The organism is Azonexus sp. (assembly GCF_049652925.1).
GTDB lineage: Bacteria > Pseudomonadota > Gammaproteobacteria > Burkholderiales > Rhodocyclaceae > Azonexus.
The window spans coordinates 1-114,589 of sequence record NZ_JBASFI010000005.1 but is presented as its reverse complement, the minus strand read 5'-3'; the positions used below and the strand labels follow the sequence as shown (position 1 = coordinate 114,589).

At 57.7% G+C, this 114,589-nt stretch carries 107 protein-coding genes, 1 tRNA gene and 1 pseudogene (1 of these 109 cut by a window edge); 75 read left to right on the top strand and 34 right to left on the bottom strand.

Translation table 11 applies throughout. From position 1 onward, the window contains the following. From WBK19_RS02150 to WBK19_RS02130, 5 genes are all read left to right on the top strand, one after another. Positions 1–560 carry the 3' portion of a c-type cytochrome gene (locus tag WBK19_RS02150; RefSeq protein WP_511286515.1) on the top strand. The gene continues 61 nt to the left of window position 1, outside the view, so the window shows 560 of its 621 coding nt (coding positions 62–621); the start codon falls outside the window, past its left edge; it ends in the stop codon at positions 558–560. Positions 561–764: 204 nt separating this feature from the next. Continuing rightward, on the top strand, positions 765–1,682 hold the full coding sequence (locus WBK19_RS02145) for a recombination-associated protein RdgC (protein WP_511286513.1): 918 nt from the start codon (positions 765–767) through the stop codon (positions 1,680–1,682). Beyond that, positions 1,679–2,095, top strand: coding sequence for a YchJ family protein (locus tag WBK19_RS02140; RefSeq protein WP_511286511.1), 417 nt, complete (start codon positions 1,679–1,681; stop codon positions 2,093–2,095). The genes WBK19_RS02145 and WBK19_RS02140 overlap by 4 nt, the downstream gene beginning before the upstream one ends. Beyond that, the gene (locus WBK19_RS02135; RefSeq protein WP_511286509.1) at positions 2,092–3,771 is read left to right on the top strand and encodes an ABC-F family ATP-binding cassette domain-containing protein; all 1,680 of its coding nucleotides are present in this window, start codon (positions 2,092–2,094) and stop codon (positions 3,769–3,771) included. The genes WBK19_RS02140 and WBK19_RS02135 overlap by 4 nt, the downstream gene beginning before the upstream one ends. An 85-nt stretch (positions 3,772–3,856) precedes the next feature. Continuing rightward, a complete protein-coding gene (locus tag WBK19_RS02130) occupies positions 3,857–4,267 on the top strand; it encodes a YidB family protein (protein WP_511286507.1) in 411 nt (136 codons plus the stop codon). Here WBK19_RS02130 and hemW read toward each other — a convergent pair. Genes hemW through WBK19_RS02105 form a run of 5 tightly spaced genes read right to left on the bottom strand, consistent with a single transcriptional unit; the run spans position 4,264 to position 8,655 of the window. Continuing rightward, complete coding sequence (gene hemW, locus WBK19_RS02125; protein ID WP_511286505.1) at positions 4,264–5,415, bottom strand: radical SAM family heme chaperone HemW; 1,152 nt, start codon at positions 5,413–5,415, stop codon at positions 4,264–4,266. The two genes, WBK19_RS02130 and hemW, sit on opposite strands and share 4 nt — an antisense overlap. A gap of 48 nt (positions 5,416–5,463) precedes the next feature. Further along, positions 5,464–6,051, bottom strand: a complete 588-nt coding sequence (gene rdgB / locus WBK19_RS02120; protein WP_511286503.1) for an RdgB/HAM1 family non-canonical purine NTP pyrophosphatase — start codon at positions 6,049–6,051, stop codon at positions 5,464–5,466. A gap of 8 nt (positions 6,052–6,059) precedes the next feature. Beyond that, positions 6,060–6,776 carry a ribonuclease PH gene (gene rph / locus WBK19_RS02115; protein WP_511286501.1) on the bottom strand — a complete coding sequence of 239 codons (717 nt, stop codon included), beginning with the start codon at positions 6,774–6,776 and terminating at the stop codon, positions 6,060–6,062. A gap of 8 nt (positions 6,777–6,784) precedes the next feature. Further along, positions 6,785–7,711: a PP2C family protein-serine/threonine phosphatase gene (locus WBK19_RS02110; protein WP_511286499.1), complete on the bottom strand. Its 927-nt coding sequence runs from the start codon at positions 7,709–7,711 to the stop codon at positions 6,785–6,787. Further along, the gene (locus WBK19_RS02105) at positions 7,708–8,655 is read right to left on the bottom strand and encodes a serine/threonine protein kinase (RefSeq protein ID WP_494646780.1); all 948 of its coding nucleotides are present in this window, start codon (positions 8,653–8,655) and stop codon (positions 7,708–7,710) included. The genes WBK19_RS02110 and WBK19_RS02105 overlap by 4 nt, the downstream gene beginning before the upstream one ends. Positions 8,656–8,731: 76 nt before the next feature. On the opposite strand from WBK19_RS02105, the gene WBK19_RS02100 reads away from it, so the two are divergent. The 6 genes from WBK19_RS02100 to WBK19_RS02075 all read left to right on the top strand — a co-directional run bounded on the left by WBK19_RS02100 (position 8,732) and on the right by WBK19_RS02075 (position 14,740). Continuing rightward, positions 8,732–9,598, top strand: coding sequence for a YicC/YloC family endoribonuclease (locus tag WBK19_RS02100; RefSeq protein WP_511286497.1), 867 nt, complete (start codon positions 8,732–8,734; stop codon positions 9,596–9,598). 120 nt (positions 9,599–9,718) lie between these two features. Further along, on the top strand, positions 9,719–10,327 hold the full coding sequence (gene gmk / locus WBK19_RS02095; protein ID WP_511286495.1) for a guanylate kinase: 609 nt from the start codon (positions 9,719–9,721) through the stop codon (positions 10,325–10,327). Positions 10,328–10,341: 14 nt separating this feature from the next. Then, positions 10,342–10,548, top strand: a complete 207-nt coding sequence (rpoZ, locus tag WBK19_RS02090) for a DNA-directed RNA polymerase subunit omega (RefSeq protein ID WP_511274702.1) — start codon at positions 10,342–10,344, stop codon at positions 10,546–10,548. A 21-nt stretch (positions 10,549–10,569) separates the two neighbouring features. Then, positions 10,570–12,723, top strand: coding sequence for a RelA/SpoT family protein (locus tag WBK19_RS02085; protein ID WP_511286493.1), 2,154 nt, complete (start codon positions 10,570–10,572; stop codon positions 12,721–12,723). Further along, the gene (locus WBK19_RS02080) at positions 12,720–13,973 is read left to right on the top strand and encodes a D-amino acid dehydrogenase (RefSeq protein ID WP_511286491.1); all 1,254 of its coding nucleotides are present in this window, start codon (positions 12,720–12,722) and stop codon (positions 13,971–13,973) included. The genes WBK19_RS02085 and WBK19_RS02080 overlap by 4 nt, the downstream gene beginning before the upstream one ends. Continuing rightward, positions 13,967–14,740: a TatD family hydrolase gene (locus WBK19_RS02075; protein ID WP_511286489.1), complete on the top strand. Its 774-nt coding sequence runs from the start codon at positions 13,967–13,969 to the stop codon at positions 14,738–14,740. The genes WBK19_RS02080 and WBK19_RS02075 overlap by 7 nt, the downstream gene beginning before the upstream one ends. Positions 14,741–14,755: 15 nt before the next feature. Here the strand turns inward: WBK19_RS02075 and WBK19_RS02070 are convergent, their stop codons facing one another. Further along, positions 14,756–15,310, bottom strand: a complete 555-nt coding sequence (locus tag WBK19_RS02070; RefSeq protein WP_511286487.1) for a hypothetical protein — start codon at positions 15,308–15,310, stop codon at positions 14,756–14,758. 305 nt (positions 15,311–15,615) lie between these two features. Here WBK19_RS02070 and WBK19_RS02065 point away from each other — a divergent pair, with 305 nt between their 5' ends. The 5 genes from WBK19_RS02065 (at position 15,616) to WBK19_RS02045 (ending at position 20,826) form a co-directional block, all read left to right on the top strand. Next, complete coding sequence (locus tag WBK19_RS02065; RefSeq protein ID WP_511286485.1) at positions 15,616–15,882, top strand: chaperone NapD; 267 nt, start codon at positions 15,616–15,618, stop codon at positions 15,880–15,882. 1 nt (position 15,883) lies between these two features. Beyond that, positions 15,884–18,436: a nitrate reductase catalytic subunit NapA gene (gene napA, locus WBK19_RS02060; protein WP_511286484.1), complete on the top strand. Its 2,553-nt coding sequence runs from the start codon at positions 15,884–15,886 to the stop codon at positions 18,434–18,436. 90 nt (positions 18,437–18,526) lie between these two features. Then, positions 18,527–19,399, top strand: a complete 873-nt coding sequence (napG, locus tag WBK19_RS02055) for a ferredoxin-type protein NapG (RefSeq protein ID WP_511286482.1) — start codon at positions 18,527–18,529, stop codon at positions 19,397–19,399. Then, positions 19,396–20,301 carry a quinol dehydrogenase ferredoxin subunit NapH gene (gene napH / locus WBK19_RS02050; protein ID WP_511286480.1) on the top strand — a complete coding sequence of 302 codons (906 nt, stop codon included), beginning with the start codon at positions 19,396–19,398 and terminating at the stop codon, positions 20,299–20,301. Before napG ends, napH begins: the two co-directional genes overlap by 4 nt. Positions 20,302–20,331: 30 nt before the next feature. Beyond that, on the top strand, positions 20,332–20,826 hold the full coding sequence (locus WBK19_RS02045) for a nitrate reductase cytochrome c-type subunit (protein WP_511286478.1): 495 nt from the start codon (positions 20,332–20,334) through the stop codon (positions 20,824–20,826). A gap of 132 nt (positions 20,827–20,958) precedes the next feature. Here WBK19_RS02045 and rpoH read toward each other — a convergent pair whose 3' ends face one another. Next, positions 20,959–21,819 carry an RNA polymerase sigma factor RpoH gene (rpoH, locus tag WBK19_RS02040; protein ID WP_511286477.1) on the bottom strand — a complete coding sequence of 287 codons (861 nt, stop codon included), beginning with the start codon at positions 21,817–21,819 and terminating at the stop codon, positions 20,959–20,961. A gap of 181 nt (positions 21,820–22,000) precedes the next feature. Here rpoH and WBK19_RS02035 point away from each other — a divergent pair, with 181 nt between their 5' ends. From WBK19_RS02035 to WBK19_RS01980, 12 genes are all read left to right on the top strand, one after another. Continuing rightward, positions 22,001–23,641, top strand: coding sequence for a sigma-54-dependent Fis family transcriptional regulator (locus WBK19_RS02035; RefSeq protein ID WP_511286475.1), 1,641 nt, complete (start codon positions 22,001–22,003; stop codon positions 23,639–23,641). A gap of 153 nt (positions 23,642–23,794) precedes the next feature. Next, positions 23,795–24,988 carry an acyl-CoA dehydrogenase family protein gene (locus WBK19_RS02030; RefSeq protein WP_511286473.1) on the top strand — a complete coding sequence of 398 codons (1,194 nt, stop codon included), beginning with the start codon at positions 23,795–23,797 and terminating at the stop codon, positions 24,986–24,988. A 32-nt stretch (positions 24,989–25,020) separates the two neighbouring features. Next, positions 25,021–25,203 carry a rubredoxin gene (locus WBK19_RS02025; protein ID WP_511286471.1) on the top strand — a complete coding sequence of 61 codons (183 nt, stop codon included), beginning with the start codon at positions 25,021–25,023 and terminating at the stop codon, positions 25,201–25,203. Between the two features lie 168 nt (positions 25,204–25,371). After that, positions 25,372–26,715 (top strand): CmpA/NrtA family ABC transporter substrate-binding protein, encoded by a 1,344-nt coding sequence (locus tag WBK19_RS02020; protein WP_511286469.1) that lies wholly within the window; start codon positions 25,372–25,374, stop codon positions 26,713–26,715. Positions 26,716–26,725: 10 nt separating this feature from the next. Further along, complete coding sequence (gene ntrB / locus WBK19_RS02015; protein WP_511286467.1) at positions 26,726–27,568, top strand: nitrate ABC transporter permease; 843 nt, start codon at positions 26,726–26,728, stop codon at positions 27,566–27,568. 5 nt (positions 27,569–27,573) lie between these two features. Next, on the top strand, positions 27,574–28,491 hold the full coding sequence (locus WBK19_RS02010) for an ABC transporter ATP-binding protein (protein WP_511286465.1): 918 nt from the start codon (positions 27,574–27,576) through the stop codon (positions 28,489–28,491). 22 nt (positions 28,492–28,513) lie between these two features. Then, a complete protein-coding gene (gene cynS / locus WBK19_RS02005; protein ID WP_511286463.1) occupies positions 28,514–28,957 on the top strand; it encodes a cyanase in 444 nt (147 codons plus the stop codon). 119 nt (positions 28,958–29,076) lie between these two features. Further along, on the top strand, positions 29,077–29,619 hold the full coding sequence (locus WBK19_RS02000) for an OsmC family protein (RefSeq protein WP_511286461.1): 543 nt from the start codon (positions 29,077–29,079) through the stop codon (positions 29,617–29,619). Between the two features lies 1 nt (position 29,620). Further along, positions 29,621–29,965 (top strand): carboxymuconolactone decarboxylase family protein, encoded by a 345-nt coding sequence (locus WBK19_RS01995; RefSeq protein ID WP_511286459.1) that lies wholly within the window; start codon positions 29,621–29,623, stop codon positions 29,963–29,965. Between the two features lie 69 nt (positions 29,966–30,034). After that, on the top strand, positions 30,035–31,183 hold the full coding sequence (locus tag WBK19_RS01990; RefSeq protein WP_511286457.1) for an NAD(P)/FAD-dependent oxidoreductase: 1,149 nt from the start codon (positions 30,035–30,037) through the stop codon (positions 31,181–31,183). Positions 31,184–31,379: 196 nt separating this feature from the next. Continuing rightward, the gene (locus WBK19_RS01985) at positions 31,380–31,658 is read left to right on the top strand and encodes an HU family DNA-binding protein (RefSeq protein ID WP_511286455.1); all 279 of its coding nucleotides are present in this window, start codon (positions 31,380–31,382) and stop codon (positions 31,656–31,658) included. Between the two features lie 84 nt (positions 31,659–31,742). Further along, positions 31,743–32,624, top strand: coding sequence for a ParB/RepB/Spo0J family partition protein (locus WBK19_RS01980; RefSeq protein ID WP_511286453.1), 882 nt, complete (start codon positions 31,743–31,745; stop codon positions 32,622–32,624). Between the two features lie 15 nt (positions 32,625–32,639). On the opposite strand, the gene WBK19_RS01975 is transcribed toward WBK19_RS01980, so the two are convergent. Further along, a complete protein-coding gene (locus tag WBK19_RS01975; protein WP_511286451.1) occupies positions 32,640–34,346 on the bottom strand; it encodes a cation:proton antiporter domain-containing protein in 1,707 nt (568 codons plus the stop codon). Between the two features lie 110 nt (positions 34,347–34,456). Between WBK19_RS01975 and gluQRS the strand changes: the two genes are divergently transcribed. Continuing rightward, on the top strand, positions 34,457–35,419 hold the full coding sequence (gene gluQRS / locus WBK19_RS01970) for a tRNA glutamyl-Q(34) synthetase GluQRS (protein WP_511286449.1): 963 nt from the start codon (positions 34,457–34,459) through the stop codon (positions 35,417–35,419). On the opposite strand, the gene clsB is transcribed toward gluQRS, so the two are convergent. The 4 genes from clsB to WBK19_RS01950 are packed head-to-tail and all read right to left on the bottom strand — an operon-like array spanning position 35,400 to position 38,955. Continuing rightward, the gene (gene clsB / locus WBK19_RS01965) at positions 35,400–36,593 is read right to left on the bottom strand and encodes a cardiolipin synthase ClsB (protein WP_511286447.1); all 1,194 of its coding nucleotides are present in this window, start codon (positions 36,591–36,593) and stop codon (positions 35,400–35,402) included. The genes gluQRS and clsB overlap by 20 nt on opposite strands. Continuing rightward, complete coding sequence (locus tag WBK19_RS01960; protein ID WP_511286445.1) at positions 36,583–37,341, bottom strand: endonuclease/exonuclease/phosphatase family protein; 759 nt, start codon at positions 37,339–37,341, stop codon at positions 36,583–36,585. The genes clsB and WBK19_RS01960 overlap by 11 nt, the downstream gene beginning before the upstream one ends. A 4-nt stretch (positions 37,342–37,345) precedes the next feature. Beyond that, the gene (gene nadA / locus WBK19_RS01955) at positions 37,346–38,443 is read right to left on the bottom strand and encodes a quinolinate synthase NadA (protein ID WP_511286443.1); all 1,098 of its coding nucleotides are present in this window, start codon (positions 38,441–38,443) and stop codon (positions 37,346–37,348) included. Positions 38,444–38,502: 59 nt separating this feature from the next. Next, positions 38,503–38,955, bottom strand: coding sequence for a rhodanese-like domain-containing protein (locus tag WBK19_RS01950; protein ID WP_511286441.1), 453 nt, complete (start codon positions 38,953–38,955; stop codon positions 38,503–38,505). Between the two features lie 47 nt (positions 38,956–39,002). On the opposite strand from WBK19_RS01950, the gene WBK19_RS01945 reads away from it, so the two are divergent. The 3 genes from WBK19_RS01945 (at position 39,003) to WBK19_RS01935 (ending at position 42,338) form a co-directional block, all read left to right on the top strand. Next, a complete protein-coding gene (locus WBK19_RS01945) occupies positions 39,003–40,175 on the top strand; it encodes a cation diffusion facilitator family transporter (protein ID WP_511286439.1) in 1,173 nt (390 codons plus the stop codon). A 188-nt stretch (positions 40,176–40,363) separates the two neighbouring features. After that, positions 40,364–41,779 (top strand): type I glutamate--ammonia ligase, encoded by a 1,416-nt coding sequence (gene glnA / locus WBK19_RS01940; protein WP_511286437.1) that lies wholly within the window; start codon positions 40,364–40,366, stop codon positions 41,777–41,779. 109 nt (positions 41,780–41,888) lie between these two features. Further along, positions 41,889–42,338, top strand: a complete 450-nt coding sequence (locus tag WBK19_RS01935) for a DUF4124 domain-containing protein (protein ID WP_511286435.1) — start codon at positions 41,889–41,891, stop codon at positions 42,336–42,338. Here WBK19_RS01935 and WBK19_RS01930 read toward each other — a convergent pair. Together WBK19_RS01930 and WBK19_RS01925 are read right to left on the bottom strand one after the other, a co-directional pair. Further along, positions 42,335–45,481 (bottom strand): efflux RND transporter permease subunit, encoded by a 3,147-nt coding sequence (locus WBK19_RS01930; RefSeq protein WP_511286433.1) that lies wholly within the window; start codon positions 45,479–45,481, stop codon positions 42,335–42,337. The genes WBK19_RS01935 and WBK19_RS01930 overlap by 4 nt on opposite strands. 3 nt (positions 45,482–45,484) lie before the next feature. Next, positions 45,485–46,573 (bottom strand): efflux RND transporter periplasmic adaptor subunit, encoded by a 1,089-nt coding sequence (locus WBK19_RS01925; RefSeq protein ID WP_511286431.1) that lies wholly within the window; start codon positions 46,571–46,573, stop codon positions 45,485–45,487. 91 nt (positions 46,574–46,664) lie between these two features. Here WBK19_RS01925 and glnL point away from each other — a divergent pair, with 91 nt between their 5' ends. The 8 genes from glnL to WBK19_RS01885 are packed head-to-tail and all read left to right on the top strand — an operon-like array spanning position 46,665 to position 54,283. Beyond that, positions 46,665–47,735, top strand: coding sequence for a nitrogen regulation protein NR(II) (glnL, locus tag WBK19_RS01920; RefSeq protein WP_511286429.1), 1,071 nt, complete (start codon positions 46,665–46,667; stop codon positions 47,733–47,735). A gap of 49 nt (positions 47,736–47,784) precedes the next feature. Continuing rightward, positions 47,785–49,197, top strand: coding sequence for a nitrogen regulation protein NR(I) (gene ntrC, locus WBK19_RS01915; protein WP_511286721.1), 1,413 nt, complete (start codon positions 47,785–47,787; stop codon positions 49,195–49,197). A gap of 10 nt (positions 49,198–49,207) precedes the next feature. Beyond that, positions 49,208–49,999, top strand: coding sequence for a biotin--[acetyl-CoA-carboxylase] ligase (locus WBK19_RS01910; protein ID WP_511286427.1), 792 nt, complete (start codon positions 49,208–49,210; stop codon positions 49,997–49,999). Next, positions 49,996–50,712, top strand: coding sequence for a type III pantothenate kinase (locus tag WBK19_RS01905; RefSeq protein WP_511286425.1), 717 nt, complete (start codon positions 49,996–49,998; stop codon positions 50,710–50,712). Before WBK19_RS01910 ends, WBK19_RS01905 begins: the two co-directional genes overlap by 4 nt. A 57-nt stretch (positions 50,713–50,769) precedes the next feature. Continuing rightward, the gene (locus tag WBK19_RS01900; protein WP_511286423.1) at positions 50,770–51,171 is read left to right on the top strand and encodes a DUF350 domain-containing protein; all 402 of its coding nucleotides are present in this window, start codon (positions 50,770–50,772) and stop codon (positions 51,169–51,171) included. A 19-nt stretch (positions 51,172–51,190) separates the two neighbouring features. Then, positions 51,191–52,204, top strand: coding sequence for an SPFH domain-containing protein (locus tag WBK19_RS01895; RefSeq protein WP_511286421.1), 1,014 nt, complete (start codon positions 51,191–51,193; stop codon positions 52,202–52,204). A 10-nt stretch (positions 52,205–52,214) separates the two neighbouring features. Next, positions 52,215–54,140 carry a DUF4178 domain-containing protein gene (locus WBK19_RS01890; RefSeq protein ID WP_511286419.1) on the top strand — a complete coding sequence of 642 codons (1,926 nt, stop codon included), beginning with the start codon at positions 52,215–52,217 and terminating at the stop codon, positions 54,138–54,140. Then, a complete protein-coding gene (locus WBK19_RS01885) occupies positions 54,140–54,283 on the top strand; it encodes a hypothetical protein (protein WP_511286417.1) in 144 nt (47 codons plus the stop codon). The genes WBK19_RS01890 and WBK19_RS01885 overlap by 1 nt, the downstream gene beginning before the upstream one ends. Before the next feature lie 4 nt (positions 54,284–54,287). Here WBK19_RS01885 and WBK19_RS01880 read toward each other — a convergent pair whose 3' ends face one another. Then, positions 54,288–54,944, bottom strand: a complete 657-nt coding sequence (locus WBK19_RS01880) for a glycine-rich domain-containing protein (RefSeq protein ID WP_511286415.1) — start codon at positions 54,942–54,944, stop codon at positions 54,288–54,290. 2 nt (positions 54,945–54,946) lie between these two features. Continuing rightward, positions 54,947–56,401: an NAD-dependent succinate-semialdehyde dehydrogenase gene (locus WBK19_RS01875; RefSeq protein ID WP_511286413.1), complete on the bottom strand. Its 1,455-nt coding sequence runs from the start codon at positions 56,399–56,401 to the stop codon at positions 54,947–54,949. 63 nt (positions 56,402–56,464) lie between these two features. Between WBK19_RS01875 and WBK19_RS01870 the strand changes: the two genes are divergently transcribed. Further along, positions 56,465–56,965, top strand: a complete 501-nt coding sequence (locus WBK19_RS01870; protein ID WP_511286411.1) for a C40 family peptidase — start codon at positions 56,465–56,467, stop codon at positions 56,963–56,965. A 2-nt stretch (positions 56,966–56,967) separates the two neighbouring features. Here the strand turns inward: WBK19_RS01870 and WBK19_RS01865 are convergent, their stop codons facing one another. Continuing rightward, complete coding sequence (locus WBK19_RS01865; protein WP_511286409.1) at positions 56,968–57,831, bottom strand: HDOD domain-containing protein; 864 nt, start codon at positions 57,829–57,831, stop codon at positions 56,968–56,970. Positions 57,832–57,935: 104 nt separating this feature from the next. Between WBK19_RS01865 and WBK19_RS01860 the strand changes: the two genes are divergently transcribed. The 3 genes from WBK19_RS01860 to WBK19_RS01850 all read left to right on the top strand — a co-directional run bounded on the left by WBK19_RS01860 (position 57,936) and on the right by WBK19_RS01850 (position 61,601). Next, positions 57,936–58,012: transfer RNA gene (locus WBK19_RS01860), tRNA-Arg, on the top strand. 401 nt (positions 58,013–58,413) lie between these two features. Next, the gene (locus WBK19_RS01855; protein ID WP_511286407.1) at positions 58,414–58,611 is read left to right on the top strand and encodes a helix-turn-helix transcriptional regulator; all 198 of its coding nucleotides are present in this window, start codon (positions 58,414–58,416) and stop codon (positions 58,609–58,611) included. Positions 58,612–58,622: 11 nt separating this feature from the next. Continuing rightward, complete coding sequence (locus WBK19_RS01850; RefSeq protein WP_511286405.1) at positions 58,623–61,601, top strand: phage/plasmid primase, P4 family; 2,979 nt, start codon at positions 58,623–58,625, stop codon at positions 61,599–61,601. Between the two features lie 232 nt (positions 61,602–61,833). Here WBK19_RS01850 and WBK19_RS01845 read toward each other — a convergent pair whose 3' ends face one another. Both WBK19_RS01845 and WBK19_RS01840 read right to left on the bottom strand, forming a co-directional pair. Further along, positions 61,834–62,115, bottom strand: coding sequence for an integration host factor subunit beta (locus WBK19_RS01845; RefSeq protein ID WP_511286403.1), 282 nt, complete (start codon positions 62,113–62,115; stop codon positions 61,834–61,836). A 348-nt stretch (positions 62,116–62,463) separates the two neighbouring features. Further along, the gene (locus WBK19_RS01840; RefSeq protein WP_511286401.1) at positions 62,464–62,646 is read right to left on the bottom strand and encodes a hypothetical protein; all 183 of its coding nucleotides are present in this window, start codon (positions 62,644–62,646) and stop codon (positions 62,464–62,466) included. A 371-nt stretch (positions 62,647–63,017) separates the two neighbouring features. Here WBK19_RS01840 and WBK19_RS01835 point away from each other — a divergent pair, with 371 nt between their 5' ends. From WBK19_RS01835 to WBK19_RS01815, 5 genes are all read left to right on the top strand, one after another. Continuing rightward, the gene (locus tag WBK19_RS01835; protein WP_511286399.1) at positions 63,018–63,515 is read left to right on the top strand and encodes a hypothetical protein; all 498 of its coding nucleotides are present in this window, start codon (positions 63,018–63,020) and stop codon (positions 63,513–63,515) included. A gap of 268 nt (positions 63,516–63,783) precedes the next feature. Next, positions 63,784–64,260, top strand: coding sequence for a hypothetical protein (locus WBK19_RS01830; protein ID WP_511286397.1), 477 nt, complete (start codon positions 63,784–63,786; stop codon positions 64,258–64,260). 14 nt (positions 64,261–64,274) lie between these two features. After that, entirely contained in the window at positions 64,275–66,131 is a 1,857-nt protein-coding gene (locus WBK19_RS01825; RefSeq protein WP_511286395.1) for a hypothetical protein, read from the top strand. A gap of 2 nt (positions 66,132–66,133) precedes the next feature. Then, positions 66,134–73,099 (top strand): PLxRFG domain-containing protein, encoded by a 6,966-nt coding sequence (locus WBK19_RS01820; RefSeq protein WP_511286393.1) that lies wholly within the window; start codon positions 66,134–66,136, stop codon positions 73,097–73,099. An 899-nt stretch (positions 73,100–73,998) separates the two neighbouring features. Then, the gene (locus tag WBK19_RS01815; RefSeq protein WP_511286391.1) at positions 73,999–74,322 is read left to right on the top strand and encodes a helix-turn-helix domain-containing protein; all 324 of its coding nucleotides are present in this window, start codon (positions 73,999–74,001) and stop codon (positions 74,320–74,322) included. 168 nt (positions 74,323–74,490) lie between these two features. On the opposite strand, the gene WBK19_RS01810 is transcribed toward WBK19_RS01815, so the two are convergent. Further along, the gene (locus tag WBK19_RS01810; protein ID WP_511286389.1) at positions 74,491–74,799 is read right to left on the bottom strand and encodes a hypothetical protein; all 309 of its coding nucleotides are present in this window, start codon (positions 74,797–74,799) and stop codon (positions 74,491–74,493) included. Beyond that, a complete protein-coding gene (locus WBK19_RS01805; RefSeq protein WP_511286387.1) occupies positions 74,796–74,963 on the bottom strand; it encodes a DNA-binding protein in 168 nt (55 codons plus the stop codon). The genes WBK19_RS01810 and WBK19_RS01805 overlap by 4 nt, the downstream gene beginning before the upstream one ends. A 235-nt stretch (positions 74,964–75,198) precedes the next feature. Here WBK19_RS01805 and WBK19_RS01800 point away from each other — a divergent pair, with 235 nt between their 5' ends. Continuing rightward, positions 75,199–75,657 (top strand): hypothetical protein, encoded by a 459-nt coding sequence (locus WBK19_RS01800; protein WP_511286385.1) that lies wholly within the window; start codon positions 75,199–75,201, stop codon positions 75,655–75,657. A 15-nt stretch (positions 75,658–75,672) separates the two neighbouring features. Further along, positions 75,673–75,945, top strand: a complete 273-nt coding sequence (locus WBK19_RS01795; RefSeq protein WP_511286383.1) for a hypothetical protein — start codon at positions 75,673–75,675, stop codon at positions 75,943–75,945. Between the two features lie 65 nt (positions 75,946–76,010). Here the strand turns inward: WBK19_RS01795 and WBK19_RS01790 are convergent, their stop codons facing one another. From WBK19_RS01790 to WBK19_RS01775, 4 genes are all read right to left on the bottom strand, one after another. Further along, positions 76,011–76,838 carry a hypothetical protein gene (locus WBK19_RS01790; RefSeq protein WP_511286381.1) on the bottom strand — a complete coding sequence of 276 codons (828 nt, stop codon included), beginning with the start codon at positions 76,836–76,838 and terminating at the stop codon, positions 76,011–76,013. A 10-nt stretch (positions 76,839–76,848) separates the two neighbouring features. Continuing rightward, positions 76,849–77,097, bottom strand: a complete 249-nt coding sequence (locus tag WBK19_RS01785; RefSeq protein ID WP_511286380.1) for a hypothetical protein — start codon at positions 77,095–77,097, stop codon at positions 76,849–76,851. 199 nt (positions 77,098–77,296) lie between these two features. Further along, on the bottom strand, positions 77,297–78,439 hold the full coding sequence (locus WBK19_RS01780; RefSeq protein ID WP_511286378.1) for a tyrosine-type recombinase/integrase: 1,143 nt from the start codon (positions 78,437–78,439) through the stop codon (positions 77,297–77,299). Positions 78,440–78,782: 343 nt separating this feature from the next. Next, positions 78,783–79,037 (bottom strand): helix-turn-helix domain-containing protein, encoded by a 255-nt coding sequence (locus tag WBK19_RS01775; RefSeq protein ID WP_511286376.1) that lies wholly within the window; start codon positions 79,035–79,037, stop codon positions 78,783–78,785. A 124-nt stretch (positions 79,038–79,161) separates the two neighbouring features. Between WBK19_RS01775 and WBK19_RS01770 the strand changes: the two genes are divergently transcribed. From WBK19_RS01770 to WBK19_RS01755, 4 genes are all read left to right on the top strand, one after another. Beyond that, positions 79,162–79,395, top strand: a complete 234-nt coding sequence (locus WBK19_RS01770; protein ID WP_511286374.1) for a hypothetical protein — start codon at positions 79,162–79,164, stop codon at positions 79,393–79,395. Beyond that, a complete protein-coding gene (locus tag WBK19_RS01765) occupies positions 79,388–80,635 on the top strand; it encodes an Arm DNA-binding domain-containing protein (RefSeq protein ID WP_511286372.1) in 1,248 nt (415 codons plus the stop codon). Before WBK19_RS01770 ends, WBK19_RS01765 begins: the two co-directional genes overlap by 8 nt. A gap of 3 nt (positions 80,636–80,638) precedes the next feature. After that, positions 80,639–81,568, top strand: coding sequence for an HD domain-containing protein (locus tag WBK19_RS01760; protein WP_511286370.1), 930 nt, complete (start codon positions 80,639–80,641; stop codon positions 81,566–81,568). A gap of 302 nt (positions 81,569–81,870) precedes the next feature. Continuing rightward, complete coding sequence (locus WBK19_RS01755) at positions 81,871–82,074, top strand: hypothetical protein (protein WP_511286368.1); 204 nt, start codon at positions 81,871–81,873, stop codon at positions 82,072–82,074. Between the two features lie 178 nt (positions 82,075–82,252). Here the strand turns inward: WBK19_RS01755 and WBK19_RS01750 are convergent, their stop codons facing one another. The 4 genes from WBK19_RS01750 to WBK19_RS01735 all read right to left on the bottom strand — a co-directional run bounded on the left by WBK19_RS01750 (position 82,253) and on the right by WBK19_RS01735 (position 86,625). Further along, positions 82,253–82,507: an antitoxin Xre/MbcA/ParS toxin-binding domain-containing protein gene (locus WBK19_RS01750; protein ID WP_511286366.1), complete on the bottom strand. Its 255-nt coding sequence runs from the start codon at positions 82,505–82,507 to the stop codon at positions 82,253–82,255. A gap of 168 nt (positions 82,508–82,675) precedes the next feature. Then, the gene (locus tag WBK19_RS01745; protein ID WP_511286364.1) at positions 82,676–84,922 is read right to left on the bottom strand and encodes an ankyrin repeat domain-containing protein; all 2,247 of its coding nucleotides are present in this window, start codon (positions 84,920–84,922) and stop codon (positions 82,676–82,678) included. Positions 84,923–85,178: 256 nt separating this feature from the next. After that, on the bottom strand, positions 85,179–85,310 hold the full coding sequence (locus WBK19_RS01740) for a hypothetical protein (RefSeq protein ID WP_511286719.1): 132 nt from the start codon (positions 85,308–85,310) through the stop codon (positions 85,179–85,181). Positions 85,311–85,578: 268 nt separating this feature from the next. Beyond that, positions 85,579–86,625 (bottom strand): DUF2971 domain-containing protein, encoded by a 1,047-nt coding sequence (locus tag WBK19_RS01735; RefSeq protein WP_511286362.1) that lies wholly within the window; start codon positions 86,623–86,625, stop codon positions 85,579–85,581. Between the two features lie 298 nt (positions 86,626–86,923). Here WBK19_RS01735 and WBK19_RS01730 point away from each other — a divergent pair, with 298 nt between their 5' ends. Then, on the top strand, positions 86,924–87,595 hold the full coding sequence (locus tag WBK19_RS01730; protein WP_511286360.1) for a hypothetical protein: 672 nt from the start codon (positions 86,924–86,926) through the stop codon (positions 87,593–87,595). 634 nt (positions 87,596–88,229) lie between these two features. Here the strand turns inward: WBK19_RS01730 and WBK19_RS01725 are convergent. Next, on the bottom strand, positions 88,230–89,060 hold the full coding sequence (locus tag WBK19_RS01725) for an alpha/beta fold hydrolase (RefSeq protein WP_511286358.1): 831 nt from the start codon (positions 89,058–89,060) through the stop codon (positions 88,230–88,232). A 179-nt stretch (positions 89,061–89,239) separates the two neighbouring features. Between WBK19_RS01725 and WBK19_RS01720 the strand changes: the two genes are divergently transcribed. Continuing rightward, a complete protein-coding gene (locus tag WBK19_RS01720) occupies positions 89,240–89,776 on the top strand; it encodes a winged helix DNA-binding protein (protein ID WP_511286356.1) in 537 nt (178 codons plus the stop codon). 49 nt (positions 89,777–89,825) lie between these two features. Here WBK19_RS01720 and WBK19_RS01715 read toward each other — a convergent pair whose 3' ends face one another. Next, positions 89,826–90,311, bottom strand: coding sequence for a bacteriohemerythrin (locus WBK19_RS01715; protein WP_511286354.1), 486 nt, complete (start codon positions 90,309–90,311; stop codon positions 89,826–89,828). A gap of 856 nt (positions 90,312–91,167) precedes the next feature. Between WBK19_RS01715 and WBK19_RS01710 the strand changes: the two genes are divergently transcribed. The 7 genes from WBK19_RS01710 to WBK19_RS01680 all read left to right on the top strand — a co-directional run bounded on the left by WBK19_RS01710 (position 91,168) and on the right by WBK19_RS01680 (position 97,934). Further along, positions 91,168–91,602 (top strand): lipocalin-like domain-containing protein, encoded by a 435-nt coding sequence (locus tag WBK19_RS01710; protein WP_511286352.1) that lies wholly within the window; start codon positions 91,168–91,170, stop codon positions 91,600–91,602. A gap of 30 nt (positions 91,603–91,632) precedes the next feature. After that, entirely contained in the window at positions 91,633–92,520 is an 888-nt protein-coding gene (locus WBK19_RS01705) for a VOC family protein (protein WP_511286350.1), read from the top strand. A gap of 63 nt (positions 92,521–92,583) precedes the next feature. Beyond that, positions 92,584–93,339, top strand: a complete 756-nt coding sequence (locus WBK19_RS01700) for an aspartate/glutamate racemase family protein (protein WP_511286348.1) — start codon at positions 92,584–92,586, stop codon at positions 93,337–93,339. Between the two features lie 233 nt (positions 93,340–93,572). After that, complete coding sequence (gene iaaH, locus WBK19_RS01695) at positions 93,573–95,075, top strand: indoleacetamide hydrolase (protein ID WP_511286346.1); 1,503 nt, start codon at positions 93,573–93,575, stop codon at positions 95,073–95,075. Between the two features lie 131 nt (positions 95,076–95,206). Next, positions 95,207–96,574, top strand: a complete 1,368-nt coding sequence (locus WBK19_RS01690; RefSeq protein WP_511286344.1) for a M20 family metallopeptidase — start codon at positions 95,207–95,209, stop codon at positions 96,572–96,574. 153 nt (positions 96,575–96,727) lie between these two features. After that, positions 96,728–97,363, top strand: coding sequence for a nitroreductase family protein (locus WBK19_RS01685; protein WP_511286343.1), 636 nt, complete (start codon positions 96,728–96,730; stop codon positions 97,361–97,363). Positions 97,364–97,490: 127 nt separating this feature from the next. Next, positions 97,491–97,934: a GlcG/HbpS family heme-binding protein gene (locus tag WBK19_RS01680; RefSeq protein WP_511286341.1), complete on the top strand. Its 444-nt coding sequence runs from the start codon at positions 97,491–97,493 to the stop codon at positions 97,932–97,934. A 53-nt stretch (positions 97,935–97,987) separates the two neighbouring features. Here WBK19_RS01680 and WBK19_RS01675 read toward each other — a convergent pair whose 3' ends face one another. After that, entirely contained in the window at positions 97,988–98,275 is a 288-nt protein-coding gene (locus WBK19_RS01675) for a putative quinol monooxygenase (RefSeq protein ID WP_511286339.1), read from the bottom strand. Positions 98,276–98,557: 282 nt separating this feature from the next. On the opposite strand from WBK19_RS01675, the gene WBK19_RS01670 reads away from it, so the two are divergent. The 4 genes from WBK19_RS01670 (at position 98,558) to WBK19_RS01655 (ending at position 103,114) form a co-directional block, all read left to right on the top strand. Next, positions 98,558–99,547 carry an AraC family transcriptional regulator gene (locus tag WBK19_RS01670; protein WP_511286337.1) on the top strand — a complete coding sequence of 330 codons (990 nt, stop codon included), beginning with the start codon at positions 98,558–98,560 and terminating at the stop codon, positions 99,545–99,547. Positions 99,548–100,139: 592 nt separating this feature from the next. Further along, the gene (locus WBK19_RS01665) at positions 100,140–101,369 is read left to right on the top strand and encodes a styrene monooxygenase/indole monooxygenase family protein (RefSeq protein WP_511286335.1); all 1,230 of its coding nucleotides are present in this window, start codon (positions 100,140–100,142) and stop codon (positions 101,367–101,369) included. Between the two features lie 8 nt (positions 101,370–101,377). Further along, positions 101,378–101,902, top strand: a complete 525-nt coding sequence (locus WBK19_RS01660) for a flavin reductase family protein (RefSeq protein ID WP_511286333.1) — start codon at positions 101,378–101,380, stop codon at positions 101,900–101,902. Between the two features lie 36 nt (positions 101,903–101,938). Further along, complete coding sequence (locus tag WBK19_RS01655) at positions 101,939–103,114, top strand: OmpP1/FadL family transporter (RefSeq protein WP_511286331.1); 1,176 nt, start codon at positions 101,939–101,941, stop codon at positions 103,112–103,114. A 265-nt stretch (positions 103,115–103,379) separates the two neighbouring features. Here WBK19_RS01655 and WBK19_RS01650 read toward each other — a convergent pair whose 3' ends face one another. Together WBK19_RS01650 and WBK19_RS01645 are read right to left on the bottom strand one after the other, a co-directional pair. Beyond that, entirely contained in the window at positions 103,380–103,910 is a 531-nt protein-coding gene (locus tag WBK19_RS01650) for a cupin domain-containing protein (protein ID WP_511286329.1), read from the bottom strand. A gap of 89 nt (positions 103,911–103,999) precedes the next feature. After that, entirely contained in the window at positions 104,000–105,121 is a 1,122-nt protein-coding gene (locus WBK19_RS01645; RefSeq protein ID WP_511286327.1) for an alcohol dehydrogenase catalytic domain-containing protein, read from the bottom strand. Between the two features lie 591 nt (positions 105,122–105,712). Between WBK19_RS01645 and WBK19_RS01640 the strand changes: the two genes are divergently transcribed. From WBK19_RS01640 to WBK19_RS01610, 7 genes and pseudogenes are all read left to right on the top strand, one after another. Continuing rightward, the gene (locus WBK19_RS01640; protein WP_511286325.1) at positions 105,713–106,858 is read left to right on the top strand and encodes a YCF48-related protein; all 1,146 of its coding nucleotides are present in this window, start codon (positions 105,713–105,715) and stop codon (positions 106,856–106,858) included. Then, on the top strand, positions 106,855–109,227 hold the full coding sequence (locus WBK19_RS01635) for an efflux RND transporter permease subunit (RefSeq protein WP_511286323.1): 2,373 nt from the start codon (positions 106,855–106,857) through the stop codon (positions 109,225–109,227). Before WBK19_RS01640 ends, WBK19_RS01635 begins: the two co-directional genes overlap by 4 nt. Positions 109,228–109,295: 68 nt before the next feature. Then, positions 109,296–110,936 carry a DUF1302 family protein gene (locus WBK19_RS01630; protein WP_511286321.1) on the top strand — a complete coding sequence of 547 codons (1,641 nt, stop codon included), beginning with the start codon at positions 109,296–109,298 and terminating at the stop codon, positions 110,934–110,936. Between the two features lie 19 nt (positions 110,937–110,955). Then, on the top strand, positions 110,956–112,212 hold the full coding sequence (locus tag WBK19_RS01625) for a DUF1329 domain-containing protein (RefSeq protein ID WP_511286319.1): 1,257 nt from the start codon (positions 110,956–110,958) through the stop codon (positions 112,210–112,212). Positions 112,213–112,366: 154 nt separating this feature from the next. Then, positions 112,367–113,311 carry a 3-carboxyethylcatechol 2,3-dioxygenase gene (locus WBK19_RS01620; protein ID WP_511286317.1) on the top strand — a complete coding sequence of 315 codons (945 nt, stop codon included), beginning with the start codon at positions 112,367–112,369 and terminating at the stop codon, positions 113,309–113,311. A gap of 55 nt (positions 113,312–113,366) precedes the next feature. Beyond that, a complete protein-coding gene (locus WBK19_RS01615; RefSeq protein WP_511286315.1) occupies positions 113,367–114,188 on the top strand; it encodes a 2-keto-4-pentenoate hydratase in 822 nt (273 codons plus the stop codon). A gap of 31 nt (positions 114,189–114,219) precedes the next feature. Continuing rightward, positions 114,220–114,589 (top strand): annotated as a pseudogene (locus tag WBK19_RS01610) (acetaldehyde dehydrogenase (acetylating)); the annotation flags it as partial.

The window sequence follows — 114,589 nt, the reverse complement described above, 5'->3', positions numbered from 1 at the left end:
CTTCCACCCCGGCACTTGCTGCTGATCGTTCTGGCAAGGAAGTCGTCAACACGGTCTGTGCCGCCTGCCATACGACCGGCAAGGATGGCGCACCGAAGATCGGCGATCAGGCCGCCTGGGCAGAACGTGCCGCCAAAGGTCTGGACAAGCTGACGCAGAATGCCATCACCGGCGTTCGCAACATGCCGGCCCATGGTGGTCAGGCGGCGCTGAGCGATCTCGAGATGACGCGTGCCGTCGGTTACATGGTCAGTGGCGGCAAGGCAGCTGATGCCAAGAAGGCCATGAAGCCGGCAAAGGCGCGCACGGGTGAGCAGGTGGTGCAGGAACGTTGCCAGGAATGCCACACCACCGGCAAGCAGGGCGCCCCGAAACTCGGTGACATGAACGACTGGAAACCGCGTCTGCAAAACGGCGTCGATCCGCTCGTCAAGTCCGCCATCAGCGGCCACAACTCGATGCCGGCCCGCGGTGGTCTGGCCAATTTGAGCGATGCCGAAATGAAGGCCGCCGTCGAGTTCATGGTCAGCAAGACGGGCGGCACTGCACCAGCCAAGTAATCTCCAGCGGCCTGCGGGCCGTTCAAAATGACGAAATGCCGGCCTCGTTCGATGTCGGCATTTTTATTTTTGCCGGGGCAAGATGGCCGCCTGATCAGGCATTTGGCGATGCGTGTCTGGGCGGTAGTGGTCGGCTCGTCATGCGCCGACGATGGTGGGCTGTTAAACTCTCGCGCCTCAATGACAGCAAACCGGGAATGATTCATGTGGTTCCGTAATCTCCAGCTTTACCGCCTGCCGACGCCGTGGAACATCGACCTCGCCAAATTTGATGAACAACTGGCCCGTGGCCCGTTCGTGAAGTGCCCGAGCAACCAGCCGATGAGCCGGGGCTGGGTGTCGCCGCGCCGCGATGGCGCTCTGGTTTATTCGCTCGGCCAGCAATGGATGATTGCCTTGAGCGTCGAGCAGCGTCTGCTACCGTCGTCGGTGGTCAATGATGAGGTCAAGGAACGCGCCGAGTTGGTCGAAGCCCAGCAAGGCTATGCGCCGGGCCGCAAGCAGCTCAAGGAATTGCGTGAACGTGTCACCGAAGAACTGATGCCGCGCGCCTTCACTCGCCGCCGCACGACCTACGTCTGGCTTGATCCGCAAAATGGCTGGTTCTGCGTCGACGCCGGCAGCCCGGCCAAGGCCGAGGAAGTCATCGAGCATCTGCGTCACTGTCTCGACGACTTCCCGCTGACCATGCTCCACACCCAGGTTTCGCCGCAAGCGGCAATGGCCGACTGGCTGGCGGGCGGCGACGCCCCGGCCGGTTTCACCATCGACCGCGATTGCGAACTGAAGGCGGCTGGCGAGGAAAAGGCCGCCGTTCGTTACGTTCGGCACCCGCTCGATGGCGACGAGATCAGCGTTGAGATCAAGGCTCACCTGGCTGCTGGCAAGATGCCGACCAAGCTGGCCTTGACCTGGGACGACCGCATCTCCTTCGTCCTTGGCGAAAAAATGGAAATCAAACGCCTGGCCTTCCTCGACCTGCTCAAGGAAGAAGCCGAGAAATCGGCCGAACACGCCGATGAGCAATTCGACGCTGATTTCGCGCTGATGACCGGCGAACTGTCGCGTTTCTTGCCGCAACTGCTTGAAGCGCTCGGCGGCGAGGTCGTCGAAGAAAAATGAAAGCCATTGACGCCTGCCCCTGTGGCAGCGGCAGGCGTTACGCCGAATGCTGCGGTCAACTGCATTTTTCGGCCAAAAATGAAATGACGCCTGAGGCGCTGATGCGTTCGCGCTACAGCGCCTATGTGCTCAAGCTGGCCGATTACCTGCTGGCCAGCTGGCATCCATCAACCCGGCCAGCCAGCATGGACCTGGCCGAAAACGACGGCACCAAATGGCTGGGGCTGGAGATCAAGCGCTGCGAGCAGCAGGATGAAAATCACGCCACCGTCGAATTTGTCGCCCGCTACCGCATTGCCGGACGCGGTCACCGACTGCATGAATTGAGCCGCTTCGTCCGTGAAGACGGCCGCTGGTTTTACCTTGATGGCGACATTGACGCGCCCACCACTGAAGAAAAGAACACCCCATGATCATCCTCAAGAACGTCACCTTGCGCCGCAGTTCGAAAGTGCTGCTCGACAAGACCTCGGTCACCATCAACCCCGGTGAGAAGGTTGGCCTGGTCGGCCGCAACGGTGCCGGCAAGTCCACGCTGTTCGCGCTGCTCAACGGCACGCTGCATGAGGATGGCGGCGATTATTCGATTCCCAAGCAATGGCAGATGGGCCAGGTTTCCCAGGATATGCCGGAAACCGAGCAGAGCGCGACCGACTTCGTCATCGACGGCGACACCAAGCTGCTCGCCGCCCGCAACGAGGTGCACGACGCCGAAGCCAGCGACGACGGCATGCGCATGGCCGAAGCCTACATGGCGCTCAACGACGCCGGCGAACACGATGCCGAAGCGCGCGCCCAGTCACTGATCCTCGGTCTCGGCTTCAAGGTTTCCGAACTGTACAACCCGGTCAACAGCTTCTCCGGCGGCTGGCGCATGCGCCTGCAACTGGCCCGCGCCCTGATGTGCCCGTCCGACATCCTGCTGCTCGACGAACCAACCAATCACCTCGACTTGGACGCCCTCGTCTGGCTCGAAGCCTGGCTCAAGCGTTACCAGGGCACGCTGGTCATGATCAGCCACGACCGCGAATTCCTCGACGCCATCACCGGCGTCACGCTGCACATCGACAACGCCAAGCTGGTCCGCTACGGCGGCAACTACAGCAAGTTCGAAGACATGCGTGCCGAGCAGATGCTGCTGCAACAAGCAACCATGGCCAAGCAGGCCGAGAAGATTGCCCACCTGCAATCCTTCATCAACCGCTTCAAGGCCAAGGCCAGCAAGGCCAAGCAGGCCCAGAGCCGGGTCAAGGCGCTCGACCGCATGGAAAAGATCGCACCGGTGCTGGCCGATGCCGAATTCACCTTCGAGTTCCAGGAGCCGCAGAACCTGCCCAACCCGATGTTGTCGATGATGGACGTCACCATCGGCTACCCGCCGCTGGAAGACGCGCCGGCCGGCACGCCGCCGACCGTCATCGTGCGCGGCATCAACCGCTCGGTGATGGCTGGCCAGCGCATCGGCATCCTCGGCGCCAACGGCCAGGGCAAATCCACGCTGGTCAAGACCATCGCCTGCGAGCTGGCGGCGATCAGCGGTGACCTGACTGAAGGCAAGGGCCTCAATATCGGCTACTTCGCCCAGCAGGAACTCGACGTGCTGCGCCCGCAGGACACGCCGCTTGAACACATGGTGCGGCTGGCCAAGGAGGCCATCGCCAACGGCCGCAGCAACGTGCCGGGACGCGAGCAGGAGCTGCGCAACTTCCTCGGCACCTTCAATTTCGGTGGCGAAATGGTCAAGCAACCGGTCGGCACCATGAGCGGTGGCGAAAAAGCCCGGCTGGTGCTGTGCATGATCGTCTGGCAACGGCCCAACTTGCTGCTCCTCGACGAACCGACCAACCACCTTGACCTCAATACCCGCGAAGCCTTGGCCGTCGCCCTCAACGAATTCGAAGGCACCGTCATGCTGGTCAGCCACGATCGCGCCCTGCTGCGTTCGGTCTGCGACGAGTTCTGGCTGGTCTCCAAGGGCGGTGTCGCGCCATTCGACGGCGATCTGGAGGACTACCAGCGCTATCTGCTCGACGAAGCCAAGCGTGTGCGTGAAGAGGCCTCGGCGGCGCAGAAGAAGCTGGCCGCCTGAGGTCCGGCATTTCGCAAATATTCACAATTGGCGTCATGCTGCTGGATTAGGATGGCCAAACCTAATTCCTTGTGGAGAGCAAATCATGGGTCTTTTTGATTCAGTCGTTGGTGCCTTGGCGGGCGGTCAGTCTGGCGGCGATAGCCCGCTGTTAAGCATCGTCATGCAACTGATCAACAACCCGCAGACCGGTGGTTTGGGCGGGCTGGTCCAGTCCTTCCAGCAGGGTGGCTTGGGCAATATCGTCAATTCATGGGTTTCCACCGGCCAGAATCTGCCGATCTCGGCTGAGCAGATCAAGGCCGTGCTCGGTGGTGGCCAGTTGCAGGATATCGCCTCGCAATTGGGCGTTTCGACCGAACAGGCTTCCGGCGGTCTGGCCGACCTGCTGCCGCAATTGGTCGACAAGCTGACGCCGAACGGCCAGGTTCCCGAAGGCGGCGATCTACTGGCGCAAGGGCTGGATATGCTGAAAAAGGGCGGTTTGTTCAGCTAAAGAAAACGTTCGAGCAGAACGTTGAGGAAGCGCCGACCCTTCGCGGTCGGCGCAATTTTTTCCGGGCCGACGATGAGCAGGCCGTCAGTTTCCGCCGCCTTCAGTTCGGACTGGATGCCGATCAAGGGCTGGGCCGTGCGTGCCTCGAACAGCGAGGGGTGAAAGCCGTCGGCCAGACGCAGGGCATTCATCATGAACTCGAAGGGCAGGCTCTTGGCCTCGACCTGCGTTTCTTCCTGAATGGCGTTGCCGCTGCGGATGTTGTCGAGGTAAGCCTTGGGATGCTTCCAGCGCATCTGGCGCAGCACGCGGTCGTGCAGGGTCAGCTTGGAGTGGGCGCCGGCCCCGATGCCGAGGTAGTCGCCGAAATGCCAGTAATTGAGGTTGTGCTTGCACTGTTTGCCTTGCCGGGCAAAGGCCGAGGTTTCGTAATTGCTGAAACCGGCTGCGGCCAGACGAGCTTCGATGCTTTCCTGCATGTCGGCACAAATGTCACCTTCCGGCAGTTCGGGCGGGAAAGCGGCGAAGCGGGTATTCGGCTCCAGTGTCAACTGGTAACAGGATAGATGCGAGGGTGAAAAGCTCAGCGCCGTTTCGACGTCAGTGAGTGCTTGCTCGTGCGTCTGTCCGGGCAGGCCGTACATCAGGTCGAGGTTGAACGAGTCGAAATGCTCGCCCGCGAGCTGTGCGGCACGCTTCGCTTCGGCCGCTCCGTGGATGCGGCCGAGTGCTTTGAGATGATCGTCGTTGAAGCTCTGAATGCCGAGCGACAGGCGATTGACGCCGGCCGAACGGAAGCCGGCGAACTTCTCCGCCTCGACCGTGCCCGGATTGGCTTCGAGCGTGATCTCGGCATCGGGCGCCAGCATGGCCAGCGCGCGGAAGGCGGCGATCAGTTCGTCGATGGCAGCTGGCGAGAGCAGGCTGGGTGTGCCGCCGCCGAAGAAAACGGTTTGCACCGGCCGGCCCCAGATCAGCGGCAGGGCGGATTGCAGGTCGGCGATCAGGGCATCGACGTACTCGCGCTCGGGAATCGTGCCGTTCGCTTCGTGCGAGTTGAAATCGCAGTACGGGCACTTCTGCACACACCACGGCACATGGACGTAGAGCGCCAGCGGCGGTGAAACGCGGAATTCCAGGTTTGCCACGGTCGACCGGGAATTTTGCCTAAAAATGGGAATCGTGCGGGCCACGGTTTACAGCGTCGGCAGGCGGGCGATCAGCTTTTGCATGGCCTGGCCGCGATGCGACAACTTGTTCTTGACCGCGCCATCGAGTTCGGCCGCCGTCTGGCAGTGCGTTGGAACATAGAACAGCGGGTCGTAGCCGAAGCCGTCGGCGCCGCGCTGGGCGTCGAGAATGGTGCCGTGCCACTCGCCTTCGGCGATGATTGGCTGCGGATCGTCGGCCGAGCGGACGAGGACCAGCACACAGGCAAAATGGGCACGGCGGTCGCTCTGGCTGGCGAGGTCGGCGAGCAGCTTTTCGTTGTTGCGCGCATCCGATTTCGGCTCGCCGGCATAGCGCGCCGAATAGACGCCGGGGGCGCCGCCGAGTGCGGCAACGCACAGGCCGGAGTCATCGGCCAGCGCCGGCAGGCCGGAAGCCTGGGCCGCATGGCGGGCCTTGGCCAGCGCGTTTTCGACAAAGGTGCAATGGGGCTCTTCGGCTTCCGGAATGCCCAGCTGGCCTTGCGGAATGACTTCGAAGCCAAGCGGCGCCAGCAGCGCGTTGAGCTCCTTCATTTTCTTGGCGTTGTTGGAGGCGAGGACGAGCTTTTTCATGCAGGAACTCACTCAGCCAGGGCGCTTTGCTGGGCAGCCGTGAGCTGGCGGATGCCCATCGTCGCGAGGTCAACCAGCACGCTCATCTGCTCACGAGTGAACGGTTCGCCTTCGGCCGTGCCCTGGATTTCGACAATGCCGCCGTTGCCGGTCATGACGACATTCATGTCGGTGTCGCAGTCGGAGTCTTCCGGGTAATCAAGGTCGAGGACCGGAGCGCCCTTGTAGATGCCGACCGAAATGGCGGCGACGTGGTCGCGCACCGGGTTGACCGGAAGTTTGCCGGCAGTGACCAGTTTCTCGCAGGCTTCGTAGAGGGCGACCCAGGCGCCGGTGATCGAGGCGCAGCGGGTGCCGCCGTCAGCCTGCAGGACGTCGCAGTCAAGCGTGATCTGGCGTTCGCCGAGGGCTTTGAGGTCAGTCACGGCGCGCAGGCTGCGGCCGATCAGGCGCTGGATTTCCTGCGTCCGGCCGGTCTGCTTGCCCTTGGCTGCTTCACGGGAGGACCTGGTGTGCGTGGCACGCGGCAACATGCCGTATTCGGCCGTCACCCAGCCCTGGCCCTTGCCGCGCAGGAAGGGCGGCAGGTTTTCTTCAACGCTGGCCGTGCACAGCACGCGGGTGTCGCCCATTTCGATGAGCACCGAGCCTTCGGCATGGCGCGTGAAATTGCGGGTGATTTTAACGGTGCGGAGTTGATCCGGCTGACGTTGGCTGGGGCGCATGCTTGTCCTTATTTTTTGGGCGTGTTGGGGTTGTATTTGTCGATGGCGGAGCGGATTTCGTCAATCGCCTTTTCGATTTCGTCGTCGCTCAGATCGCTCTTGTAGGCGGGGTTGCGGCCGAACTCGTCGAGGTGGGTGCTGACTTCGTCCTGGGTCATCGTCTGGGTCGAAATGGCGCTGCTCGCCGTTTCGACGTAGGCGTCTTCCCAGCGCACGGCGACAACGGACAGGTTGTCGCCGTGGGCGCCACCCTTGAGTTCTGCCTGGTTGAGGAGCATCGGCACGGCCTGCAGCAGATTGGCGCCCTTCAGGGCGACCGCCATCATCTCGCCGGGCATTTCCCCCCACAGGCCATCCGTAGCGAGCAGGACGACATCGCCGTGGTCGAGCGGAGTCTTGCGCGAGAACTCGATTTCCGGCGGATGCGGGCTACCCAGGCAGCTGTAGATCTTGTTGCGGTCAGGATGAAACACGGCCTGCGCCTCGGTGATCATGCCTTCTTCGACGAGCAGGCGGATGCGCGAATGATCCTTGGTCTGGGTGATGACCTTGCCGTCGCGGATCAGATAAAGCCGCGAGTCGCCGGCATGCGCCCAGTAGGCGACGTTGTCCTGAATGATGCAGGCGACGCAGGTCGTCCGCGGCGTGTCTTTCAGGCGGTGGCGCGCGGTGTAGTCGAGAATGGCGTGGTGGGCGTTGGTCATGCCCTTTTGCAGAAAGCGGAAGGGGTCGCCGAGCACCGGGCGCGCCTCGCGCTGGAAAGCGTCGGCCAGCGTCTGAACGGCAATTTGCGCGGCGACTTCACCGTAGTGATGGCCGCCCATGCCGTCGGCGACGACCATCAACAGCGCATCGCGCGAGTAGCAATAGGTCGTCCGGTCCTCGTTGTTGGCCCGGCCGCCCTGACGACTTTCCTGATAAATGGTGAATCTCATTGCATCGGCTTCCTGAGTTTATCGACGAAGCGGCCAATCCAGCTCGGTGACGGCTTCGGGCGGGGTGGGGTGACGGTCTCGACAAGCGCCTTTTGCAGGGCAAAAACGCTTTGCGGACGGTAAAGATGGTTGAGGTTGAGGCACCAGTCGATGATCTCAAGCAGGCGGTCGGAAAACTGGCCATCCCAGCGCATCATGGCCGGCGCCAGGGTGTCCTTCTTCATGCGCGAATCGGCGGCTTGCGGCGCGCTGCCGGCCAGGCAGGCGTACATCGAGGCGCCGACGCTGTAAATGTCGCTCCACGGTCCGAGATCCTTGCGCGAACCGTAATGCTCGGGCGAGGCGAAGCCCGGGGTGTACATCGGCTTGAGGATGGGCTGGTCGGTGATCAGTGTCTGGCGGGCGGCGCCGAAATCGATGAGGACCGGCGTGTTGTCACCGCGCAGGTAAATGTTCGACGGCTTGAGGTCGAGATGCAGCAGCTTGTTTGAATGCACTTCGCGCAGGCCGTTGAGCATGCGGGTGAACACGCCGCGCATGAAGCGCTCGGAAATATGCCCCTGATGTTTCTGGATGAACTCCTGCAGCGTCCGGCCATGCTCGTACTCCATGACCATGTAAACGGTGTCGTTGGCGCGAAAAAAGTTCAAAACGCGAATCACGTTGGGGTGCGAGAGGCGGGCCAGGGCACGGCCTTCCTCGAAAAAGCACTTCATGCCATAGCGGAAGGCACCCAGATGCTCGGCGGAAATGACCGGGTTGATTTCACCGCGCGTGCGCAGGGCCAGGCTGTTCGGCAGGTATTCCTTAATGGCAACCTGCCGGCCGGCTGTGTCGGTCGCCAGATAGACAATGGAAAAGCCGCCAAGCGAAAGTTGGCGGTCTATTGTGTACTCTTCCAGCAGGTGACCGTTGGGTAACGGCTGATTGGCTTGTTGCGCCATGGAGCTCGCGGTTATGATGCAATTTCAGGCATTTTCGGGCGTGTTGTCCGGACTGTAAAGCAAGGGATTCCCGATAATGATTTGTAGTATGACCGGTTATGCCGTTAAAACGCGTGATTTAGAGCACGGAACGCTGCAACTCGAGCTAAAAAGCGTCAATTCACGCTATCTCGATTTCCATTTTCGGGTGGCTGAAGATCTTCGCGCGCTGGAAATTCCGCTGCGCGAATTGCTCGCCGCCCGCATCAATCGCGGCAAGGTCGAGTGCCGTCTCTCCTTCAATGCGGCCGCCGCCAAGGCCGACCAGCTCAAAATCAACGGCGAGTTGCTGGCTACACTCAAGTCGCTGAACGAGCGCGTGCGTGGAGAAATGCCCGAGGCGACGCCGTTGTCGGTCAACGAAACACTGCGCTGGCCCGGCATGTTCGGCGAACAGAACGTCGACTTCGCTGCCCTGAGCCCCGAGGTCATGGCCCTGGCGCGCGACGCGCTGGTCGATTTCACGGCGACCCGTGGCCGCGAAGGTGACAAGCTGGCTGAAACCATCATCGACCGCGTCAACGCCATGCGCGACATCGTCCGCCGCGTCGCGCCGCGTATTCCCGAAGCGCAGGCGATCTACACCGAAAAGCTGCGCCAGCGTCTGACCGAGGCGCTGGGCGGCGCCAACGACGACCGCGTCCTGCAGGAAGTTGCTGTCTTCGCAACGCGCATCGATGTGGCCGAAGAGCTTGCGCGTTTGACCACCCACCTCGATGAAGTCGAGCGTGTGCTCAAACAAGGCGGCGCCTGCGGCAAGCGCCTCGATTTCCTGATGCAGGAACTCAACCGCGAAGCCAATACGCTGGGCTCGAAGTCGGCGATCACCGAGGTCTCGCAAGCGTCGATGGAGCTCAAGCTGCTCATCGAGCAAATGCGCGAACAGATCCAGAACCTGGAATAAATCGGTAGTGGGGCGTTGGCTTGCGGACCGCGCAGGCCAATTTCAATTTTGGCCGTTTTTTCCAGTTGACCGTAGCAAGTTGGTAATCCCGCCGCGGCGGGCGTTTTTCTGAGGTATTCCATGGCCGGAAATCTTTATGTAGTGGCCGCACCGTCCGGTGCCGGCAAGACGACGCTGGTTCGACTGCTCCTCGAGCAGGAAAAAGCTGTCCAGCTTTCCATCTCCTACACCACCCGCGCGCCGCGTTCTGGCGAGGAAAACGGGCGCGAGTATCACTTCGTTGATGCCACCGAATTCCAGGCCATGATCGCCCGCCACGAATTTCTCGAATGGGCCGAAGTGCATGGCAATTTCTACGGAACCTCGAAGACATGGATCGCCGACCAGCTGGCGACCGACCGCGATGTCCTGCTCGAAATCGACTGGCAAGGTGCCCAGCAGGTGCGGGCGCTGTTTCCGCAGGCGATTGGCGTCTTCATCATGCCGCCGTCGATGGAAGAACTGACTAGCCGACTGACCGGTCGCGGCACCGACAGTGCTGACGTCATTTCCCGTCGTCTGGCCGCTGCGCAGGCCGAAATGCGCCATGTCGGGGAATTCGACTATGTTATTATTAATGACCAGTTGGCTCAGGCTCTGGATGATTTGCGCGCTGTTGTGCGCGCCTCCCGTCTGAGCTTTGGGGCTCAGCGTGCCCGCCACGCCGCCCTGTTTCAAAGAATGATCTGATTTTTGAGGTTCCCATGGCTCGCGTTACCGTTGATGACTGTCTGAAAAGAATTCCCAATCGCTTCATGATGACCCTGGCTGCGGCCCACCGTGCCCGTCAGCTGGCCAATGGCGCAACGCCGCTGGTCGACGGCGAAAAGCACAAGCCGACTGTTGTTGCACTGAAGGAAATGGGCGCCGGCAAGATTGGCCTGGAAGTACTTAACCGCGGCCAAGGCTGAAGGTTGGGGCGGTGAAGACTGATGGATTCCGCGCCGTCGCCTCTGCCGCCTGCTGATGTAGAACCCGCCTACCGGGTTTTCCTCGATAGCCTCGATTATCTTTCCCCCGCTGAACTAGAGAAAATCAAGGCTGCGTATGCTTACGCAGCCAAGGCGCACGCCAGTCAGCGGCGGATGTCGGGCGAACCCTATATTACGCATCCGCTGGCCGTCGCCGGTGCCGTCGTCGAGTGGCGGATGGATGCAGACGCGATTGCCGCGGCCCTGCTCCATGACGTGCTCGAAGATACCGGCACGACCAAGCACGAGCTGGCCGAAAAATTCGGCAAGGAAGTCGCCGAGCTGGTCGATGGGCTGTCCAAGCTCGACAAGATGGAATTTGCCTCCTACCAGGAGGCGCAGGCCGAGAATTTCCGCAAGATGCTGATGGCCATGGCGCGCGATTTGCGCGTCGTGCTCATCAAACTCGCCGACCGCCAGCACAATCTGGCGACGATGTCGGCCATGCGCGCCGACAAGCGCGCCCGCATCGCCCGCGAAACGCTGGAAATCTACGCGCCGATTGCCTTGCGGCTGGGTCTCAACAAGCTCTACCGCGAGCTGCAGGACACCTCGTTCCGGCTCATCCACCCGCATCGTGCCGAGGTTCTGACCAAGGCGTTGAGTACCGCGCACGGTAACCGCAAGGAGCTGCTGACCCGGATTCTCGACGGCATCAACGACAAGCTGGCACATGCTGGCCTGAAGGCCGAGGTGTTTGGCCGCGAAAAGAGCCTGTACTCGATTTTCCGCAAGATGAAGGACAAGCACCTGTCGTTTTCGCAGGTGCTCGACATCTACGGCTTCCGCGTCGTCGTCGATAACGTGCCGACCTGCTATCTGGCCCTTGGCGCGCTGCACAGCCTGTTCAAGCCGGTGCCCGGCAAGTTCAAGGACTACATCGCGATTCCCAAGGCCAACGGCTATCAGTCGTTGCACACGACGCTGATCGGGCCCTATGGCACGCCGGTCGAAGTCCAGATACGCACGCGCGAAATGCACAACGTCGCGCAGGAAGGCGTCGCGGCACACTGGCTCTACAAGGATATGGACGAGTCCAGCGCCGACCTGCAGATCAAGACGCACAAGTGGCTGCAATCGCTGCTCGAAATGCAGACCAGCGACTCGGCCGAGTTCTTCGAGAACGTCAAGATCGATCTCTTTCCGGACGAGGTCTACGTCTTCACGCCGAAGGGCAAGATCATGGCCATGCCGCGCGGCGCGACGGTGGTTGACTTCGCCTACGCGGTGCACACTGACGTCGGTCACCACTGTTCGGCGGCCCGCGTCAATCACGAACTGGCACCGCTACGCACTGATCTGCGCAATGGCGACCTGGTCGAGATCATCACTTCGCCGCAGGCCAGCCCCAACCCGGTGTGGCTGACTTATGTCAAGACAGGCCGGGCGCGCAGCAAGATCCGCCACTACCTGCGCACCATGCAGAACGAGGAGTCGGCCCGCCTTGGTGAGCGCCTGCTGCGCCAGGAATTGCTGTCGCTCGGTGTCGTGCCGATTTCGATCCCGACGGCGGCCTGGGATCAGATGGTCAAGTCCGGCGGCCAGAAGAATATCGAAGAGGTTTATACCGAAATCGGCCTCGGCAAGCGGCTGCCTTCCGTCGTCGCCCGCCGCCTGCTGGCCCGCGAGGATATGTCGCATGACATGCCGACCGGCATGGCGCTGGCCATTCACGGTACGGAGGGCATGGCCATCCAGTTGGCGCGCTGCTGCCAGCCGATTCCCGGCGATCCTATCATCGGCTCGATCCGCAAGGGCAGCGGCCTGATCATTCACACGCACGACTGCCCGGCCATACGCAAATCCCGTTCGGCTGAGCCGCAAAAGTGGATCGACGTCGAATGGGAGCCGGAAGAGGGCAAGCTGTTCGATATCCGCATTAACGTCGAGGTCAAGAATTCGCGCGGTGTGCTGGCCCAGGTTGCGTCGGCCATTGCCGAAGCCGGTTCGAACATTGAGCATGTTTCGATGGACGCCGACCCGGAACGTCTGTTTACCTCGCTGCGCTTCACCATCCAGGTCGCCCATCGCAATCATCTGGCGCAGGTCATGCGCGGCATGCGCCACATCCCGGAAGTCACCCGCATTACCCGTGAAAGGGGAGGCGACACTTGAGAGTGCTGGTGCTGGGGGCCGGCGTTGTGGGTACCACCAGCGCGTGGTATCTCGCCCGCGCCGGGCATCAGGTGACGGTCATTGACCGTCAGCCGGCGGCGGCTGACGAAACGAGCTTTGCCAACGGCGGGCAGATTTCGGTTTCTCACGCCGAGCCGTGGGCCAATCCGCATGTTCTGACCCATCTGGTGAAATGGCTGGGGCGCGAAGATGCGCCATTGCGCTGGTGCTGGCGGGCGGATCCGGCGCAACTGGAATGGGGCCTGCGCTTTCTCGGCGAATGCCTGCCCGGGCGGACCCGGCGCAACATTGCGGCGATTGTCGCGATGGCGCTGTACAGTCGTAGCCGTTTGCAGGCGCTGCGCCAGGAACTGGCGCTGGAATACGACCATCTCGAACGCGGCATCCTGCACATTTACACCGATCGCCAGGAGTTTTCGGCGGCGGTCGAGGCGGCGCAGCTGATGCGCCAGTTCGGGCTGGATCGTCTCACGGTCGACACCGAAAAATGCCTGGAAATAGAACCGGCGCTGGCCGGCGCCAAGGCCCTGCTGGTCGGCGGCGACTACACGCGGTCCGACGAAAGCGGCGACGCCAAGAAGTTTACCTGCGCTTTGGCCGAGCGGGCGGTTGCCCTCGGTGTCGATTTCCGTTTTGGCACAGCCATCGAACGCATTGCGGCCGGCGGCAGCCAGATCGCCGGGGTCGTAGCGCAGGGCAAGAACGGGGCTGAGTTGCTGACGGCCGATGCTTACGTGGTCGCGCTGAGCAGTTACTCGCCGCAGTTGCTCAAGCCGCTGGGCATCCGCTTGCCGGTTTATCCGGCCAAGGGCTATTCGGCGACGCTGACATTGGCCGAGGGGAGCGTGGCGCCGACGGTCAGTGTGACTGACGACGAGTGCAAGCTGGTCTTTTCGCGTCTCGGCAACCGTTTGCGCATCGCCGGCACGGCCGAGTTCAACGGCTTCAACCTCGATCTCAATCCGGTGCGTTGCCAGGCGCTGATCGCCCGCACCCGCCAGCTTTTTCCCGAGCTCAAGACGGTCGGCGAGCCCGAATTCTGGTGCGGCCTGCGCCCGGCGACACCTTCCAACGTGCCGATCATCGGCCAGACGCGCTACGGCAATCTGTGGCTCAACACCGGCCACGGCACGCTGGGCTGGACCATGGCCTGCGGCTCGGCGGCCGCCCTGGCCGACCTGATGAGCGGCGCCCGGGCCGAACCGGATTTTCCGTTCCTGAAATGTTGATCGATACCCACTGCCATCTCGATGCGGCTGAATTCGATGCCGATCGCGATGCGGTGTATGCGGCGGCGATGGCGGCAGGGGTGGGACGGATCGTTGTGCCGGGTGTCACGGTCAACCGGAATTTTCGGCCAAAATCGAAAATTGCCGACTATCCGGCCTGCCTCGAAGCCTACGGGATCCACCCGCTTTACGTCGACCAGTCCAGCCCGGAAGACCTGTCCCGGTTGCGCGACTGGGTCCAGCAGTCGCCGCCGGTAGCCATCGGCGAGATCGGACTTGATTTCTACGTAAGCGGCCCGGACATCGAGCGTCAGACCCACTTTTTCGTCGAACAACTGAAGCTCGCCCGCGAGTTCGACCTGCCGGTACTGCTTCACGTCCGCCGGGCCATCGATCCGGTGCTCAAGCAATTGCGCCGGATCGGCGTGCGCGGCGGCATTGCCCATGCCTTCAACGGCAGTCGTCAGCAGGCCGATGAATTCATCAAACTCGGCTTCGTATTGGGCTTTGGCGGAGCGATGACTTTCAGCGGCTCGACGCGCATCCGCGAGCTGGCAAAAACCCTGCCGCTCGAAGCTATCGTCCTCGAAACGGATGCGCCGGACATTCCACCGGCCTGGCTTAACGGCGGGCGCAATTCGCCAGCCGAATTGCCGCGCATTGCCGAAGGGCTGGCCGAATTGCGTGGCATTTCGCTGACTGCGCTGGTGGCCCAGACGGCCGCCAATGCACGGGCCGTGCTGCCGGCCCTGCAAGCTGATATCTAAGCAGGCGGGCGCAGATTACTCGAGGACGACCAAGGGGCGGATATCCGCTTCGGCCTCGATCTTGATGAGCCGGCCGCTGTCATCGAAAACCGCATCGAATTCGCCCCAGCTGTTTAGCCAGTAGCGCCAGGTCTTGCTCTCCAGACTGGGATTCTCGTCGCTGACCGGATAACCGACCGCCATGATGACCTGTTCGCGGGTCATGCCCCTGGTCAGGCGGGCCATGCCGATGGCGTCCTGCACCTTTTTCGGATAGGTCCGGAGTTTCTCGAGCGGATCCTGGTCGACGATGTAGCGCTTGGCAAAGGCGTCGAGCGGCGTGCTACGGCTGTAGTCGTTGCCGATATCCTGTTTGCGTCCGTTGATCAGGACATGGACGCGGTTCTTGCCGTAGCCGTTCATGGTCAAGGGGGTGCCGGCGGGAATCATCGTCTTGCCTGAGTCAAGGTAGTTGATGTCGCTGATCCAGGAACCATCGGTGCGCATGTTGCAGCACAGGAAACCGGCGGTCTGGGCGGTGGCGCCTGCCGAAGCAAGCGCGGCAAGGCAGAGCATCATGATGCGTTTCAAGTGTTGTCTCCTCAAGGCTGCGGTGGGGGGAAACCCGATCGTAGCATTCTCCCGGCATACTTTTGAAGAGGGCTTCGAGCCGCCAGGCGGGCCAAATTCAAATGCAGCTTCCCTTGTTTGCCGGTTGCACATGGCTGCAACGGCGGCCAGTGACTGTGGCGTATCCGGCCCGGCATTTGATCGTCGTCAACATTCCAGTAAAAGTATTAGGGGTATTTCCCCGATTTGATCTGCGCTAAAGAAGCGTCGCCTTATGGGCGTAGATTGCCCTCGCTGACATCTAAACGACTGGGCGTTGTATGGACATGAAAGTTTCCTCCGGCATCAATATTTCCAGCGTCATCCTTGGCGTTTTGCCCGCCGATACGGCGGTGGTCAGGACGAGCCTGCGCGAACTCGAGGGGGTCGAGGTGCATGCGGTTGGCGAAGATGGCCGGATGATCGTGACGATCGAATCCGGCGACGAAGACAACACCAGCAATATCTTTGAGGCGATACGCCAGACGCCGGGGGTTATCTCGGCCTCGCTGGTCTATCACCAGTACGAATCTGATCCAGATGAGGAGGCCTGAGATGATCGAAGTGAAACTTACCCGGCGTGATTTCATCAAGAGCAACGCAGTCGCGGCGGCCGCTACCGTCGCCGGCATCAGCGTGCCGAACGCCGTCATGGCGCAGCAAAAGGGCAGGGACGATGGCGTGCGTTGGGACAAGGGCGTCTGCCGTTACTGCGGTACCGGTTGCGGCGTGCTGGTCGGCGTCAAGGAAGGCCGCGTCGTGGCCACCCAGGGCGACCCGGACGCACCGGTCAATCGCGGCCTGAACTGCATCAAGGGCTATTTCCTCTCCAAGATCATGTACGGCAAGGACCGCCTGATGTCGCCGATGTTGCGCATGAAGGACGGCAAGTACGACAAGAATGGCGACTTCAAGCCGATCACCTGGACCCAGGCGCTCGACATCATGGAAGAGAAGTGCAAGGCCGCGCTCAAGGAAGGCGGGCCGAAGAATATCGCCATGTTCGGCTCCGGCCAGTGGACGGTGTGGGAGGGCTATGCCGCCGCCAAGCTCATGAAGGCTGGCTTCCGTACCAACAACCTTGATCCCAATGCCCGCCACTGCATGGCCTCGGCCGTTGCCGGTTTCATGCGCACCTTCGGCATCGACGAGCCGATGGGCTGCTATGACGACGCCGAGCACGCCGACGTCTTCGCGCTGTGGGGCTCGAACATGGCCGAGATGCACCCGATCCTCTGGTCGCGCATCACCGACCGCCGGCTCAGTGCCAAGCACGTCAAGGTCCATGTGCTGTCCACCTTCAGTCACCGGTCCTGCGAACTGTCCGACAACACGCTGATCTTCAAGCCGCAGTCCGATCTGGCCATCCTCAATTACATCTGCAACCACATCATCACGACCGGCGCGGTCAACAAGGAATTCGTCGCCAAGCACGTCAAGTTCGCCAAGGGCGTGACCGACATCGGCTACGGCCTGCGTCCGAATCACCCGCTGGAAAAGGTGGCGATGAACAACGGCTACCCGGGCGAAGAAGGCAAGCCCAAGGGCAACCCGAACAACTCGACGCCGATGACTTTCGACGAGTTCGCCGCCTTCGTCTCTGAATACACGCTCGACAAGGCGCACGAGATTTCCGGTGTGCCAAAAGAGAACCTCGAAGCACTGGCCAAGGCCTACGCCGACCCGAAGACCAAGGTCGTTTCCTACTGGACCATGGGCTTCAACCAGCACACCCGCGGAACCTGGGTGAACAACATGATCTACAACGTGCACCTGCTGGTCGGCAAGATTTCCGAGCCGGGCAACGGGCCGTTCTCGCTGACCGGTCAGCCATCGGCCTGCGGTACGGCGCGCGAAGTCGGCACCTTTTCCCATCGCCTGCCGGCCGACATGGTGGTGATGAATCCCAAGCACCGCGAACTGTCGGAAAAGCTGTGGAAGCTGCCGGCCGGGACCATTCCCGAGTGGATCGGCCTGCACGCGGTGGCCCAGAGCCGCGCGCTCAAGGACGGCAAGCTCGGTTTCTACTGGACGTCGACGACCAACAACATGCAGGCCGGGCCGAACGTCAATGACGAAATCTATCCGGGCTGGCGCAATCCCAAGGCCTTTGTCGTCGTTTCCGATGTTTACCCGACCGTTTCGGCCATGGCTTCCGATCTCATCCTGCCTTGCGCGATGTGGATGGAAAAGGAAGGCATGTACGGAAATGCCGAGCGGCGCGGCCAGATGTGGCGGCAGCAGGTCAAGGCGCCGGGTGAAGGCAAGTCCGATCTCTGGCAATACATGGAGTTCTCCAAGCGCTTCAAGATCGAGGAAGTCTGGCCGGCCGAATTGCTCGACAAGAACCCGGAGTACAAGGGCAAGACCTTGTACGACGTGTTGTTCGCCAACGGCCAGGTCAACAAGTTCGGGCTCGATGAGGTCGCCAAGGTTAACGCCCACGGCATCAAGGGCTACATGAACGACGAGTCCAAGGCCTTCGGCTTCTATGTGCAGAAAGGCCTGTTCGAGGAATACGCCTCCTTCGGTCGCGGCAAGGCCCACGATCTGGCCAATTTCGACGTTTATCACAAGGCGCGCGGTCTGCGCTGGCCGGTGGTTGATGGCAAGGAAACACTGTGGCGCTTCCGCGAGGGTTACGACACCTACGTGCCGAAGGGCGAGGGCGTGCGTTTCTATGGTTATCCGGACGGCAAGGCCATCGCTTTCGCGCTGCCCTACCAACCCGCAGCCGAAATGCCCGATGCCGAATACGACCTGTGGCTATGCACCGGCCGCGTGCTCGAACATTGGCACACCGGTTCGATGACGCGTCGCGTTCCCGAGCTCTACAAGGCGATGCCGGATGCCGTCATGTTCATGCATCCGGAAGATGCCAAGAAGCGTGGTCTGGCGCGTAACGATGTGGTCAAGCTATCGACCCGGCGTGGCGAAATCCAGTTGCGGGTCGAAACCAAAGGCCGTAACAAAACACCGCTTGGTCTGGTCTTCGTGCCTTTCTTCGACGAACACCGCCTGGTCAACAAGCTGACACTGGATGCGACTTGCCCGATCTCGAAAGAGACCGACTACAAGAAGTGTGCGTGCAAGGTGGTCAAGGCCTGAGGGGGCTGACCGGGAAACAACCAGGGAGCGCCGAACGGGCGGGAAGCGGGGCCCGCCCGTGCCGGCTGAAACCTGACAAGTGAAAAAGCGATGACAGCAAAAACCCCAAAAAGCGGCGCGGCGCGCCGCCAATTCATATTTGACTCGGCCAAGATGGTTTGTGGCGTGGGCATGCTCGGCCTCGGCCTTGGCCTGTATGCCAAGCAATCTAAGGCCCTGCCGGCGCTTGCCCTGCGCCCGCCCGGCGCCCTGGCGGAAGATGATTTTCTTGGTGCCTGCATTCGGTGCGGCATGTGTGTGCGCGATTGCCCGTACAACACGCTCGAACTGGCCAAGCCGGAAACACAGGTGGCGACCGGCACGCCGTTTTTCAACGCGCGCAACATTCCATGTGAGATGTGCGACGACATCCCCTGCATCAAAGCCTGCCCGACCGGCGCGCTGGATCACAGCCTGACTGATATCAACAAGGCGAAAATGGGTGTCGCCGTCCTCATCGACCACGAAACCTGCCTCAATTTCCTCGGCCTGCGCTGCGACGTTTGTTATCGCGTCTGCCCGGTCATCGACAAGGCGATCACGCTGGACATGCAGCCGAACACGCGCACCGGCCGCCATGCCATGTTCCTGCCGACGGTTCATTCCGAGCACTGCACCGGCTGCGGCAAGTGCGAGAAATCCTGTGTGCTCGAAGAGGCGGCCATTCGCATCCTGCCGGCCAAGCTGGCCAAGGGCGAGCTGGGCAAGCATTACCGCATTGGCTGGGACGAGAAATCCAGGGCCGGTCATTCGCTGATCGACGAATCGAAAATGATGGACCTGCCCGACCGCCTGCCCGAAGGCGCCGTCCTGCCCGGTCACTACGACCCGGCCAGCGGCCACACCGAATCCATGCGCGGCATGCCGGGCAGTGAGGCGGGCGCCATCCCGAGCCTGCCGCCCGGACTGGGGGGCAAGCCATGAGCGCCGTCCAAGGTAAGCGGATCGGGGCCGAAGCGGTGGCCGAAAAAGGCTGGCTCCGCGCCCACAAATGGCTGATCCTGCGCCGCCTTTCGCAGTTTTCCATTCTTGCCCTGTTCCTCGCCGGGCCGTGGTTCGGCCAGTGGATCGTCAAGGGCAATCTGGCCTATAGCTACACGCTGGGATTTCTGCCGCTGACTGATCCCTACGTTGCCTTGCAATCGATGGTGACCGGGCATTTTCCGGAAACACTCGGCCTGATCGGCCTGGCCATTGTGCTGGTCTTCTACCTGCTGGTTGGCGGGCGGGTTTATTGCAGCTGGGTCTGCCCGGTCAATATCGTTACCGATGCCGCCGGCTGGCTGCGCAACCGTCTCGGCATCAAGGGCAGTTCGCAACTGGGCCGCAGTACGCGCTACTGGATACTCGGCATGACCCTGGTCGGCTCGGCAGTAACCGGCGTCGTGCTCTGGGAGCTGATCAATCCGGTTTCCATGCTGCATCGCGGCCTGATTTTCGGCATGGGAATGGCGTGGACCGTGGTCCTCGTCGTATTCCTGTTCGATCTGTTTGTGACGAGTCGCGGCTGGTGTGGCCGGCTTTGCCCGGTCGGCGCCTTTTACAGCCTGCTCGGTCGGTGGAGCCCGGTGCGCGTCTCGGCGCCCAGGCGGGCGGCCTGCAACGACTGCATGGACTGCTTCGAAGTCTGCCCCGAACCGCAGGTTATCCGGCCAGCGCTCAAGGGCGAAGGCAAGGGGGTCGGCCCGGTCATCCTGGCACCGAATTGCACCAATTGCGGCCGTTGTGTCGATGTCTGCTCGAAGGATGTCTTTACCTTCGGGCTGCGGTTCAATAACCCGGTTCCGACTGCTCAGCCTGCGGTGACGCAGTCGGAAACCAACTGATTATCGAGTTCTAGAGGAGGAGCGCCCACCATGAAAACAACGCTGAAGACGAGATTTGCCATTCTGGCCGCCGCTGCCTGCTGGGCGCTGTCTGCTCCGCTGGCTCAGGCTCAGGACGCCCCGAAACCGATGCGGGGCGCCGATGTCAGTGCGACCGACCAGGCGCCGGAGGCCAAGAAGTATCTGGGTGGCAAACCGGGCGGTCAGGAGAAAGTGGCGCGCACCTACCGCGACCAGCCGCCGGTCATTCCGCACGCAGTCGAGAATTTCGATGAAATCACCCTCGAAGAGAACCAGTGCCTGACCTGCCACAGCGCCGAAACCTACAAGAAGAAAAAAGCGCCGAAGATCGGCGACAGCCACTTCCGCGACCGCGACGGCAAGGTTTTGCCGACGACCTCGTCGCTACGCCACAACTGCACGCAATGCCACGTCCCGCAGGTCGATGCGCCGCCACTCGTCGAAAACGATTTCAAGGGCGATCTGGCCGAAGGGAAAGCTGCCAAGGGCAAGAAAAAGAACTGAAGCAGCGATCGGTAACGAAAAAGGGAGCCGAGGCTCCCTTTTTTGCTGTCTGGCCGGCTTTTTTCGGTGGGTGGCTCATTGCCACGGTCAACCGGAAAAAACGGCCAAAAATGAAATGCGCTAAACCGTCGTTCAGGCCTCGGCCAGCACGCCGCGCATCTTCTGCAGCGCCTTGACCTCGATCTGACGAATCCGCTCGGCCGACACATCGAACTCGGCGGCCAGGTCGTGCAGCGTTGCCGCTTCGCCTTCCGGCAACCAGCGCGCCTCGACGATGCGGCGGCTGCGCGGGTCGAGCATGGCCAAGGCTTCATGCAGACCTTCATCCTGCAAGCGGGCGACGGCCTTGTTTTCCAGAACGCGGGTCGGCTCGTAACGCGAGTCGGCCAGATAATCGATCGGCGCAAACGCCTCGTCGCCGTCATCCGGGTTGCCTTCAAGCGCGATATCGCGGCCCGACAGGCGGGTTTCCATCTCGACCACTTCGTCCCGCTTGACGCCGAGGCGTGCCGCGACTTCAGCCGCCTGCGTGCCGTTCAGCGTGTCGACGCCTTCGTAATCGCTCTTCAGGCTGCGCAGGTTGAAGAACAGTTTGCGCTGGGCCTTGGTGGTCGCCACCTTGACCAGACGCCAGTTCTTCAGGATGTATTCGTGAATCTCGGCCTTGATCCAGTGCATGGCAAACGAAACCAGCCGTACGCCACGCGTCGGGTCGAAGCGCTTGACCGCTTTCATCAGGCCGATATTGCCTTCCTGGATCAGGTCAGCATGCGGCAGGCCGTAGCCGAGATAGCCGCGGGCGATGGAGATGACAAGACGAAGGTGCGAAAGCACGAGCTGACGCGCCGCTTCCACATCACCTTCGTTGTGGAAACGCTCGGCCAGCCGGATTTCCTCCGCCTCGGCCAGCATCGGATAACGGTTCGCCACCTGAATATAGGCGTCGATGTTGCCGATTGCTGACGGGATGGGAAGTGTCAGGGCATGGGTCATAGCGTAATGTCCTCCTTCAAGTTACATCTATATATTAGCACTCGCTGCCTAAGAGTGCTAAGAGCGGGAAAAGTTTCTCGATTTTTGCTGCTCCGGGCTACCTGTGGGCTATTTGGCATGCAAGCTGCTTCGAGTAATCCCGTTGGACCCTTCGCTCACTCTCTCCAATTTTTCCGGCACCATGAAAACTCGCTACATCCATCCCATTGCAACCAAGGAAGAACTGGTCGAGCACGAGCAGCTCCTGATTCGCGAAAGCATCCGCTTGCTGAGCCGTGGCCTGGAGCCTGAAAAGGCCATTCGCGAAATGCTGCATCTTCTGTCCGAGCTTCTCGGCCTGAATCGCGGCCGGGTGGTTTTGCCTTATGGGCAAACCGGCGAACTGGCCATCCGCGTTGCCTATGGCCTGACCCGGCGCGAAATGGAGCGGGGAAGATACCGCATGGGTGAGGGTATTACGGGGCGTGTCATGCAGTCCGGTGAAGTCCTGATCGTTCAGGATATCGATAACGAGCCGGCTTACTTGGCCCGGGCGGTCGATCGGAGCGCCTTGCCGGAGGGCACGGTTTCCTTCATTGCCTTGCCGATCATGGTGGACAGGGTGATTGCCGGGGTACTCGGGGTCCATCGCCTGCGTTCCCGGCAGCGCTCGCTCGGGGCGGATTTGCAGATTCTGCATACCGTGGCGGAGCTGGTTGGGCAGATTTTCAAGATCAATCAATTGATTGAGAAGCGCACGGCGTCATTGACGGAAGAAAACCGTTCGTTGCGAACGGCTTTGCAACAGAAAAGTCTGAGCAAATCAAACTGGGGCATCATCGGCGAGGCGCCGCAACTGATTTCCGCTCTTGACCAGCTTGAGCAGGTGGCTGGCACCGAAGCGACTGTCCTGTTGCTCGGCGAGTCGGGCACCGGCAAGGAGTTGTTCGCCCGTGCCCTGCATCTGCAGAGCCCGCGTAGCGACAAGCCCTTCGTTAAGGTCAATTGTGCCGCCATTCCCGAAACCCTTTTCGAGGCCGAGTTGTTCGGCCACGAAAAGGGCGCCTTCACCGGCGCCAGCCAGCAGCGTATCGGGCGCTTTGAACAGGCCAACGGTGGCACGCTTTTTCTCGATGAAATCGGCGATCTTCCCTTGCCGGTGCAGGTCAAACTGCTGCGCGTTCTACAGGAGCACGTCATCGAGCGCCTGGGCGGGCGCGGCGAAATCCACGTCGATGTCCGCATCGTCGCCGCGACGCACCAGGACATGATGGCGCTGGTTCGCGCCGGGCGCTTCCGGCTTGATCTCTACTACCGCCTCAATGTCATCCCGATCCGTTTGCCTGCTCTGCGCGAGCGGCCGGGCGACATCAAGCTGCTCGTCCGACATTTCGTTTCGCAGCTCAATCAGCGTCATCAGCGCAATATCCTGATCATGCCACAGGGGCTCAGCGGCCTGGTTTCCTATCCCTGGCCGGGCAATATCCGGCAGTTGTACAACGTCCTTGAGCGCATCATTCTGCTCTCGCGCGGCGACGAGATCGATGAAGCGACGGTCGACTACGCACTGATTACCGAAGCTCAGGGCCAGCCCATCGAGGCGTTGCCGGTGCCTGCAGCGAGCCGCCAGGAATTGCCCGCCGCAGAGATTTCCTACCCCGTTGTGCGCGGCCATCAGGCTATTGCTGTGGATGATCGGGAACAGATTCGCGCCGCTCTCGTCCAGCACGGAGGTAACAAGTCGAGAACGGCCAAGGCGCTGAACCTGACTTTACGCCAGCTAAATTACCGGATCGAGATTCTCGGTATTGCCGTGCCGGTTAAAAAATCAGCCAATTTGTAAACAATTTGTGTACAAATTGGTTTGTGCACAAATTCCAAATTTCATACAATGCATTGATTTAATTAAATAATATCACCTGGCACGTGGCTTGCGATAGAAGAGACAAGCCAAACCAAACCCTGTGGGCTCTGCCCATCTGACCAGGAGATATTCATGCCCTCTTCCGCTCTTGCCGTTCCGGTTGCCGATCAACTGATCCGTGACTACTCCCTCTCGCTGTGCGCCTCCGAGGAAAGTCTCGGCGCCATCCGCGAGGTGATCGCCGCCCAGTTGAAACCGAAGGTCCTCGACATCGACCTGAAGGCCGAATATCCCGAGGAGTTTCTCCGGGCTTTGGGCCGGGCCGGCGGCTTTCGCGGTGCAGTCGACGCTGAGTTCGGCGGTAACGAGCTGGGGTTGAAACACGTCATCCAGGTTATGGAGGAAGTCTCCAAAGAATGCATGTCGAGTGGTTTCCTGGTCTGGTGCCAGACCGCCTGTGCCCGCTACATCCAGCTCTCGGACAATGCCTGGGTCAAAAAGGAATTCCTGCCGCGCATCGCCGCCGGTGAGTTGCTGGTTGGCACTGGTCTCTCCAATACCATCAAGTCCTGCGACAACATCGAGGAGTACCGCCTCTCAGCCAAGCGCGTCGATGGCGGATACATCGTCAACGGCGTTTTGCCGTGGGTTTCCAACCTCGGCCAGAACCACTACTTCACCACTGGCTGCCCGGTGCGCAACGAGGATGGCAGCAACGACGGTCTGGTCTTCATTCTGGTCGATTGCCAGCAGGCCGGCTTCAAGCTGGTTGATTGCGCCCACTTCATCGGCCTTGACGGTACGCGAACGCTGGCCTGCCAGTTCAAGGAAGTCTTCGTTCCGGACAACATGGTGCTTGCCCAGCCCGGCGAATCGGCGGCCTACATCAAGCGCATCAAACCCGCCATGATCCTCGCCCAGATGGGCATGGGCCTCGGTCTGATCGATGCCTGCAGCAAACTGATGGCGCAGTCCAACCGGACGCTGGCTCACGTCAATCAATATCTCGACGACCAGTTCGAGGACATTGAATCCGCTCTGGAGGAAGGCCGCGCCGCCACCTATGCGCTGGCCGACGAAGTGCAACAGGGCCCTGTTGCCGACCGGACGCTCGATATTCTCAAGCTCCGCCTGGCCGGTGGAGAGTTGTCAGTTCGTGCCGCCCACGCAGCGATGCTCCATCAGGGGGCCAAAGGTTACCTGGTGCGCAATGCCGCCCAACGTCGCCTGCGGGAAGCCTATTTCGTCGCCATCGTGACCCCGGCCACCAAGCACCTGCGGCGGGAGATCGTCCGTATCGAGGAAGGTCTGTCCTGCACCGCCTGAAACCAATTGCCATCGTTGACGAGAGAAAACACATGTCTGAAGTTGCCCAAACTACCCAGTGGATCTGCAAGGTCTGCAACTGGATTTACGACGAAGCCGCTGGCGATCCGGAGCATGGCATAGCCCCCGGTACCGCCTTTGCCGACATTCCCGATGACTGGTATTGCCCGGAGTGCGGCGTGACCAAGGCCGATTTCGAAGTGGTCGAGTTCTAAAACAGTGAGCGGAATGCACCATGTTTGTGCATTGGCTCTGAAGAAAATAGTGCTGAAAAAGCCGGAAGCAGGAAAAACAGAGAAACAAGCATCATCTGCAGCACCTTCACCAGGCAGGAACGATTGCTGCATTGCAATAGTGAATCTTAAAACCCCAAGGAGTTCGCCATGTCATTGAATAACCCATTTGACCCGAACAGCACGCTTCAGACATGTAGTTGTGGTCAGCACGCCTCCCAGGCCGAACACGAGTTGGCCGAGGTCGACGCCTTGAACCAGCGCGTCATCCAGTCCTCGGTGATGCGCGCCATATTCCCGCAGGATGCGGAACGCCGGAATTTCCTTCGCACGGTTGGCACGTCGACCGCCTGGGCCGCCATTTCGTCGCTCATCCCGTTCGGTGCCCTCGAAGCCATGGCACAGGAAAAGGGCAGTCTGGAGAAGAAGGACCTGAAGATCGGTTTTATTCCCATCACCTGTGCCAGCCCGCTGATCATGGCCGATCCGCTGGGCTTCTACAAGAAGGAAGGCCTCAATGTCACAATGATGAAGACGGCTGGCTGGGCGCTGATCCGCGACAAGGTGATCAACAAGGAATATGACGCCTCGCACATGCTGGCCCCGATGCCGCTGGCCATTTCGATGGGCGTTGGCTCGAACGCCTCGCCGACCAACGTGATGACCATCCAGAACGTCAACGGTCAGGCCATCGTGCTCGCCAACAAACACAAAAACAATCGTGATCCGAAGAACTGGAAGGGCTTCAAGCTGGCCATCCCGTTCGAGTTCTCGATGCACAACTTCCTGCTCCGCTACTACCTGGCGGAGAACGGCGTGAATCCTGATACCGATGTCCAGTTGCGCGTCCTGCCGCCGCCTGAAATGGTTGCCAACCTGCGGGCCGGCAACATCGATGGCTTCCTTGGCCCCGATCCGATCAACCAGCGCGCCGTCTATGACGAACTCGGCTTCATCCACATTCTCTCGCGTGAAATCTGGGACGGCCATCCGTGTTGTTCCTTCGCCATCCCGAGCGAGTTCATCCAGCAAAATCCGAACAGCTTTGCCGCCCTCTATCGCGCCATCCTCAAGTCGGCCGCCATGGCGCGCGATCCGAAGAACCGGCCGATCATGGCTGAGGTTCTGGCCCCAGCCAACTACCTGAACCAGCCCAAGGCGGTCCTCGACCAAGTGCTGACCGGCAAGTTTGCCGATGGCCTGGGCAACATCAGGAACGTCCCGGAGCGCGTCGATTACGACCCCTTCCCTTGGTACTCGATGGCCTACTGGATCCTGTCGCAGATGAAGCGCTGGGGTTACATCAAGGGTGACGTGCGCTACAAGGACATCGCCGAAAAGGTGTACTTGCTGACCGATGCCCGCAAGCAGATGACCAGCCTTGGCCTGAACCCGCCCAAGGAGAACAGCAAGAAGTTCATGGTCATGGGCAAGGAGTTCGACCCCGCCAAGGTCGACGCCTACACCAACAGTTTCGCCATCAAGAAGGCCTGAGGAGCACATCATGTTTACCAAGCTAGGACTCAAGGCCGGATTGCTCTCGCTGCTGATCTTCCTGATTTTCATCGGTACGTGGTCGTTGGCCACGTATCACAAGGAAGCTCCGGCAGTGAGCGCGGCCGATGCCGAATACGCGGCAATGATGGGCAAGGGCGCCGGCAAAACCGGCGGTTTTCCCCCGCCGGGCGACGTCGCTACCGCTTTCGTCACCTACCTGTCCGACCCGTTCTATGACAAGGGACCGAACGACAAGGGAATTGGTATCCAGCTCGCCCATTCGCTGTGGCGCGTTGGTCTCGGTTTCTTTCTGGCGGTAATCGTGGCCATCCCCCTTGGCTTCGCCATCGGCATGTCGCCGCTACTCTTCCAGGCACTCAACCCGTTCATCCAGATTCTCAAGCCGATCTCGCCGCTGGCCTGGATGCCGCTCGCCTTGTACAGCCTCAAGGATTCGGAGATTTCCGGAATTTTCGTGATCTTCATCTGCTCGCTGTGGCCGATGCTGATCAACACAGCCTTCGGAGTCGCCGCAGTCCGCCGTGACTGGATCAACGTCGCCCGGACGCTGGAAGTCACCCCGCTGCGCAAGGCTTTCCAGGTCATCCTGCCGGCCGCTGCGCCGACCATCCTGACCGGCATGCGCATCTCGATGGGCATCGCCTGGCTGGTCATCGTGGCTGCCGAAATGCTGGTCGGCGGCACCGGTATCGGTTACTTCGTCTGGAACGAATGGAACAACCTGGCACTGCCCAATGTGATCTTCGCCGTCGCCATGATCGGGCTGGTCGGCATGGTCCTCGATCAACTCTTCGGCTCGCTGCAAAAGCTGGTCACCTACCGGGAGTAATCAAGATGACTCAGCATTTCCTCAGCGTCGAAGGTCTGCAAAAGGTATATCCGGCCGCCGATGGCAAGCCGAACCAGCCGGTTTTCGACAACATCCACTTCGGTATCGAGCGCGGTGAGTTCGTCTGCATCATCGGTCACTCGGGATGCGGCAAGACGACCATCCTGAACGTTCTGGCCGGTCTCGAAGAAGCCAGCAGCGGCGTCGTCATCATGGACGGCAGGGAGGTCAAGGGCCCCAGTCTGGATCGCGGCGTCGTTTTTCAGAGTCACGCCCTGATGCCGTGGATGACGGTGCTCGGCAACGTCGCCTTCGCTGCCAAGTCGCGCTGGCCGGAGTGGTCGAAGGCCAAAATCGATGAGCACTGCACGACCTACCTTGAGATGGTCGGTCTCGGCCATGCCATCCACAAGAAGCCGGCCGAGTTGTCGGGCGGCATGAAGCAGCGTGTCGGCATCGCCCGCGCCTTTGCCATCGAGCCCAAGATGCTGCTCCTAGACGAGCCCTTCGGCGCCCTCGATGCGCTGACGCGCGGCACGATTCAGGACGAGTTGCTGAAGATCGTTCAGGCCACGGGCCAGACAGTGTTCATGATCACCCACGATGTCGACGAGGCCATCCTGCTCGCCGACAAGGTGATCCTGATGAGCAACGGCCCGCTCGCCAAGATCGCCGAGATCGTCGAGATCACCATGCCGCGGACCCGGACACGCGCCGAGATTCACCACGACCCGCAGTTCTATCGCATTCGCAATCACCTCGTCGATTTTCTCGTCAATCGCTCGAAGGGCTACGCCGGCAGCGATGCTGCGCATCTGCATGATGCCAAGCATCCGCCGGTTGTCCGTCCCGGTCTGGCTGTCGACGAGCCGCCGCCGAGCGACAGCACCCGCCCAGTTCTGAAACAGGTCGTCAATCAATAATCCACCCTCCAGGAGCACACAAATGAACCGCAACGACGTAACTGAAATGATCATCGGCGCCAAGATCACCAAAGGCATCAAGTGGGCCGATGTCGCCACCAAAATTGGCCTTTCCAAGGAGTGGGTCACCGCCGGCTGTCTCGGTCAGATGACTTTTGATGCCACGCAGGCGGCCATCCTCGGCGAAATCTTCGATCTGCCGAAAGAAGCTGTCGCCATGCTCCAGGTAGTGCCCTACAAGGGTTCCCTGCCGACCGCCGTGCCGACCGATCCGCTGATCTACCGTTTCTACGAACTGATCAGCGTCTATGGCACGACCTTCAAGGAACTGATCCACGAGGAATTCGGCGACGGCATCATGTCCGCCATCGATTTCAAGATGGATATGCAACGCGAAGCCAATCCCATGGGTGACCGGGTCAGCATCACGATGTCCGGCAAGTTCCTGCCCTACAAGACCTACTGATTCGCATCTCCCCGCTGCGGCGGGGAGCCCCAAGCAAGCCGGTGCTGAACGCCCGTTTTGACGGGCAGGGCAGCGCTCAACCTGAAATTTGTATTTCCCCAACTTACTGGAGCCTCAAAATGACTGAAACCACCAAAACCTACCTCCGTCCGATCGATCGTGATGGCTTGGCGAAATTCGCAGCAGGCGGCAAGGAAAACCCGGAACGCCGTGGCACCAACAAGGTGCACACCGTGATGCAGGGCCAGTTCCGCTCATGGAGCTTCGTTGGCATCCATAACCCGGTCGTTGTCGATGAGCCGCTCCACCTGTTTGGCGAGAATACCGCCCCGGCACCCGGCGAAGTCGTGCTCTCCGCCCTCGGCGGCTGCCTCGGCGTCGGCATCACGGCGATCGCCACACATCGCCAGGTCAAGCTCTCCCGCCTGGAAATCTTCCTCGAAGCCGACATCGGCAATACCGCAGCCTGGGGTGCCGGCGGTGCCGAGCGTCAGCCGGCCGACATGGGTTTCAAGGAAATCCGCGTCAAAGTCATTGTCGAAGGCGATGCCAGCCAGGAAGAGCTCGACGACATCGTCCAGAAGGCCAATTACTACTCGCCGGTTGCCAACAGCATGCGCAATCCGCTCCCCTTCACCATCGCCAAGGTTGACGAGGCCTGAGATGAGCAAATCGTTTTCGGTCATCACCGGGGACGTCTCCAAGGCGCTGGGCAAGTTGCGCAGCGCCATTCCGGAGACCATGAAAGGCTTTGGCCAGATGTCGCAGGCTGCCTTGGCTGAAGGCACGTTGTCGGCCTTGCAAAAGGAACTGACGGCGCTCGCCATCGGCGTTGCCTCGCGCTGCGATGCCTGCATTGGCTTTCATGTAAAGGCCCTGATCAAACTTGGCGTGACCCGCGAGCAACTGATGGAAACGCTGGCCATCTGCGTTTACATGGGCGGCGGCCCGACCCTGATGTATGCCGCCGAAGCGGTCCGCGCCTACGAAGAGTTCGAAGGCGCCTGATGCAGTACGGCTCGCCCCGGTCGATGCTTGCGACCGGGGGCGGGGCATCCACGTTGAAAGTCTGCAGACATGAACAATCGCACCCTGATCATCGGTAGTGGCCTGGCCGGCATCACGCTGGTCCGCGAACTTCGCAAGCTCGACAAAGAACGCGAGATCATCGTCATCACGGCCGATGATGGCGGTTTCTATTCCAAGCCCAATCTGTCCAACGCCTTCGCCGCCAACAAGCGGCCGGAGGATATGGTACTGACCCCAGCTGCCAAGCTGGAGAGCGATCTTGGCATCCTGATCATGGCGCATACGACTGTCGCCCGTATCGATGCCGACCGTCGAGAAGTCGTGTGCACGCAGGGCACGCTGGCCTACGACCAGCTCGTCCTGGCCGTCGGGGCCTCGCAGATACCGCTGCCGCTGGCCGGCGACGGGGTGCAGGATGCGATCTCGATCAACAGCCTGACCGACTACGCTCGCCTGCGCAGCCGGCTGGCGGGGAAACGCAACGTTGCCATCGTCGGCGCCGGGCTGATCGGCTGCGAATTCGCCAACGACCTGCGTCTGGGTGATTTTGCGGTTGATGTGTACGACCAGGTCGAACAACCGATGGGCCGCCTGTTACCGCCCGCCGCATCGCAGCAATTGCGCGACAAGCTGGCCGCCATCGGCGTCGGTTTTCATCTCGGCACGCGGCTTGAAGCCATTCGCCGCGACGGCGAGCGTTATGTGCTGATCGACAGCCAGGGTAACGCCCGCCCCTACGACCTCGTGCTCTCAGCCATCGGCCTGCGGCCCAATCTGGCGCTGGCCAAGACGGCCGCGCTGGCCACCGCTCTGGGTATTGTCACTGACCCCTTCCTCAGAACGTCCGACCCGAACATTTACGCGCTTGGCGACTGCGTTGAGCTGGGCGGCTTGTTCCTGCCCTACGTCATGCCGATCATGCAAGGCGCCAAAAAGCTGGCCGCTACGCTGTGCGGTAATCCCGAGCCGGTGAATTACCCGGCAATGCCCATCGTGCTCAAGACGCCGGCCTGTCCGACCGTTGTTTCGCCGCCGCCCAACCCGCTCGGCCACTGGGATGTGACGGTCGCCGAAGACGGCTTGCGGGCGCTTTTCGTCGATCAAGCGACTGGCCAGCCCAGCGGTTTTGTCGTACAGGGCAGTTTCACCAAGGAGCGCATGGCCCTTGCTGCCTTGATGCCGAATTTGAGTGCCTGACAAACTTATTGTCCTGGCCGAGAGCCTGCGTCGATTGCTACGGTCAACCGGAAAAAACGGCCAAAAATGAAATCGCCCGAAGCGATCTGTTTTTTGGGGCTTGCTTCGCACCTCAAAAGCCCTAAAATTGCGCCCCTTCTGGCGTGTTGGTTTTTTCGGTGCGCCAAACCAGCTTTGACCAAACCGAGGAATGAACATGAATAAATCCGAACTGATTGATGCCATCGCAGAAGAAGCCGGCCTGACCAAGGCTGATGCCGCCAAGGCTCTGGATGCCGTGACCGGTGCCATTGTTGGCGCCGTGGCCGGTGGCGACTCCGTTTCCCTGATCGGCTTCGGCACTTTCAAGGCATCGGCCCGCGCTGCCCGTGAAGGCAAGAACCCGAAGACCGGCGAAAAGCTCTCGATCGCCGCCACCACCGTGCCGAAGTTCTCGGCTGGCAGCAATTTCAAGGCAGCCGTCGCCAAGAAGTAATCCGGCACACCTGTTGAAAAGCCCCAGAGCTTCGATTTCTGGGGCTTTTTGCTTTCTGATCCCTCGTTTTCAAAGTGAATGGCCATGACTTTCAAAGACAGTTCGTCTGATTTTCAGATCATCGATGTCGCGTTGATCGAAGCCGATCCGCAGCATCCCCGACAGAACATCGACGAAAGCAGCCTCAAGGGCCTGGCCAATTCAATTCAGAAAATGGGGGTGATTCACCCGCTGGTCGTCAGGCCGGCCAATGCTGCGGGTCGTTACACGATTGTCGTCGGCGAGCGTCGCCGGCAGGCTGCCATCCTGGCTGGCGAAAAGATGGTGCCGGTCATCGTCCGCGCCTGCGCGGCGGCGGAAACCCTTGAGGTTCAGGTTTTCGAAAATATCGGACTGGGTGTGCGTTCGGCGCTCGATGCCCGCGAGATGGCCAACGCCATTCAGACCATCGCGGCGCGTTTCGAGTCGCCGGATGAGGCGGCCCAGCATTTTGGTCGCGCCCCAACCTGGCTGGCCCAGGCAACGGCTGCCGCCAATTTGTCCGAGAAGGTCACTGCCCTGCTCGATGCCGGCAAGATTTCAAGCACCGGCGCCGCCGTTCAGCTCGAAAGGCTGGCGAAGAAGGACGAGGCCAAGGCCGATGTCCTGATCGACCGGATCGAGCAATTACCGGAAGGTGAAAAGGTATCGAAGAAAGTGGTCGATAGCGCGCTGTCCGAAGCCTCTGGCGGGCGGAAAAGGAAGGAAAGCGTCGTTGCCGATGATCCGGTCATTACGGCGTCGTCGGCAGCCGATGTCCCGCCATGGGAAGAGCAGCCGGACGTGGCCAAAATCTCCAGCGCCCGGCGTCGGGTCAGTCAGGACAAGGTCAGACTGGTCGCCGAACTGCTCGGCCTGGCCGATGGCGATGAGGAGGAAGTGCTCATTCGACTGATCGACGAATTCCTGGCGCAGAAGAATTCCTGATCTGTCGGACCTGTTTCAAGCCGTCCCGGCGTGCTGGGTAAAACGCGCCAGGACGTGGCTGGTCATGCCTTTGGCCAATTCTTCCTCGCCATAAAAAACGGCGCCCAGATCGTCTTTGCGCAGCAGCGCTGACTCGGCCTCGCTGTGAGTACGCAGGACGATTTCGATGTCCGGATTAAGCATTCTCGCCGTTTCGACCATCTGCCGGACGTTGATCGGGTCCGGGCTGGCGATGACCAGCATCGCTGCATCGGCAATGTGCGCCTGAATCAGGACGGAAGGCTCGCTGGCGTCTCCTGAGACGGCGGCGATCCCCTTGTTGCGCAGGCTTTCGACCAGCTCCCGGTTCTGCTCGGCGACCACGTAAGGAATCCCCTGGCTTTCCAGCGCCTCGGAAATCCGCCGCCCAACCCGGCCGTAACCGACCAGCACGACCTGTTTTTCGAGAAACTTGCGCTCGGTGCTGATCGGCAGTTCGGCAAATGGATCGCCGCGTTGTTCCAGCTCGCGGGCCTTGGCTGATCGACCCAGTGCCCAGCGCCGCAAGGGCTCGATGGTCGAGAACATCAGCGGATTGAGGGCAATCGAGAACAGCGCACCGGCCAGGATCAGGCTCATTCCTTCGCTCGTCATCAGGCCAAGGGACTGGCCCAGCCCGGCCAGAATGAAGGAAAACTCGCCGATCTGGGCGAGGCTGGCGGCGACGGTCAGGGCCGTGTTGAGCGGGTAGCGCAGGGCAAGGACCAGGGCCATGGCGGCCAGCGTTTTGCCGACCATGATGATGGCGACGACGCCGAGAACCTGCAAAGGCTTGTCTACCAGAATCGACGGCTGGAAGAGCATGCCGACCGAGACGAAGAACAGTACGGAAAAGGCATCGCGCAGGGGCAGGGATTCTTCGGCCGCACGGTGGCTGAACTCGGACTCGCGCATGACCATGCCGGCGAAGAAGGCGCCCAGCGCAAACGACACGCTGAACAGCAGGGCCGCGCCGTAGGCGATGCCGATGGCGGCGGCGACGACGGACAGCGTGAACAGCTCGCGCGAACCGGTGGCAGCTATGTGCCAGAGCAGCCACGGGATGACCTTGCGCCCGACAATCATCATCAGGCCGATGAAGGCGCAGACCTGGAGCAGCGTTTTGGCGATGGCGATCCAGATTTCCTGGTTGCCGCCGGCTGATTGCGCCTCGCCGCCGAGAATGCCGGCCAGTGGCGGCAGCAGGACGAGGACGAGGACCGTGGCCAGATCTTCGACCACCAGCCAGCCGACTGCGATCCGCCCGTTCATGCTGTCGAGCACGCCTCTGGCTTCGAGCGCCTTGAGCAGCACGACGGTGCTGGCGCAGGACAGCGAAAGACCGAAAAGCAGGCCGTGTCCCCATTCCCAGCCCCAGCCCCAGGCCACGGCCATGCCGAGCAGGGTGGCGCAGGCCATCTGGACGACGGCGCCGGGCACGGCGATGCGCTTGACGGCCATCAGGTCGCCCAGCGAAAAATGCAGGCCGACCCCGAACATGAGCAGCATGACGCCGATTTCGGATAACTGGGCAGCGATGCTCATGTCGGCGACAAAGCCCGGCGTGGCCGGGCCGATCAGGATGCCGGCGGCGAGGTAGCCGACCAGCGCGGGCAGTTTCATGCGCTCGGCGGCAAAGCCGAGAATCAGGGCGATGCCGAAACCGGCAGCCAGCGTGGTAATCAGGGGAATGTTGTGGTCCATGGAGGCCTTGGTGAGTCGACTCAGTCCTTTTACCGGACGCTTCCCTTTCGGACAAGCAGGGCGACCCGAAGATTCCCTTCAGAAAATCCAGGCGCTTCGGTTCCAGACCGATGGCTTGCTATAGTCGCGAACCGGATTCGCTCCTGCCATCGCTCAAAACCGTGTCCACCAACCCCTATCGCGGCCGTTTCGCCCCATCGCCTACCGGCCCCCTGCACTTCGGCTCCCTCGTTGCCGCCGTCGGCAGCTACCTCGATGCCCGCACGCAGGGTGGCGAGTGGCTGGTGCGCATGGAGGATGTCGATACGCCGCGCAACGTTGCGGGGGCGGCGGGTGCCATCCTGAGCACGCTGGAGGCTTTCGGCTTCGAATGGGATGGGCCGGTGTTGTACCAGAACAGCCGGTTCGAGGCCTATGCGGCGGCGCTCGAGCAATTGCAGCGGGCCGGCCTGGCCTACGGTTGCGCCTGCTCACGCAAGGAGATCGCCGATTCGGCGACTCGTCCGGCGGTCGATGGCGGGCTGGCTTATCCCGGCACCTGTCGCGACGGCTTGCCGGCGGGGCGAGTAGCGCGGGCCTGGCGGTTACGCGTCAATGACGACGAAATCGCTTTCGTTGATCGCTTGCAGGGACGCGTCGCCCAGCATCTCGAAAGCGACGTCGGCGACTTCGTGCTGCGCCGGGCTGACGGTTTTTTCGCCTATCAACTGGCTGTCACGGTCGACGACGATTTTCAGCAAATTTCGCAAGTCGTGCGCGGGGCCGATCTGCTCGCCTCGACGCCACGCCAGATCTGGCTGCAACGCTGCCTGGGCTTTGCCACGCCGCGCTACGCTCATCTGCCGGTGGCGGCCAATGCGGCTGGCGAGAAGCTCTCGAAGCAGACGCTGGCCCGTCCTTTGGCGAGCGAGATCGCGGCGGCCGAGCTGGTTCGGGCGCTGGGTTTTCTCGGTCAGGCCGTGCCGGCCGAACTGGCGTGGGCGACGGTCGCCGAGGTCTGGGCCTGGGCGCTCGAGAACTGGTCGTTCGCCGCGATTCCACGGCAACCGGCCATCATCGTTCCTCTGGCTTAGTTTCTTCGCTCTGCCAGTGGCGCTGGCTGTAGCCGGCGATGCCGACCATGGCGCGAACCAGCCCGTAGGCCAGCCAGCGCAGGAAACGGGAGTGGATGGGCTGGCGCGACAGTTCGTCAGCCAGCAGTTCGCGGGCGCCGATGGCCATGGCGTGCTTCAGGCTGGTTTCGAGTTCGCCGGCAAATACCGCGTCGCGGACAACGAGATTGGCCTCCTTGGCGAGGAGCAGGCTGAACGGGTCGATGTTCGAGGAGCCGACGGTGGCCCACTCGCCGTCGATGACGGCGACCTTGGCGTGCATGAAACTCTTTTCGTACTCGAAGATACGGACGCCGGCGGCCAGTGTCGCGGCATAGAGCGTCTGGGTGGCGTAGCGAAACAGCTGGTGATCGCTCTTGCCCTGGAGCAGCACGGTTATCTTGACCCCGCGTTGCGCCGCCGCGTAGAGCGCCCGGCCGAAACGCAGACCGGGCAGGAAGTAGGCGTTGGCAATCAGGATGTCGTGCTTGGCGTTGTCGATGGCGTCGAGATAGGCGTGCAGGATGTCGTTGCGGTGGCGGATGTTGTCGCGGATCAGGAAGGCGGCATTCTGGGTGCCGGCCGCCGCGCAGCAGGGATCGGCGACCGGGGCGAGGCGGAAGCGCCGCTTGAAATTGACCCACGACACGGTTTCCCACATGCGGCGCACGGCGTGATGCACCTGGCGCAGAACCGGCCCTTCGACGCGCACGGCGTAGTCGTAATGCGGGCGCATGTCGAGCGGCGCGTTGTTGTCGTCGATGATGTTGATACCGCCGACGAAGGCGATGCGCGCATCGATGGCGACCAGCTTGCGATGCAGGCGGCGCAGGCGGTGGCGCTTGAAGTGGAAGCGGCCGATTTCGGGCCGGTAGAACATGGTGCGGACGCCAGCCACGGTCAACCGGGAAAAGAAGTCAAATTTGAAATTGCGCGCCCCGAAGCCGTCGACCGTGACATTGACCTGGACGCCGCGCTCGGCCGCCCGGCACAGGGCGTTGGCCACCTGATGGCCGATCACGTCGTTGGCAAAGATGTAGCTTTCGAGGTAGATCTCGACTTCGGCGGTGTCGATGGCGGCGAGCAGGGCCGGGAAATAATCGTCGCCCGAGTTGAGCAGAGTGAGCCGGTTGCCCGGCACAAACTCAGCGGCCATGCCTGCTCAGATGGGCCGACAGCGCGGCATGGTCGGAAATGGCCGACCACGGTTTGCCGTGATGGACTTCGGTGCTGATCACGTCGAAGCCGCGGACGTAGATGCGGTCGAGGCGAAACATCGGCATGGACGCCGGGAAGCTGCACGCCGGTATGCCGCTCGGGCCGCAGAAGACTTCGTGCAGGCCGAGACGCCGGGTCAGGTCTTCGCCGACCCGGTTGCGCCAGTCGTTGAAGTCGCCGGCGACGATGAGCGGAGCGTCGGGCTCGGCCAGGTGATCAAGGTAATCGGCCAGCGCCGCCATCTGCTTGCGCCGCGAATAGCCGAACAGCGACAGATGCACGCAGACGCAATGGACAGCCGGGCCATCCGGCAGGTCGATCCGGCAATGCAGCATGCCGCGCTTCTCGAACCGCAGGTGGGTGACGTTCTGGTTGTGGGAATGCAGGATGGGAAAGCGCGAGAGGATCGCGTTGCCGTGGTGGCCGTGGTCGTAGAGCATGTTGCGGCCGTAGGCGGAAGACGCCCAGACATCTTCGGCGAGGAACTCGTGCTGCGGCGAATCGGGCCAGTCGTCGTGATTCTCGGCATGACCGAGGTGCAGGCCCTGCACTTCCTGCAGGAAGACGATGTCGGGGTTCAGGCCGCGCAGACGCTCGCGCAGCTCATGCACCATCATCCGCCGGTTGAATTGCGAAAAGCCCTTGTGGATGTTGTAGGTGGTGATGTGCAGCGCGGGCTGGGTCATGGAGTCAGGAAATGTCCAGCATGCGGTCGAGGGCCAGCTTGGCGAGCGTTGCCTCGTGGGCAGGCACGGAAATCTGGTTGACCACCTTGCCTTCGACGAGGTTTTCCAGCGTCCAGGCCAGATGCTGCGGGTCGATGCGTTGCATGGTCGAACACATGCAGATGGTGGTTGCCATGAACTGGACGATCTTGTTCTGCGGCAAAACCTCCTTGGCCAGACGGTCGACCAGGTTGAGTTCGGTGCCGACCAGCCAGCGCGTGCCTTCCGGTGCTTCCTTGATGGTCTTGACGATGTGCTCGGTCGAGCCGACGTAATCGGACGCGGCGCAGACTTCGAAATTGCATTCGGGGTGGGCGATGACCTTGCCTTCGGGATATTTGGCGCGGAAGGCGTCGATGTGCGATTTCTGGAACATCTGGTGCACCGAGCAGTGGCCCTTCCAGAGCAGGATTTTGGCCTTCTTGATCTGGGCCGGCGTCAGGCCGCCGAGTTCGAGGTCCGGGTCCCAGACGACCATTTCGTCCATCGCGATGCCCATGTTGTGACCAGTCCACCGGCCGAGATGCTGGTCGGGGAAGAACAACACTTTTGGCCGGCGCTCGAAGGCCCATTTGGCAATGGTGCCGGCGTTCGACGAGGTGCACACGATGCCGCCGTGCTCGCCGCAGAAGGCCTTGAGATCGGCCGCCGAGTTGATGTAGGTGACCGGGGTGACTTCCTCTTCAGCGTTCAGCACGCTGTTCAATTCGCGCCAGCAGCGCTCGACCTTGGCCAGGTTGGCCATGTCGGCCATCGAACAGCCAGCAGCGAGGTCGGGCAGGATGGCCTTCTGGTGCGGGGCGGTCATGATGTCGGCGACTTCGGCCATGAAATGCACGCCACAGAAAATGACGAATTCGGAGTCAGTCTGCGAGGCCAGGCGCGACAGCTTGAGCGAATCGCCGGTCAGGTCGGCGTATTGATAGACGTCGGCGCGCTGGTAGTGATGGCAGAGGATGACGGCCCGCTTGCCGAGCTTGGCGCGGGCAACGCGGATGCGCTCATGGCAGGCCTCGTCGGAGAGGCGATTGAAGGGGTCGAAGGCGATGGTGGCTGTTTGCATGCTGTACTCTGATCTCTGGCCATTTCATTATTGGCCGTTTTTTCCGGTTGACCGTGGGATTATCCCTGAATCCACGGCAATCCGGCCTTGCGCCAGCCACCGATGGTGTTGCGATGCCCGTTGGCATCCTTGTCACCCTCGAAGCCTTCGAGGATGTTGTAGCAGGTGTTGTAACCGGCTTCGCTGGCGGCGGTAGCCGCTGCGACCGAGCGTACGCCGCTGCGGCAGAGGAACATGACCAGCGCTTCAGGATCGACCTGACGCTTGAGTTCAGCCACGAAGTTCGGGTTGCGCACGCCGCCCGGATATTGATTCCACTCGATCTCGACGGCGCCGGCGACGCGGCCGACCCAGTCCCACTCGGCCCGGGTCCGCACATCGACAATTCTTGCGCCGGGCGCCAGACGCAACAAGTCGCTGGCCTCCTGCGGCGTCAGCTCGCCCTGATAGGCGCGGCCAAGGGCATTGCCGCGCGCCTGGGCCAGACTGAGTATCTCGGTTAACTTTCCCATAATGTCCAACTGCTAAAATTGCACATTAATAGTATAGGGCAGACATCATGGGACTTGAGCATCACCTCGCCGTCTCCGCCACGCCGGCCGAGCGCTCGGCCGCGGCGCAGAAGGCGACCTGGGTCAGCGTTGCGGTCAATCTGGTGATGACCATCGCCCAGTTGATCGTCGGCTGGCTGGCCCATTCGCAGTCGCTGGTCGCCCACGGATTGCATTCATTCTCCGACCTGCTGTCGGACTTTCTCGTCATTTACGCCAGCCGGCAGAGCGCCCAGCCGGCTGACCAGTCCCATCCCTACGGCCACGCCCGCGTCGAAACCGCCGCGACCTTGGTCCTCGGAACTTCTCTGACCTTGATCGGCGGCGGCATCCTCTGGGAATCGGGCATGCGCCTCCAGCACATCGAGGCCTTGCCGACCGTCCAGTATTCGGCGCTGTGGGTGGCGGTGGCCACCGTCATCGCCAAGGAGGGGCTGTATCGCTACCTGATCCGCGTTGCCGAACGGCTACGCTCACAACTGCTCATTGGCAACGCCCTGCATACGCGGGCGGATGCGGCGTCGGCGTTGGTTGTTGTGGTTGGCATCGGCGGTGCGCTGCTCGGCTGGTCTTTCCTCGACCTGCTGGCGGCGGCGCTGATGGGCTTCATGATCCTGCATATGGGCGCCGGTCTGGCCTGGGGGGCGATCAAGGAATTGATTGACACCGGCCTCGACGACGTCCAGGTCGAAGCCATCCGGAAAACGCTGCTGGCGACGCCAGGCGTGCGTGACCTGCATCAACTGCGGACCCGGCGCATGGCGCATCAGGCACTGGTCGATACCCATGTCCAGGTTGATTCCCGGATCAGCGTTTCCGAAGGTCATCGCATTGCCGAATCGGCCCGCGCCCGAGTCCTGCGCGAACATCCCGAGGTGCTCGACGTGCTCGTCCATATTGACCCTGAAGATGACATGGATCCGGACTCGTACGCCACGCGATTGCCGGCGCGGGATGCCTTGCTCAGCGAACTGCAGCCATTGCTCGTCGGTCTGCCTGAACCGGAAAAAATCGTCCTGCACTACCTGAAAGGCCAGGTCGAAGCAGAAATCTTCTTCAGTCATGCCCTGTTTCAAAACGGCGAGGCGCTTCGGCAAGCCGAGAACCTTCTGGTCGATCGCCTCAAGCTGCACCCCTTGATTCGACGCGTATCGCTGAATTGTCTAATTGCACCAGAATAGTGCATAAATTTCGCGAGTTGCACGATTGCGGTGCGTCAATTCTTTGTTTAAACCCTGCATCTCGTTGTGGCAAAATACAAAGATTACTCGTCAGCCTTTGGCACACTTTCTGCTAAATGTACTGGGTTACGATTTTTTGATTGTCGCCGGATCGCCCGGCAACTTGTTTTCTTAGGAGATTAAGGCTTATGGCAACCCCGCAAGACGTGCTCAAGATGATCAAGGAAAACGACGCCAAGTTCGTCGATTTCCGTTTCACCGATACCCGTGGCAAGGAACAGCACGTCACCGTGCCGGTTTCTGCCTTCAGCGAAGACAAGTTCGAAAACGGTCACGCTTTTGACGGCTCCTCGATTGCCGGCTGGAAGGGCATTCAAGCCTCTGACATGCAGTTGAATCCGGATCCGGCAACCGCCTACATCGACCCGTTCTTCGACGAAACCACCGTTGTTCTGACCTGTGACGTGATCGATCCGACCGATGGCCGTGGTTACGACCGCGACCCGCGCTCCATCGCCAAGCGCGCTGAAGCCTACCTGAAGTCCTCCGGCATCGGCGATACCGCCTACTTCGGTCCGGAACCGGAGTTCTTCATTTTTGACGGCGTCGAGTGGTCTGTCGACATGTCCGGCTGCTCCCTGAAGATCCACTCTGCCGAAGCAGCCTGGGGTTCGGGCGAAAAGAACGACGGCTCCGGCTCCACCGGCCACCGTCCGACCGTCAAGGGCGGCTACTTCCCGGTTCCTCCGGTCGACAGCCTGCACGACATCCGTTCGGCCATGGTGCTGACCCTGGAAGCCCTCGGCTGCCCGGTTGAAGTTCACCACCACGAAGTCGCCACTGCCGGCCAGTGCGAAATCGGTACCGTGTTCAACACCCTGGTCAAGCGTGCCGACCAGACCCAGATCCTGAAGTACGTGGTGCACAACGTCGCCCATCAGTACGGCAAGACCGCTACTTTCATGCCGAAGCCCATCGTTGGTGACAACGGTTCCGGCATGCACGTGCACCAGTCGATCTGGAAGGATGGCAAGAACCTGTTCGCCGGCGACGGCTATGCAGGCCTGTCCGAACTGGCCCTGTTCTACATCGGCGGCATCATCAAGCACGCCAAGGCGCTGAACGCCATCACCAACCCGGGTACCAACTCCTACAAGCGTCTGGTCCCGCACTACGAAGCTCCGGTCAAGCTGGCTTACTCCGCCAAGAACCGTTCTGCTTCCATCCGCATCCCGTACGTTGCCTCCACCAAGGCTCGTCGTATCGAGACCCGTTTCCCGGATCCGATCGCCAACCCGTACCTGTGCTTCTCCGCGCTGCTGATGGCCGGCCTGGATGGTATCCAGAACAAGATCCACCCGGGCGATCCGGCTTCCAAGAACCTGTACGATCTGCCGCCGGAAGAAGATGCTGCCATCCCGACCGTCTGCGCTTCCCTCGAAGAAGCTCTGGCATCCCTGAAGGCTGACCATGAGTTCCTGACCCGTGGCGGCGTCTTCTCCAACGACTGGATCGATGCCTACATCGACCTGAAGATGGACGAAGTGAACAAGGTTCGCATGACGACCCACCCGGTCGAGTTCGATCTGTACTACTCCTGCTAATCAGCCGGATACGCAAAGAGGGCGGGATTTCCCGCCCTTTTTTTGTTTACTTTTTCCTGGCTCGGCCGTTAAGTCCGGTACACTCAAAAAAATGACAGGAATGATGACGATGATGCGCAGTCCGCTTGCCCTGCTTGTCGCTTTGTTGCCGCTCTCGGTTTCGGCCCAGACGATTTACAAATGTGTCGATGCCAATGGCAACACCACTTATGCTAGCGCGCGACTCGAAAAGAATTGCAAGGTAATCTCCAGTGGTCAGGAGAATGCCATTCCGGCGCCGCCAAAAGCCAGGCCGGGGGGGGCTGCAGCCAATCCCTCACCAGCAGGCTTCCCGCGTGTGCAGGAAGATACCCAGAGGGCGCGCGATGGTGATCGCCGCCACATTCTGGAACAGGAACTGGCTGGCGAACAGCGTAGTCTGGAGCAGGCGCGCAAGGACCTGTCGGAGCAGCAGGCTGCCGGTTCGTCCAGCGACCGCATTGCCCCCTATCGCGACCGCGTCGGCCAGCATGAACGTAATATCCAGGCGATTCAGAAAGAACTGACCAACCTGCGTTAGGCGCCAGGCATCCGGACCTTGTACCAGGCCGCGTAGAGGGCTGGCAGGAAAAGCAGGGTGAGCGCGGTGGCGACGATCAGGCCACCCATGATGGCCACGGCCATCGGTCCGAAAAAGTCGTTGCGCGATAGCGGAATCATCGCCAGTACCGCCGCTGCCGCAGTCAGCACGATGGGTCGGAAACGCCGGACTGTCGACTCGATAATCGCTTCATGGCGCGGTTTGCCAGCTGCCATGTCCTGCTCGATCTGATCGACGAGAATCACCGAGTTGCGCATGATCATTCCGAACAGCGCAATGGTGCCAAGCAGCGCCATGAAGCCGAAAGGTTGCCGGAAAACGAGCAGGAACAGCGCTATCCCGATGATGCCGAGCGGCGCGGTGAGCAGCACCATGACGACGCGAGAAACGCTTTGCAACTGGATCATTAGGATGGTGATCACGGCCAGTACGAAGAGGGGGATGCCGGCCATCACCGAGCCGGAGCCCTTGGAGGATTCCTCGACCGAGCCTCCGGTGGCGATGCGATAGCCGTCGGGCAAGGTGGCCTGGATGGCATCGATCTCCGGTTTGATGCGGTCGACGACCGTGGCAGGCTGAATCTTGCCGTACAGGTTGCCGCGCACCGTGATCGTTGGCAGGCGGTCGCGGCGCCAGATCAGTCCTGCTTCGAAGCTGTGTTTGAGACGGCCGATCTGGCTCAGCGGAACGCTCTTGCCGGCCCGTGTCGGTACCGACAGATCATCCAGTGACGACAGGTGGCTGCGTTCCTCGCGATCACCGCGCAGCACGACGTCGATGCTCTTTTCGCCTTCGCGGTAGCTGGTCACTGTATAGCCGTTGAGCGACATGTTGAGCAGCGCGGCAATATCCTGGCTGGAAACGCCGAGCAGGCGGGCCTTGTCCTGATCGATTTCGATCTCGACCGACTTCGACAGTTCGCTCCAGTCGACGTTGACGTTTGACAACTCCGGATTCTCGCGCATGACCGTGGCGACCTTGGCGGCTGCCTGGCGCAGCGTGGCGATGTCTTCGCCGGAAATGCGGTATTGCACCGGATAGCCGACCGGCGGGCCATTTTCGATGCGGGCGATGTTGCCGCGAGCAGCGAAGCTGTCATTTTCGAACAGTTTGATCAGTCGACCTCGGACGGCTTCCCGCGCCTCGACATCGCGCGTCACGATGACTATCTGGCCGACATTGCTGGCCGGCAGTTGCTGGTCCAGGCCGAGGTAATAGCGCGGTGCTCCTGACCCGACGAAGGCCATGTAATGCTCGAACTGGTCGAATTCCGCTTTGTCCCTGTCCAGCCACTGTTCAAGGCGCTTTGCCTCGGCGTTGATGGCGGCAATCGATGCCCCCTCAGGCAGGCGCAGTTCGACATTGAGTTCGAGGCGGGTCGAGTTCGGGAAGAACTGCTTCTGAACCTTGATCATGCCGACGATGGATAGTGCAAACAGGATGATGGTGACGCCAATGACCAGCCAGCGCCGCCCGACGCACCAGCTGACCAGTTGGCGAAAGCGGGTATAGAACGGCGTACCGTAGACATCATGGTCTTCGGCGTGGGCTGGGCCGTTCAGGCCGATCTTGTCGAACAGGCGGGCGAGGCGGGGCAGGCGTTTTTCCAGGCGGCTGCTCTGGTGCGCAGCGTGCGGGTTGGGCAGCAACTTGTAGCCGAGCCAGGGAATGGCAATGACGGCGGCCAGCCATGAAATGAGCAGGGCGACGGCGTTGATCTGGAAGAAGGCAAAGGCGTATTCGCCGGTCGATGACTTGGCCAGCGCAATCGGAATGAAGCCGGCGACGGTGACCAGTGTGCCGGAGAGCATCGGCCCGGCCGTACTCGTGTAGGCGAAGGAGGCGGCGCGGGTGCGTTCCCAGCCCTGTTCCATCTTCACCCACATCATCTCGACGGCAATGATCGCATCGTCGACCAGCAGGCCGAGCGCCAACACCAGCGCGCCGAGCGAAACCTTGTGGAGGCCGACATTGAACAGGTACATGGCGAGGAAGGTGGCGGCCAGCACGAGCGGAATGGAGATGGCGACGACCAGTCCGGTACGGATGCCGAGGCTGATGAAGGTGACGAGCAGCACGACGATCACCGCTTCGGCCAAGGCGTGCGTGAAGGCCTTGACCGAGCGCGCGACGGCTTCCGGCTGGCTGGTTGCGACGCCGATATCGACGCCGACCGGCAAAGCTTCCTGCAGTTTGGCGATGCGCGTGTTCAGGGCCTTGCCGAGTTCGATGATGTCGCCACCCTTTGCCATCGATACGCCAATGGCGAGGGCGGGCTTGCCGCCAAAACGGACTTGGGTGCCGGGCGGATCGATGGTGCCGCGCTTGATGTCAGCGATATCGCCGAGCCGGAAGCTGCGGCTGCCAGCCCGGATCAGGGTATCGGCCACGGCCTGTACGCTGTTGAAAGCCCCGCCGGGCCGAATCTGGATGCGCTCGCTGGCCGTCTCGAAGAAGCCGGTGCCGGCTACGGCATTCTGCTGATTCATCGCCTGGACGATGGTCGCCTGGTCGATGCCCAGCGTGGCGAGCTTGGCATTGGAGAGTTCGACGTAAATCTTCTCGTCCTGAATGCCAAAGATTTCAACCTTGCCGACTTGTGGCACACGCAGCAGTTCATCGCGAATGCGCTCGGCCTGGTCCTTTAATTGCGGATAATCGAAGCCTTCCGCGGTCAACGCGTAAATGTTGCCAAAAACATCGCCGAACTCGTCGTTGAAGAACGGCCCCTGAATGCCGCCCGGCAAGGTGTGGCGAATGTCGCCGATTTTCTTGCGGACCTGGTAGAAAACGTCGGGCACATTGGCTGGCGGCGTGCTGTCCTTGGCGAAGAACATTACAGTCGATTCGCCGGGTCGGGAAAAGCTGGAAACGCGGTCGATGTAAGGTGTTTCCTGCAGCTTTTTCTCGATCTTGTCGGTCAGTTGCTGCTCGACCTGACGTGCCGTGGCGCCCGGCCACAGGGTGCGGATGACCATGATCTTGAAAGTGAAGGGCGGGTCTTCGGCCTGGCCGAGCTTGCCGTAGGCAAAAACACCCATCAATGCGATGGCGAGCAGGAAGTAGCCAACCAGCGTGCGGTGGTGCAGCGTCCAGTCGGACAGGTTGAAGCGGTGGCTCATCGCTTAGCGCTGCCGATCCGGCGTCGTGGCCGGTCTGGCTTGAACTTCCTGACCGTCGACCAGCTTGCCGGCGCCGCTGATGATGACCAGTTCGCCGGCCTCCAGTCCGCCATTCAACTCCACTCCATCTTCCCGGAAACGGGAGACCTGCACGGGCCGGGAGACGACCTTGCCATCCTTGACGACGCGGACCAGCGGGCCTTGCCCGAGATTGATCACGGCGCTCAAGGGGACGAGAAGCTTGTTATCCGCGGCGCCATCGAGGATAACGCGTGCCGTCATGCCGAGGCGTACCTCGGGCGGCGGGTTGTCGATGCGGATGCGTGCAGCGTAGGTGCGCGTTGCCGGATCGGCGGCGGGCGACAGTTCGCGCAATTCGCCGCGCAAGGAAATTTTCGGTTCGGCCCACAGGCTGACGGCGAGGTTTTTGGCTGCTTTCAATTCGGCCAAACGGCTTTCGGGAATGGCGATGGCAACTTCCTTCTCTTCCGGGCGAGCAATGCGCAATACAGCCTGGCCGGCTGTCACGACCTGGCCGGCATCGGCGAGAACGGCCGCGACGACGGCTGGAAACTCGCTGCTCAGGGTGCCGTAGCTGGTCTGGTTGCCGCTGATGCGGCTCTGAGCGCGGGCCTGTTCGAGGCGGGCCCGGGCGTTGTTGAAGGCGTTGTCCTTGGCGTCAAAAGCGGCCTGGCTGACGAATTTTTTGGTGACCAGGTCGGAGTAGCGTTCGCGCTCGGCGCGTGCCGTAGCGTGCTCACTTTCGGCGGCCGCCAATTGGGCGCGGGCGGCAACAGCGGCCAGTTCAAGATCGGCTGGATCGAGGCGGGCCAGCGCCTGGCCGGCTTTGATTTCGGCGCCGGCATCGACCAGACGGGCGGCGATTTTGCCGCCAACGCGGAAAGCCAGATCAACCTCATGGCGGGCACGGATCTCGCCGGTATAGACGCTGCTGGTCAGTGGTGCACTGGCTGCGGCCTGGACCAGCACGGCACGGGACGCCGGTGGCGTTGTATCGCCAGCCTGGCAGCCGGCGAGAACGGTAGCTGCAGTTATCAGAAAAAGGGCAACACGAGGGGCGGTCTTGATCATTTGGGGAGGTCCGGGGGACAGTGTTCGGATGATAATGAACGATTGGTCAGTAACGCAAGTTATCATCAGTAGGGGGTGTCGAATCGCTACAATGGCGGGCATGAACGTTACTCATTCTTCCTTTGCCGGCCTTGATCTGCTGGCTTCGGCAGTGCTCCTGCTGGATGACGCACTGGCCATCCGCTATATCAACGCGGCCGGCGAAAACCTGCTGGCCGTGAGCAGCCGCGCCGTGATTGGTCAGACACTGACGGCGGTATGCACTTGCTCTGCGACCTTGCAATCGGCCCTCGACAATGGTCTGAACAACAATTGGGGCTACACCGGCCAGAATGTCGAGTTGAAACGCAGCGATGGCGAAGTGCTCAACATCAACTGCACGGTGACGCCGCTACGTCCGGATATCGCCCCGGGCGTCCGTCTGTTGCTTGAGTTGCAGCCGATCCAGCATCATCTGGCGGCAACCCGCGAAGAGCGCCTGATCGAGCAGCAGCAGGTCAGCCGTGAGCTGATCCGCAATCTGGCCCACGAAATCAAGAATCCGCTCGGCGGTATTCGTGGCGCGGCGCAATTGCTGGAGCATGAGCTGGGCAATCCGTCGCTCAAGGAATACACCCAGGTCATCATCAAGGAGGCGGATCGCCTGCAGGACCTGATGCAGCGCCTGTTGACCCCGCACCGGGCGATGCTGCCGACGACGGTCAATATTCACGAGATCCTCGAGCGGGTGCGTAGTCTGCTGACTGCCGAGTTTCCGGGGTCGTTGAGCGTTCGGCGCGATTACGATACCAGCCTGCCGGAATTGGTCGGTGATCGCGAGCAACTGATCCAGGCAGTCCTCAATATTGCCCGCAATGCAGCGCAGGCCATGGGCGGCGAGGGCGAAATTGTTCTTCGTACCCGCTCGTTGAGGCAGGTGACCCTGGCCAAGAAGCGCTATCGTCTGGCCATGGAAATCAAGGTCATCGACAACGGCCCGGGCATCTCCGATGAAATCCGCGAGCGCATGTTCTACCCGCTGGTCTCCGGGCGCGAGGGCGGGAGCGGGCTGGGGCTGACCATCGCCCAGAATTTCATCCAGCATCATCATGGCACGATCAATTGTGTCAGCCGGCCCGGCCACACGGTCTTCACGCTGAATCTGCCGGTTGAGCAGGCGTGAGTCTTGCTTCTATTTGGGCCATTCTGAAAACAAAATGAGCCACCAAAATATGAAACCGGTCTGGGTCGTAGATGACGATCGCTCCATCCGCTGGGTGCTGGAAAAAACCCTGTCCCGCGAAGGTATCCCGTTCAAGAGTTTTGCCTCGGCCAGCGAGGCTATTTCGCAGCTCGAACAAGGAGTCGAACCGCCGCAGGTGCTGATGTCCGACATCCGCATGCCCGGCCAGTCGGGGCTGGAGCTGCTGCAGGAGGTGAAAACCCGTTTCCCTTCGGTGCCGGTCATCATCATGACTGCCTACTCCGATCTGGAAAGCGCGGTCGCTGCCTTCCAGGGTGGCGCCTTCGAATACCTGCCAAAACCCTTCGACGTCGATCAGGCAGTCGAACTGATCCGGCGTGCCATTGATGAATCGATGCACCAAAGCGGTGCAGCGGAGGAAGAGGGCCTGGTCCCGGAGATTCTTGGCCAGGCGCCAGCCATGCAGGAAGTTTTCCGCGCCATTGGCCGGCTGGCCCTGTCGCACGCGACGGTGCTGATTACCGGCGAGTCCGGCTCGGGTAAGGAATTGGTGGCGCGTGCCCTGCATCGCCATAGCCCGCGGGCCGACAAGCCATTCATCGCCATCAATACGGCGGCGATTCCCAAGGACTTGCTTGAATCGGAATTGTTCGGCCATGAGCGCGGCGCCTTTACCGGCGCCCAGGCCCAGCGGCGCGGCCGTTTCGAGCAGGCCGAGAGCGGTACGCTGTTTCTCGATGAAATTGGTGACATGCCGGCTGAGTTGCAAACCCGCCTGCTGCGTGTCCTGTCGGACGGGCACTTCTACCGCGTCGGCGGCCATTCGCCGATCAAGGCCAACGTGCGGGTCATTGCGGCGACGCACCAGAATCTCGACACGCGAGTCAAGGATGGTCTGTTCCGCGAAGACTTGTTTCACCGCCTGAACGTCATCCGTATCCGCCTGCCGGCCCTGCGCGAGCGCCGCGAAGACATCCCCTTGCTGACCCGGCATTTCCTGCAGAAGAGTGCGCGCGAGCTGGGCGTTGAAACCAAGCGGCTAACCGAAGCCGCCTTGAAATACATGAGCGGCCTCGATTTTCAGGGCAACGTTCGCCAACTGGAAAACCTTTGCCACTGGCTGACCGTCATGGCGCCGGGCCAACAGGTCGATATCAGCGACCTGCCCGGCGAACTGCGCGAGGCGACGCCGGTGTCGCTGGCCACTGACTGGGAAAGCGCGCTGGAAGGCGAGGCCGACCGCATGCTGGCGCGCGGCATTCCGGATATCCACGGCGTTCTGTCGCAGGTTTTCGAGCGCATCCTGATCTCCCGGGCGCTGGCCCATACCGGTGGTCGACGCATCGAGGCGGCGCAGGCGCTGGGCATCGGGCGCAACACAATCACCCGCAAGATCGCCGAACTCGGCATCGATGGCGGCAAGGAGCACGCGGCGGAGTAAAATCCGCCGCATGACACTGATTGATCCCGTCTTGCTGAAGGCGCGGCTGGCTGGTTTGGCCGGCCGCTTCGACGTCGACGCGCTGGATGAATGCGACTCGACGAGCAGCGAACTGATGCGCCGGGCCGAGCGCGGCGCGCCTTCCGGCTCAGTCGTCGTTGCCGACCGGCAAAGCGCCGGGCGCGGGCGGCGCGGACGCAACTGGCTGTCATCGCCGGAATCCAGTTTGACCTTTTCCCTGCTCTGGCGATTTCCCGGCAATGCGGCCAGCCTTAGCGGCTTGTCGCTCGCCGTCGGCGTCGGCCTCGCTGAGGCCATGGAAAATCTGGGCGCCAAAGGGGTTTGCCTGAAATGGCCGAACGACGTTCTGCTGCGTTCCGGCGACGATTTCGCCAAGCTGGCCGGCATCCTGATCGAGCTGTCGTCTGACCGTCGTGGTACGCAGGCGATTATCGGCATCGGCCTCAATCTCGTGCCGCCAACGGGCGATTTGCCGCAGCCGGCGGCGGGCTTGAGCCAGGCTTGTCCTCTCCTCATTGATCGCCACAATGTCCTGGCCGCCATCCTCGGCCAGTTGGCGGCCGTGCTCGACACTTTCACGGTCAACCGGTTTTTTGGCCTAAAAATGAAATGGCAGAGTTACCACGCCTGGCAGGATCAGGCTGTGCAAATCCTTGGCGACGGTGAAGATCCGAAGCGCGGCCGCTGTCTCGGCGTTGATGACGACGGCGCCCTGCTGCTCGAAACCGCCGCCGGGATCGAACGCATATTTTCCGGTGACGTCAGCCTGCGCCGCGCATGATCGTCTGTCTCGACAGCGGCAATAGCCGCATCAAATGGGGCGTGCATGACGGCAAGCAGTGGCTGGCCCAGGGCGCAATTGCGCACGCCGAGGTCGGGCAATTGCGACAGCTGGTCAGCGACTGGCCGCATCCCGACAAGATCATGCTGGCCAACGTGGCTGGCGCTGAGGCTGGCGAGCGAATTCGTGAGCGGCTTGCGCCATGGCTGCCGGTATTTTTTGAAGCGCGTTCGGAAGCCACGCGTTGCGGTGTCACAAACCACTATCGCAATCCGGGCCAACTCGGCGTCGACCGCTGGTGTGCGCTGATCGGCGCCCGTGGCCTGAGCCCGACCGCCGCCATCGTCGTCATGGCGGGAACGGCGACGACCATCGATACGCTCGACGCCGAGGGCAATTTCCTCGGCGGCCTGATCCTGCCCGGCGGCGAACTGATGCGCCGCTCGCTGGCTGCCGACACGGCTGCGTTACCGTTCGCCGATGGCCGTCACGCCGACTATCCGCGCTGCACCGACGACGCCATCGTCACCGGCTGTATCGAGGCGCAGGTCGGCGCCATCGAACGGGCCTGGCAGCGACTCGGCAATATCGACAAGGTCTGCCTGCTGTCCGGTGGCAATGCGGCCAGTCTGGCCCCGCATCTCGGCATCCGCTGGCGGGCCGTGGCCAATTTGCCCATGGAAGGTTTGTTCCGTCTGGCGCTTGACGCTTGAACAAACCTCGGCGAGCGGTGACAATCCGCTGTCATTGCGCCACCTCCGGGAGATTCCATGTTCGATCCGGTCATTAGCAGCCTGCCGGCCTTTGCCGGCTATTTCGCGACAGCCGTCGGGCTGCTTGCCGTCTTTCTCATTCTCTACGTTTTCGTCACGCCCTATAGCGAACTGGCCTTGATTCGCGAGGGTAATACCGCGGCGGCCATCAGCCTGGCAGGGGCCATCATCGGCTACGCCTTGCCGATTGCCGTGTCGGTGGCGGCCAGCCATAACATCTACGTCATGATCGGCTGGGGCGTCGTCGCCTGTGTCGTCCAGCTCATGGCTTATATCGTCGCCCGCTTCGCGCTGCCGCAGATCAATCTGAACATTCCGCAAGGCAAGATTGCCTCCGGGATTTTCCTCGCTTCGCTTTCCCTCGGCATCGGCATCCTCAACGCCGGCTGCATCGCCTGACCATTCAAGGAGAAAACTCATGGCTCTGATGGACTTCATCAAGAAACAGTTTATCGACATCCTGCAATGGACCGAGGATGGCGACGGCACGCTGGCCTGGCGCTTCCCGATGGCCGAGATGGAAATCCAGAATGGCGCCAGCCTGACGGTACGCGACTCGCAGTTGGCGCTGTTCGTCAACGAAGGCACGGTGGCCGATGTCTTTGCGCCCGGCATGTACAAGCTGACGACGCAGACGCTGCCGGTCCTGACCTACCTGAAGAACTGGGACAAGCTGTTCGAATCCCCGTTCAAGTCCGATGTTTACTTCTTCTCGACGCGCACCCAGATCGATCAGAAGTGGGGCACGCCGAACCCGATCACCATCCGCGACAAGGAATTCGGCATCGTCCGCCTGCGCGCCTTCGGTATCTATTCGTATCACCTGACCGACCCGAAGACTTTCTACCAGAAGATTTCCGGCACCCGCGATGCTTACACCTGCGAGGAGCTTGAAGGCCAGTTGCGCAACACCATGGTAGCCGGCCTGACCGACCTGTTCGGCGAATCCGGTGTGCCTTTCATCGACATGGCGGCCAATCAGGACGAATTCGGCAAGGCGATGCTGGCCAAGGCGGCGCCGATGTTTGCCGAGTACGGTCTGACCCTCGATTCGCTGGTCGTCCAGAACGTTTCGTTGCCGGAAGAACTGCAGAAGATTCTCGACCAGAAGATCGGCATGAACATGATCGGCGACATGCAGCGCTACACGCAGTACCAGGTCGCCAACAGCATTCCCGATGCGGCCAAGAACGAGGGCGGCATGGCAGCGATGGGCGTTGGTCTGGGGGCCGGTGTCGGCTTCGGGCAAGTCATGGGTCAGGCGATGGGCGCTGCATTGCAGCCGACGGCACCAGCCCCCGCAGCGGCGCCGATGTCGGCCGACGAAGTCGTGGCAACGCTCGAAAAGCTACACGGGCTGGTCGAAAAAGGCATCCTGAGCCAAGCCGAGTTCGATGCCAAAAAAGCGGAATTGCTCAAAAAACTGAGTTGACCGTAGCAACGTGGCTGTAACTGCCCACTGCCCTTCCTGCGGCGCGCCGGTTGTCTTCAAATCGGCGTCGTCGGTCTTTGCCGTCTGCGAATACTGTCAGAGTACGCTGGTTCGCCACGACCAGAATCTCGAAGACATCGGCAAGATGGCGGCGCTGGTCGAGGACCGTTCGCCGCTGCAGCTGGGCTCGGAAGGCAGTTACAAAGGCATCCATTTCGCGCTGATCGGGCGCATCCAGATCAAGTACAGCCAGGGGATATGGAACGAGTGGCACCTGCTCTTCGACGACATGCGCACCGGCTGGCTGTCGGAGGCGGGCGGTGAGTACGTGCTTACCTTCGCGCAGTTTGTGCCCGAGGCGCTGCCGCAATTTGACGACCTCAAGATCGGTCAGCGCTTTGTGCTGGCCAGCCAGACCTGGACCGTCAGCAACATCGAAAACGCCGAGTGCGTGGCCGGCCAAGGCGAATTGCCATTCAAGGTGGGCGCCGGCTATCCGGTTGCTGCGGTCGACCTGAGAAATCAGGCGAATTTCGCCACGCTGGATTATTCGGAAACGCCACCGTTGTTGTTTGTCGGCGAGGCGGTCGACTTTGCATCGCTGAAAATGGCCAACCTGCGTGACGGCATGGCCATTCCGACCAAGGCGGTCGAAGCCCGCGTTTTCCGCTGCCCAAGCTGCGGCTCGCCGATGGCAGCCCGCTCGCGGGAAATTCTCGCCGTTGGCTGCGCTTCCTGTGGCGCTGTGGTTGATACCGCCGACGAGAGCTACAAGATTCTGTCGAAGTCGCTCGGCATGCGCGACGAGAAATACTCGCCACGCCTGCCGTTGAGCAGCAAGGGGCGACTTGAGGGCAACCCGGTCGAAGTCATTGGCTTTCTCGTCAAACGCTGCGTGGTCGACGGTCTGGCCTACCACTGGAGCGAGTACCTTCTGGCCGCCGAACATGGGACATATCGCTGGTTGACCGAATACAACGGTCACTGGAATGTCGTTGATGTGCTGTCCAAACCGCCGGTGGGTGGCATTGTCGAAGTCGATAACGTTCGTTTTGGCGGGCAGGTTTTCAAACATTTTTCGACCACGCAGGCGGCGGAGGTCGTGCAGGTGGCCGGCGAGTTTACGTGGCGGGTCCGGCGCGGCGAAACCAATCGCGTCGTCGATTACGTGGCGCCGCCGCTCATGCTGTCGAGCGAATCGACCGGCAATGATCTGAGCTGGTCACAAGGCAGCTACGTCGAGCCGCAAGTGATCGCCGAGGCTTTCAAGCTTAAAGCGGATTTGCCCGAGCCGACAGGCGTTTTCGCCAACCAGCCGAATTCATGGAGCGAGACGAATCGGCGAATCTGGGGGCTGTTCTGGAAGCTGGCGCTGGCCGCCATTCTGGTTCAGGCTTTCTTCATCTTCGTTTCCAGCGGCAAATTGCTGCTGCGCCAGGACTTCACCTTCGAGCCGCTGCGCGGCGAGGAGGTGCAGACCCGCGAATTCGAGGTCACCGGCAAGCCGCGCAAAATTGCCGTGAAGAACCAGACCTCGCTCGACAACAACTGGATCGGCCTCGACATGATGCTGGTTAACAAGGTGGCCGGCGCCGCCTGGCCAGCAGCCCGCGAACTGTCCTTCTACAGCGGCTACGACGACGGTCGGTGGACCGAGGGTAGCCAGAGCGACGAAATCGTCTTTCTGAATATCCCGGCCGGCACCTACTACCTGACGCTCGACCCGGACATGGCGCCGGAAAAACAGGTTGCGGTGCGCGATACCGTTGAAGTGCATACGGCCGGCGCCGGCTGGTCGAACTTCGTGCTGGTGATGATCTTCCTGATCATCTTCCCGATCTTCAGCGCCATGCGCCATGCTGCTTTCGAGGCGCGGCGCTGGGCCGAAAGCGACCATGCGCCGGTGAGCAGCGACGATTCGGATGGAGACGACTGATGTTCGATAAACTGACTCTCGCCACCGGTGTCTTCGCCGTGCTGTTCTTTGCTTACGCCCAGCAGCAGGGCTGGAACATGTTCGATAACGTGGCCAACCCATCGCACGGCGGCTCCGGCAGCAGCCGGACCTACCACAAGTAGTCGGCTAGTCCCCGCCTCCACCGCAGCCGCCACCGTCTCCTCCGCCGTCGGAGCTTCCAGAGTCGCCGGAACACCCGCCGCTACCTCCACCGCAACCGATGTGACTGGCGCAATAGCCTGAACCCGCCGCGCCACCACTCGCCGCCAGGCAGTCCAGTTGATAGACGAAGCCGCCGGCAATGCCCAGCGCGGCATCCAGCGCAAACAGGCGGGGCAGTCGTTCCGGTGCTTTCGGGTTGATCTTCTCGTGCGCGCAGGCCAGCCGCCAGGCGCGCTTGATGCCGTCGCTGGCCTGCGTCGGCGTGCGCATCGCTTCGGCTGGCGTGTGGTGCAGGAAGCGGCCGAAGGCATGGCGACAGAATTTGTCGTACTGGCGCGTGAACAGGATGAACTCGTGCCAGGCGTCGTCTGCCGCCTGCGATGGCATGGCGACCATGTGGCGCCCGGCCTTGCGGCAAAGCTGGAAGTAATCGTCCAGTGCGGCGAAAACCTCGTTGCGCTGCTCCGCACTCAGCTCCGGTCGGCGCGCCGCCAGACGCTTGTCGAGAAAACGCTGGTAAGGATAGGCAGCGATATACGCGCCGCGCCGCTGCCGGCTCCAGTTGCGCCAAAGCACCACGCTGGCCAGTACCAGCAGCGAAATGAGGATGACCTTGCCCATATTCAGCCGTTGATGTCGAAGCAGAGATATTTGATTTCGAGGTAATCCTCGATGCCGTACTTCGAGCCTTCGCGGCCGAGGCCCGATTGCTTGATGCCGCCGAAGGGCGCGACCTCGTTCGAAATCAGCCCGGTATTGACGCCGACCATGCCGTATTCGAGCGCCTCGCCGACGCGCCAGCAACGGCCGACATCGCGCGTGAAGAAATAGGCGGCCAGGCCGAACTCGGTGTCGTTGGCCATGGCGATGGCCTCGGCTTCGGTTTCGAATTTGAAGAGTGGGGCGACCGGGCCGAAGGTTTCCTCGCGGGCGACCTTCATGGCGGTTGTCACATCGGCCAGCACGGTCGGCTGGAAGAAGTTGCCGCCGCGTTCGTGACGGGCGCCACCGCACAGCAGGCGGGCGCCTTTGTCGAGCGCATCGGCGACATGGGCCTCGACCTTGCTCAGGCCGGCGGCGTTGATCAGCGGGCCTTGGGCGACGCCGGCTTCGGTGCCGTCGCCAACCTTGAGGCCACGCGCCTTCTCGGCGAACTTGCTGGCGAATTCCTCGTAGATGCCTGACTGCACGAGAAAGCGATTGGCACAGACGCAGGTCTGGCCGGTGTTCCGGTATTTTGCCGTCAAGGCGCCGTCGACCGCAGCATTGACATCGGCGTCGTTGAACACGATGAAGGGCGCGTTGCCGCCGAGTTCGAGCGACAGTTTCTTGATGGTCGGCGCGCATTGCGCCATGAGCAGGCGGCCGACGGCAGTCGAGCCGGTAAACGAAAGCTTGCGGACGATGGGATTGGCGCACAACTCGCCGCCGATTTCGGCCGGCTTGCCGGTCACCACGTTCAACACCCCGGCCGGGAAACCCGCCTGCTCGGCCAGCACAGCCAGCGCCAGGGCGCTGAGCGGTGTCGCTTCGGCCGGTTTGATGACGACCGGGCAACCGGCGGCGAGGGCCGGCGCCACCTTGCGGGTGATCATGGCGAACGGGAAATTCCACGGCGTGATCGCCGCACAGACGCCGATCGGTTGCTTGATGACGATCAGTCTGGTGTTCGACGCCGGGCTGGGAATGCTTTCGCCGTAAGTGCGCTTGCCTTCTTCGGCAAACCATTCGATGAAGGAGGCGCCGTAGATGACTTCGCCCTTGGCTTCGGCCAGCGGCTTGCCGCATTCGGCCGTGATGATCTGCGCCAGATCGTCGGCGTTGTCGAGAATCAGCCGGTTCCAGGTCTGCATGATCTGGGCGCGGCGCTTGGCAGTCAGGGCGCGCCAGGCCGGCCAGGCGGCGTTGGCGGCGTCGATGGCCCGACGGGTTTCGGCGGCGCCGCAGAGCGGCACTTCGCCGATCTGCTCGCCGGTCGCCGGGTTGATCACGACGAAGGTCGAACCATCGTCAGCAGCATTCCAATTTTGGCCAATTTTTCCGGTTGACCGTAGCAAGTCGCTGTTATGCAGTTTCATGGTCTTGAAAATTCCTGTAAAAACGGTAAGTTGGCAACTGTTTCGAGAAAGAGCTTTAGCCTGATGCGCGTGACCACCCTGTTGCTCTCCCTGATCTCGGCCCTGCTCGTCGCTGCCTGCGGCAGCCCCTTGTCGCGTTTCGGCTCGTCGTCGGAAACTATAACGCAAGGCTCGCGCTCGGTCAGCGAGAAGGGCAATGAAGTCGTCTTCTACGCCATGGGGCTGATCGATACCGGCTACCGTTTTGGCGGCAAGAACCCCGAAGCCGGGCTCGATTGCAGCGGCATGGTCAGCTATATCTACGGCCGGGCGGCGGGCTTGAAGGTCCAGGGCAGTGCCGCCGACATCGCCCGCAACGGCCGGGCGATCGAGCGCGCCGAACTACGGCCCGGTGATCTGGTTTTCTTCAATACCCTCAACCGCTCGTATTCGCATGTCGGGATATTCATCGGCGATGCGCGCTTCATCCATGCCCCATCGACCAACGGGAAGGTCCGCATCGACCGTCTCAGTGACAGCTATTACGCCTCGCGTTTTGAAGCGGCGAGAACGTTCTTCGACTGAACTCAGCTGGTGCCGGACTCGATCGCCGCAGCGACCCGGTGCCGTAGTTCGTCGAGGTCGTCGGTCGAGATGCCGAGAAAGTCCAGCGCCCGCTCGAACAAATCGTTGCCGACCTCGATGTCCTCATCAAGTATTTCGCTGAGCAGGTGCTCGGCGACCTGAGTTACCGCAATCAGCGAAAGTGCACCGCCCGGCAAAGTCCGGTCCGGCAGGTCGTAGGCGTCTTTCTCGTGATGAAAGCGGATGGCCTGACCGAGAATCGCCGGCAACCCCCAGTTGCGCACCAGCAACGAGCCAACGACGGGATGGCTGCAGGGGAAGTACTGTTCCTCGGCCACATTAAGCATGATGCCTTCGCGACGGCATTTTTCGAGCACCTCACCGTAATTTGGGAAGCGCCGCATTAATAGTGGTATCGCCGCGTCGTGAAACAACGCGTAAGTGTAGGCAGCGTCAGCCGAAATTCCGTACTGGCGGCGGGCAATCATGCTCGATGCAAGGGACAGCATCGTTGTCCGCTTCCAGAATTGCTCGATCCACGCCGCCGGGAGGCCCGTGACGCTGGCGCGCAGGGCCGAAGCAACGACCACGCAGACGACATTCTTGGTCCCGAGACGCTCGACGGCCTTGCGTACGCTGGAAACCGGACTGCTCGTGCCAAACAGCGGAGAATTGGCGAGTTTCAGGGCGGAGGCCGACATGCCTGCATCGCTGCCAATGATCTCGGCGAGCCGAATCAAGTCCGGCTCGTCTTTTTGCCCTTCTTCCATGGCGTCGCAGACCATGCGCGGGCAAGTCGGGATGTCTATGGTCGCAATGACTTTCTGCAGGTCTTCAGGCGACAGTTCGTGGCTGCTAAGGGACATGGCAATTTGATAATTTATGCAATATTGTTGATTCGATGGAGCTTAATCGATCAGGTGTCATGGACGCAAGGCTTCGCTTGGGGGTAGAATCCTCCCCTCTCAAAGCGCCCGTAGCTCAGCTGGATAGAGTACTGCCCTCCGAAGGCAGGGGTCACTGATTCGAATTCAGTCGGGCGCACCAATATTCAATGACTTAGGCCGCCTTGTGTGGCCTTTTTCATGCCTGTACGGAATCTGTACGGAAAACCGGAAAAATCTCATCAGTGTTCATTGAGACCTGTTAGTTTTTCTAACATGCTGATTATGTTGCATTTGTTCGCAGAGGCCGCTATAGTTGGCCCACGATCCAACTGAACCCATAAAACCGCGAACCCGTTTCTGAAAAGCGCCTGCATCTAATAGGCGCTACCAATTTAGTCGAGGGCACCAGAACCCAGTGCAGCCCGCAGAAATCAACCTGCGTCATTGGCTCCCTTCTGGTAACGATTGAATTGGAGATACCTGCCCACGTGGATCGAACCCGGCACCCTGCTGTAGTTGCGCCCCCACATTTTGCGCACCTGCGGCAAACCGGAGACACCCATGTCTAGCATTGAAAATGTTGTTGCCGCGTCCGGCCGCCTGCTCACCGTCAAAGAGACTCTTGCTGTTTTGCGCATTGGCCGCACTAAGGCTTACCAATTGATTGGGGAGGGCAAGCTCCAGGTCGTCAAGTTTGGACAGCGCACGACTCGCGTTAAAGCTGAGTCTGTCGAATACCTGATTGCCAACGGCATCTGAGGGGCTCAATCGTGCGCACCCCCTCAGAAGTGAAAAAGGCCGCACCGGCTGGCACCGGCACGACCTCAGATACTGCGCACGTCGCAGATTCTACCGCAAGCTATTCTGACAAGATCACCGTTCTCGAAACCGTCGGGCCTTGTCTGACCAAGGTCTATAAATCCGACGGCACGACTGATGCCTATGACGACGCGGCCAGCTTCAAGGTCAAGACCGTCGAGGTGGCCGACCTGCCCTCCCTGGCCACGCTGCTCGGCAAGCTGCACAAGAACAAGAAGCGTTGCCTGATCGCCGGGGCGCCGAAGGACGAGATGCAGCCCGGCAACGTCCAGGGCTCGGTGACGCGGACCAACGCCAACTTCGACGACCAACCGCTGCACTCCTTCGTGATCGACATCGACGGCTACCGACCGGGCTTTGCTGACCCCGTACTGGAGACCGAGCTGGCCGTGCTGGACTTCCTGACCGAGAAGTTGCCAGCCTGTTTCCGGACCGCCAGCTTCTACTGGCACCTCTCGAGCTCGGCAGGCATGCCCGGCAAGGAGGGCATCCTCAAGTGCCACCTGTGGATGTGGTCAAAGACGGCATACACGACAGCCCAGATGTATGAGTGGGCCAAGTCTTACACGCCGGCCATCGACAAGGCGGTCTATCGCCGGGTCCAGATCCGCTACACGGCCGACCCCATCTTCGAGGAAGGCCGCATCGACCCTGTGCCGGTCCGCTCCGGCTGGCATCAGGGCGAGACGGACTACGTCGATCTGGTCATTACGCAAGATATTCTGACCGCCGCCCGAGAGCAAGGCGCTGGCCAGGGTGGCAGCGATATGAAGCTGGTCGACCCCTCGGAGAAGTCCGGCCTGGTCGGTCTCTACAACAAGGTGTTCACCGCTGAGGAGGTGCTGCTGACCCACCTCGAGGGCGAGTTCGAGGGCGTCTCGGAGCGTCGTTACACCTGGCACAACGGGGGCGGCACGCCGGAGGGCGTGTGGGTGCACGATGACGGCATGCACGTCGGCTCGTCGCACAATACCTGGCCGATCGACGGCATCGCTAATCTGTGGGATCTGGTTCGGGTGTTCAAGTTCGGTCACCTCGACCAGTCGGACGACGCTTTCGAGCAGGAGGACATCGACAGCCTGCCGATCAATGCTAAGCCGTCCAATCTGGCGATGCTGGAGTGGGCGGGGAAGCTGCCGGAGCTGCTGGAGGCGGCGCGCGAGGATAGCCTGCGTGAGCACGAGGAGCGGGCTGCTGTTGTCGCTTCGCTCATCCAGGCTATTGCCGCTGCGGAAACGCCTCTCAAGATGGCGGCAGAGGTTGTGCCGGCCATCAAGGCTGCGATGGCTGAGAATGGATTTCAGCCGCACGAGCAGGCGGAGCTGGAGAACTCTATTGCTAAGCGATTTACCGCTCTGTCTCCGAGTAAAGCCAAGCTCTCAGCGAAGGCCTTGCGTGAAATGCTGGCGCCTGAGGAGGATGAGACCATTCGGGTTTTCGATCTGGAGATGGGGCTCGTCAAGCAGGTGCTCGATGACTGGTTCGCTTCAGGCAAGCACCTGACTTTCATTGGTGACAGTTGGTGGTTGTATCGTGGTGGCGTTTGGAAGCAGACGGATTCGAGCCTGGTTGAGAACCGTGTGCAACGGAGCATTCAGCGCATCTTGGCAGGAGCAAGCAAAGAGGTCAGGGCCTTGACCAAACTGCTGCGTGAGTCGGAACGTGGGGACTACCTGAACGCTCTGACGACCGCAGTCTGTGGAAACCTTCGTAGGTTCTGTGCGAAGGACGACAAGGCCAGTGACCCCCTCAACTTGAAAGGGAGTTTTCCCGAGTCTGTTATCAATTGCCGAAATGGCGAACTCTGGTTCGACGAAGAGGGCAACGTGGAATTTGTCGACCATGACCCGGCCCACAAGCTGACTTTCCAGATATCTACCAGCTACGAGCCCACGGCAGACTGCCCAAAATTCAAAGCAGCCCTGGCTTTGGTTTTCAAGGAGTGCAAGTCCCCTGCTGAGGTGACCCGGCATTTCCTTGAGTTGATGGGGACCGTAATTCAGCCCCGTCGAATTGAAGCTATGTGGATGCTGCTGAAAGGTAGGGGAGAGAACGGGAAGACTTTCCTCGTCGATATCATCGAGGCTGTGATGGGTGGGGGCGCCTGCCTGAAGGGGAGCATCGCCGATGCTGCTGCCGGGAAGGACAACCATTTCACCTCATCATTGGTCGGGAAACTCGCCTTCATTGATGACGATGTGAAGCAGGGGGTTTTGCTTCCTGACGACTGGTTGAAGAAGCTGTCCGAGGAGAAGGTTCTTACCGCCAATCCCAAGAACAGCTCGACGTTCCAATTCACCAGTCGGGCGACCATGATCATGCTGGCTAACCATTGGCCACGCACGGCAGACACGAGCCACGGTATGACACGGCGAGCACACGTGATCGAATTCAAGCACCAACTCACCGAGGGCGAGAAAGATCCCAATCTGAAGCAGTACATCATGCGCGATGAACTGCCTGGTGTGCTGAATCTTCTGGTCGAGGCCTGGCAGCGCGTTTTGCAGCGCGGCCGCTACCAGCGTCCAGATGAAGTTACCAAAGCAGCGGATACGTGGATGCGCTCAGCGAACACCACGGATTGCTTCTTCCGGCAGATGCTGGTCAGCGATCCAACTGCACCCGCAATCAAGCTGACCATCATTGAGCGCTTTTACAAGTCCTGGATGGCGGAGCATGAACCGAGGGCAACCGTTCTAGGTAAGCAGGCATTTAAAGGTGCCTTGCAGAATGCAGGGTTCAGCCTCTTTACTCGGCACAACCAGCTCGTCGTCCGCGAAGTCTCGATCAACCCCTTGGCTGGTGACGACGCGCCGGCCGACTACGTTGCCGATGAGGTAGCGGAGAGAAAAGCTGAGCGGGAAGCGATGGACCTATACAACAAGACTTTTGGTCGAGCGGATTCGGTTGAGGAGGACTTTAAGGACTGAGGGGGATTTTGTGGGGGAAAAGGTGGGGGATTTCTTGGGGAGCGACAAAATCGCTCCTCTTTTTATTTTATGGAGGGGAGTTTCATGGGGGATTTGAGGGTTTTCTATTGAGCTACTTTTTAGAAAAATAATTGACTCGAAAGAGACCGAAAAATTTATTTAATAAGTACGTAGGTTCAATAGGGGCGAATCCCCCACGTTATTCCCCCTATTGCAGCGCGGCCGTGGTGGCTCACCCGGCATCGACCAGTTCGCGAAGTTCTTTGCCGGCCTTGAAGTGAGGCACCCATTTTCCTGGAACGGCTACCGTCTCGCCGGTCTTTGGATTTCGGCCGGTTCTCGGCGCGCGGTAGTTCAAGCCAAAGCTGCCGAAGCCCCGGATCTCTACCCGACCACCTGAACTCAAGGCACCGCCAACGGCGCCGAGTATCTCAGCGACAGATATCTCGGCATCTTGACGGGCGAGGGTGGGGAAGCGTTGCGCCAGCTGTGCGATGAGGTCAGAGCGTGTCATTTTTGCGCACCACTCCTTTTGGGGTGTCCCTCAGGAGAGCATCCCGCTGGTCAAAGGCACAATGTTTTGCCGATTCCGCTTGTGCCTCTCTGAGGCGATCAAGCAATCCCGGTGATGAGGCCCTGTTGCCAGCGACATCGCTATCAACCTGGCTTTGAAGTGCTGCAACAACTGCTTTTGCTATCTCGCACGCGATACCCATCCCGGCCTCCCCCCTCTAGGAGAAGGAATATTACCGTGGTTACCAGGGGCAAATAGCAGATTGATATTAGGAGGGGCTATCGGACTATCGCAGGCATCTAAACGCCACACATTGCCGTCATGCCCTGCAAACCCTCTGACCTCCTGTCATTCCGCCAGATAGCCGAGAACTACCAAGGCGCTGGAACTGTTGCTACCTGGCGCTGCAGGCTGCGCCGCAACACCGGCGGATTGAGATCCGTCGTCCGCCGCGTAGGTGGCAGCCTTCGGGTGAAACGAGCTGACCTCGAGGCATACCTTGACCGTCGTGCCTGAGTCCTGCAATGACACCAACGGCAACCAACCTCGAACGACTGGCGGAGATCGATCGCCGCGTCACAGCGCTACTCGCGGATTTGCCGGGGTTGTGGGTCACCAGCGAGGAAATCGCCGAGTGCGTCGATATCTCGCTGAAGGTCGCCTCGCGGTGCGGGATACGACTCGCGAGGGCCGGCGCTCTCGCGCAGCGAACCGTGTTCTGGACGTCTGCCAGATCTCGGAGGCGAGATCGCTATGAGTTCTGTTTTGAACCTACTGGCGGCCACGCCTGGCGACAGCGCTTACCTGAATGGCTTGAACCAAATGCCCACCCCATCAACCCATTGCACTGCCGGCGAATCCGCGGTCGTGCAGCCCAAAACCTATCTGAGGAAACACGACCAATGACCGATAACGAATACCGCGAGTTACCTCGCCACATCCGCGAGTACTTCAGCCTTATTCCTGACACCGAGTTCGATAAGCATTCCGACGTCCTCCACGCTCGCCAGAGCATTGAAGAAACCGAAGCACAGCACCAGGCAAACGTCGATCGCGTATCGACATATCGCCTGCGTCTTCAGGATATTGAAGCGCAGCGCGGACAGGCGCTGCAGGAAATTCGCAGCTTGACTGAAAAGCGCAGCCGGCAACTGGCCGATCTCCTGCTGCAGGGGCAGTCAGTTGATCTGAGTCCGGACAAGGATCTGCAAGCGCTGATCGAGCGACACCAGTTATTCGCTGATGCAGTCGATACGGCCAAACCTGCTATCGAGCAGCGCATTAAAGAGGCTGCCAGAGCGGTGAGCATGTCCGGCCCGAGCTGCACCTCGGCGGAAGAGCATCTACGCGGCGTGCTTGACCGCCTGAAGCTCGAAGAAGCCCATCGCAGGGCTGCTTAACAGGCTGAAAAAGCATGACAGATCGCACGCAAGCACTTGAAGGAGAACATCTGCCGGCGAGTGGTACCCCTCTCCCGGTCAGGCGACTCTACCCTTTGAAGACTTTGCGCGACGTTCGCCGCGAGATGTCTCGGGTCTATGGCGAGTGCCGGCGCGGGACTCTCAACGTAGCGGATGGCTCGAAACTGACATACATGCTCACCCAGGTGGGTAAGGTCATCGCTGATCACGAGCTCGAGGCTCGGATCGCAGCTCTGGAGTCTCGTCAGTGAGCCGCTACCTCGCACGCCTAGCCAAGCTGGAAGCAAGCCAGCCGCCACCCCCTGCGTTCGTCCAGAAGCGGGAGCCACTCGATTTCGCTGACATCGTTGCCGAGATCGAAGCCGAGACCGCACATGTGGCTGCGCTGCCACCGAAGCAGAAGATTGCCCATCACCTGCAGCACATCGCCGATCAACGGCGCGAAGCCGCATTGCCGCCGAAGGAGTTGCCACACCTGGTACCTGGCCTTGCCGAGCGGTTTCACGCCTGCGTAAAAAAGGACGTGAAGGAAGATTTCCCAACGCTTCGATACGAAATCCGGCGTTGTGAGCTCGAGCTTCTCAAGGATGCCGGCTTCGACACGCGAGACCTGCAGGCCAGGCACCAGAAGTTGCGGGAGCTGCCGTGGCATTGGCGCCATCTGGACGAGCCGCTTCCTGCCGATGCGCAGGCGCTCATCGACGACATTCTTTTCGACATGTAACCGAGGACAACATCATGATCACAAAATACAACCCGACTGCCGGTGAGCAGCAGATGCTTGGTGATTTCAATAACCGAATCAGCGACATCAATCGAGTGGCGCAGAACACCGGCCTGGCCATCCTGCCCGAGACGCCGTCCGTAGCTAGCGCCATGGCCGAAGGGCAGCGGAACCTCGATGCCGGGATGGGGCGCTCGAGCAACCCGGCGCAGACCACCCTTGATAGCATCGTCGGCAACAGCAACCTGAGCGGCCGGCAGAAAGCCCGCGCAGCGATGGGGCTTAACGACGGTACCGGAGCGCTCGACGTCAGCGGTATTCGCGGGCTCGGCGCCAACCGCCAAGCGGAGCTGGCTGTCGATCAGTTCAGAGCCGACGCCACCCGGCCGCGTGCCTTCGCTGAGGGCGGCAAACCAGGGGAGTCAGCTGACGAGCTGATCGCCCGCATCACGGCCAAGTATGGGGTCACCGGTAACGCAGCGCCGCCCGCCCCGGCCGCCGCAGCACCGGCGCCCCAACCCAAAGCGCAGCCGGAGCGTAAGCCGGGCAGCCTGCTGCAGCAGACGGTTGGCATCATCAACAACCGCAAGCAGCAGATTGAGCAAGCGGCGAGGGGGTTCGCCGGGGGCGGAGAACTCAGTGATGCTCAGCTGTCTGAAATATCGGTTGATGCAGCCAATCATCGGTCGCTCCTCCGGCACCGTCAAAAGCAGAATGCTGAAATCACTCAAAACGTTGCCCGGCTCGGCGGCAAAATCAAGGGTCCAGGCACCCCAACCTCCGACAGCATCCCGGCCAAGGTGCCCGAGTCTGGTGAGAGCATCCTGGTTTCGACCGATGAGCGGATCTTGTCCAAGAAGCAGGACGACCTGCTTCTGCGCATTGCCAAAGCGCTGGGCTTCGAGACTGTCGACCAGCTACTCGAGGCGGGCACTGGTGAGCCGGTTGGTCCGACCCTGAGGCAAGGCAAGGCAGCCGCTGCCACTGGCATGGCACCCACCGAGGAGACGCTCCACAACGGGCCATACACTGGCGATGGCGCCTCTCTGGTCAAGGATTTCAAGGGCTGGCAGTCAAACAAGATCGCCGAGACGAACGCGAAGATTGACCTCGCCACAGGCAAGACGCCGCAAGCCAGCTATAGCAACGAAGGCCGTTCTGTACCAACCGCGGTAACCACGCCCGATCAGCATCCCGTGACAGTTCCTGCCAGTCGTGCATCCACTGCACCAGCATCGTCTGCACGGGTGCCCGGCGCCAAGTTGATCAGCAATCTGCCGGATGGAGTGGCGGCTGTCGATAGCTCCGCCGCTGCCTTGATCGACCAGAAGAACAGCACCTACAACCCGGCCCGCCAGCTGGAGAACATGCAGCGCTTGCGCCTGACCTCCGATGCGACCGACCCGACAATCACCGATCCGAACGTTCGCAACCAGGCGGTGCAGGGCCTGGCCATCCTGAACGCTGGGCGAGCTGGGGCGGATGCAAGCGCCTTGGCGCAGGAGAACATCAATCAGGCTCGCACTGGTTCAGAGATGCGCAGCAAGCTACTCGATCCGAACACTCCGCCGGAAGAGCGTTCGCGGATGATTCAGACGCTGCAGGCGATCTCCGGCCATGCGGAAAAGCCGAGCACGATGCAGATCCACGACGTCGAGGAGCCAATCGATCCCAAGCAGCCATTGTTGGGCAATCGCAAAGTGCCCTATCTGGTTGATCCTCGCACCGGCCAGAACCGCCCGATGCTGCAGGGCACCCAGCCGCAAGCCCAGGATGCTACCTCGCAGGCTCGGGCGGCTATTGCTCGCGGCGCTGATCCAAAAGCCGTGAATGCGAGGCTCAAGCAGCTTGGCCTGCCGGAGATCAAATAATCATGGCTGCCTTATTCGAAGATCTCATACCGGCGGGGCAACAACAGCCGCCAGCTGGTGGCATGTTTGACGACATCCCAGTGGAGCCACGTTTCAAGCCTGGGGATCTCCTCAAGGGGCTAAAGCGGGGTGTTCAGCAAGTGCCAGGCAGCATGACTGGCCTTGTCGATATTCCGGGGGCGCTGCTCCTTGGCGACCGTTACGCCGATAAAGCGGCCGACATCATGGGTGATATGACCGGCTTCAAGCCCGGCAAGTGGGCCAAGGAAACTGAGCTGAGCCCAGGTGCGCAGGCAGCGCAGCAGGAGCTCGACGCAGCCTGGAAGAAGAGCGGAGCGGATCGCCTCGGCACAGCGCTTCTGACCAATCACGCCGATCTGCCGGCCGCTTGGGATCAGGCGAACTTGACCGAAGCGGGAAAGGCCATCATCCAGAATCCAGGTGCCTCGCTGATGAACGTCGTCGAGAGCGTGCCGAGCATGCTTGTCGGCGGGGCAATCGGCAAAGGCCTCAATGTTGCCGCGAAAATGGCACCTGTTTTGGCTGGTGCTGCAGGCGAGGGGCTCGTCACCGCTGGTCAGCAGATGGATCAGACCGACCCGACCGTTGATCCGCGCATGGCAGCCGCAACCTCGCTAGCGACTGGCGCCGGAACAGCCATGATCGCCGGAGTCGGCGGCAAAGTGGCCCAAAAGCTGGGGCTCGAGGACATCCAGACAGCCATGGCCGGTGGCCGAGCTGAGGCAGCCGGGCGTGGCGCCGCGGCACGTATTGGGGGCGGAGCTGCCTCTGAGGCAGGGCAAGAGGCGCTGCAGTCCGGCCAAGAGCAGGCCTGGCAGAATTTTGCCGAAGATAAACCGCTGGGTCAGGGCGTGATCCGCGGCGCGGTCGAAGGGGCCATCGCTGGTGCTGTCATGGGTGGCGGCGCCAATCTGCTCCCGTCTCGGCCCCCGCAGCCGGTCACTGTGCTTCGACAGGATGGACTGGGCGAGGTGGTGATCGACCCGCAAGCTGGCCCGATCTCGGCGGCAGCTGCGGACCATGTGGCGCGCACACAGACGACCGAAGACCTGTTCGGCGACCTGACCGTGGCCGCCCCTGTGGACAGTGCGCTCGATCCCATGGGTGGTGCACCAGAGACCGGCGACATGTTCGCCGATCTGATCCCATCTGAGCAGGCAGCACCATCAAGCCCCCTCCAGGAGTTCGCCAGCCAGGTGGAAGCTGTGGATCTGTCTGAGGCGCAACGTCTTGTTCAGCAGAGTCGAGACGCCGGGAGCGACCTCTTGGCCGTGATCGAGCATCCGGCTGGAGGTGGATTCATCGCCGCACCTCGGGAATGGCTGAACGCTGACCAGGTGCAGGCTACCCAGGGATTCCAGCCGGGCGCCTTGAGTGGCCGCATCCAGTATGTGCTCGATGCTTACGACGAGGCAGGGCACCCAGACAACGGGAAAATAATCCGTGCGGCTTTGAAGAGCCGTGCGCCAACTGAGCAGGCAGTCACCTTTTGGGAAAAGCAGCTCGAGCGGAATCAGCGGACCTGGCACAGCATCGCTGGCCAGGGGCAGCCGGTCGAGGCCAAGCTGAGGAACGCGGACGATCTCTGGCAGGGTGAGCGCGAGCAGACGACCCGGACATTTGTCCCCGCCGAAGTGACAGCTGCCGTGCTGGCCCGATCCAACATTTTGGTGCAGCAGCTGGCTGAGCGTGGCGTGCACCTCGATGAGGTCGATAGTCGTTTCCCGCCAGAGGTGACCGGCATCAAGGCGCAGGAATCTGGCCTCCGTGGCCTGTTCCTGCGTTACGCCAAGCAGTTGGAAGCGAAGGCAAAGGGGTACAAGCGCTACGACCCGGCAGCTCTGGCCAAGACCGAGGCCGAGCTGTTCAACGAAATTGGCTACCAACCGGCGATCGAGCCGGCTGCCAATCAACCCATTACCGCGACCACTCCAGCCGCCATCCAGGATTTCGGCGAGAAGGTTGGCGGTGCCCGCAAGGATATCGCTCAGCCGCTCGGCCCGAAGCCCAAGGCTGCCGCTCCAGCCGTCTCTGAGCCTGGCTGGCGCAAGCGCTTCACCGCAGTGCAGAACATGTTGCGCAGTGAGCCGAGCTGGAACCTGTTCGATACAAAGACCAGCAAGCCAGTTCGCGGTGCTGAGTTCAAGTCCGAGCAGGAGGCCAGGGACGCAATCCCGATGATCGCCGTCGCCCAGAAGCACCGCGTGACCAGCACCGGCGAGGGCTTCGAGATCATGCGTGACGTGACAGACAGGAAGCGTATCAAGGTGGTTGATCAGATATTCCCGACTCGTGATGCCGCCATGAAATATATGGCCGAGCATGCTGCCGAGATCATCGAGACCAAGACCAGCTTCCGAGAGGAGCTGTTCGCCAAACCGGAAAAGGTGATGCGCCAGGGATCTGAGCGCCGGACAGGCAAGGCCACGGCCGAGGACTTCACCAAGACCTTTGGCTTCCGTGGTGTCGAGTTCGGCCTGTGGAACAACCAGGATGAGCGCCAGGAGGTGATGAACCACGCCTACGACGGTCTGCTGGATCTCGCCGACGTTCTGGACGTGCCGCCCAAGGCGCTGAGCCTGAATGGCGATCTGGCTTTGGCGTTCGGCGCGCGTGGCCAAGGCTTGTCTGGTGCGGTTGCTCATTACGAGCGCAGCTACGGCGTGATCAATTTGACCAAGATGCAGGGCGCTGGCGCACTTGCTCACGAGTGGTTCCATGCGGCCGATCACTACTTTGGCCGGCAGGATGGCAAAGCGAAGAGCGTCAAGGAGCAGAACAAGCGCGGTGATCTGGTCTATCCGACCGACGGTCCAAGCGATTACGCCAGCCACGGGTTCCGCGTTCGCAACTCCGGTGTGCGCGAGGAGGTGCGAGCCAAATACCAGGTGTTGCTTCAGACGATGTTCACGAAGGCAGAGAAATACGTCGAGGACACCGCCAAGGCGGAAAAATTTGTCGGCAGCAGCAGGGACTCTCTGGTCCGCAGCCTGACCGGCATACGCAAGCAGTTGGAGAGCGTTCCGGATTGGGTAAAGCGCAACAACAAGCCGGCAACCGCCGAGCAGCTCGCCGAGTTCGACCGCCTGGCCGCTGACATCATCGACGGCAAAGCCTTCGAGCTTGAGGTCAGATCCACCGAGCCAAAACGTGGTCAGCGGTTCGGCAACATCCGCCTCTCGAATGACGTGCTTGATGCACTGAGCAACCTGTTCAAGTCCGTGCGCGGACGCAGTGGCATGAATGCCGAGAAGACCGGTGTTGTCGATGGTATCCGTAGCGACATGCGCCGCTACGCTGACCGGGTGAAGATGCTTGAGGATGCACGCAGCTCCAACGAGAAGATCAAGCAGGTGCCCACCAGTTATGCCATGGACGCCAAGCGGATCGACCAAGGCAGCGCGACCGACTACTGGACCACGGAGCACGAGATGGCTGCCCGGGCGTTTTCCGCCTATGTCGAGGACAAGATCAGCGAGCCGGGCGGTCGTTCAGACTTCCTGTCCTATGGCAGCAACAACAGCATGCCGGAGTATCGGATTTTCAATGTCCGGCCGTTCCCGGAGGGTGCGGAGCGAGCAGCTATCAACCAAGGCTTCGACCAGCTTTTCGAAACGCTGCAGACCCGCGAGACGGAGAAGGGCGTGCAGCTCTTCAACCAGGTGAGGGGGTCGGCATCGAGTTTCGATGGCCAGCTTTTTGGCGCCATCACATTCGGGGCGAGCCTCGACAACGTGTTGATCGCTATCAGCCAGCGCTCGGCAACGCCGTTCAATCGGGAGTTGGCTACCTTGCTGCTGGACCAGAAGCTCGAAACGACCATCAAGACCACAGCGCACGATGGGGAGCACGCCGGCGGCTACAACCCCAAGGCCAACTTGATCACGCTCATGCAGGAGGAAGAGGCCGAGGCAACGATTCTCCATGAACTGATGCACGCCGCGACCTACAAGGCTCTGTCGAATAAGTCGGTAGCCTCAGGTGCCATGCGCGCCCTCTTGCGAGAGGTTCGTGGCCATCTGGGCCTGGATAGCCATTACGGCCTGAGCACGATCCATGAGTTTGTTGCTGAAGCCTTCAGCAATCCGGAGTTTCAGTCTGCCCTAAAGTCGATCCAGGTAAAGCCGAGTGGCATCAAGGGGAAAATCAAGGATGCCTGGGGACGGTTCGTCAGCAATGTTCGGATGATCCTTGGCCTGTCGCGCGAGCAGGAGACGGCGCTGGGCAAGGCGCTCGAGCTCGGCGTCCGGTTGATGAGGGAGAACCAGAGCGCCCCTCTGCGTAACTACCTGGGCGAGATCGTCTTCAACCAGGGGAAGGCGGCAGCTGAAGATCGTCTCACTGCTCGTGACTGGATCAGCCACCAACTGGCCAATCAGCGGAGCTGGGCGCTTGGCGCGCTCACACGGGACCAACTGGCCGACATCTACGGCCAGCGAATGCCCGAGGTCAAAGAGTTCGACCGGGTCGTGCAGGCCATGGATCAGGCTCGCAATACCATCGCCGAGCAGGCCGATACGATTATCGAACGGTGGCGCAAGCTACCAATCAAGACTGCAGACACCCTCGCCGGGATCATGCACAGTGCCACCCTCGAGCAGTTCGATCCGGACATCAAGACCCGGGACGATGTTGCCACCCCTGAGCAGTCGATCCTACTGAAGGATTGGGCTGCCTTGCCGGATGAGGCCAAGCAGCTTTATCGCGACGTTCGCGACCAGTACGCGGGCACCCTGGCCAAGTTGCGCAACGGCCTGAGCAAGAGGGCAGAGCGCGCCGGCAGCGCTGGCCAGCGTATCGCCGCCGAGATCCGGCTGCAGTTCGACAAGTACTTGGCCGAAGGGCCTTACTTCCCTCTCGCCCGCTTCGGAGACTTTGTCCTGATCGCCGATAAGTTCGGGCAGCGCATCGTCGAGGCCTTCGAGAGCTCGGCCGCACGGGAGAAGCGTGCCCGTGGTCTGCGGGTACAAGGCTGGACGACCAAATTGACCGCCAAGAAGGGCTACTCAGCCGCCAAGGATGGACCGGCCGGTGAGTTCGTCGGTGACGTCCTGAAGCTGGTCGATGGCCTGGAGATTGAGGCCAAGGAGAAGGCCGGCCTGATGGACTCGCTCAACCAGCTGGCGATCAGCGCCCTGCCGGACCAGTCGTATCGCCGCCACTTCACCCATCGCAAGGGCACGGCTGGCTTCAGCCAGGACGCCATGCGCGCTTTCGCCAGCTCGATGCAACACGTTGGCCACCACGTTGCCCGGGTGCTCCATGGTGACGAGCTCACGCTGCTCCTGGATGGCATGAACAAACGTATTTCCGAGACCACCGGCGACGTCGATACCACCGTGCAGCAGCAGGTGGCCAACGAGCTGGCCAAGCGTCTGGATCTCATGATGAACCCGAACACTCACCCGGTGACGGCACTCGCCGGCCAGGTCGGTTTCGTAATGTCGCTGGGTGGCAGTGTTGCCTCTGGGCTAACTAACCTCAGCCAGACACCGCTGGTCACTTTCCCTTTCCTTGGGGCCAAGTTTGGCTTTGGCCATGCCTCGGCAGCGCTGACCAAAGCGAGCAAGGATTACTTCGGCGGGAAGTGGGACAAGTGGTCCGGCTTCGTGCTGAAAGACAACAAGGCACTGAGCGCGGACGAGCAGCGCGCGTTGCAGCAGCTCGAGGACGCCGGCCTGGTCAATCTGACTCAGGCACACGACTTGGCTGGCACAGCGAACACCGACAGCTCATCGAGCGCCAAGTCTTTCGCCATGAACCGCGCGATGAAGATCGTCGGCTGGACCTTCCATCTTCCCGAGGTATTCAATCGCCAAGTGTCGGCACTGGCTGCCTACCGCCTGGCGCGCGACAAAGGGCTGGGCCATGAAGCCGGTGTCGAGGTGGCGCGCCAGGCGTTGATCCGCAGCCACTTCGATTACTCCGCCTCAAATCGTTCGCGCTGGATGGCCGGCAACTTCACTCGCGTGGTGACCATGTTCAAGCAGTACAGCCAGAACATGACCTACCTGCTCTGGCGCAATGCCTACCAGTCGTTGAAGGGCGAATCCCCCGAGGTGAAACGCGAGGCCCGCCGGATGCTGCTCGGCCTGGCATCGATGCACTTCGCCGCGGCCGGTGCCCTGGGCATGCCGCTCGGCGTGTTCGGTATCTCACCGCTTCTTGGACTGTTGGCCATGGGTATGGGGAGCGAGGATGAGCCGTGGGACTGGCAAGTCGAGTTCCGCAACATGCTGGCCGATGTTTTCGGCAAGGCTGGTGGAGAGGCCATCGCCCACGGCCCTCTGCGGGCGCTCACCGGTGTCGACTTCGCATCACGTGTTGGCCTGGGCGATCTGTGGATCCGTGCGCCGCAGGCTGACAAAGAAGGGCGCGATGCTGTCGAGGCCTGGATGCTGACTTTGCTCGGGCCGGTTGCTGGCTACGCGGGCAATATCGGCACGGCTGCCAAGGCCTTCGATGAGGGCAAGGTCGGCCGGGGGCTTGAGGCCATGTTGCCCAAGTTCATCGCTGCGCCAATCAAGGCTGCTCGATATGAGACGGATGGCGTGAAGAGCTGGACTGGTGATGATCTTGGCGTGCCGCTTGATGGGGGCGATATCTTCGCCACGGCGATGGGCTTCCAGCCTGCTCAGCTGGCAGAGATGTACGAGGGCAGGGCGGCTATCAAGGGTAGGGAGGGCAAGCTGACAGCTAGGCGTGAGGAGATCGCCAATATGTTCGTGGCCGCAGCTCTGGCCGGTGATCAGGAGATGCAGGTCGAAGCGATGGGTGCGGCTCAGGCGTTCAGCTTGCGGAACCCGAGCATGGCGCTGACGGCGGATTCGCTACGTCGGAGCCTGCAGGCCAAGGTTCGGAGTCAGGCAATGATCAAAGACGGGGTGTATCTGAGCAAGAAGCGCCAGGATCTGCGGGCAGAGGGGCGGTTTGCGAATGTGGAATGAGAAAAGCCGGGGAGACCCGGCTTAGCCATCTATTTGCAGTCAGCAAAATCCCCATAGTGGAAGCACGTTTTCCCCCCTTTGCCGTATGAGAATGCGCTTCCTTCTGGCCGGTGGTAGGTATTTCCCTTGTTGTCGTACTCGAAGGATGAACCTGAGGGTTGCCTGAGTATCCCACCGTTGTTTGTGAAGGCTTCGCGCTGAACCTGTTGCTGTGGAGCGGCTTCCTCCGGCTGGGTGTACTGCCTCTCCCAAGGACCAGCTGGCTGTTGCTGGGGGTATCTGTTTGGAACCTCATGCTGTTGAACTGCTTGCTGCGGACGACCTGTAGTCGCCGCATCCAATGCTCGCTGTCTAACAAAGAAATTTGTTTGACGCTCAAGGTCCGCTCTAGCCCGAGCAGCATTTTGATTTTGCTCATAAACGCTCTGAGAACCAGACCCCGAAGAGGAAAGAGTCTTTTTGTCACCTGAGCACGGCTCAGACTGGACAACTCTGGATTTATTTGCCAATTGGCACACATAGGCGTCGGCCGATGCTACAGAAAATCCTACTAGGAAGACCGAGGCTGCGAGACCATTCCTGATGAACATCACAAAATCTCCAAAGTTAATCTGCATAAACTAACTGTAGTCTAGTATCGGGATAATTGAATTTTCATAATGCCATATTGCCATATTGCCATGTGCGGACGCCACAGCCACTGAGCTGATCGAACACTTCCAGCTGCTCTCTTGCCCAGCCTGGCTAGATCCTGGCAACCAGGACATCGAGGCGCTGAAGCTGATGCTTAGGCCGTGCAGCGCCGAAGGCATGACTGCCTATCCTGTCAGTTCTGCGATAAATAGTGGCAGAGTCGAGGGGCCAGAATGTGTTCAACATGTCGAAACGGGAGATGGGTCATGAGCTTGGATCGTAGGTCGGGGCTGGACCGACGGCGCCGGGACATCGGCCCACCTCGTGGCCAGGTCGAGCGTCGCCGAGGCAATCGCATAGGTGAGGGCGGGTATGACGATGATGCTGCGCTGAAGATTGCTATGAAGGCCGTTCAGCTTTACGCAGAGAGCCACCCCAGGCCCGGTCACGTCACCCAAGAGCAGGCCGCCGAGATGCTTGGTATCTCCCGGGCAACGGTCAGCCGAATGGTTAAGTTCGGAACGCTCAAGCTGAATAAGGTTGGCCGGATTCCAATGAGCGACATCGACAAGGCGCTGCTGGTAGATTGATGGGGCACCGATCCAGCCCGACGCGAGATCCCCGTTGATGTGTTGAATCTGGTTCGCGACGGCAACTAGCAAAAAGAAACGGCGACCCGAAAGTCGCCGTCCCTGCTCAGATTGGATTCTTTCAGGAGCCACCTGAGCAAGATCAGGATAGAAAAGCCCCTCCTGATATCAATCGCTTATTTGAGACGACTGCTCATCCATCGCATGGATCGCGGCCCTCAGTTTCTCGAACGCCGCGATTGCCGCTGCTTCGGATTCAAAATCCCCGATCAAGTCGTCGAACCACCCGTGCCCGTCAAAGTAGTCCGACTTCGAGCGATACGTCTCAGACCAAAGCGACTCATAGTGCGAGATCGGATGCTTCATGCGGATGCTGTCGCCATAAGTTCGCCCGCCAGGGAAATGGCCAACAACCTCAACACTATGAGTGCTCTTGTCGCGTGACATGAAATTCCAGGCGGTGGCGACCTCGCTCATTTCACACCACCCTTCAGCTTGGCTGGTGCGTCCGTCGGCCAGAGCAGATGGCCATTCGGGAGTTTGGTGGGGGTGATCCCGTAGTAGTGGCCGATCTTCTGGACTACTTTTCGGAGATGTTCGGCGGTGATGCCCATTTCGCGGGCGAATTGTGCGGTGGTCACGGTGGCGATCCTTCCATGGATAGGTTTAGGTATTCGCCGCCGCTTCCGCCGTGCTCCTCGGAACTATTTCGAGGCTTCCCCAGCCCCGGCTGCTTACCGGTGAAATCTCACGATAGACACCGGTAAAGCGCACTCTACAGCAGCCCCTCCTGCTCGCAGATAGTCGCTGCAATTTATGACGTTCTGCAATTTCAGATTAGACTGTGCCACCCTTGGACTTATCACCCTGAACGGTATGAAACTCGAAAAGATGGCTGTTAGCTGGCATGGCCTTCTACCTTGCCTGACGAAATTCGTTGAGCAGTGGCAGCCTCCAGCGCTTCGGGGCGAGACTAAATACCGAGATCATCTTCTCGAAACGTTACGAGCGTCGGTGCCAGGAGACGCCAAGGTCGAAAAAGAATATCGGCACCGTGGTACGACGATCGACGTCTGGCTCAAATGGCCAGGGCTTCTCCTAACTGACGAGATTGCCTTCGAACTCAAAGTCAATCTCAAGAAAAAGGCTGACTATGATCGTTTGGTTGGTCAAATCGAGGGTATGGAACCGGCCAAGAACAAGACTATCGTTGTCCTCATCGGTGACACTGACCAAGGTCTGTTTGGACGCCTAAAAGAACGCTACTCAAAATACATCCATAACGACCTAGGCCCCACGATGGCTATCGTGTGCGTCCCTAGGGTGGGCGTCTGATAGTAGGTGTTTTCAATGACTTTCGATCTACTCGATAAAAACACCGTCAACTCGATCGGTATAGTCTTCGCCACAGTTGGTGGGGGCCTCCTTTGGTACTTCATTGGAGAGGTCACAGAAGTAAACAAAAAGGGAATTCTGGCAGGCGAAGAGGTGACGCTGACGATTCCGGACAATACACCAGAGCTGAGGCGGCGCCTGCGTAGGCACCTCTGGTTATCCCGAATTGGCGTCTTCCTAACTGTGACCGGCGGAGGACTTCAAGGAGTCAGTATTTATATGCTCTAGCGGGTCGTGAGGTGACCCCAAGACTTGGCGATTGAATATCCACCAAGAACAATTGTGCAGCGAATTTACTTCTTCGCAGAGGCTTTTTTGTCTTCGGGGTTCGGGCTAAGAACAGGAGGCGAGGGTGATTTTTCAGCAGGAGACGCGTAGCTGCCTTCTGTCCCTTTTCCTATACGCTTTGCGGCTTCCATTGGGTTACAACCAAAGGCTGACAGTATCAACATACCAATGCCGCCTAGGATGGTGTAACCCAAGCCACCAACGATATGCCCTTTAATGTGCTTTCGATGCTCAGATTTTTCTTCTTCTTCGTGAACTCTTAGGCACTCGTCGAGCGACTCTCCGCAATTGATTATCCGATTGTAGAAAGTCTTAATCTCTTCAGCATCGCTTACGTACAAATTTAGTGTCTCGCCTACATTGCCGGCGACATCTTTTGCCGCGCGATGCGAGGCGATATTGCGGGTAAGGGTCTCAAGGCTGGTGCGCAGTTGCCAGTAATCAGGAATCACTTTTGTGATTACTGTCTGCGGGTAGTTTTTCAGAATCTCGACGATTTTTTCGCGCAAGGAAAGAACGGTTCCATCCAAGGCGTCAAATGCGGCCCGGTAAACGTGGCCAATTGCCTTATCAAGATTCTTAAAGCAGTAGTTCTGCTCGCCAGCTCCCGCCGGAACAGTGTCACCGAGTCGAGCGGCAACCACGCGCATAAGGTGATCTAGCGCGTCTCTTAGTTCTTTAATTACCTGGATGTTTGACCTAGCGCTCGGGTCAATTTCTTCAGAGTAAAGAATCAGGAGCTTGGCTTGAGTGTAAAGCTCCGCCAGCTTCTTTAGTTGCTCTAGGTCAGCTTGATCAAAAGACTTTATTGTTGTTGTCGTTGTTTCTGACATGCACATGAGTTCAAGGGAGTCTTAATTCTTGAACTCGACTAATTCGCGCTTTCATTTCTGATGCTGTATAGAAATGGCCAGAATTAATGCGTACTGAGCCGCGATTGCGGTCAGCATACAAGCCAAGGACAAGGCCCCGGTCAGCATCGTGTTCAGGGGTTAGGTCAAGGAACTCTTTGTCCAGCACTTCTGCAAAAGACGATATGCCAAGTGCCTTAAAAACGGCCCTCTTGGTGACGTCAGATAACATAGTTGCCATGATTTCCCTCAAATATTTTGCTGTATAAATGCCGCGTTCATTTGTCCGCGATCTAAGCAAGAGCGTGATTATGCACTAAAAAATAGCCGTCATCAATTCGGGAACCAGTTTCTACGGGATGATATTGATCTTGCTGTAGGCATCTGTCAATACACTAGGTGCCTCTTTAGAAGGCGTTGGCAACCGCTTGATTCGCTGGTTAAATAGCCCGAACCCGATCCAACGCATCGCGCGTCTGACCGTGTAGCAAATGCCCGTAATGCTTCCCGATCATCTCAGGGCTTGTCCCGCAGAGCTGGGAGACGATGCCGATGCTCAACCCGGCAACGAGCATTTCTGAGATCGCTGTATGGCGCAGGGTGTAGAGCACATGGTCCTCCGTTAGGCCTGCCGCATCGGCAGCTTCACGGAAGCACAATTTCCAGCTGTCCTTGTTCCAGGGTACGTTCCATTCGGTTAGGAAGACGTGTGCGCTGCCGATTTTGTCCTTGCACTGCTCGGTAAAAAACTTCTTGGCTGTCGAGCTCAGTGTGACTACACGCCGTCCTGTCTTCCCCGTTAGGCCTAGCGTGCCGTGTGCCTTGTCGAAGTCGGATGCCTTGACTCTCGCCAGTTCCCCTGGCCGGGTACCGGTCAGAAGGAGGCCGCGGACGAAGGGTTCAAATTCTTTGCTGGACTTGGTCAGCAGGGCTTGGCGCTGCTCGGTCGAAAGGATGGATTCGCGACGCCGGCCGACATCCTGGAATTGCTGAACGGCTGCCCACGCGAAATCAGAGACTACCAAGCCATCGCGACGTGCCTGGTTGAGTGCTGCCTTCAGCGTGCGCAGATTCCGGTTTGCTGAATCCTTGGAGCGGCGAATGGTTTCGGCTTCGTCGTCATCATCTTCTTCGGGTTCGACCACCTGGTCATTAAGCCAGTCGCGCACAATCTTTGGTGTTAGCTTGTTGAGTCGTGTCCGCCCGATGGTGGCGTCATCGACCAAGCGCCTAAATCTACCCTTGGCCTCATCGCTCGATTTCTTTCCCTTGCGATTCAATAGATCCGTGACGTAGTTCTTGCAGGCGCCTGCGACGGTCTCGTCAGTCTTCGTGACGCCCATTGCCAGCTGGTCGCGCCAGCGATTGGCCTCCTTCGCGGCGTCATCGAATTGCTCGAATGATCCAAGAGCATTGTATTTTTGCCTGCCATCGTCAGCTCGCAGTCTGGCAATCCATGTTCCTTTCCCAGACTCGAAGACTCGATACCCAAGGAAGAATCCGGTAGCGAGACGTTGCCAGTGGGGCTCACGGCGCGGGGATAAGTTGCTGCGAGAGGTCTTGGACTTCAGATCGATTGACATATTTTTTCCGTACGGAATCTGTACGGAAATACTACAGCGAACAAACCTGAATTACAACGGATTAACTATTCAATAAAATCAGTTGCTTGGTTGTGTTTTGTGGACGTTGCCGAACAACAAAAAACACACAAACCGGCCCTCCGAAGGCAGGGGTCACTGATTCGAATTCAGTCGGGCGCACCAAAATATCAACGGGTTAGGTGATCGTCACCTAACCCGTTTTCATTTTGTGACCATACTGTGACTATTCTGAGACCAGTATGTGACTGCGCTCGCAATGAACAGTCCAGTCATTTTGCAAAATGACTACTGCCTGCCGTGGCTTGCTAACTGCAGTCTACGACTAGCTAGCGCTTTCCGTTGAGCTTGTAATGTTCTCATCGGGAACATATTCCGCTAGCTGCTCAATTCGACATCCAAAGTACGCACACAATTTATTTAGATGATCAGTCAGCGTGCCGTAGCCCCGCTGATTGACCATTTTGGAAAGGGTCACGCGGCTAATGCCAGTGGCTTCGGCGAGCTCAAGGAGGGTGACACGACGCCCTTCTTTAAACTGCTTATCAGCAAGTAGTTCTTGTATGCGGTAGCGAATCATTGTTTGTCTAGTTTAACAGAAGAAAAAATAGACTTGCATTGGTACGACTTGGTTGTTAAACTAGATTTACATTGATGCAAGTAGGCGCATCAATGTTTGTCTATACAACTAAGGAGCATTGACCATGTCACAAACCTATCTCACTACCGACGAGCTTTCCTCTCGGATTAAGTACGACTCCCGCACCATTCGTGAGCGCCTGAAAGACAGCGTTTTGCTCGAAGGCGTGCATTACATCCGTCCATTCGGTGGTCGCAAGATTCTCTTTATTTGGGAAAAGATCGAAGAGGACATGGGGTGTGCAAATCCCCAGGCATTCGCAATCCCGATGGCAAATGGAGGCGTCTGCCATGGCTAGCATCCAACTCCGAAAAGAGACGGGAACTCTGATCATAGATTTTTACTTCCAAGGTCAACGCTGCCGCGAACAGACTGCACTTACCGATACCCCGGCCAATCGAAAGCGTCTCAGCAAAGTATTAAGCAAGATCGAGGAGGAAATCAGTATTGGCACTTTCAACTACCGCCAGTTCTTTCCTTCAAGCAAGAATGCTGTGAAGTTCGATCAGGCGCTCCCGGACGTTGCACTGACGGCTATTGCCCAGGCGGTTTCGGGGGCGACAGCCGCCAAACCTACGCCCCTCTTCAAGGATTTTGCCGACATCTGGTATGGGGAGAAAGAGATCGAGTGGCGTGGGTCGCACAAGAAAACCGTACGTGACGACATCGACAAACGCCTGGTTCCCCAGTTTGGGGAAAAGGCGGTCGGCAGTATCACCAAGGCTGACATCCTTGCATTCCGTGCAGACCTCGCCAAAGCTCAAGCACGGGGCAAGAAACAAACGTTGTCCAACCCACGGATCAATAAAATATTGAATCCGCTGCGGCAAATCCTCTGCGAAGCCGCCGACCGCTTTGATTTTCGCACGCCGTTTCAGAACATCAAACAACTCAAGGTGAAACGGACTGATGTCGATCCCTTCTCTCTGGAGGAGGTCAAAAAGATCATCGATACCGTCCGTGTCGACTTCAAACAGTATTTCACCGTGCGTTTCTTTACGGGCATGCGCACCGGAGAAGTACATGGCCTGAAATGGAAGTATGTCGACTTCGATCGGCGCCTTCTGACGGTGCGGGAAACCATTGTCGATGGCGAGGAAGGGGAAACCAAGAACGACTCCTCGCAGCGCGATATTCAGATGTCCCAAATGGTCTTTGATGCCTTGAAGATCCAGGAAGCCGGAACGCGCCAAATTTCCGACTATGTGTTCTGCAACAGCGAAGGTAAGCCACTCGATTACAAGAACGTCACCAACCGAGTCTGGCGGCCCCTACTGCGCCATCTTGGCCTGAAAATTCGGCGTCCCTACCAGTGCCGCCATACCGCCGCCACGCTGTGGCTGGGGGCGGGGGAGAACCCCGAGTGGATAGCCCGGCAGTTGGGGCACACCACCACCGAGATGCTGTTCCGCGTCTATTCGCGCTACGTCCCGAATCTCACCCGGCGTGATGGTTCTGCCTTTGAACGCATGCTGACGGCGTCACTGGGTGATGGCCAGGCACAAATTGTCCTTGATCCCGTTTCGGAAGGAGTTTGAATCATGACCGCATCTATCCCTCTATCTCCGGCTGTCGGTCAATCTCCGAATTCGGTCGCTACCTACTATCGCCTGACTAGCATTACTCGGCTTCCCGGCAAAGGCGGCCGGGGCGTCACCAACATTGCAACGCTCTATCACGAACAGGGTGCCCGCGAGGTAACGTGGCAGTCGGCGCAAGTTGATTGTCGCCTCAAGCGGGGTTGCTACGTTGCCGTGCGCGGCCTCGAGCATCCAGCCAGTAAGGGCGATGCTTGTCGGATCCAGCGCCTCGATTTGCTCGATAAGCCTTTACCTACGGTCAACCCGTTCGATACGGTGCCTGCCAATTGGGTTCGTGATCGAATTCTAGTGAAGCACGCCAGTCAATTGTGGTGCCAACTTTCTCGACCCATGCAGCATCTGGTAACTGCTGTGCTTTGGGATGGAAGCCGCTTTGAACGGTTTGTAACTGGGCCCGCTGCATTGAGTTGTTACCAACCTGTGCGTAACGCCAATCTTCGACATACCGTTGAAACGGCAGAACACGCGCTTAGTCTGGCTAATGGTCTGGCTGATGTTTCGACATCCGTTCTGATCGCCGCTGCCCTGTTGCACGATGCCGGCAAGGCTGATGATTTTCGGCTAAACCCGGTTCGTGACGGCTATGCGTATTCCGAGCGGGGCCAGTTGGTCGGGGCTCGTCACACGGTTCTCGAATGGCTGGCTGTCGCTCGGGCTAGGGCCGGGGTGATTGTGCCGGAGGGACAATATCTAGCCTTGGTTCATGCGCTGACGGCGTCACGTGGTGCTGCTTGGCTGGGCATCCGGGAGCCGCAGATTATCGAAGCGATGATCCTGGCCGTGGCGGATCGGGCCTGCAGTGAAACTGCGTGGCCGCCGCATCTCAGCTCAGTACGCCGCGAGCTTGTCCATACGGGAGGTGGGCGATGAGTCGAACACCATTTATGAGGCGCTGTCGGGAAGAATGGCAGCGACTAAATCCGAGGTTTGTTCGGTCTGATGCCTCACTGGCTAAGGTGTTTTGGGATGCATGTCGTGAGGGGGTCTATGGATTCTTTGCCCCATTGCGCCTGATTTGGTGGTTGCTCCTATCCGCTTGGAAATAGCCCGGTTCGGGCAGTGAGCAGTGTCGGTGGGCTGGGTTGATATAGCGCAAAGGGCAGGGGTTGGGGCATTGCTAAACTTTCTGGATGCCTAAATCCTTGCCCTCATCCTCTCCGGAATTGAACCGGTTGCGTGCTGCTGCCACCCTGATTCCCTTCATTGAATCTGGGCTGGCTGACTCAAAGTTGTCTGCGGAAAAGGCTGCGTTGATGGCTTCTTTCTGCGAGTGGGCGGCTGATACCTCGCCGAGTGATCCGGAGGAGATCAAGCTGTCTCAAACAATTTGCCAAGGCTTGGATAGTTTGAAAGTGCGCTTCGCTGTACCGGCCTGATTTCGATCCCTTTGGCAGAGTACAAGGGCATAGCAGGGGTGAAGTAATAAACTGCAATTTTGCGATGACCGAATGTCGCCCGAGGCTGGCGCTGGCATATTGAACTGCTTCAGTCAGCTACAAATCCTCTGCGGACATTCGTAAAAGTGCAGGTTGAGCAGATCAGCATTAACGCCGGCTAAGCAAATGCCCCTGACTGCATTTTCTCAAGAAGGCCAGCAACCAGGCTTCTGCCTTCTTTTGTGCTCATATAGCTATTTGGGGTAGCGGCGTTCAATGCGGGGTTGGGCGTAGACAACCATCTTTTTAGCCAGGCACTCGCGTTGAAACTCTCGGCGTCTCCAGATTCCTGGATTATTTTCTCAATCAATCGCAGAAGGTCTGCCTCAGCTTGGGCGCGATTACTGTGTTTTTTCGCCAATTTCCCCTCCACGCGCTGAACAATAAGCTCAGAGCCTACCACCTTCGTTTAACACTCGCCCTCCCTTAAGTCTGGAGTTCGGCCGAAGCGGTCATCCAGCAGCTTTTCGCTCTATGGCTGCGTTGCGCTACAAAGCAGACGCAATATTGTCTAAAAAAGGCTGGCTGATACTGTTTTCAGTTACATCACACCAATCCTCCGGAAGTGATTTACTACATTCCCGGATCTGAACGCCGTTGCGATAACTCGACAGTCGTGTCCGGAACCGTCTCGAACAAAGGGATCCCCCCCCCGCTGCATCAGTAGGCTAACGGCTTCAGGTGAGTCGTTCTCGACCGCCAACATAAGTGGCGTTCGCCCAGCAGCGGGATAGCTGTGGCTTGCGTTAGGGTTGGCTCCGTGCGCCAAGAGGTACTTCGCGATCTCAAGCTGCTTCTCGACGGTATGCCTGCCAATGAAATCATCGACGATCCAATCGACAACTTTATTGAAAATCTCGCGTCCAGCAGGGTTCCGCATCGCCTCGAACACAGCTCCCTTGTTCCCGAAAACACCAGCTATTCCGACACCGTACCGGCGCAATGTCTCGCGTAGTACCAAGTCGTTATCGGATGAGATACGTTTGGAAAGCGTATTCCGAAGGGAACTGGCTGCTCGTAATCCACCCATATTTCGGATGCAAAGATACAGCGGGGTTTGATCATCAACGTGCCCGCGCATGTTTGCGTCCGCTCCCATGGACAGGAGCTTAAAGACGATAGCGGGTTCGCCATAGTCGATCGCGCGGATCAACGGCGTTAGCCGCTTTCTTTTAGTTGGCTGATTCAGAGTCCCCTTGCTGTGCGGGTAGTTCAACAGCACGTCGAGCACCTGACGGTCGTTGCTATCCGAAGCTCTCTGAATAGCACTCAGCAACGCTGAACCATCAGAATCGTCCAAGACGCCAACGGATGCGCCTTTTTCAAGAAGCGTCTTAACGACATCAACGCCGCCAAGCGTCGTGTAGAGCGACAACTGGCTCCAGCGTCGAACTTGGTTGTCGAACGTACGAACGGTAACAACCTGGTCTGGCTTACGGTAGTTCGGCTGCCGGTTTGCCAAAGATTCGTGGTCGTACGCCAGGAAGGGTAATGCTCCAATGTTATCGTCAGGCTGCTCGACCTCAACAAAGCGTCCTTGCCGGGGGAACAGATGGTGAAACTGTTTTCGTAGTTCTTCGATCTCCCAGTCTTCAACAACGTCGTCGTTTATCCCGGGTTGGGCCATCAGCCCCAAGGCAATTGCTCGATGCTTCAGTTGTTTAAGAAACGGTTTTGCATTGCCTAGATAGCCTGAAAGCGCCAAGGCCTCGGCGACAATCTGCTTCCAAGTGTCACCCGCTCTGTAATCTGAATGGGCGACAGCCAGCTGATAGCTCTTAAGCGCTTCCTCGTATTCACCGGAAAGTACGTGCCAGCGCGCTCGGTACCATTCGAGGGCATAGCTGACAAGCCCTTCTGGATCGTGCGTTTTGAGTTGCTGAGCAAAGTCGGCAAGCGCACTCTCTGCCTCCGTACGGCCCCCCTCTGTCTTCGGCTCGGTTCGATCGAGGCTACACATAAGTCTTCCGTACGGATCCAACAATGCTTCACGTTTTTTGCCTGCCTGGAACGCAGCCTGCGACAGGATTCCACCGACGTCCCATTCCCGATGCTCCTGGCTGATATGCCAGATCAAGATTTGCCTGAGATGTAAGGGATTGGCTTTCCGCTCAAACCATGTCAAAGCGCGTGCGAGGAGCAGCCACTTGAGAAGCCCAGAGGCTTTCGTTTTCTGTTCGTCACTTCCATTCTTCGCCAATTCGTCGACAAAGAGCTTGAGGCTCACCAGATCAGGTAGCTGGGTACCGTCCGCCCAACGAGTGACCTTTTCCCGATTGTCGAGCGCTATATCAGAGGATTCAAAAAAGGCTGCCTTAGCAAGCGAGTGGCTACCGCCGGGGTCAGCCCAGTTGAAAACAACTTCCAACGGGTAGTTTTCGGGATCTAGGAACGAGAACGGGTCAGGTGCGTCGTCTGTCCAGATGCTTTCAAAAAATCCAACAGCGTGAGTAGCGAAGTAATGCTCGATAAGGATCGGTAGGGCCTCGTCCCGGCTCATGCTGTCCAGGGAAATGCTTGAAACAATTCTCAGGTAGCTGGCGTGGACGTGCTGGATGAACTGATCCAGATTGTTGATGAACGCTTCGTCTCCGACGTAACGACGTAAAGGGGTAAGGATGAGATCCTCGCGTAATTCCGACAGCAGATACCAGTCAAAGTCTCCCTCTCTCGCTAAGCGTTCTACATCTCGGTTCTTGGACTTGATGTCGAGCGCTTGCGCCAGCGCGTTGTAGATTTCGCCCAGACGGGGGTACGGTGGCGTAGGTATTTTGGGTTTGGTACTCATCAGACTAACTGTTCCAGCTTACGAATATCGCGTTGAAAGTTTCGTAGAGCTCGGTGATCACTTGGGGTGCAGGGCACGGGGATTCGTCGTCCAGTGGGCGAGGTGAGTTTCCCATGCCTCCCCCCACGACAGAACTGCCAGCCTTGTCTGACCAGTGATCGAATGAACTCTGCAAAGTCTTTATTGTTGCAGTATCTCATCGTCACTACCTGCCTTAAGTGGCCCGGGCTGGTTGTATAAGCCCGGGCCACTCTGGTTACGGCTTCTTGGGTGCGCTTTGGTTTGCTGCTGCCCGTTGGGCGCGTGCGGCAAAGCCGCCAGCAGATACTTGGCCGTTGCCAGTGCGAGCTTCCGCAGATTGAATGCGGGTGGCGGCACTCGGGGTCATCGGGGTACGAGCATTGGATGCGAACTTCTTAGACATGATTCGAATCTCCAGTTGAGTTGCCACGTCGGCAACGGAGCGAATCGTAGATGTCGGGTTTCTGATGGTCTTCCGCGTAGTGCGTCAAAGTTTTCGAAAAAATGCCCAAGGCCAGTGAGGTGCCCACCATAAACAGTGCCATGGGGAATTTAGTAATGACGTTCGAAGTTTGAAGAAACAGGGAGTCAACATACGACAAAGATACCAGCTGGATGTCTGGGTGCCTGTAGGGTTATGCGTCGTGCGGCAAACCAAGAGCTGCGTACTCCTTGTCTATCTCGGGCAAGCTCAGATAGTGGTTAACCCACTTGTTTGGGGAGCGCAGGTATTGGACATAAATGATAGGTTTGCTTGCAGTGCTTCGTGAGCCACTGAAATCGACTAACTGAATTTCCTGGCAGTAGGGCTCCCGGCGCACGATCTCTGCCGCTTTACTCAAGTATGCCGCGTATTGCTTCTGCTCAGGCTTTAGGTAGTCTGGCAAGATAGCGCCGTCATTTATCGGCGCGAGGTTCTCTCTGAACTTTTTAGCTGATGCGTAGGCGTCTGGAATGGCTATGGCCTTTAGCGCATAGGATGCTTGGGGACTAATGACTTGCTGATAGGTGACGCCGCGTCCCGCGACTGTCTCCATAACAGCCATTCTTGTGGATTCGGGGCATCGTAAGCCGAAATAGACCACTTTCACAGCTCTGTAATCGTACTCATGTAGTCCGGGCGGCTGGGTTATAACACGCACTTCCTCTTCATATGCCCACGGCTTAGACTTCGTCCCCAGCATCTTCCGAAGAACCCCTACTGGGGAATCAGCAAAGAGCAGATCACTTGATACAAGGTTTGGCGCTGCGTTGCTGTACTGAACGTCTAGTAGATAATGCACATTGGGCTCAAAGGCAACCAGCTTCTGTGTATCGTATCCAATGCAGAAGCCGCGATGCGAACCGCCATAGTGAGCCCAGATGAGTTCTTCCAGCGGGTTGTAGCTAAGGGAAAACACGCCGCTCTTATCAACAAACTCCAGAACACCATTCGCGGCCTGCGACACGTTGTCCAGCGATTTCGAAGTGCTTGGTGCAGCTCCGGAGGCGATCATCTTGAGCAGCGAGAATTGAGCATCCAGGGATACTCGATCGAAGCGGCCTTCAAAAGGATCATTCAGCGCATGGCGCTCTGCCGCATAGAAGGTTGCATCGCGTAGGGACTCCAAGTCCCGAGGTAGGGTGCTGGAATCACCGCTGCGGTACTTGTAGGCCAGGCGACCAATGGGGCGTGTATTCACGACTTATAACGAATTGAATTGGGGCACACCCCGTTACCGGCGAAACCAAGCAGCTTCCTATTGTACGGACACAGCTCATGCAATTTCCACTCCGTTGGGGGGCTGCTTTGGAAAAATTCGCTGAATAACCCTTTCTGACCGGCAGTGCCAGTTTAAGCATCCCTCCGATAAACGGGCGTTGAGGTTCGGCGGCTCGACGAATGTCAGCATTCGGGCATGCAACGTAGAGGCAGTCACCGGCCAACAGCCGCCGGTCAGTACCCACCTGGATGACATTTGCGTGGATTGCGCCAGTACAATGGCAAGCCGTCTGGTTCAATTGCTTGCTCACATGCCACATTCCTCCCCATCGCCTGACTACGACTATTTCAAAGAAACTCCACTTTGGATGATTGTTCTACTCCTAGTGGTCAGCCTGTTTGCCATTCTCCCAGTCGCAAACCTGATCGCAATTGGATACCAAAATTTGAAGATTGGTGTTTCGGGTAATCTCAGTCTCACAGAACTCGGGCAGTTCGGAGACTTCTTTGGCGGTCATACATCAGCATTTGCGGGTTCGTTGTCGCTTGTTGTTGTTCTATTCTTCACTTTTCATCAGGCAAAGCAGCAACGTGTCTTTTTTCTCAGTCAGAAAGCCGACACATCAAAAAGCGGGGACCGTCAATTTTTTTTGGAAGGCATTAACCTCATCACGCAGTGGGACATCAAGTCACCGGGCTGTGACCAGTGCATGCGTTTGCTTGATTATTACGGTCGCGTAGCACTGCAATCCGAAGACCGGGAGTTGCTATTGCTCCTCAATACAGTCATCACCTCGAAGATTAGAGAAAACCTCGAAGGGAAAAACGGTAGCTTCAAGGTAACGAACTACCCATACGCTTGTGAAGCTGTCGAAAGAATTCGACCGCTGAGAGAAGCAGATGCCAGGGCACAGAAGGCTTCCAAGAAATCAGAGGGTACCTCTTCATAACCTATCCACCCCCTGGGATAACCCAGGGGGTAGGTCCTCGACCGTCACCTTCCATTGATGGGGAAGGTATAGGAGTTGCCCAGTTGTCGTCGAATGACGAGTGATTTTGAATTCTCTAGCAATTGCCCCCCCTCGCGCAAGCCTATCCGATCATTCCACTGCGCGAACCATACGCCGCGCGAGAGCCAACAACGCTACTGCACTGAACATCCGTTTCTACATCTACAAAGTGGCAACTTCAGCATTGGGTTGGTTGCCGTCTAACTCTGCAGATTAAAGCAGACATTCGTCGCCGAATTGGCTCCAAAGACTGCTGACCGACAGATACCGGCCGCTCAAGTAGCACCGACTGAATGACCGAAAAGGCCGATATCCGGCCTCATGCCAACGACAACAGGCAGCACCTCGGCCTTATGTGGAGCTCCACATAAGGCCGAACAGCTGACTGTGCGTATTCGTGCCGAGTGACTGCTCCACTCAGACACCTAGCATTGGCCCGTTGAAGGATTCAGCGGCAAAACGGGCACTGAGTACGCATTCGCTGGAAGGGTAAGCTGCCGTTCGCCTCGGTTCAGGGCTCCACGGCAGCTAAGCGACCGATTGCTGCCTGATTCTGAGCATTCGGCCAATGGCCTCACTTGCCCTCACCGATGAAGTCCGATACGAGTTTTGCAAAACGTGCGGCGTGTTCTATTTGTGTCCAATGACCACATTGTCCATAAACGTGTAGCTGGGAGCGTTTGATCAACGAGGCGAGCGTGATTGAGTTTGACAAGGGAACTACCGCATCCTCCCGGCCATGTATCACCAAGGTTTCATGAGGTAACTTACAAATGTCCTCTTCGGAACTCGCCATGGCATTCACCCACTGTTGGCGAGGCGCTGGAAACATCGTAGAGAACGATTCTTGAAAACCAGGCTGAATACTCGCTTCATAGCGAAGGCGTGCGAGTTCATCATTAACTAAGTTACGATCCCACGCGAAAATATCCAGCAGTGTGCGCATGTTTGCAATAGAGGGGGTGTAGCCCCAAACAGCGTCGAGGCCAGGGGTTAGATCAAACTTGACCCCTGCGCTGCCCATTAGCACAAGGCGGCGAACACGCTCTGGGTGGCGTATGGTAAGTGCTAAAGCCAATGCTCCTCCAAATGAATTGCCGACAAGGTCTGTGCTTTCAATTCCTAGGGTGTCTAGCAAACCAAGAGCTTGGTTTACCCATGCATCCATGTTGTACACTTGCCCCACTGGACGATCGGAAAAGCCAAAACCCACCATGTCAGGCGCGATTACACGCGATAGCTTAGCGAGCTCCGGCATGACGAGTCGCCAATTTGCCCAAGCCGAGACGCCAGGGCCGGAACCGTGGATCATTAGCAGAGGGAAGCCCTCGCCAATATCGTGGTAGTTTGTTCGGATGCCATTTGCGATAGCGCTGTTTGCTATTTCTGGACTCGTTTTATTCATGATTAATTCTCGTTCTAAAATATTTTGATCGGAGTGTTATTTAGGAATTGTTGCTTGTTTTCTTGGTGATAGGTTAATGTTTATTTTGTCAAAATGGTTGCTTGAATTAATACAAATCGCTGTGTCCGGTTTTTAAATAGCGATCAATTCGTTTTTAAATAGAGAGAGGAGATGTCTGCATGGTTAAAAACTATCAACAGACTTGGCATTTGGCAAATACTGATTTTGAGTTCAAGGCTACCGAGTTTGAGCTTGCATTTATTCGTTTCAACGAGGCGTTCTCCAGATATGTTCTGTCAGTTGGAATGGTTACGATGAATTTGGATGTGGAGGTGAAATACCAAGAAATAATAATTTTGCATATTGTTAGAATGCTTGAGCGACCCAAGAGCGGTGCGATGATTGCTCGCTTGGTTAATAGAGATGACATTCCAAATATTCAGTATTCACTGCGAAAGCTCGAATCGGCTGGTTTAATAGAAAAGCAGAAAGACAGAAATAGTAAAACTTTTTCATATGTAGCGACCCCAAAAGGTATAAAAGTCACTGACGAGTACAATGAATTGAGGAGTAAGATACTAATATCTCGTCTTGAAGACATTACCGGGGCAGCAGAAAAATTCGAGAAGGGGGCGCGATTGTTGTCTCTTATGACAGGTATTTACGAGGAGGCTGCAAGAGATTCGGCGACTTTTGCCCCTCGAATGGAGGAATAAGTCTTCGTGTTGTAGTTTGTGAGGCACCGTTTGGTGCCTCTTTGTAGATTTACTTTATTACCTGTAATGCGTTACGACGGAATATTATTGGTGATCCGTTATGCTTTTTTTTGCTGATCCAGTTGGATAGTGCTGAATCCATGTAAAAAATATGACCAGGAAACCAATCGATTAAAGCTTGACCCAAGCGTTTTACGTCGCTCAGCGTTGCTGTTCCAGCTGAGTAGCGCTCCTTGACGAGTGCAACTGCGTCAAATACCTTTCCGTGTTCATCAATATGGCACTCGGGTCCTGGGAATTCAGTTTTTTCCATTAGAAATTCCTCGTCGTCGAAATGCGAAATGAGGTGCCTTTCCATTTTAAGAAGCGTGGTCAAGGCGGACTTTTCACAAGTGCTCATCAGTTCGTTAGCTAATATAATAAATTCGCGGTGATTTGTATCAATTTGTGCGTGCCCGACGAGCATGTTGTCTGACCATGAAATTTTCCCTTGAAATTTCTCATCTGAGATTAATAGGGCCTTGTTCTTCTCCATCTTTATTTCCTTCTGCTAATGCGCCCGCTGTTGAGGGATAACTGTAAATAACGCGATCAAAAATAGAGCGTTTTGCAAATATAAGTTTTTTGCGGCGTGATAATGAATTTGTAAAAATATTCAATAGGCACTCATCTGCTGTTGTTTATATTTGCTTTAAGTCTGTTAACACGACGTTGTTCAAGTAGTATTCAAATTGAATCTGTTGGTGCGGCCCTCATTCTTTCGTCGCCATCTTGATCAGCATCGGAATGTCTGTGTGCCATCTAGGAACGGTTCTAGCGATCGATTGAAAATTGATTGTCAGTCAAAATCCAATTGAAAGTCAATGATCAAGTTTGCTGTTTGCTCACTTTGATAGTCGGCATTTAGGGTTGATATCCTCGGGTATTGCTCCGCCCTAGAAGGGCCTCATATGAAGCAAAGTCGACGAAACGGAGGGGCGAATTTCAGGTTCCCCGTTGTTCCCCTTCGGCTCCACTCCTTGTTTGGTTGCCTCGTCACTTTAAGCTCGATGCGCTATCGCATGCCCACCGCAAATGCGATGCGGGTCCTCTCCAACTTTGTTGAGTTGCTGCTTGCAGTTTTCGCCATGTCGCGCGCATAGCGCGACCTCATAACCCAGATTGTTCTCCGTTTGACTCAGCTTGGAGCCTGGCTCGCAGGAACGGGGGGCGTTTGCTCCAGAGTGCGAAATCAATTTCGTTGTCAGGTGCAATCTACCTATTGACAACTGCTTCCGCGTTATTTAACGTCCATTCTCAATCGATTGAGAATCAATTGAAAATCGATGGCGATCCCCCGTGGTGCGTGGGGTGTCTGCAGACCTAGCCGGACTGATTTGAGAGGACTTAGAGTGACAAAACAGGATCTAAAAGGACGCTGGAAGATTGTTTCGTGGACCCAGGAATATGACGATGGGCGGCGCGCATTCCCTTTTGGCAAAGTTCTTGAGGGATTTATCGAATATGGTGAAGAGACCATGTTCTGTGTCATAACGCGCAGTCCGCGCACGCTTTTTGCGTCCGGTGGTCAGTGGGATGCATCTGATGCGGATAAGGCAAAGGCCTACAACGAATACCTGACATATGCAGGTGGATATGACTTTGACGGCGAGTTTGTCACTCACCGGATCGAGTTATGCATCTTTCCCAATTGGCAAGGAAGCGCACAACGTCGCAAGGTTATACGTCAGGGCGATGACGAAATCACCCTTGTCGCACGGATTGAGGAGGGCACAAGCGAAGCCCGGACTGCCGTCTTGGCGTGGCGGCGAGATTGCGCAGCTTAATAGTTACGCAAAAATAATTGAGGGACTGAGATGGCACAGGTAAAGCGTCTAGCGTACGTGGGGATTGAGGTTAGCGATCTCAATGAGTGGCGGAGATTTGCGCGTGATGTTTTGGCGTGTGAAATCGTCGATGGAGTCGATCCCCAAAATGAATGGTTACGGATCGATGATCGACCGTGGAGAGTGCACTTGTCTCTCGGACCCAAAAACGATCTATCCGTTATTGGGCTGGAGGTCGATTGCCTGAATGATCTGGAGAGTATTCAAGCAAAGCTTGTTTCCGCGGGACACCTGGTGCGGGTTGGAACAAAAGTTGAATGCAGCGCTCGCGGCGTTCAATCATTGCTTTGTTTTGCTGATCCATCCGGCTTGGCGGTTGAGTTGTCATATGGTTCGCTGATGCGGCCACAAGCGCCGTGCAATACACCTGTAGCTCATGGGGGGTTCGTCACAGCAAACCAAGGCGTTGGCCATCTGATGCTTTCAGTTGAGGATGTGCCGGCTGTGCATCGATTCTATTGCGACATGCTCGGTTTCGTAATCAGCGACTTGGTCTCAACCCCTGACTATGGTGGTCTAAAGGGCGATTTTGTATTTATGCGATGCAACGAGCGACACCACAGCGTTGCCATCGGTTGCTTGCCGATTGGTCGGAGACTCGGTCATCTGATGCTCCAGGTGAAGGAGTTTGACGATGTTGGCCGAGCCCTGGATCGGGTAATCAATAGTGGTTTTCGTCAGACTCGAGCTTTGGGGAGGCATATAAATGACCGCATGTTCTCCTTCTATGTTGAAAGTCCATCGGGTATCCAGATCGAGTATGGATGGGGTGGGCTTGAGGTAGAAGAGGGCTGCAATGACGTAAAAACCTACGACGTTACTAGCGTCTGGGGACATCAGCACCTACTTAAAAAATAGAGTTTCTCGGGTTAGGCCCTTTCATCCGCCAAATATGACCACGTTATCTAGTTGAATGTGTATATGAGCAAAAAAGTTAAGATGATTTTTCCAGTGCCACTGAACGAGGCAACCCGCCCTATGGTGGAGGCGCAACTTCCGCCAGCGTTCTGCAGGCCTGATATTCACGTGAGTTTCGTTGGAGCAGGTCAGGTCATGACCCTGGCTGATAGTTACTACGATATGACACTGATGGAGATCGCTGTAATTGAGGCAGGAATGCGCGCCGAGGAGGATGGCTTTGATGCGGTATGCATTAATACAGTCAGTGACTCCGGTCTCAGTGCTTTGCGCTCCCGGTTGTCGATTCCAGTTCTCGCACCAGGACAGAGCTCATTCCACTTGGCGTCAATGTTGGGCCACAAGTTCAGCGTCTTGACGATGTGGCCGCGTTGGTACCCCTTGTATCGAAAGACCTTGAAAGAGTACGGGCTAGAGTCCCGGCTCGCGTCGATCCGATCAATCGATGTCCGTCCCGATGCAGAGGCTTTGTTGGCTGGCAAAGAAGAAGTTGTCTTTGCCAAACTCGAAGAGGTTGCCCGTCAAGCCGTGGAGGAAGATGGTGCCGATGTGATCGTGCTCGGTTCTACCACCATGCATCAGTCGCACGCTTATTTGGCTTCGCGCTTACCAGTGCCTGTTCTGAATCCGGGAGTGGTTGCTTACAAAATGTGCGAACTGTTTCTTGATTTGGGTTTGGCGCAGAGCAAGTTGGCCTATCCATCACCTGAGCTAAATAAGGACGAGGCTTTTACTCGAGTTGCCAGGACTCCTTTGTGAATATGCTCGCGCGGCAAGCAATAGTTTTGACATGTCGAGGCTATTGAAATGAGTTCGCAAAAAATGCCTTGCTGCCAGTCAGATTCGGGCATTTACAAGGCGGCATTATTTGTTGATGTCCTTGGGGCAAAAAGGCCCCGGATCGGACTAAAGAGGGATCCGGCCCTGTCTTCTTGGCGAAACGAATTGCCGGCAGAACGTAATGAAAATTGTGGATATGACTTGGAGATAGTATGACTGTTCAAACAAAACCGGCCCCGCATGCAAGTCCTGCTGGCGTGACGAAGATTGATTTCTCCAATCTAACTATCACCAATGCGATGGAATATTTCGCCTCGGGTAAGTTGAGTTGCGAAGCATTGGTTGGTCATTTCCTAGCGAGAGCGAAAGCCAATGCTGATCTAAACGTGTTTATCACGCTCGATGTTGAGGGGGCTCTGGCTGAGGCTCGTGCGGTGGATGCAAATAGAGCAAATGGTGAGGCAATCAAACCGCTAAGTGGGATTCCGATTGTCATCAAGGACAATATTCATGTGGCAGGCCTTCCTGCTACGGCAGGCACTCCATCCCTAGCCAAATTTGTGCCGAATACTGATTCTCCTAGCGTGCAGCGCTTGCGCGATGCGGGAGCCATTATTCTGGGGAAAACCAATATGCACGAGCTTGCATTCGGGGCTACTGGATACAACTACGCGTTCCATCACGAAGGTACGGTGGGCGTCCGCAATCCCTACGATTTTTCGCGAATTGCAGGAGGTTCATCCTCTGGTAGCGCTGCCGCATTGGGAGCAAGGATGGCGATATCGGCGTTGGGTACGGATACCGGTGGATCCATGCGTATTCCTTGTGCCCTGAATGGTTGTGCGTCGCTTCGGCCCTCCTGGGGCAGATACTCTGGTGAAGGAGTAATCCCAATCTCGAGTAGCCGTGACACAGTCGGGCCGATGGGATTGTGTATGGCTGATGTGGCACTGCTTGATTCCATTATTACAGGTGAGGCCGCGTTGCCTTCAGTGCAGTTGGATAAGCTGAGATTAGGTGTCGTACCAGGATTCTGGGCCAATCTTGATGCTGATACGCAGGCGATTTCTGGCGTTGTTGTGAAAGAACTTGAAGCTGCCGGGGTTAGTTTCATCGAAATTGCAGATGCCGGCCTGCAGGAGTTGAATCAGGCCATTGGGTTCCCTGTTGTTATTTATGAGGCATATGACGACATGGTGGCATACCTCCGTGAGCAAGGGCCTGGAATATCAATAGAGGATCTATTCGACCAGGTCGCGAGTCCCGATGTGAAGGGTATCTATAAGGACATGGTCTTGCCTCGTAGAACGATGGGGGATGGCGGGGAGTTGGTCGATGCTGCCCCGGTATATGCAGACGCGGTTAGGTCTGGACGGCCAGCGCTAAAGGAGCGCTATCGCAAGCTGTTTGAACAATATGACTTGGATGCGTTCGTGTTCCCCACAACGCCCATTGTGGCTCCACTTGCTTGCCCGGAGGTGTCCTTGCCAGAGAATTTTCACTGGCTCATTCAGAACACCGAGCCGGCGGCGAGCGCCAATCTCCCTTCTATTCAACTCCCCATTGGCTTAGGGCCAACTACCGGGTTACCCGTGGGGCTTGAACTTGATGGCCCGCAGGGGACTGACCGTCGGATGTTGTCTATCGGCATCGAGCTTGAGGCGCTACTCGGACGTATTCCGGCAGCGCCCATGCTAGATGACAGGCAAGAATAAGCCTTGCCTGCAGTGCAAAGGCTCTATGTGAATAGCTCTGGTCGATAGGCACTCACAGGCAAATTGCATTTTGCGAAGAAGTTACCCCATCAGATCGATGGTCCAATAAAACCAGTATGGAAATAAAACCAATGGCCAGTACAGCAACCCAACTGCAGTTTTCTGCAGATCAGCAAAAATGGTATGAGGCAGCATGCGAAAAACTTGATCCCGAGCGACTGAAGCAATTGTTGGCCACGCTAATAGGTATCCACAGTCCAACAGGGGCCGCACGAAATATTGCTGAGTTTATGTCTGGCTACCTTTCTAGCGTTGGCATGGTCGGTAGTTATCGACCAATGAACGAAAAATCAGGGAATGTGCTTGGTGAACTAAAAGGCTCTGGTGGCGGTGCGTCAGTATTGCTGTATTCGCCATTGGACACTCATCTGGAGGGAGGCAAGGCTGACTATCCTTGGGTTGGCCCCGAGGGTTTTGTCGATCTTGTGCCAGAGGCAAAAGTTATCGAAGACTGGGTTTATGGCTTGGGGGCTTCGAATCCGAAAGCCATGATTGCGACTCTGGTTGAAGTGGCAACAGCATTGATTGAAGCAGGGGTGCCTTTGCGCGGTGACTTGATGTTTGCTGCTGCCGATGGAGGAATGCCTGTCAACGTGCCGGATCGCGATAATGCGGGCATGTCAAACGGTGTGATTCACATGCTGAATCGTGGAGTAGCTCCAGATTATGCTGTAATCATGAAGCCGTGGAATTTCGTCTATCATGAAGAGCCGGGTATGGCTTGGTTTAAGCTCTGTATTCATGGAACTTTTGGCTATGCGGGGATCCCAAGAGGAACACCAGGATTCCGCAGTTCAATTACGCCAGCGGCAAAGGTTATTACCGAACTTGAAAAATGGATCATTGAGTACGCGGAGCGCAATACCTCTGGCGTGATCAAACCTCACGGCTGGATCTCAGCAATTCGTTCTGGTGACCCCCAACGTCCAGCCTTTCCCCCTGCCGTTACCGAAATATTTTTTGATGTTCGGATTAACCCTAGGACAACTCCGGGGGAGGTTAGGGCGCAGTTCGCGTTATTCGTTTCGGAGTTGAAAAATAATAATCCGGACTTGGAACTCGACTGGGAAATGTATGGGTCTGTGCCAGGTGGTACTACCTCCCAAGAAAACTGGATTGTCCAGTCAGGGTATCGGGCATGGGAATACGTAGAAGAAAAAGAGCACCCCACCCCAGACTATTTGGCTGGTCAAACGGATGGCGCTGCGTTGCGACGCTTTGGCATTCCAACTATAAGAATAGGTTGGCCGTGGCCGGCTGATGGCTCGCCGCTCCCTACAGCAGAAGGGTTGGGTGGGATGGGTGCAACCTATATCCCAGATCTGATGCCGTGTGCGCGCAAAATAATGTACGTCTTGATCGATACCCTAACGCGGAAGCGCGAAGAACTAGATTTGTGCAATATGGAGGTTGGGGGCAAAGGGTCAAGTGGCAGCTAGTCCTATTTTGTAATGAAAAAATATAGAAGGCTATATGCGTTTCACCTGAATGATTCGCGCATGACAATTTGGTTCGCGATCGAGTCACTCTTGCTGCTCGCCTATGGCTGCTATCTCTACGTTATTTGTTCTTGATCGCCAAATGGAAACGATATGGATTTGATAGAAGCGCTTAAATGGCGCTACGCAACTAAACGAATGAATCCTCTGAAAGCTGTACCGGAGGTGAAAGTCGCACGCATTGTTGAGGCAGCTCGTCTCGCGCCGACATCGAGCGGACTTCAGCCTTTTGAAATTGTCATCATCAAGAATTCGGGATTGCGCGAAAAAATAAAGTCTATTTCGATGGGGCAGCAGCAGGTTACCGAGTGTTCGCATTTATTGGTTTTTGCCGCTTGGGATGACTATACGACGGAGCGAATAAACCAGACATTTGACTATGTCAATCAAGAGCGCGGGAGCAAAAACGAGGGGCTGGAGAGCTATCGGGATATGCTATTGAGTACTTACCCGCAGCGTGGCGCGGAGGTAAATTTTCAGCACGCGTCCAAGCAGGCTTACATAGGACTGGCAGCAGCTTTGCTGGAAGCCGCATGCCAACATGTGGATTGCACACCAATGGAAGGTTTCGACCCGGCGGCGCTTGACGAGATTCTGGGCTTGCGATCACGGGGGCTTCGCAGTGTGCTGATAATGCCTTTGGGATATAGGGATGGCGAAAGTGATTGGTTGCTTAATCTGAAAAAAGTTCGCCGTCCACGCGACGAATTCGTCTCCGAAATTCATTAAGTTTTAGATCGAAGGGGGTGCATTTTCACCCCTTTTTTTCATGGTTGTCAGTAGTCTAATCTTGCCCTAGGAGTGGTTAGTCTCAAGTGGGCGTGTTGTTTCGTCAGATATCTAGGAGTGAGTTCAGGTGAGTTCGAAGAGTTCTTCGGTCAGTGTTCTGCAAGGAAATATTACTCAGCGTGCGGCGCAGAACATGGCAGTTGCTGTGATTGACGAGGCAGAACGTATTGGCGTCAATATTAATGTTGCTGTTGTTGACCGCTCAGGAACCCTAATAGCTTTCTTGAGAATGTCCGAGGCATCGTTGCACTCTATGGATACGGCGATAGACAAAGCCTACACAGCCGCGAGTTTTCGTTTTCCTACTTCTCAATGGACCGAAGTTCTTGCTGGGTTTTCAGAAATTGTCCAGCTCGGTATTTTGCAGCGTCCTCGCCTGGTTACATTCGGTGGTGGGTTGCCGATTCAGGTCGACGGTCAGGTTATTGGCGCGATAGGCGTTTCTGGTGGAAATGTCGAACAAGATGAACAGTGTGCAATAGCTGGGCTACGCTTTGTCGAGGGCATTTGATCTGCACTAATGAATAGACAAGTTAGAAGTAGCAGAAGCTGTTTGCATTTAATTTAACAAGCGGCATAAAGTCGAATTTTTGGCGGCGCAATCACCAGAAGAAGAATTTTATTGATGTCAGCAAGAACTTCTGGCTCAGTCATGTGTGTATCGACTGCCTCTTGATTGATCCACTCTTCAATAAATGCGTATTCGCCAGAGCCTTCCCTGCTTGTTACCAAATTGCACCTAAGGCAACCTGGTGCCTTACGGACCGACTCCATAATTTCAATTAATAGTTGGCGTAATGCTGTTTCCGAGTGCTGTTTTGCGGAGAAATTGGCTACGACATGGATGCTCATATGGGCTTTCGTTGTCTGTCAGAGAGTTGCGATGCGAGAAATTGTTCAATCACCAGCTTGGACCGAATGTGGGGAACTTCTATTTTGTTCTGCAGTCACTTAAATTAAGCGAATATCAATTGATTGTAAATTGATATGTAAGTTGCATTGGGGTGTGCCGAAGAGGAAAAAGATCAACTGCGCGCTGTTTTTTACATCCGCTCAGGCGAAAGTCCTATGTGATTTACGTGGATAGCCCCCATTTATTGAAAGGGGCTCCTTCTTGATTTAAGGGGCGTAACGTTGGATCCTAGAGATGGTGATTCGGGCGAGGGGGATGTCAAGGTCCTGCGCTCATCTGATATTGATGAGACTCGACAATTGGTTGCCGAGGTTTTCTGTGATCATGGACTCAAACAAATTCGCGCTGATGAGCGACTAAACTATCACCATGAGTTGATAGGAGGTCCGGCAGTCGAATTCAGCATAATGAATTATGGAGCTCGGGTATCAGTCGAACCGGGTGCTCTCGGATCGTTTTACCTGGTTCAAATACCACTTGATGGGATCGATCTCGTTCAAGCAGATAATAAAGAGGCTGTATCACAAAAAGGATGCGCCACGGTTCATTCCCCAAACCATCATTTGAGGATGTGCTGGAGTGCGAATTGTAAGAAGTTGGTGGTTCGTGTCGATAAGAATGCTTTGGAGCAACAGGCTGTAAATCTGACGGGGAGAGCTCTCCGCGGAACACTGGAGTTCGACTTGCAGATGGATACTGGTTCCGGACAGGGGGGCTGTTGGGGACGTCTGGCGACGAATTTTTTCGAGGAAATTCGGCGTACCCCATCGATTCTAAGAACGCCAGTTATTGCTGTGCAATTCGAACAACTGCTCATGACCTCATTGCTTGAATGGCAACCGAATAACCATTTAACAGACTATATAAGTCAACAAGAGATCAGTTTTCCTCGATACGTGCGGCGAGTTGAAGAGTATATGGAGGCCAACTGTCACTTGCCAATTACATTGGATAGTCTTGTTGCCATCTCCGGCGTTAGCGGGCGTTCACTATTCGCCAGTTTCCAAAAATTCAAGGGGGTCACACCTATGAATCATTTGCGAAATATTCGGATGTCTCGTGTTCGCAGAGAACTTGAAAGCTCCGCTGCAGGGGAAAGTGTGACTGAGATTGCTACCCGTTGGGGTTTTTACGAATTAGGCCGTTTTGCAGGGGCGTACAAGAAGCGCTATGGGGAATATCCGTCAGAAACGCTGAAGCGGAATAGCTAGGTCTAGTTGCATTCATCGCACGCGTAGCGATTTGCCGTCTTGTGAAGGGCTCAATCTAAATCTGCTGAAGCCATTCAGTCCTTTTTCAGCAAGCTTCTTCACACATGCCTGTTATCGCATTGAAATGCCTCAGTCATCGTTTTAAAAAATGCATTGGACGACTTGATACGATAGAGCCCGGCAGATTGTTCCGATAGGTTCTTTGCTGGAAGCCGAGTAGCGAGTCCTTTTGTACGCGTGATGCTCTTGTCTTCGGCTCGGTTCGCAGCGGTACCCAATTCGGCGACCGAAGGAAAACAAAAGCTGCCGAGCTATAACCATCGCCGCATTAGTCTGAGCTCTTGTATTGACGTAGTAGCAACAGTTCATTTTCCTGAAATGCAATGCGTCTACTTGAGCGTCCGGATACCTAGTAGTTTTCAAAATGGGTTCCCTGAGGGCGTTCACACCCCAAACATTTCTCACTAGCAATCGGTGGCTGCATTTTGTGCATAGCCTTTGCTATGACTGCATAGCGATGAAAACTTCTTGCCGATAACTTGGTTCTTCGCCCGGATCGAGGGCTGAGTACGAACGTAAAAGGAGATTTCAAATGAGGAACATCACCATTATCGGTGCTGGTCAGGGCGGCTTGCAGTTGGGCATATTTCTTCTCGGTCGCGGTTATCGAGTAACACTGGTGTCTAACCGTCAGCCAGAGGCAATAGCATCGGGGCGAGTGATGTCTAGCCAGTCAATGTATGACATGGCATTAGGGTACGAGCGCGAAATAGGAATTTCATTCTGGGATGACGATTGTCCGCCAATTCAGGGCGTTCACATGCGGGCTGGAGATTCGAGCAGCCCGCCGATGATCGATTGGAAATCCAAAATGTCAGCTCCCGGGCAATCGGTGGATCAGCGGATCAAGATGCCGGTATGGATGGAAGAATTTCAACGTCGGGGTGGCAAGATTGAGTTTGCAGATGTCGGGGTGTCCGATTTGGATCGCTATGGTGCTTCTAGCGATTTGGTTATCGTTGCAAGCGGGAAGGGGGAGATCGGGGCGATGTTTGAAAGGGATCAGGCCCGTAGTGCCTTTGATCAGCCAATGCGAACAATCGCCTTGCTATATGTGCATGGGATGGAACCGAAGTCCGGATTTTCGGCGCTAAACATAAATATCAATCCGGGAATCGGCGAATTTATTAATTTCCCTGCACTCACCCACACGGGCCCCTGCGACATCATAAATCTAGAGTCAATTGCGGGTGGACCAATGGATCAATGGAGTACCCCGAAGAGTCCTGCGGAATATTTGGAGCTTGGAAAGGCGCAAATAAAGGAATTTTTCCCTTGGGAAGCATCGCGTTGCGAAAATATTCGACTGACCGACGATAACGGAACACTAGTTGGACGGATTACTCCCATCGTAAGAAAGCCCGTCGCGAAGACCCCGGCAGGAACCATTGTGTTTGGAATGGCAGACGTTCTCGTCCTAAATGATCCGATTACAGGCCAAGGTTCAAACAATGCGAGTAAATGCGCCAAGATTTATGGCGAATCTATCGTCGCGCATGGAGCAGCAAAATTTGAAAGCGATTGGATGGTGGATACCTTCGAGCGATACTGGGAATACGCGCAGTGGGTTGCAAAGTTCACCAACACCCATTTGCTTCCCCCTCCTGCGCATTTGCTTAAGGTGTTTGCCGCTTGTGGTGCGAATCCCCATTTGGCCGCTGCCGTTGCAAATGCCTTTGACGATCCTAAGACGCTCAATCCCTGGTATTACGATGAGATTGAAGCTGATCGTTTCATCGAATCGTTTCAAATAGCTGCCTGAGCGGCATCATGAATTCCAATCCGCTATTTTGGAATCATGGTTGTGGTAAGAGTCCCCGAAGCTTTCGAACTGCCTTAGGGTGCTACCCCACCGGCGTTGCCATTGTGACTGCTCTGTCGCCAAATGGCCGGCCTATTGGACTAACTATCAATTCATTTGCGTCTGTCTCAATGGACCCTCCGCTGGTCCTGTGGAGCCTTGCGAGCAATTCTCCGAGTCTCGCTTCGTTTGAGCAGTGCTCGCATTTTGCAGTAAATGTGCTAGCCGAGGATCAAAGGGATCTTTGTCGCCAGTTTGCAAATCCATCAGTAATCGACAAGTTCGCAGGTGTCGAGTGTACTCAAGGAGTTTCTGGGCTCCCACTCATTTCACGCGCGTTAGCGCAGTTTGAATGCCATAAGGAGAGGAGCTTTATTGGGGGCGATCATGTTGTTTTTTTTGGGTTGGTTGAAAAATATCAATGGCGAGACGTTCAGCCTCTACTTTTTCATGCGGGCTCATTGATTCCATTACCGCTACTCGAAGCAGCCTGAATCACGGTTGATGTACCCAACAATTTCGGAGATTTCATGAAAAATTCAATACGTGGTTTTCTTGCACTTACTGCATCAATGAGCGCTTCGCTAAGCTTTGCTACCAATGGAACAATGCCTCATGGGTATGGAATTCAGGCTCAAGGGATGGGGGGTGTTTCTGTGGCGCTGCCTACGGATGCGCTTGCCGGAGCCAATAACCCGGCCGGGATGGCGTTTATTGGTAATCGTGCAGATATCGGCATGGTCTGGCTCAAGGCTGATCGTGGGGCAGATATGCCCGGGCTTGGCTACGTTTCAGCGAATGAAAAAACCAACTATTTCCTTCCTGAATTCGGCTACAACAGGGACTTGGGGAATGGTCTGAGCATTGGCTTCTCTTTGGTGGGTAATGGTGTCGGAACCAAATATGATCGCCCTGTTGGGCCTCCATCGAATAGCAATGCAGGGTCTGAGTTAATGCAGCTATTGGCTCTTCCGACGCTTTCATATCGGGTGACAGAGAATCAGGCGCTTGGGGTATCTCTTGTCGGTGCCTATCAGCGACTGCGGGTGAATGGTGTCCAGCATATCGGACTTGAGGATCAAGGGTTCGACAGTTCCTTGGGGTATGGCATTGGATTAGGTTGGACAGGAAAGTTTGCCAATATAGTCACTGTAGGTGCGTCTTATTTTTCCAAAACAAAAATGGGAAAGCTCGATAAGTATAGGACGCTGCTTGCTGGAGAAGGGGAATTCGATATCCCGGAGCGCATTAGCCTTGGTGTCGCAGTCGATGTGGCGAAAAACATCACAATTGGCGCTGATCTCGTACGTATAAATTGGCACGATGTCCGATCGCTCGGGAATAGTGTGACTTCTCCAGGGGCGCTTGGTGCTTCGAATGGTCCCGGATTCGGATGGCGTGACCAGAACGTTTACCGGATTGGTGTCGATTACCGCTATTCGAATGCCCTAAGCTTGCGCGCAGGCTATTCTTATGGTGACCAAATTATCCCCAGCAATGAAACAACATTGAATTATTTGGCCCCGGTAACGCCAAGGCGACACATGTCGATCGGCAGTAAGTGGACCGTCTCAAAGGAAACTGAGTTGAGTTTTGTGTACACGCGCGCACTCGATGAGAGGGTCGACGGTACCGGTGCAAGCACAGGCGTGAACCCTCGGCATAGCCAGCATTGGCTTGGAATAGCCTACGGCTGGAAATATTAGGATTCCACCCCAGTGATTGTTGCGGGTATTTGGTAGGGGGATCAATGGGCCATTTGTCTCAACGACTTATCTTCCCAATTGAAGTTATATAGGGAAGGCTTCTCTTCCTGCAAGTATGCTTTCAGGAGTGGCTAAGATGGTCGTCACATGCCGTGTGACGGCCATCTTATGATTTCAACCAATTGATATGCCGCGCTCTGAATCGTTTTCAAGTTGGTTAATAGGCATGCGCTGCCTCAAAAAAGGTCCCCAATACCAGAAGTGGTCAGCGCGAGGCTCCGATCAATACGGCGATCATGCTTGCTGGCTGGTCGCTTCGATTGCGCCATGCGTGTCGTGTTCCATTCTGAATAACAATGTCGCCAGCCTTCAAATGGCGAACTTCACCATCATCGAGTTCCAACCAGAGTTCACCGGAAAGGATGATGTCATAATCCACGGAGTCGGTCTTGTGCATGCCTGAGCCGTCGCTGTCGAAACATTCTGCAAGACCGGGCAAATACTTCGCATATTCCTGACCAGCCCCCTCCGGATTGAATGCGTCGGATTCGAAAATGCTGTCTGGTGGAAACTGGACGATGATCATGCGTGTGCCATCCGGGGCAGGAATGAACGATTCGATTGCAAGGGTCGGATCTAAACCGTCGTAGGGAAGCTGGGGGGCCAGGGGTGTAGCCCATGCAAGGGCGGTCTGGAATCCAGGTACTGATTGATAGTCATGGGAATTGGGAATCGGTCCGTCAGAGACAAAAATGGAACGGCCGTTCTTTTCTCCGGTAACAATGCGTCTGGTCATGGTGTTTACTCCGTGTAGGGGTGATCAAATCGATACGAGGCATCGTGCCTCCGTATGTGAAATTGGTTCTGTTGGAAGCTGATATTTAATTACTGGACGACAACAACATTCATGAAGCCGCCTGTTCTCTTTTCGGCAAGCTCTAATGCTTCATTTACTTTGTCGAGCGGGAAGGTGTGATGCTCGAATATCGAAAGATCAAGTGTTCCCGCGTCAGCCATTGCTGCAAGCTCCTGTCCCTCGGCAACAGAGAACCAGAGCGATCCGATTAAGCTGACTTGTGCACACATCAATTGATGAAGATTGACTGGCATGGGGTCTGACATTGCCCCAACCTCTACCAGCTTGCCACCCCGCCTTAGGGCGGCAATACAGTCAAGGGTTACTTGATGTGATGCGCCGGGGCCAATGGCATCCAAAACTGCATCTACGCCGATTCCGCCTGTTTCATCGCGAGCCCAGGAGGCAAGATCTCCTGTGCCGTATGAGAATGTTCGGATACGTTGGGGGTCCAGTTCACGGACGCGCTGCAGCAATTCCGGGTTCCGGGCAACACATAGAATTCGAGTGGCACCCATGGCGCGCGCAATCTGTACAGCGCCCAGTCCCAGAGTTCCACTAGCACCGCTGATCAATACGGTACGGCCCGCGCGAATCTCGGCTTTGCGCAAACCCGAATACGCTGTACCTAGGTATCCAAAACGTGCTGCCTGCTCAAAACTGATTGTTTCTGGCAGCTTGATGATGCCATTGGCGGGGCCTGTGGCGTACTCACTGAATCCGCCGTAAGGATAGTCCCGATAAATCTGGCGTGATTCAGGGCCAAAACCAAAATAGCCTTGGAAAGTATAGGCACTACAGTTTATTGGCTCGCCACAGCGGCAGGCATGGCAGCTGCCGCAATACCGGCCTGGATTTAGATAAACCCGATCACCGACAGACAGGCCTGTTACACCACTCCCGATCTCGGCAATGACTCCGGCTGTGTCCAGTCCATAAATTGCTGGCAACTCAGGGACGGTCAAGTAAGCGCGTTCTCCGTAGTTACTCATTACGTTCCGTAAATTCGGGACGACGCCACTGGCCTTGACCTTAATCAGTATGTCATTGGGGTTTTTTAGTAGAGGGCGTTCTAGAGTGTCCAGTTCAAATCGTCCGCCTGCGCTATGTACGCGCGCAGCTCGAATGGTGCCTTTTTCAGATTGGCGCACATTTGTCTCCTTAGTCATGGTTGCTTTCAGTTGAAGATTTTGTTTGCGTTCCGGGTCGGGAAAACTGGACGCTTGGCAAATATCTATCAAATATCAATTGACTGTCAATTGATAATTTTTCTGGTGCGGACTGTCGGTGGGCCGGCGGCGTTGTGTGGGCTTCTGGATGGCGCTGCTAAATGGGTGACAGCTACCACAGGTTCGGGCTTGGATCATCACGAAGGCCACCCGTCTTGAGCGCATCGGCCACAGGTGGAAAAAATTCGCTTTCTTCGACGTCTTGGCTCGTGATGATTCTGTGCTCAGGCATTGCGCGACGAGGCTTCTGGCCGTGGATACCGAAACCTCCTGGGCCAGAAAACGCAAATCAAGCGCAACAAAGCGTAAGCCCCGACAACCGAAAACAAGATTTCGCCTAGCACGTTGTCGGTGAAATGGCATTGATCTATGTCAAGCATGTATTTTTTTAATTAACAATTTTATTGACAGTCGCTTTTTATTTATTTAAATTGAACTTGAAATTCAATTGATGATCGATTGCAGATCGACGGATTGTTGCATCGTAGGTGGTGAGGTATCCGGCTGGTATCAATGGGTCAAAAAAGTGCTGATCGTTCAATGGGTATAGGTGATGTGATGAATGCAGTAATTGGGCAAAAGGCTTTGTCGGTCTTGCCTAAAGAGGGAAAGAAGTTGCGCGGGCGGGCTTCTGCTGTAGTTGTGTCTGTCCTTCCCTGGCTAATTATTGGAGGTCTGCTTTGGGCTGGCTTGTTCATCAAGCCCCAGCCGGTTGGAGCGACGGTAATGCCTCCGGTCATGGAGCGTCGGGATCATTACTACGGCCTCGCCATCGTTCCTGGGCAAGGGCGACTGTTGGCTGGCTCAAGTGGGAAAATTGTCAGAATCGATGCCAACGATCAAATCGAGCTACTCGCATCCGCGACTGAGCAGACCCTCCAGGATATTGCAGTCTGGGACAGTAAGCACGGAGTGGCGGTTGGCAATGAGGGCGTCGTTTTACGTACGACGGATGGCGGAAATACGTGGCAGGACGTCCAAGATGTCCCTAGATCTCCGATTGCTAACAAGCTCAATCGTGTCCGTGTCGCTCCAGATGGGCTGGCGGTGACTGCCGGAGAAATGGGAGCGTTGCTAATTACACGCGACTACGGTGAGCACTGGGCGCGTTTGCGCCCCGAAACTGATCTGGCCTGGAATGATGTGGCTCTGTTACCCAATGGGCGCCTCCTTGTGGTTGGGGAGTTTGGCCGAATCGCATTGAGTAAGGATTCCGGAGTGACCTGGGAGGATATCAAGACCCCCGTCGAGGTGTCGCTGATGTCTGTCGCGTTCAGTGATGGACAGGATGGCATAGCCGTCGGTCTTGAGGGAGTTGTGCTCATGACGCGTGACGGTGGGATGAGTTGGAGGCCTCTGGAGCTGAGCTTGCATGATCACCTTTACGACATTGCATGGGATGCGGCTGGCAAGCGCTGGATTGGGGCTGGAGCGCTCGGGCGTTGGCTCCTTGTGGCGGCCGATGGTAAGGCAGAAACAGGGCGACTTGATGCTCGGGATCTTTCATGGCACGTCCGAGCGGTCCCCGAAGGTGACTCGGTCTGGTTTTCTGGTGCGAACGTTGGCCGTTGGAATGGAACGACTTGGCACCCCTTGGGGGAGGCTTGGCAGCCAAAGGTATTGGTAGGGCTTCCTGTCACTTCGGAGAAAAGCAAATGATTGAACGTATTTCCGAATATTGCATTCGGCAGCGGAGGTTTGTCGTTGCGGGATTGGGGCTTCTGACACTTATTCTGGGATGGTTTGCCTTGCATATCGAGGTTCGAACTGTCTTCGAGGATATGCTTCCCTCGGACCACGAATACGTCCAGACCCATCAGAAATTCAAAGATACTTTCGGTGGCTCGAACATGGTCACGATCATGGTCGAGGTGGAGAGCGGCGATATCTTTCAGCCTGCTGTTCTTGAAAAGGTCCGGTCGCTGACCTTGGGTCTGCGCGAAGTGTCCGCCGTCAACCCATATCAAATTACTTCGCTCGCCTCAAAGAAACTGAAGGAGGTTCGGGCATCGACCGAAGGGATTGAGACCAAACCCCTGATGTGGCCAAACCTGCCGGCGAATGTCGAGGAATTGGCTGCACTCAAGGAAGCAGTCCTGCGAAACCCTCTTGTCTACGGCCCCTTCGTAGCAAAGGATTTGCAGGCAACGCTGATCACTGTCGACTTCATCGACCGAGAGGTCGACTACGGCAAGGTCTTTGGCGAGATCCAGGCACTTGTGGGCAAGTACAAGGATGAAACGGTCAGAATCCGCGTGGTTGGTGACCCGATTTTATACGGCTGGGTCAATCACTATGTGCCGGAGACGGTTGATCTGGTGGCGGCAGCCTTGGCCGTGACGATGGTTATGCTTTTTGTCCTGCTCCGTACCTGGCGCGGCGTCATCCTGCCGTTACTTGCGGGCCTGATAAGTGCCATCTGGGCACTCGGTATATGTCACCTGCTAGGCATCCACTTCGAGCCCTTAGTGATCGTCGTTGCGATGCTCATTACTTCTAGAGCTGTTTCTCATTCGGTGCAGATCGTCAACCGGTTTGATGACGAGCTTGAAGTTCTGGAGCCGGGTGCAGACTGCGCGCGTCTGGCTGCCAAGATTGCCCTGGCTGACCTTTTCAGACCGGGCATGCTGGGGATCATCGCCGATGCTGCCTGCATGGCGGTAGTGGCTCTGAGTCCAATCCCAATGTTGCAGAAGTTAACCGTCTTATCGGTGGTCTGGGTGTCCACGTTGACGGTGAGTGCGGTGATATTGACACCGGTACTTCTGTCTTACATTCGGAAGCCACATGGCGTTGTTCACATGATCAATTTTATGCCGCCGGCCCGTAAGGTTCTTGATTTCGGCGTCTGGTTGGCAACATCGAAATTCCGTTACATCAATATTGCCTGCAGCGTTGTTGTAATGATTGTTTCGGGAACCTACGCATTCAATCTGAAGATCGGCGACGCAAATCCGGGCTCACCAATTCTTTGGCCGGAATCGAACTACAACATTGACGCGGCAGCGATAAATCGCCACTTCCAGGGCGTCGACCGAATGTTCATTGTAATCGGTGACGACAAAAAGGACGGTTTGCTCAAGACGAATGATGTGTTGCAGTCGATGAATCGCTTCCAGCGCTTTATAGAGGCGCAGCCGGAAGTCGGGGGGTCTGTATCGATTGCGGATGTCTTGCCGGTAGTCAATGCCACCCTGCACGAAGGCAACCCGCGTTACCTTGAGCTTGGTTCAACGCAGGCGGTAAATGGCAGTTTGGTTGCGATTCTCGACTCGGTATCTGAGCCGGGGGATATCGACCGCTTTGCCGACAACAAGTACGCCAACGGTGCCATAACGATGATGTTCCGTGACCGTCAGGGCGAGACTATTCGGACCGCCATGGCACGAGTCAAGGAGTTTATTGCCGCAAATCCTTTGGCTGATGGCCAATGGCAACTGGCTGGCGGTTTGGTAGGCGTCCTGGCAGCGGTCAACGAGGTCATCCTTTCCAGCCAGATTGAGGCCATTGCTTTAGCGCTTCTCGTTCTGGTTGTGATCTGCACAATCGTTTATCGCTCGACCGTCGCAGGAATGTTGTTCATGGTTCCGGTGATCATATCTAACACCTTGACCTTCAGCTTTATGGCGTGGAAGGGAATTGGTATGAACATCAATACCGTACCCGTCGCTGCGTTGGGAATTGGCCTTGGTGTCGACTACGCCTTTTATATTGCCGACCGCATCAAGGAAGAAATCGCAGCAGGCAGCTCGCCTGAGCATGCGATTCATGAAGCACTTCATTCGGCGGGAATGGGCGTCATTGTTACAGCAAGCGTACTGATTTGCTCGACGCTGCTTTGGTGGGCTTCCTCGCTGAAGTTTCAGGCCGAGATGGGATTGCTAATGGCTATTTGGCTGGGAATATCAGCGGCATGTGCCCTCTTCGTCATGCCCTCGATCATCTACGTTTTTAGACCGAATTTCATTTTTGGCAAACAGCAGGGGGCTGTGCTGGCCCATCTGCGTCCCGCCACTAGACAGGTCTGAACGAGCATCACCACCGTTTCGTTTTTACAAAGCGCAGCACTGCTGCCACTTAACTAGAGGGTCCAAGCATGAAACAGAAACATGATCAAGGATGCATCTCGTCAGGGCAAGCCAGAAAAGTCCTCCTGGCCCTTGCAGCCATTGCTATCTGTCCGGCGCTACATGCGTCAGACGATAGTTTCAAAGTGGACGGTTACCTTCGCGAGGAGTTGTCGGTCAATACGAAGAATTGGGCGGATACGCCTAACTACGATGACAGCGGCAAGCTATCGATGGCGCGTACAACGCTGCGCCTGAACGTGGACTGGAAGGCGACGGAAAACATTTCCATAGTCGCCAAGTTGCGCGGTTCGCTGGAGGCTCAGACCCCATTTCTGAAGCACCTTGAGGAAATGGGTGCCAATAACTACGGCTCTGGGGGGGGGAGTTCTCGCGGCAACATCATGGACCTTTACAACAAGGCGGATATCCGCGAATTGTATATCGATTGGCAAGCCTCAGATCGAATCAAGTTCCGCTTTGGTCGCCAACAAATTGTCTGGGGCGAGACTGACTTCTTTGCTGCCAATGACATGGTACACGGCTTCAACTTGACTTGGCGTTCCTTCCTGGAGCCAGCTAACGAAGAGTTGCGTAAGCCGCTGATTATGTTGAAGACCAATATTGATATACCGGAAGCAGACGGGGCTATCGAAGCTTTCGTCCGTCCAGGCTGGGATCGTAGATCGGATATTGGTACGGAGTTGGATATTTATGGCGGCCGCTGGTCCAGCCAGCCCTATGCCGGTGTCGACTTCCGGAATATCGACCCCTATAACCTGGACAGTAGCGAAGGCGACTACAAGAAAGTTACCGGGGGCATCCGCTGGAACGGAACTGCAGACAAGTTCAACTACTCGGCGTCGTATTTGAAGACCTTTTGGCAAAGCCCAATATTGAACGCCAGTTCGACCGATTTTGCGGGTGGTGCTTACTATGTTCCAACCACGCTTGGCGCCTCAAATATCAAGTCTCAGCAAGGCGCCGTATTCGGTGAAATTATCTATCCGATTGTGGACGTATTTGGGGCAACTGCCTCCGGTTACGCGGATTGGGCCGATGCGGTGTTCAGTGCAGAGGTCGCCTACATCAAGGATGCCCCATACCAGTTCAATAACTACCCGGCGAATTCGCTGGCTTCTACGATCGTGGCACCTGGCTTTGATGGCATCAAAAAGAAGAACCTGATTGCCTGGATGTTACGCATGGATAAGAACATTGCGGCTACCCAGAGCCTACTCGGCTCTGAAAAGCCAATGTTCTTCTCTGTGCAACTCTTTGATAAATGGGTTCAAGACTTTAATGAGCGGGATGGACTGCTCAATAGTGTCGGTTGGGGCGCTCGCACAAAGGAACATTCACTTTTGCTGACAGGCATCTTCAGCCTGAGTTACGACAACGGTCGTATCAAGCCTGAGCTGGTTGTTGGTAGTGATCTGACCTACAAAGGTGGCTTCTTTGCACCATCGGTTACGGTTGAACTCTCGAAAAACCTTAAGTGGAAGACCGAGTATGACGGCTTTTGGGATGGTGGCCGCTGGCGCGATACCGGTCCGGGGAGTGCATGCGCAAGTGCCGGTGCAAATCAGTCGAATTGCGATAGCGCAGGCCTGTTTGGGTATTTCCATAACCGCGACCAGTTATATACCAGCCTGACCTATCAGTTCTAATCAAATAAGGAGAACCAGAATGATTCCCATGAAAAAGACCATTTCTGCCGCACTGCTGGTGTTGAATGCTGGTGGGCTGCTTGCCGCGGAGTTGCCAGAGGGAACGGTGATTTCGGCTGAAAATATCGACAAGGTTAAGAACGAGACTTTTGAGGGGCACAGCATTGCGAGCTTGCTGACCGAGCGCATGGAATGGCGCATCCGCAATAATGGATGGAAATTGCCACTGGCCAAGTCAAAGGAAATTCCCCTAGACCCCAAGTGGGTTAAGGCTTCTCAAGGAAATTCCGGAAAAACGAAAATCAACAAAGAAAGTTGCCAAATTGATGGTTGGGGTGGTGGGCAGCCTTTCCCGAATATTGACCTTAAGGATCCTCAAGCTGCAGAGAAGGTGATGTGGAACTGGCACTTGGGACAATTGACCGCAGATCTCTCGCATGTGCCTTTCTGGACACAGGTTCTGGTCGATGGCGCCAAAGGTGTTCACGCGGAGCCTACGGCTGAATTTACTCGCTATGCGATGAAGGGGCGTCTCGCTGGTGCCTCGGTGGAGGGGGACGGCACTGAGCGAGGTCGTCAATTGCTGTACTTCAAGTCGCCATCAGATATGAAGGGCCTAGGAACGTTCACTATCTTTTACGATTCAGCAAAAGTTAATGATGTTTGGGCCTATATCCCCGCAGTTCGTCGTGTCCGACGTCTGTCTGGTGGTGCCTGGATGGATCCGGTTGGCTCATCAGATCAACTTCAGGATGACCTGGAAATTTTCAATGCTCGACCTTGCTGGTATCCAGGGTACAAATTGCTTGGCAAGCGATGGGTCCTTGCTGTCGCGAATAGCAAGCATCCTCTGTGGAATAAGAATGGTAAGGACTTTGCCGATAAGTACCCTGTCCTTGAAAACAAGGCTCCGTTCTGGAACATGAACAATGATCGTTTCGAGCCACGCGAAGTGTATGTCGTTGAGGCAACGACCCCGCCGGAACATCCTTATAGCAAGAAAGTGGTGTACGTCGATAGTAAGTATCCGCGTGTCTATTACGGTGAAGCCTACAACCGAAAGGGCGAGTTCTGGAAATTCATGGAATGGCACTCTTATCCAGCCAAGGCCGACGACGGATATGCCGAAGCCCGTTCTGCGGGAGGTGCAGTTATAGACTTCCAGCGTAATCACGGGACGGTATTCCTGGTTGATACGCCGACATGGAAGAGTAATACCGCGGGACGGTCAGCAAATGACTTCTCGCTCCAGACCTTGCAATCAGCCGGTCGATAACGCCGGGAAAAATGCGGCCAGGCTGAAGTTTCTTCGGCCTGGTTGGTTGCTTCCGAAGCAACCGTTATTAGCAATCCCAAACGTGTTCGGAAATTGGGCTGTCAATAATTTCCTTAACAAAAAACCAAGACTTAGTGATGGAGAGGAGAGTCTCATGGAAGCATTGCTGCAATGTCTTTCGCATAGTCCGATGAAGGGTTATGTTGATCCTTTGCCGGAAATAGTTTCCGATGTGGACGCGGTAATTGCTGAGCTGCGGAAGGAACTTAGGGTGTTTGATCCGGAAGTTATCTTCCTGTTTGCTCCTGATCACTACAACGGGTTTTTTCTTGATGTTATGCCGCAATTCTGTATTGGGGTTGCCGCGACATCTGTTGGTGACTATCGCACTTCTCCGGGACAGCTGACTGTTCCTCGCGAAATTGCAGAGGCCTGTGCTGAACATTTAGTCAGCAGTGATCTCGATGTTGCGATTTCTTACAGAATGCAGGTGGATCATGGAATGGTCCAGCCTTTGGAGGAGTTGACTGGCAGTTTAAATGCTTATCCAGTCGTGCCTCTGTTTGTGAATGGTGTTGCTCCACCGTTAATCAGTATTCGTCGGGCTAGGCAGTTTGGCAGTGCCGTCGGCGAGTTTGCGAAACACCTTGGAAAGCGGTGTCTATTTATCGGTTCTGGTGGTCTTTCACACAACCCTCCTGTGCCCCAGATAGCATCTGCGACAAAAGAAATTTCCGAGTTCCTCATTGGTGGGCGGAATCCAACACCAGAGGGACGAGCTGCCCGTCAGCAGCGCACCAAGGATGCGGCAGTTCGTTTTGCTGCAGGAGAGAGCCCTCTGCATCCGCTTAACCCGATATGGGACAAGACATTTATGAGCGATCTGGTCAAACAGGATTGGGCCGCTCTTGATGCATACCGCAACAGCGAAATTACTAAAGATGCAGGTATTTCGACCCATGAGGCCAAGTCATGGGTTGCGGCGCACGCAGCGATGAGCGCGGCAACTGCTGGCCAATATAAGGCCGAAACCCGTTACTACAGGGCGATTCCAGAGTGGATTGTTGGGTACGGGGTAATGACAGGAAGTCCAAAGTAAAGAGCCTAGGTCTATAGGTGATTGGGGGATTTCCAGAATTCCGAAAGGTACCTGCATGCAGACAAAAAACAACTCGTTAACTGGAGTTATTGTTAGTGAAAAAATTGCCGCGGAAGCAGCGGCGGCGCTACTGAAGTCGGCACACACCAGTGGCCATCCGATTGCTCCGCTGCGCGACCGCCTGACACAGGCCGATTTAGATGGCGCCTACGCCATCCAGGAAGCCAACACTCGAGCTTGGCTGGCTGAAGGTCGTCGCTTGGTCGGGCGCAAGATCGGCCTGACCTCGCTTGCCGTCCAAGCTCAGCTTGGCGTCGATCAGCCTGACTTCGGCATGCTATTCGCCGACATGGCGGTTGGCGATGGCGAGCCGGTTGCGGCCGGTCGCCTGATCCAGCCCAAGGTGGAGGCTGAAGTCGCGCTGATCATCGGTCGCGATTTGACCCACGAACGCCACACTTATGCCGACCTGATCCGTGCCACCGAATATGCGCTGCCGGCCATTGAAATTGTCGACAGCCGCATCGACAACTGGAATATCAAGTTCGTCGATACCGTTGCTGACAACGCCTCGAGCGGCCTGTTCGTCCTCGGTGGTCGCCCAGTCAAATTGTGCGATGTCGATCTGACGGCCTGTGCCATGGAAATGAAACGCGGCGACGAAATCGTTTCGCGTGGTAATGGCCGCGCCTGCCTGGCGAGCCCGCTCAACGCTGCTGTCTGGCTGGCCGATGTCATGGTCCTTCGCGGCCGCCCGTTGCTGGCTGGCGACATCGTGCTGACCGGCGCCCTCGGGCCAATGGTTGCCGTCCGATCCGGTGAGCGTTACGACGTCAGTATCAACGGCCTTGGCAACGTCAGTGCCATGTTTGCCTGATGCATCCCAAACCCCCACAGAGAATATCGACATGACCCAAAAAATCAAATGCGCGCTCATCGGCCCGGGCAACATCGGGACCGACCTGCTCTACAAACTCAAGCGCAGCCCCTACCTCGACCCCGTCTGGATGATCGGCATCGACCCCGAATCCGAAGGCCTCAAGCGGGCCGCCGAAATGGGCCTCAAGACCTGTTCGACCGGTGTCGACGGCTTCCTGCCCCACGTCCTCGCCGACAATGTCCAGATCGCCTTTGATGCGACCAGTGCCTACGTCCACGCCGAGAACTCGCGCAAGCTCAACGCGCTGGGCGTTCTCATGATCGACCTGACCCCGGCCGCCATCGGCCCGTTCTGCGTGCCGCCGGTCAACCTCAAGGAACACGTCGGTCGCCGTGAAA

Coding starts and splice junctions, on each gene's coding strand:
- WBK19_RS01705 (WP_511286350.1), top strand. CDS start 91,633: ATGGCACAGGTAAAGCGTCTAGCGTACGTGGGGATTGAGGTTAGCGAT.
- WBK19_RS01885 (WP_511286417.1), top strand. CDS start 54,140: ATGTTCGATAAACTGACTCTCGCCACCGGTGTCTTCGCCGTGCTGTTC.
- WBK19_RS01620 (WP_511286317.1), top strand. CDS start 112,367: ATGGAAGCATTGCTGCAATGTCTTTCGCATAGTCCGATGAAGGGTTAT.
- WBK19_RS02000 (WP_511286461.1), top strand. CDS start 29,077: ATGACTGAAACCACCAAAACCTACCTCCGTCCGATCGATCGTGATGGC.
- WBK19_RS02145 (WP_511286513.1), top strand. CDS start 765: ATGTGGTTCCGTAATCTCCAGCTTTACCGCCTGCCGACGCCGTGGAAC.
- ntrB (WP_511286467.1), top strand. CDS start 26,726: ATGTTTACCAAGCTAGGACTCAAGGCCGGATTGCTCTCGCTGCTGATC.
- WBK19_RS01855 (WP_511286407.1), top strand. CDS start 58,414: ATGTCTAGCATTGAAAATGTTGTTGCCGCGTCCGGCCGCCTGCTCACC.
- WBK19_RS01895 (WP_511286421.1), top strand. CDS start 51,191: ATGGCTCTGATGGACTTCATCAAGAAACAGTTTATCGACATCCTGCAA.
- gmk (WP_511286495.1), top strand. CDS start 9,719: ATGGCCGGAAATCTTTATGTAGTGGCCGCACCGTCCGGTGCCGGCAAG.
- WBK19_RS01715 (WP_511286354.1), bottom strand. CDS start 90,311: ATGGAGAAGAACAAGGCCCTATTAATCTCAGATGAGAAATTTCAAGGG.
- WBK19_RS02130 (WP_511286507.1), top strand. CDS start 3,857: ATGGGTCTTTTTGATTCAGTCGTTGGTGCCTTGGCGGGCGGTCAGTCT.
- napA (WP_511286484.1), top strand. CDS start 15,884: ATGATCGAAGTGAAACTTACCCGGCGTGATTTCATCAAGAGCAACGCA.
- WBK19_RS01985 (WP_511286455.1), top strand. CDS start 31,380: ATGAATAAATCCGAACTGATTGATGCCATCGCAGAAGAAGCCGGCCTG.
- WBK19_RS01660 (WP_511286333.1), top strand. CDS start 101,378: ATGAATTCCAATCCGCTATTTTGGAATCATGGTTGTGGTAAGAGTCCC.
- WBK19_RS01960 (WP_511286445.1), bottom strand. CDS start 37,341: ATGACCCAGCCCGCGCTGCACATCACCACCTACAACATCCACAAGGGC.
- WBK19_RS01730 (WP_511286360.1), top strand. CDS start 86,924: ATGGCAAGCCGTCTGGTTCAATTGCTTGCTCACATGCCACATTCCTCC.
- WBK19_RS01770 (WP_511286374.1), top strand. CDS start 79,162: ATGTCACAAACCTATCTCACTACCGACGAGCTTTCCTCTCGGATTAAG.
- WBK19_RS02045 (WP_511286478.1), top strand. CDS start 20,332: ATGAAAACAACGCTGAAGACGAGATTTGCCATTCTGGCCGCCGCTGCC.
- WBK19_RS01925 (WP_511286431.1), bottom strand. CDS start 46,573: ATGATCAAGACCGCCCCTCGTGTTGCCCTTTTTCTGATAACTGCAGCT.
- WBK19_RS01810 (WP_511286389.1), bottom strand. CDS start 74,799: ATGAGCGAGGTCGCCACCGCCTGGAATTTCATGTCACGCGACAAGAGC.
- WBK19_RS02105 (WP_494646780.1), bottom strand. CDS start 8,655: ATGGCGCAACAAGCCAATCAGCCGTTACCCAACGGTCACCTGCTGGAA.
- WBK19_RS01845 (WP_511286403.1), bottom strand. CDS start 62,115: ATGACACGCTCTGACCTCATCGCACAGCTGGCGCAACGCTTCCCCACC.
- rdgB (WP_511286503.1), bottom strand. CDS start 6,051: ATGAAAAAGCTCGTCCTCGCCTCCAACAACGCCAAGAAAATGAAGGAG.
- WBK19_RS01950 (WP_511286441.1), bottom strand. CDS start 38,955: ATGGGAAAGTTAACCGAGATACTCAGTCTGGCCCAGGCGCGCGGCAAT.
- WBK19_RS01995 (WP_511286459.1), top strand. CDS start 29,621: ATGAGCAAATCGTTTTCGGTCATCACCGGGGACGTCTCCAAGGCGCTG.
- WBK19_RS01990 (WP_511286457.1), top strand. CDS start 30,035: ATGAACAATCGCACCCTGATCATCGGTAGTGGCCTGGCCGGCATCACG.
- rpoZ (WP_511274702.1), top strand. CDS start 10,342: ATGGCTCGCGTTACCGTTGATGACTGTCTGAAAAGAATTCCCAATCGC.
- WBK19_RS02035 (WP_511286475.1), top strand. CDS start 22,001: ATGAAAACTCGCTACATCCATCCCATTGCAACCAAGGAAGAACTGGTC.
- WBK19_RS01980 (WP_511286453.1), top strand. CDS start 31,743: ATGACTTTCAAAGACAGTTCGTCTGATTTTCAGATCATCGATGTCGCG.
- WBK19_RS01690 (WP_511286344.1), top strand. CDS start 95,207: ATGGCCAGTACAGCAACCCAACTGCAGTTTTCTGCAGATCAGCAAAAA.
- WBK19_RS01675 (WP_511286339.1), bottom strand. CDS start 98,275: ATGAGCATCCATGTCGTAGCCAATTTCTCCGCAAAACAGCACTCGGAA.
- WBK19_RS01790 (WP_511286381.1), bottom strand. CDS start 76,838: ATGTCAGAAACAACGACAACAACAATAAAGTCTTTTGATCAAGCTGAC.
- WBK19_RS02010 (WP_511286465.1), top strand. CDS start 27,574: ATGACTCAGCATTTCCTCAGCGTCGAAGGTCTGCAAAAGGTATATCCG.
- WBK19_RS02025 (WP_511286471.1), top strand. CDS start 25,021: ATGTCTGAAGTTGCCCAAACTACCCAGTGGATCTGCAAGGTCTGCAAC.
- nadA (WP_511286443.1), bottom strand. CDS start 38,443: ATGCAAACAGCCACCATCGCCTTCGACCCCTTCAATCGCCTCTCCGAC.
- WBK19_RS01880 (WP_511286415.1), bottom strand. CDS start 54,944: ATGGGCAAGGTCATCCTCATTTCGCTGCTGGTACTGGCCAGCGTGGTG.
- gluQRS (WP_511286449.1), top strand. CDS start 34,457: ATGGCTTGCTATAGTCGCGAACCGGATTCGCTCCTGCCATCGCTCAAA.
- rph (WP_511286501.1), bottom strand. CDS start 6,776: ATGCGCCCCAGCCAACGTCAGCCGGATCAACTCCGCACCGTTAAAATC.
- WBK19_RS01650 (WP_511286329.1), bottom strand. CDS start 103,910: ATGACCAGACGCATTGTTACCGGAGAAAAGAACGGCCGTTCCATTTTT.
- glnA (WP_511286437.1), top strand. CDS start 40,364: ATGGCAACCCCGCAAGACGTGCTCAAGATGATCAAGGAAAACGACGCC.
- WBK19_RS01785 (WP_511286380.1), bottom strand. CDS start 77,097: ATGGCAACTATGTTATCTGACGTCACCAAGAGGGCCGTTTTTAAGGCA.
- WBK19_RS02030 (WP_511286473.1), top strand. CDS start 23,795: ATGCCCTCTTCCGCTCTTGCCGTTCCGGTTGCCGATCAACTGATCCGT.
- WBK19_RS02140 (WP_511286511.1), top strand. CDS start 1,679: ATGAAAGCCATTGACGCCTGCCCCTGTGGCAGCGGCAGGCGTTACGCC.
- WBK19_RS01875 (WP_511286413.1), bottom strand. CDS start 56,401: ATGAAACTGCATAACAGCGACTTGCTACGGTCAACCGGAAAAATTGGC.
- cynS (WP_511286463.1), top strand. CDS start 28,514: ATGAACCGCAACGACGTAACTGAAATGATCATCGGCGCCAAGATCACC.
- WBK19_RS01630 (WP_511286321.1), top strand. CDS start 109,296: ATGAAACAGAAACATGATCAAGGATGCATCTCGTCAGGGCAAGCCAGA.
- WBK19_RS02085 (WP_511286493.1), top strand. CDS start 10,570: ATGGATTCCGCGCCGTCGCCTCTGCCGCCTGCTGATGTAGAACCCGCC.
- WBK19_RS02100 (WP_511286497.1), top strand. CDS start 8,732: ATGATTTGTAGTATGACCGGTTATGCCGTTAAAACGCGTGATTTAGAG.
- WBK19_RS01910 (WP_511286427.1), top strand. CDS start 49,208: ATGACACTGATTGATCCCGTCTTGCTGAAGGCGCGGCTGGCTGGTTTG.
- WBK19_RS02065 (WP_511286485.1), top strand. CDS start 15,616: ATGAAAGTTTCCTCCGGCATCAATATTTCCAGCGTCATCCTTGGCGTT.
- WBK19_RS01655 (WP_511286331.1), top strand. CDS start 101,939: ATGAAAAATTCAATACGTGGTTTTCTTGCACTTACTGCATCAATGAGC.
- napG (WP_511286482.1), top strand. CDS start 18,527: ATGACAGCAAAAACCCCAAAAAGCGGCGCGGCGCGCCGCCAATTCATA.
- WBK19_RS01935 (WP_511286435.1), top strand. CDS start 41,889: ATGATGCGCAGTCCGCTTGCCCTGCTTGTCGCTTTGTTGCCGCTCTCG.
- WBK19_RS01635 (WP_511286323.1), top strand. CDS start 106,855: ATGATTGAACGTATTTCCGAATATTGCATTCGGCAGCGGAGGTTTGTC.
- WBK19_RS01800 (WP_511286385.1), top strand. CDS start 75,199: ATGAAACTCGAAAAGATGGCTGTTAGCTGGCATGGCCTTCTACCTTGC.
- WBK19_RS01740 (WP_511286719.1), bottom strand. CDS start 85,310: ATGACCCCGAGTGCCGCCACCCGCATTCAATCTGCGGAAGCTCGCACT.
- glnL (WP_511286429.1), top strand. CDS start 46,665: ATGGCGGGCATGAACGTTACTCATTCTTCCTTTGCCGGCCTTGATCTG.
- WBK19_RS01780 (WP_511286378.1), bottom strand. CDS start 78,439: ATGTCAATCGATCTGAAGTCCAAGACCTCTCGCAGCAACTTATCCCCG.
- WBK19_RS01700 (WP_511286348.1), top strand. CDS start 92,584: ATGAGCAAAAAAGTTAAGATGATTTTTCCAGTGCCACTGAACGAGGCA.
- WBK19_RS01905 (WP_511286425.1), top strand. CDS start 49,996: ATGATCGTCTGTCTCGACAGCGGCAATAGCCGCATCAAATGGGGCGTG.
- WBK19_RS01725 (WP_511286358.1), bottom strand. CDS start 89,060: ATGAATAAAACGAGTCCAGAAATAGCAAACAGCGCTATCGCAAATGGC.
- WBK19_RS01640 (WP_511286325.1), top strand. CDS start 105,713: ATGGGTCAAAAAAGTGCTGATCGTTCAATGGGTATAGGTGATGTGATG.
- WBK19_RS01835 (WP_511286399.1), top strand. CDS start 63,018: ATGACCGATAACGAATACCGCGAGTTACCTCGCCACATCCGCGAGTAC.
- WBK19_RS01745 (WP_511286364.1), bottom strand. CDS start 84,922: ATGAGTACCAAACCCAAAATACCTACGCCACCGTACCCCCGTCTGGGC.
- WBK19_RS01685 (WP_511286343.1), top strand. CDS start 96,728: ATGGATTTGATAGAAGCGCTTAAATGGCGCTACGCAACTAAACGAATG.
- WBK19_RS01760 (WP_511286370.1), top strand. CDS start 80,639: ATGACCGCATCTATCCCTCTATCTCCGGCTGTCGGTCAATCTCCGAAT.
- WBK19_RS01930 (WP_511286433.1), bottom strand. CDS start 45,481: ATGAGCCACCGCTTCAACCTGTCCGACTGGACGCTGCACCACCGCACG.
- WBK19_RS01775 (WP_511286376.1), bottom strand. CDS start 79,037: ATGATTCGCTACCGCATACAAGAACTACTTGCTGATAAGCAGTTTAAA.
- clsB (WP_511286447.1), bottom strand. CDS start 36,593: ATGGCCGCTGAGTTTGTGCCGGGCAACCGGCTCACTCTGCTCAACTCG.
- WBK19_RS01815 (WP_511286391.1), top strand. CDS start 73,999: ATGAGCTTGGATCGTAGGTCGGGGCTGGACCGACGGCGCCGGGACATC.
- WBK19_RS01720 (WP_511286356.1), top strand. CDS start 89,240: ATGGTTAAAAACTATCAACAGACTTGGCATTTGGCAAATACTGATTTT.
- WBK19_RS01615 (WP_511286315.1), top strand. CDS start 113,367: ATGCAGACAAAAAACAACTCGTTAACTGGAGTTATTGTTAGTGAAAAA.
- WBK19_RS01975 (WP_511286451.1), bottom strand. CDS start 34,346: ATGGACCACAACATTCCCCTGATTACCACGCTGGCTGCCGGTTTCGGC.
- WBK19_RS01795 (WP_511286383.1), top strand. CDS start 75,673: ATGACTTTCGATCTACTCGATAAAAACACCGTCAACTCGATCGGTATA.
- rpoH (WP_511286477.1), bottom strand. CDS start 21,819: ATGACCCATGCCCTGACACTTCCCATCCCGTCAGCAATCGGCAACATC.
- WBK19_RS02075 (WP_511286489.1), top strand. CDS start 13,967: ATGTTGATCGATACCCACTGCCATCTCGATGCGGCTGAATTCGATGCC.
- WBK19_RS01825 (WP_511286395.1), top strand. CDS start 64,275: ATGATCACAAAATACAACCCGACTGCCGGTGAGCAGCAGATGCTTGGT.
- WBK19_RS02135 (WP_511286509.1), top strand. CDS start 2,092: ATGATCATCCTCAAGAACGTCACCTTGCGCCGCAGTTCGAAAGTGCTG.
- WBK19_RS02020 (WP_511286469.1), top strand. CDS start 25,372: ATGTCATTGAATAACCCATTTGACCCGAACAGCACGCTTCAGACATGT.
- WBK19_RS01665 (WP_511286335.1), top strand. CDS start 100,140: ATGAGGAACATCACCATTATCGGTGCTGGTCAGGGCGGCTTGCAGTTG.
- WBK19_RS01820 (WP_511286393.1), top strand. CDS start 66,134: ATGGCTGCCTTATTCGAAGATCTCATACCGGCGGGGCAACAACAGCCG.
- WBK19_RS01870 (WP_511286411.1), top strand. CDS start 56,465: ATGCGCGTGACCACCCTGTTGCTCTCCCTGATCTCGGCCCTGCTCGTC.
- ntrC (WP_511286721.1), top strand. CDS start 47,785: ATGAAACCGGTCTGGGTCGTAGATGACGATCGCTCCATCCGCTGGGTG.
- WBK19_RS01865 (WP_511286409.1), bottom strand. CDS start 57,831: ATGTCCCTTAGCAGCCACGAACTGTCGCCTGAAGACCTGCAGAAAGTC.
- WBK19_RS02110 (WP_511286499.1), bottom strand. CDS start 7,711: ATGAGATTCACCATTTATCAGGAAAGTCGTCAGGGCGGCCGGGCCAAC.
- napH (WP_511286480.1), top strand. CDS start 19,396: ATGAGCGCCGTCCAAGGTAAGCGGATCGGGGCCGAAGCGGTGGCCGAA.
- iaaH (WP_511286346.1), top strand. CDS start 93,573: ATGACTGTTCAAACAAAACCGGCCCCGCATGCAAGTCCTGCTGGCGTG.
- WBK19_RS01625 (WP_511286319.1), top strand. CDS start 110,956: ATGATTCCCATGAAAAAGACCATTTCTGCCGCACTGCTGGTGTTGAAT.
- WBK19_RS01900 (WP_511286423.1), top strand. CDS start 50,770: ATGTTCGATCCGGTCATTAGCAGCCTGCCGGCCTTTGCCGGCTATTTC.
- WBK19_RS01945 (WP_511286439.1), top strand. CDS start 39,003: ATGGGACTTGAGCATCACCTCGCCGTCTCCGCCACGCCGGCCGAGCGC.
- WBK19_RS01765 (WP_511286372.1), top strand. CDS start 79,388: ATGGCTAGCATCCAACTCCGAAAAGAGACGGGAACTCTGATCATAGAT.